The 115,343-nt window shown below is 57.4% G+C and carries 81 protein-coding genes, 2 tRNA genes and 2 rRNA genes (2 of these 85 running past the window's edge); 49 read left to right on the forward strand and 36 right to left on the reverse strand.

The window, feature by feature from the left end; genetic code table 11:
* Positions 1–460 carry the final stretch of a nickel-dependent lactate racemase family protein gene (locus HFP54_RS01935; protein ID WP_168563863.1) on the forward strand. Its footprint begins 842 nt before the window's first position, so only the last 460 of its 1,302 coding nucleotides appear in the window; the start codon falls outside the window, past its left edge; the stop codon is at positions 458–460.
* Between the two features lie 13 nt (positions 461–473).
* On the opposite strand, the gene HFP54_RS01940 is transcribed toward HFP54_RS01935, so the two are convergent.
* The 4 genes from HFP54_RS01940 to HFP54_RS01955 form a co-directional block, all read right to left on the reverse strand.
* Positions 474–2,060, reverse strand: coding sequence for a sugar ABC transporter ATP-binding protein (locus tag HFP54_RS01940; RefSeq protein WP_315853829.1), 1,587 nt, complete (start codon positions 2,058–2,060; stop codon positions 474–476).
* A 30-nt stretch (positions 2,061–2,090) separates the two neighbouring features.
* Complete coding sequence (locus HFP54_RS01945) at positions 2,091–3,494, reverse strand: DUF1552 domain-containing protein (protein WP_231604563.1); 1,404 nt, start codon at positions 3,492–3,494, stop codon at positions 2,091–2,093.
* On the reverse strand, positions 3,494–5,899 hold the full coding sequence (locus HFP54_RS01950) for a DUF1588 domain-containing protein (RefSeq protein WP_168563864.1): 2,406 nt from the start codon (positions 5,897–5,899) through the stop codon (positions 3,494–3,496). The genes HFP54_RS01945 and HFP54_RS01950 overlap by 1 nt, the downstream gene beginning before the upstream one ends.
* Positions 5,900–6,211: 312 nt before the next feature.
* Positions 6,212–7,723 (reverse strand): hypothetical protein, encoded by a 1,512-nt coding sequence (locus HFP54_RS01955; protein ID WP_168563865.1) that lies wholly within the window; start codon positions 7,721–7,723, stop codon positions 6,212–6,214.
* Positions 7,724–7,960: 237 nt separating this feature from the next.
* Here HFP54_RS01955 and polA point away from each other — a divergent pair, with 237 nt between their 5' ends.
* From polA to HFP54_RS02010, 11 genes are all read left to right on the forward strand, one after another.
* On the forward strand, positions 7,961–11,086 hold the full coding sequence (gene polA / locus HFP54_RS01960) for a DNA polymerase I (protein WP_235951184.1): 3,126 nt from the start codon (positions 7,961–7,963) through the stop codon (positions 11,084–11,086).
* A 183-nt stretch (positions 11,087–11,269) separates the two neighbouring features.
* Positions 11,270–11,719 (forward strand): type II secretion system protein GspG, encoded by a 450-nt coding sequence (locus tag HFP54_RS01965; protein WP_197136237.1) that lies wholly within the window; start codon positions 11,270–11,272, stop codon positions 11,717–11,719.
* Between the two features lie 63 nt (positions 11,720–11,782).
* Positions 11,783–12,421 (forward strand): prepilin-type N-terminal cleavage/methylation domain-containing protein, encoded by a 639-nt coding sequence (locus HFP54_RS01970; protein WP_206035956.1) that lies wholly within the window; start codon positions 11,783–11,785, stop codon positions 12,419–12,421.
* Between the two features lie 4 nt (positions 12,422–12,425).
* The gene (locus HFP54_RS01975; RefSeq protein WP_146412074.1) at positions 12,426–12,899 is read left to right on the forward strand and encodes a type II secretion system protein; all 474 of its coding nucleotides are present in this window, start codon (positions 12,426–12,428) and stop codon (positions 12,897–12,899) included.
* Positions 12,899–13,906, forward strand: coding sequence for a prepilin-type cleavage/methylation domain-containing protein (locus HFP54_RS01980; protein ID WP_168563867.1), 1,008 nt, complete (start codon positions 12,899–12,901; stop codon positions 13,904–13,906). The genes HFP54_RS01975 and HFP54_RS01980 overlap by 1 nt, the downstream gene beginning before the upstream one ends.
* Positions 13,903–15,627, forward strand: a complete 1,725-nt coding sequence (locus tag HFP54_RS01985) for a type II secretion system minor pseudopilin (RefSeq protein ID WP_168563868.1) — start codon at positions 13,903–13,905, stop codon at positions 15,625–15,627. The genes HFP54_RS01980 and HFP54_RS01985 overlap by 4 nt, the downstream gene beginning before the upstream one ends.
* A gap of 126 nt (positions 15,628–15,753) precedes the next feature.
* The gene (locus HFP54_RS01990; protein ID WP_146412080.1) at positions 15,754–17,349 is read left to right on the forward strand and encodes a type IV pilus biogenesis protein PilM; all 1,596 of its coding nucleotides are present in this window, start codon (positions 15,754–15,756) and stop codon (positions 17,347–17,349) included.
* Entirely contained in the window at positions 17,346–18,530 is a 1,185-nt protein-coding gene (locus HFP54_RS01995) for a cadherin repeat domain-containing protein (protein ID WP_146412082.1), read from the forward strand. The genes HFP54_RS01990 and HFP54_RS01995 overlap by 4 nt, the downstream gene beginning before the upstream one ends.
* 229 nt (positions 18,531–18,759) lie before the next feature.
* Positions 18,760–19,521: an ABC transporter ATP-binding protein gene (locus HFP54_RS02000; RefSeq protein WP_197136239.1), complete on the forward strand. Its 762-nt coding sequence runs from the start codon at positions 18,760–18,762 to the stop codon at positions 19,519–19,521.
* A complete protein-coding gene (locus HFP54_RS02005) occupies positions 19,518–20,315 on the forward strand; it encodes an ABC transporter permease (RefSeq protein ID WP_315853830.1) in 798 nt (265 codons plus the stop codon). Before HFP54_RS02000 ends, HFP54_RS02005 begins: the two co-directional genes overlap by 4 nt.
* On the forward strand, positions 20,312–21,391 hold the full coding sequence (locus HFP54_RS02010; RefSeq protein ID WP_168563869.1) for an ABC transporter substrate-binding protein: 1,080 nt from the start codon (positions 20,312–20,314) through the stop codon (positions 21,389–21,391). The genes HFP54_RS02005 and HFP54_RS02010 overlap by 4 nt, the downstream gene beginning before the upstream one ends.
* A 31-nt stretch (positions 21,392–21,422) precedes the next feature.
* Here HFP54_RS02010 and HFP54_RS02015 read toward each other — a convergent pair whose 3' ends face one another.
* A complete protein-coding gene (locus HFP54_RS02015) occupies positions 21,423–22,514 on the reverse strand; it encodes a nucleoside hydrolase (RefSeq protein ID WP_235951185.1) in 1,092 nt (363 codons plus the stop codon).
* Between the two features lie 225 nt (positions 22,515–22,739).
* On the reverse strand, positions 22,740–23,588 hold the full coding sequence (locus tag HFP54_RS02020; protein WP_168563870.1) for a serine/threonine protein kinase: 849 nt from the start codon (positions 23,586–23,588) through the stop codon (positions 22,740–22,742).
* 417 nt (positions 23,589–24,005) lie between these two features.
* Here HFP54_RS02020 and HFP54_RS02025 point away from each other — a divergent pair, with 417 nt between their 5' ends.
* The 5 genes from HFP54_RS02025 to HFP54_RS02045 all read left to right on the forward strand — a co-directional run bounded on the left by HFP54_RS02025 (position 24,006) and on the right by HFP54_RS02045 (position 32,321).
* Positions 24,006–25,094, forward strand: a complete 1,089-nt coding sequence (locus tag HFP54_RS02025; RefSeq protein ID WP_168563871.1) for a substrate-binding domain-containing protein — start codon at positions 24,006–24,008, stop codon at positions 25,092–25,094.
* A 178-nt stretch (positions 25,095–25,272) separates the two neighbouring features.
* Positions 25,273–27,021 carry a hypothetical protein gene (locus HFP54_RS02030; RefSeq protein ID WP_168563872.1) on the forward strand — a complete coding sequence of 583 codons (1,749 nt, stop codon included), beginning with the start codon at positions 25,273–25,275 and terminating at the stop codon, positions 27,019–27,021.
* A gap of 222 nt (positions 27,022–27,243) precedes the next feature.
* The gene (gene gltX / locus HFP54_RS02035) at positions 27,244–28,788 is read left to right on the forward strand and encodes a glutamate--tRNA ligase (protein ID WP_168563873.1); all 1,545 of its coding nucleotides are present in this window, start codon (positions 27,244–27,246) and stop codon (positions 28,786–28,788) included.
* A 163-nt stretch (positions 28,789–28,951) separates the two neighbouring features.
* Positions 28,952–30,319, forward strand: coding sequence for a c-type cytochrome (locus tag HFP54_RS02040; protein ID WP_235951186.1), 1,368 nt, complete (start codon positions 28,952–28,954; stop codon positions 30,317–30,319).
* Positions 30,320–30,623: 304 nt separating this feature from the next.
* A complete protein-coding gene (locus HFP54_RS02045) occupies positions 30,624–32,321 on the forward strand; it encodes a glutamine--tRNA ligase/YqeY domain fusion protein (RefSeq protein WP_168564169.1) in 1,698 nt (565 codons plus the stop codon).
* 329 nt (positions 32,322–32,650) lie between these two features.
* Here HFP54_RS02045 and recA read toward each other — a convergent pair whose 3' ends face one another.
* Positions 32,651–33,784 carry a recombinase RecA gene (recA, locus tag HFP54_RS02050; RefSeq protein WP_146412099.1) on the reverse strand — a complete coding sequence of 378 codons (1,134 nt, stop codon included), beginning with the start codon at positions 33,782–33,784 and terminating at the stop codon, positions 32,651–32,653.
* An 800-nt stretch (positions 33,785–34,584) separates the two neighbouring features.
* On the opposite strand from recA, the gene HFP54_RS02055 reads away from it, so the two are divergent.
* Entirely contained in the window at positions 34,585–35,571 is a 987-nt protein-coding gene (locus HFP54_RS02055; protein WP_235951188.1) for a hypothetical protein, read from the forward strand.
* A 253-nt stretch (positions 35,572–35,824) separates the two neighbouring features.
* Here the strand turns inward: HFP54_RS02055 and HFP54_RS02060 are convergent, their stop codons facing one another.
* Genes HFP54_RS02060 through HFP54_RS02070 form a run of 3 tightly spaced genes read right to left on the reverse strand, consistent with a single transcriptional unit; the run spans position 35,825 to position 39,186 of the window.
* Positions 35,825–36,910: a sensor histidine kinase gene (locus tag HFP54_RS02060; protein ID WP_168563875.1), complete on the reverse strand. Its 1,086-nt coding sequence runs from the start codon at positions 36,908–36,910 to the stop codon at positions 35,825–35,827.
* Between the two features lie 9 nt (positions 36,911–36,919).
* Entirely contained in the window at positions 36,920–37,381 is a 462-nt protein-coding gene (locus HFP54_RS02065; protein ID WP_168563876.1) for a response regulator, read from the reverse strand.
* Positions 37,378–39,186 (reverse strand): PAS domain S-box protein, encoded by a 1,809-nt coding sequence (locus HFP54_RS02070; RefSeq protein ID WP_146412105.1) that lies wholly within the window; start codon positions 39,184–39,186, stop codon positions 37,378–37,380. Before HFP54_RS02070 ends, HFP54_RS02065 begins: the two co-directional genes overlap by 4 nt.
* 444 nt (positions 39,187–39,630) lie before the next feature.
* Here HFP54_RS02070 and HFP54_RS02075 point away from each other — a divergent pair, with 444 nt between their 5' ends.
* Entirely contained in the window at positions 39,631–40,554 is a 924-nt protein-coding gene (locus tag HFP54_RS02075) for a LysR family transcriptional regulator (RefSeq protein ID WP_146412107.1), read from the forward strand.
* Here the strand turns inward: HFP54_RS02075 and HFP54_RS02080 are convergent.
* From HFP54_RS02080 to HFP54_RS02095, 4 genes are all read right to left on the reverse strand, one after another.
* Positions 40,541–42,286 (reverse strand): Na+/H+ antiporter NhaC family protein, encoded by a 1,746-nt coding sequence (locus HFP54_RS02080; protein WP_168563877.1) that lies wholly within the window; start codon positions 42,284–42,286, stop codon positions 40,541–40,543. The genes HFP54_RS02075 and HFP54_RS02080 overlap by 14 nt on opposite strands.
* Complete coding sequence (locus HFP54_RS02085) at positions 42,283–43,326, reverse strand: dipeptide epimerase (RefSeq protein WP_168563878.1); 1,044 nt, start codon at positions 43,324–43,326, stop codon at positions 42,283–42,285. The genes HFP54_RS02080 and HFP54_RS02085 overlap by 4 nt, the downstream gene beginning before the upstream one ends.
* On the reverse strand, positions 43,326–44,384 hold the full coding sequence (locus HFP54_RS02090; protein WP_168563879.1) for an N-acetyltransferase DgcN family protein: 1,059 nt from the start codon (positions 44,382–44,384) through the stop codon (positions 43,326–43,328). Before HFP54_RS02090 ends, HFP54_RS02085 begins: the two co-directional genes overlap by 1 nt.
* Before the next feature lie 83 nt (positions 44,385–44,467).
* Positions 44,468–47,824 (reverse strand): DEAD/DEAH box helicase, encoded by a 3,357-nt coding sequence (locus HFP54_RS02095; protein ID WP_168563880.1) that lies wholly within the window; start codon positions 47,822–47,824, stop codon positions 44,468–44,470.
* A gap of 235 nt (positions 47,825–48,059) precedes the next feature.
* Between HFP54_RS02095 and HFP54_RS02100 the strand changes: the two genes are divergently transcribed.
* Positions 48,060–48,422, forward strand: a complete 363-nt coding sequence (locus HFP54_RS02100; protein ID WP_146412117.1) for a 2Fe-2S iron-sulfur cluster-binding protein — start codon at positions 48,060–48,062, stop codon at positions 48,420–48,422.
* Here the strand turns inward: HFP54_RS02100 and HFP54_RS02105 are convergent.
* The 4 genes from HFP54_RS02105 to HFP54_RS02120 form a co-directional block, all read right to left on the reverse strand.
* Complete coding sequence (locus HFP54_RS02105) at positions 48,365–49,318, reverse strand: YheT family hydrolase (RefSeq protein WP_168563881.1); 954 nt, start codon at positions 49,316–49,318, stop codon at positions 48,365–48,367. The genes HFP54_RS02100 and HFP54_RS02105 overlap by 58 nt on opposite strands.
* Before the next feature lie 166 nt (positions 49,319–49,484).
* Positions 49,485–50,684: an efflux RND transporter periplasmic adaptor subunit gene (locus HFP54_RS02110; protein ID WP_168563882.1), complete on the reverse strand. Its 1,200-nt coding sequence runs from the start codon at positions 50,682–50,684 to the stop codon at positions 49,485–49,487.
* A 32-nt stretch (positions 50,685–50,716) separates the two neighbouring features.
* Entirely contained in the window at positions 50,717–53,080 is a 2,364-nt protein-coding gene (locus tag HFP54_RS02115; protein ID WP_168563883.1) for an ABC transporter permease, read from the reverse strand.
* Positions 53,081–53,086: 6 nt separating this feature from the next.
* A complete protein-coding gene (locus tag HFP54_RS02120; RefSeq protein ID WP_168563884.1) occupies positions 53,087–53,806 on the reverse strand; it encodes an ABC transporter ATP-binding protein in 720 nt (239 codons plus the stop codon).
* Between the two features lie 275 nt (positions 53,807–54,081).
* Between HFP54_RS02120 and thpR the strand changes: the two genes are divergently transcribed.
* The 4 genes from thpR (at position 54,082) to HFP54_RS02140 (ending at position 57,534) form a co-directional block, all read left to right on the forward strand.
* A complete protein-coding gene (thpR, locus tag HFP54_RS02125) occupies positions 54,082–54,657 on the forward strand; it encodes an RNA 2',3'-cyclic phosphodiesterase (protein ID WP_146412127.1) in 576 nt (191 codons plus the stop codon).
* 90 nt (positions 54,658–54,747) lie between these two features.
* On the forward strand, positions 54,748–55,125 hold the full coding sequence (locus HFP54_RS02130) for a nucleotide pyrophosphohydrolase (protein WP_146412129.1): 378 nt from the start codon (positions 54,748–54,750) through the stop codon (positions 55,123–55,125).
* 164 nt (positions 55,126–55,289) lie between these two features.
* Positions 55,290–56,660, forward strand: a complete 1,371-nt coding sequence (hflX, locus tag HFP54_RS02135; RefSeq protein WP_261346669.1) for a GTPase HflX — start codon at positions 55,290–55,292, stop codon at positions 56,658–56,660.
* A gap of 85 nt (positions 56,661–56,745) precedes the next feature.
* A complete protein-coding gene (locus tag HFP54_RS02140) occupies positions 56,746–57,534 on the forward strand; it encodes an SDR family NAD(P)-dependent oxidoreductase (protein WP_168563885.1) in 789 nt (262 codons plus the stop codon).
* Positions 57,535–57,578: 44 nt separating this feature from the next.
* Here HFP54_RS02140 and HFP54_RS02145 read toward each other — a convergent pair whose 3' ends face one another.
* Positions 57,579–58,367 carry a hypothetical protein gene (locus tag HFP54_RS02145; RefSeq protein ID WP_146412135.1) on the reverse strand — a complete coding sequence of 263 codons (789 nt, stop codon included), beginning with the start codon at positions 58,365–58,367 and terminating at the stop codon, positions 57,579–57,581.
* Positions 58,368–58,519: 152 nt separating this feature from the next.
* Between HFP54_RS02145 and HFP54_RS02150 the strand changes: the two genes are divergently transcribed.
* Complete coding sequence (locus tag HFP54_RS02150; protein ID WP_168563886.1) at positions 58,520–59,227, forward strand: RsmE family RNA methyltransferase; 708 nt, start codon at positions 58,520–58,522, stop codon at positions 59,225–59,227.
* A gap of 184 nt (positions 59,228–59,411) precedes the next feature.
* Here HFP54_RS02150 and rrf read toward each other — a convergent pair.
* The 4 genes from rrf to HFP54_RS02170 form a co-directional block, all read right to left on the reverse strand.
* A 5S ribosomal RNA gene (gene rrf, locus HFP54_RS02155) occupies positions 59,412–59,520 on the reverse strand.
* Positions 59,521–59,634: 114 nt separating this feature from the next.
* Positions 59,635–62,500 (reverse strand): 23S ribosomal RNA (locus HFP54_RS02160).
* A gap of 761 nt (positions 62,501–63,261) precedes the next feature.
* Positions 63,262–63,334, reverse strand: a tRNA-Ala gene (locus HFP54_RS02165).
* A gap of 77 nt (positions 63,335–63,411) precedes the next feature.
* Positions 63,412–63,485, reverse strand: a tRNA-Ile gene (locus tag HFP54_RS02170).
* 482 nt (positions 63,486–63,967) lie between these two features.
* Between HFP54_RS02170 and HFP54_RS02175 the strand changes: the two genes are divergently transcribed.
* The 5 genes from HFP54_RS02175 to rpoN all read left to right on the forward strand — a co-directional run bounded on the left by HFP54_RS02175 (position 63,968) and on the right by rpoN (position 69,702).
* Positions 63,968–65,821 (forward strand): redoxin domain-containing protein, encoded by a 1,854-nt coding sequence (locus tag HFP54_RS02175; protein ID WP_235951190.1) that lies wholly within the window; start codon positions 63,968–63,970, stop codon positions 65,819–65,821.
* 408 nt (positions 65,822–66,229) lie between these two features.
* Complete coding sequence (locus HFP54_RS02180; RefSeq protein WP_168563888.1) at positions 66,230–66,646, forward strand: hypothetical protein; 417 nt, start codon at positions 66,230–66,232, stop codon at positions 66,644–66,646.
* A gap of 332 nt (positions 66,647–66,978) precedes the next feature.
* On the forward strand, positions 66,979–67,335 hold the full coding sequence (locus HFP54_RS25905) for a YbaB/EbfC family nucleoid-associated protein (protein WP_146412142.1): 357 nt from the start codon (positions 66,979–66,981) through the stop codon (positions 67,333–67,335).
* 11 nt (positions 67,336–67,346) lie between these two features.
* Positions 67,347–67,961: a recombination mediator RecR gene (gene recR / locus HFP54_RS02190; protein WP_145301248.1), complete on the forward strand. Its 615-nt coding sequence runs from the start codon at positions 67,347–67,349 to the stop codon at positions 67,959–67,961.
* A gap of 244 nt (positions 67,962–68,205) precedes the next feature.
* Entirely contained in the window at positions 68,206–69,702 is a 1,497-nt protein-coding gene (gene rpoN / locus HFP54_RS02195) for an RNA polymerase factor sigma-54 (protein WP_168563889.1), read from the forward strand.
* Between the two features lie 10 nt (positions 69,703–69,712).
* Here the strand turns inward: rpoN and HFP54_RS02200 are convergent, their stop codons facing one another.
* Entirely contained in the window at positions 69,713–70,675 is a 963-nt protein-coding gene (locus HFP54_RS02200) for a CHAD domain-containing protein (protein WP_168563890.1), read from the reverse strand.
* 191 nt (positions 70,676–70,866) lie between these two features.
* On the opposite strand from HFP54_RS02200, the gene HFP54_RS02205 reads away from it, so the two are divergent.
* From HFP54_RS02205 to HFP54_RS02220, 4 genes are all read left to right on the forward strand, one after another.
* Entirely contained in the window at positions 70,867–71,067 is a 201-nt protein-coding gene (locus HFP54_RS02205; RefSeq protein WP_146412146.1) for a hypothetical protein, read from the forward strand.
* Positions 71,068–71,069: 2 nt separating this feature from the next.
* Positions 71,070–72,002 (forward strand): alpha/beta hydrolase, encoded by a 933-nt coding sequence (locus HFP54_RS02210; protein ID WP_168563891.1) that lies wholly within the window; start codon positions 71,070–71,072, stop codon positions 72,000–72,002.
* A gap of 106 nt (positions 72,003–72,108) precedes the next feature.
* Positions 72,109–73,338, forward strand: coding sequence for a 3-dehydroquinate synthase (locus HFP54_RS02215; protein WP_315853832.1), 1,230 nt, complete (start codon positions 72,109–72,111; stop codon positions 73,336–73,338).
* A 229-nt stretch (positions 73,339–73,567) separates the two neighbouring features.
* The gene (locus tag HFP54_RS02220) at positions 73,568–75,103 is read left to right on the forward strand and encodes a hypothetical protein (protein WP_168563892.1); all 1,536 of its coding nucleotides are present in this window, start codon (positions 73,568–73,570) and stop codon (positions 75,101–75,103) included.
* Positions 75,104–75,124: 21 nt separating this feature from the next.
* Here HFP54_RS02220 and HFP54_RS02225 read toward each other — a convergent pair whose 3' ends face one another.
* Both HFP54_RS02225 and HFP54_RS02230 read right to left on the reverse strand, forming a co-directional pair.
* Positions 75,125–76,204, reverse strand: a complete 1,080-nt coding sequence (locus tag HFP54_RS02225; protein ID WP_168563893.1) for a hypothetical protein — start codon at positions 76,202–76,204, stop codon at positions 75,125–75,127.
* Complete coding sequence (locus tag HFP54_RS02230) at positions 76,195–77,094, reverse strand: carbon-nitrogen hydrolase (protein WP_168563894.1); 900 nt, start codon at positions 77,092–77,094, stop codon at positions 76,195–76,197. The genes HFP54_RS02225 and HFP54_RS02230 overlap by 10 nt, the downstream gene beginning before the upstream one ends.
* 25 nt (positions 77,095–77,119) lie before the next feature.
* Here HFP54_RS02230 and bioD point away from each other — a divergent pair, with 25 nt between their 5' ends.
* The 3 genes from bioD to HFP54_RS02245 all read left to right on the forward strand — a co-directional run bounded on the left by bioD (position 77,120) and on the right by HFP54_RS02245 (position 82,182).
* Positions 77,120–77,824, forward strand: a complete 705-nt coding sequence (gene bioD, locus HFP54_RS02235; RefSeq protein ID WP_168563895.1) for a dethiobiotin synthase — start codon at positions 77,120–77,122, stop codon at positions 77,822–77,824.
* Positions 77,825–78,205: 381 nt separating this feature from the next.
* Positions 78,206–80,215, forward strand: a complete 2,010-nt coding sequence (gene dnaG, locus HFP54_RS02240) for a DNA primase (protein WP_235951191.1) — start codon at positions 78,206–78,208, stop codon at positions 80,213–80,215.
* A gap of 287 nt (positions 80,216–80,502) precedes the next feature.
* Positions 80,503–82,182 carry a sigma-70 family RNA polymerase sigma factor gene (locus HFP54_RS02245; RefSeq protein ID WP_168563897.1) on the forward strand — a complete coding sequence of 560 codons (1,680 nt, stop codon included), beginning with the start codon at positions 80,503–80,505 and terminating at the stop codon, positions 82,180–82,182.
* 234 nt (positions 82,183–82,416) lie between these two features.
* Here HFP54_RS02245 and epmB read toward each other — a convergent pair whose 3' ends face one another.
* Complete coding sequence (epmB, locus tag HFP54_RS02250; protein WP_146412159.1) at positions 82,417–83,529, reverse strand: EF-P beta-lysylation protein EpmB; 1,113 nt, start codon at positions 83,527–83,529, stop codon at positions 82,417–82,419.
* Between the two features lie 59 nt (positions 83,530–83,588).
* Between epmB and efp the strand changes: the two genes are divergently transcribed.
* Together efp and mgtE are read left to right on the forward strand one after the other, a co-directional pair.
* On the forward strand, positions 83,589–84,158 hold the full coding sequence (gene efp, locus HFP54_RS02255) for an elongation factor P (protein WP_146414230.1): 570 nt from the start codon (positions 83,589–83,591) through the stop codon (positions 84,156–84,158).
* A gap of 2 nt (positions 84,159–84,160) precedes the next feature.
* Positions 84,161–85,513, forward strand: coding sequence for a magnesium transporter (gene mgtE / locus HFP54_RS02260; RefSeq protein ID WP_168563898.1), 1,353 nt, complete (start codon positions 84,161–84,163; stop codon positions 85,511–85,513).
* Positions 85,514–85,829: 316 nt separating this feature from the next.
* Here mgtE and HFP54_RS02265 read toward each other — a convergent pair whose 3' ends face one another.
* A complete protein-coding gene (locus HFP54_RS02265; protein WP_235951192.1) occupies positions 85,830–87,101 on the reverse strand; it encodes a hypothetical protein in 1,272 nt (423 codons plus the stop codon).
* Positions 87,102–87,319: 218 nt separating this feature from the next.
* On the opposite strand from HFP54_RS02265, the gene HFP54_RS02270 reads away from it, so the two are divergent.
* From HFP54_RS02270 to HFP54_RS02300, 7 genes are all read left to right on the forward strand, one after another.
* Positions 87,320–88,480 carry a DUF1570 domain-containing protein gene (locus tag HFP54_RS02270; RefSeq protein ID WP_168563899.1) on the forward strand — a complete coding sequence of 387 codons (1,161 nt, stop codon included), beginning with the start codon at positions 87,320–87,322 and terminating at the stop codon, positions 88,478–88,480.
* Positions 88,481–88,725: 245 nt separating this feature from the next.
* Positions 88,726–89,703 (forward strand): Holliday junction branch migration DNA helicase RuvB, encoded by a 978-nt coding sequence (gene ruvB / locus HFP54_RS02275; RefSeq protein WP_168564174.1) that lies wholly within the window; start codon positions 88,726–88,728, stop codon positions 89,701–89,703.
* Entirely contained in the window at positions 89,703–90,800 is a 1,098-nt protein-coding gene (gene queA, locus HFP54_RS02280) for a tRNA preQ1(34) S-adenosylmethionine ribosyltransferase-isomerase QueA (protein ID WP_168563900.1), read from the forward strand. Before ruvB ends, queA begins: the two co-directional genes overlap by 1 nt.
* A 103-nt stretch (positions 90,801–90,903) precedes the next feature.
* Positions 90,904–91,512: a phosphoesterase gene (locus HFP54_RS02285; RefSeq protein ID WP_168563901.1), complete on the forward strand. Its 609-nt coding sequence runs from the start codon at positions 90,904–90,906 to the stop codon at positions 91,510–91,512.
* A gap of 37 nt (positions 91,513–91,549) precedes the next feature.
* Complete coding sequence (locus HFP54_RS02290) at positions 91,550–92,695, forward strand: cysteine desulfurase family protein (RefSeq protein ID WP_168563902.1); 1,146 nt, start codon at positions 91,550–91,552, stop codon at positions 92,693–92,695.
* Between the two features lie 316 nt (positions 92,696–93,011).
* Positions 93,012–94,310 carry a Gfo/Idh/MocA family protein gene (locus HFP54_RS02295; protein WP_168563903.1) on the forward strand — a complete coding sequence of 433 codons (1,299 nt, stop codon included), beginning with the start codon at positions 93,012–93,014 and terminating at the stop codon, positions 94,308–94,310.
* Entirely contained in the window at positions 94,310–95,365 is a 1,056-nt protein-coding gene (locus tag HFP54_RS02300) for a Gfo/Idh/MocA family protein (protein ID WP_168563904.1), read from the forward strand. Before HFP54_RS02295 ends, HFP54_RS02300 begins: the two co-directional genes overlap by 1 nt.
* A 39-nt stretch (positions 95,366–95,404) precedes the next feature.
* Here the strand turns inward: HFP54_RS02300 and HFP54_RS02305 are convergent, their stop codons facing one another.
* The gene (locus tag HFP54_RS02305; protein ID WP_235951194.1) at positions 95,405–96,901 is read right to left on the reverse strand and encodes a sulfatase-like hydrolase/transferase; all 1,497 of its coding nucleotides are present in this window, start codon (positions 96,899–96,901) and stop codon (positions 95,405–95,407) included.
* A 107-nt stretch (positions 96,902–97,008) separates the two neighbouring features.
* On the opposite strand from HFP54_RS02305, the gene HFP54_RS02310 reads away from it, so the two are divergent.
* The 3 genes from HFP54_RS02310 (at position 97,009) to HFP54_RS02320 (ending at position 100,963) form a co-directional block, all read left to right on the forward strand.
* Positions 97,009–98,307, forward strand: a complete 1,299-nt coding sequence (locus HFP54_RS02310; RefSeq protein ID WP_168563905.1) for a PHB depolymerase family esterase — start codon at positions 97,009–97,011, stop codon at positions 98,305–98,307.
* A 209-nt stretch (positions 98,308–98,516) separates the two neighbouring features.
* Positions 98,517–99,773 carry an HlyD family secretion protein gene (locus HFP54_RS02315; RefSeq protein ID WP_168563906.1) on the forward strand — a complete coding sequence of 419 codons (1,257 nt, stop codon included), beginning with the start codon at positions 98,517–98,519 and terminating at the stop codon, positions 99,771–99,773.
* On the forward strand, positions 99,770–100,963 hold the full coding sequence (locus HFP54_RS02320) for a prenyltransferase/squalene oxidase repeat-containing protein (protein WP_206035959.1): 1,194 nt from the start codon (positions 99,770–99,772) through the stop codon (positions 100,961–100,963). Before HFP54_RS02315 ends, HFP54_RS02320 begins: the two co-directional genes overlap by 4 nt.
* Positions 100,964–101,110: 147 nt before the next feature.
* On the opposite strand, the gene HFP54_RS02325 is transcribed toward HFP54_RS02320, so the two are convergent.
* The 7 genes from HFP54_RS02325 to HFP54_RS02355 all read right to left on the reverse strand — a co-directional run.
* Positions 101,111–104,005, reverse strand: coding sequence for a TlpA family protein disulfide reductase (locus tag HFP54_RS02325; protein ID WP_168563907.1), 2,895 nt, complete (start codon positions 104,003–104,005; stop codon positions 101,111–101,113).
* 122 nt (positions 104,006–104,127) lie between these two features.
* A complete protein-coding gene (locus HFP54_RS02330; protein ID WP_197137592.1) occupies positions 104,128–105,141 on the reverse strand; it encodes a prenyltransferase/squalene oxidase repeat-containing protein in 1,014 nt (337 codons plus the stop codon).
* A gap of 79 nt (positions 105,142–105,220) precedes the next feature.
* Positions 105,221–107,014 (reverse strand): hypothetical protein, encoded by a 1,794-nt coding sequence (locus tag HFP54_RS02335; RefSeq protein ID WP_168563909.1) that lies wholly within the window; start codon positions 107,012–107,014, stop codon positions 105,221–105,223.
* The gene (locus HFP54_RS02340) at positions 107,011–110,283 is read right to left on the reverse strand and encodes a hypothetical protein (RefSeq protein ID WP_168563910.1); all 3,273 of its coding nucleotides are present in this window, start codon (positions 110,281–110,283) and stop codon (positions 107,011–107,013) included. Before HFP54_RS02340 ends, HFP54_RS02335 begins: the two co-directional genes overlap by 4 nt.
* Positions 110,284–110,412: 129 nt before the next feature.
* A complete protein-coding gene (locus HFP54_RS02345; protein ID WP_168563911.1) occupies positions 110,413–112,623 on the reverse strand; it encodes a hypothetical protein in 2,211 nt (736 codons plus the stop codon).
* A complete protein-coding gene (locus HFP54_RS02350; protein WP_168563912.1) occupies positions 112,620–114,722 on the reverse strand; it encodes an N-terminal double-transmembrane domain-containing protein in 2,103 nt (700 codons plus the stop codon). Before HFP54_RS02350 ends, HFP54_RS02345 begins: the two co-directional genes overlap by 4 nt.
* Positions 114,719–115,343, reverse strand: the 3' portion of a protein-coding gene (locus HFP54_RS02355) for a DUF58 domain-containing protein (RefSeq protein ID WP_146412191.1). Its footprint extends 332 nt past the window's final position; the window shows 625 of its 957 coding nt (coding positions 333–957); the start codon falls outside the window, past its right edge — the gene reads right to left on this strand; its stop codon occupies positions 114,719–114,721. The genes HFP54_RS02350 and HFP54_RS02355 overlap by 4 nt, the downstream gene beginning before the upstream one ends.

The raw sequence follows: 115,343 nt of genomic DNA on the forward strand, positions 1-115,343 counted from the left end.
GGTAACCAGTGCGGCGGGTTATCCGCTGGACAAAACCTATTACCAAACGATCAAAGGTATGGTCGCGGCAATGAACATTTTGGCGCCCGGCGGTGATTTGATCATCGCTTCGCAGTGCAGTGAGGGCATGGGGTCGCCGGAGTTTGTCAATTCACAAAAGCAATTGCTGGAAATGCGGGCCGATGCATTCCTGAATCACATTGCACAACAATCGCATGCGGATATCGATCAATGGCAAACGCAGATGCAAACCAAGCCGATGTCGATCGGACGTGTCCGCCTTTATTCGGACGGGATCCCCGATCAGCACCGCGCGTTGACCTGTGTCGATGTGGTGTCGTCCGTTGACGACGCGATCGCCGAAAGTGTGCAACGTCACCAGGATCGGCACGTCGCTATCATCCCCGAAGGACCATACGTGGTTCCCTTTTGTGAACAAGACGTCATGGCGCACACCTAGCGGTGGTGTTGCATCATGATGCCCGGATGGCGGTGGCATCCGGCGCACCGATCGCCAATTGAACGATCGCGTTTTCGCTGATCTCGTCTCCGGTCAATTCGCCTGCGATGTTACCGTCGCACATCACCGCCACTCGATCGGCAAGTGTTAGCACTTCTTCCAGTTCGCTGCTGACAAACAGGATGGCCATGCCTTGATCCGCCAAACGCTGCAGCAGTTGATAAATTTCTTGTTTCGCACCGACATCGACACCGCGGGTGGGTTCATCCAGCAGCAGGACCTTGGGATCACGCAGCAACCATTTCCCCAACGCAACCTTTTGCTGATTGCCACCAGACAGCGTGGAAACGTCGACGGTTTGTCCCGACGTTTTGATCCCCAAGTCTTGAATCATCTGTTGTGTGTGGATCGATTCCCAGGATCGATCGATGCGTGGGGCCGCTGGCGCGTCGGATAAGGCTGCGATCGTCGTGTTGGTGCGGACATCACTGGCGATCAATAGGCCTTCGTCTTTGCGGTCTTCCGGAACCAACGCCAATCCGGCACGCATCGCATCACGGACCGAACCCGTGGGCACGGGATGGCCGTCGACCCAGACAGCTTCAGCCACGGCGGTGTTATGGTTCGCACGAATGCCGAAAATGGTTTGCAACAGTTCGGTGCGACCCGATCCAACCAATCCCGCAATCCCAACAATTTCCCCCGGCCATACCGACAAATCGATCGGCCGGGTGTCGGGGGCCGTTTGCACGCCTTCGCATCGCAGACGTGGCTGTGGCGGTTCGGCGGCAGACGTATCGGTGGCAGACACTTTCGTTGCCGGTGCATCGGTCGATGGTTCGCGTCGCCGTTTTAATTCCAAAGGCCGCCCCACCATCGCATTGATCAAGTCCGCGTGGCTGTACCGGCCTCTCGCGAAATTGCCACTGTTCTTGCCGTCACGCAGCATTTCGACGCGATCCGCCAGTCGATCGACTTCGGCCAGGCGATGGGAAATGTAGACGATGCCGACCCCGGTCGCTTTCAACGATTCGACCACACCGAACAGCCGTTCGGTTTCGCGGTGGCTAAGGCTGCTGGTCGGTTCGTCCATGATGACGAAGGATGCATTGATGGAAATCGCCTTGGCAATTTCAACCAGTTGGCGCGAAGCGGTGCTGAGCATCCACAGCGGTTGGGTCGGTGCCACATCCAAACCGACCTGCCCCAGAACGGACGCGGCCATCCGATTCAATTCGCGCCGGTTCAACCAGCCCAGTCGTTGTGGTTCCCGGCCCAGGTAGATGTTTTCGGCAACCGATAGATTGCCGTGAAGATTTAGTTCTTGGTGAATCAATGCGATTCCCGACGCGATGGCTTCGCCGGGATGATGAAAGCGAATCGATGCATCGTTCAACAGAATGTGGCCCTGGTCCGGTGATTGGATCCCGGCCAGAATTTTCATCAGCGTGCTTTTGCCCGCGCCGTTCTCACCAACGACGGCCAACACTTCGCCGGCGGCAACATCCATATCAACATCGTCCAGCGCAAGGACGCCGGGATATTTCTTGCTGATCCCTTCGACCGCAAGCCGGTGGGGATCACTGGATGATTGCGGCACCACGCGTTCCTGCCAGATTACGACGCGGTATCAAACGAACAGATCGTTCAACACGCCGTCGCCACAAAAATCGGGGTTGCCGAACGATTCTTGGGGACAATCAAACGCCTGCAAGAAGCTCATCAGCAAGCGATTGTGTGGAACGCCGCCGAAGTCCATCGCCTGGCCGGTCTTGAAACCAAGCCCATCGCCGACAAAGACAAACGGAATGTTATTGCGAGTGTGCGAATTTCCTTTACCCAGTTCGTTCGTCCACACGATCGTGGTGTGATCCAACATCGAACCATCGGCACCGGGTTCCGGCGTTTCGTCCAGCCGTTTCGCCAACGCCGCGACCTGTTCTGCGTACCAAGTGTTGATGCGAATCAGTTTTTCATACGCTTCGGCGTTGCTGTCCGGTTCATGGGACAGTGAATGGTGGCTTTCATCGATGTCCAGCCAACGCATCTTGGGATTCCCCACGCTGTTGGTGATTTGGAACGTCGCGACACGGGCGAAATCGGATCGGAAAGCACTGGTCAGCAGTTCGATCTGCATCCGAGTGATTTCCGGCATGTTGTCGTTTTCTTCCTCGACATTCGGCGTCAATTCGGGAACCGCATGTCCCAAATCCTTGGTCTCCAGTTCCGACGAACGCTGGATCGATTCGCGTTCAATCTTCAGGTCGGATTCGACTTTGCGGACCATCGCCAAGTGGTCTTCCAGCAGTTGATAATCCTCGCTGCTGACGACCTTCTTCAACCGTCGCAAATCATCGACGACGCCATCCAAAACACTGCCCAATAGCTCGCGATCATGTGTCTTGCCATACAGGCGATCGAACATTTGGTACGGGTTGTCGATCGGTGCGACCGGCTGATTCGGTCCCGCGTAGGAAAGGCGTGTCCAGGTGTCCGCGCGATCGGGAACCATGACGCCGAATTCCAGCGACCCGTAACGGGTCCGCGTTTGTTCGTTCGCCTGAAGATGGTTCTTGATCTTTTGGTCAACTGAAATGCCCATCGACCAGCCGGCCGGGGTATCGCTTCCGCCTTGGACATCACCGGGAAACAATTCGATCCCGGTCAACAGACAACCGATGCCGCGCATGTGCCCGTCACCGTCACCCCGGATCTGGTTGTTGACGCCATGCAGTGTGGTCATTCGCGATTGGAAGCCCGCCAGTGGTTCCAAAATTCGTTTGACGTCGTAGTCCGCACCCGTGTTGTCGGGCCAGAAATGCTTGGGGATCACGCCGTTGGGGCTGAACACGAAGACGATTCGCTTCTTCGGCTTGGCGACGTTGCTGCCCGCCCAACCTAGACTGGGCAGCGACAGAGCAAACGGCGCGGCGGCGGCGCTGATCCCCAGGGTCCGCAAGAATTCACGTCGACTGCGGCCGAATCGTTTGGAACCACGCGTGGTGCGATCACGCAGTTGCATAGGCTCGGTCATCAGCTTTCCTCCAGGGCATCAGTAGCGGCAATGGTTGCGATCTCGATGACGAGTTCGCGAACGTTGAAATCGTGTTCTGCGAAGTACTGTTCCAGACGGTCCAGCGTACCCGGTCCGTAGGCGGCCGGGGGCTGTTTGACGAAATGCTGAAACAGACGGTGAATGAAACCACGGCGAGAATCGGGTCCGTTGGCCAAATACTGGGCCAATTCGTCGGCGCCGCGGAACGACTGCGATTCACCACTGCGGCTTTCGTATCCGCCCGACGCATCGACGGTTTGCCCCGCATCGAGTTCGCGAAAGCGACCGGTCGGGTCATAGTTTTCCAGCGTGAATCCCAGACCGTTGATTTTCGAGTGACAGACCTGGCAACTGACTTCGCCGGTCTGCAGTTCGACACGTTGTCGTGTTGTCAAATCTGGATGCAAATCAATGCTAAGCGGAGCAAAGGCGGCATTGGGCGGCCGCAGGGTTCGCCCCAGCATGTATCGAATCAAGAAAACGCCGCGATGAATCGGTGACGTTGCGTCGTGATAGGCCAAGCCGCCCATCAAGTACGGATGATTCAACAACCCATACCGATCGTCTGAATCCACAGATCGGACCAAGTGGGCCGGCTGATCGACGATCAAACCGACGCGATCGTTCGTGCCGTCGCTCTGGTTTTCGGATGATTCACTGTCGGCCTTGGCGATGGGAGCGAATCCGTCGCCGTAGTAATCACCCAACAAAGCGGAGGTCAGCGTGTGACGCGTCGTGAACAAGTCTTGGAAAGTCAAATCGTTGTCGCCGGCCACGTCATTCAACGTCCACATCAATGATCGCCGAACATCCGCAGCAATCTCCGGTGTAAACCCTGGAAACCGCTCTGGATCTTTGTTCAAGTCGTGCAATCGATCCAAGTTGAGCCAGCCTGCATAAAAATCACGAAGCTTGGCCCGAGTTCGATGGTCGTCAAACAGTCGACGCGCATGCCGGCGAACCTCTTCCACCGTCTGTATTTTGCCTTGATCGGCTTCGTCAATTTGCCACGATTCAGTGGGCAGTGAATCGTGCAGAATCAGCGACAATCGGTTCAGCGTTTGTCGCGACGGCGATGCCTGAATGTCCAGCGTCGGATACAAGAACCTTGGCGACTTTAGGACCATCAACATGACTCGTTTGATCGCGTCCAAGTCGCTTTCGGTGGTCTGAAGCGGCTGGTCGATGTAGCGATCTTGGTCGGCATCGGACAACGGGCTTCGAAAAGCGCGGGAGACGATGTCGGCCAACAACTTCTTCATCGCTTGTCGTTTTTCCAACTTGCGATGCTTCTTGTCGCGACGATAGCGTGGCAAAAGCTCATCGTGCACCAGCGTGGCAAATTCCAAAGCCACATCGGTGGTGCTGGATTCCCAAGCAGGATCGACCGAAAGTCCTCGCTCGTAGCCGTAGCTGCGATCATCCGGCGGCAATGGGGCCTGGATCGATCGCATCGATGGAACCCAATCAGCCACCAGGTTTCGTGTCGGAATCGTGTGTTCGACGTCGCCCGGCGGCACCCAGGCCAATCGAATACGCGCCGGGGGAAGTTCTGTTTTGCGTTTGCGTTGGATGAATTGGATCTGAAGCGGATAGATTCGTCCGGCATCCAACCAAACCGAGCGACGAAATTCTGTTTTGTCACCGGACTGGACGTGGTTGTCGATCAGTCGATCGCCATGGCTGCCGAAGTCCATGATCATCGACAACGTGCTGTTGACGACCAATTCATAGCGACCGGTTTGGTCGACTTTCAGGCCACCGTTCCATTGGATGTAGAAGGCTTCGGCAGAAATGCCTTCGCCGGGAGACTGTCGATCGAAATCAAAATCCAGGAACGGATCGACGCGTTCGATCTTCAGTTTTTCCTTTTTCCAGCGGTCGCCGTCGAAATACTGGGCCTTCAAACCATACTTGTCGATCGATCCCGGCAGCCCTTCGACGGTTGCGTACAGATCGGCAAAGGACTGACGCAACTGGTTGGCCGTCAATCGTTGAAGCCGTTGCCTGGGCGGCCGATTTCGGATTTGGGCGGCTTCGCTGTAAAAGGCGTCGTAGATGTATTGAGCTACGGCCAAGGCATCGTCGCCTTCGCACAGCTCCGGTTCGCCTTCCGGCATGGTGTCGGCGATCAGTTCAGCCAGTTGACCGGAGGAATCGTCTCCGACCAGCGGATCCGGGTAATAGTCCTCGTTGCCTTGCCCGGCCGCTCCATGACAATCGGCGCATTGCGATTGGTAGATCTTGCGGCCCTTTTCCTGCAAAGGCGACAGATCCAGACGCGAACCTTCATCGGCGGTAACGCTGGTGGCACCGAGCAGGATGAAGCCGATCCAGCCTCCGCATAACCATGCGGCGGCCAGTTTTGTTGGCGGGAAGTTCATGGCAGGTGGGTTCTTCGACCGCTTGGCAACGGATCATCCACGACGAGGGGACGAAACGTCTTGGGCAAGTCAAAAACGCGGATGCAAAGGTGGGACCTTGGCGTGACGGCTCGGTCAGTCACCCATAAAAGTGGGCAATCTGGCCACCGGACGTTAGGGCAACATCGGCGTGTGGGGTGGTTTGTGTCCTGGAATCGTGGTGATTCGAGGGCACTGTCATGATAGTGCGACCACAGGCCGCACGATCAGTGAATTTTTGTTTACCTTGTGGGCGTCTTTCGGGGGGCGTCGATCGACGAGACGGGCCACGAATCAGGGGCGGATGCGGACTTGATTGCCGCGTTCAAGTGCTTCTTCCTGTTGCTTGTAAATCGACGGCAGTGAACGGGTCTGGAACGTGTTCGTTTCCGGCTGGAAATCGGAGCCACGAGCCGCCGAGCCCAGCGGCGTGGTCAGCGAATCATCGATCGTCCGCAGGTAAGCGTTCAGCTTCCAAGCCGGGATCACGGTGACCCCCATTTCCTGGGCTGCGGCGATCAGGATGCCTTCATTTTCCAGCTGCTGGACCTTTTCGTTATTCATCTCTTGGACGTCGGCAAGGTCGGCGTTCACATCGCCCAATTCCGTTCGGGTGCCTTCGACCAGGAATCGAACGCTGTTGTCCAAGTTCTTGACTTGGCCGTTGACGACCTGGGTTTCGACGACTTCGGCACCCGCGGCACGAATCTGTGCCTTGACCGCTTCGTTATCCGGTTCGCCGTCGCCATCGATGTCGATGTCGCCGACCAAAGCGATTTTGACGTTTCGTCCGGGGGCCCAGAAAGGACTGTAAATCTTGTCGCCTTCGACGATGGGTGAAGCGATGCCGGCCCGTGATACGACGTTGGCGCTGGCCAGGTGAGAATCACGGATGCGGGTCACACGGATGGTTGCTTTGACGTCCGCTTCCTCGGGTCGGGTCGCGTCGCCGTCCAGCACGCCGAAGGTCACGTTGGGACGCAGTTGATCGGCGGCACCCAAGTTGATCATCACAACGTTTCCGCCGTTGCGACCGCGAACGGACGTGACTTCGCCTTGGAACGATTCGAACCGGTCGCTACGAAGCCGGTTCAATTCTTGACGTTGGCTTTCGATGGTCGCCGTCAGCTGGGCGACCTTTTTGTTGAATTCGTCTTCCGCGACCTTCGCGGCATCGGTCGCGGCCAGCAATTCGCGGCTTTTCTTGGTCAGTTTGTCGGCCGTTGCCTCGGTTTGTGCTTTCATCGCCTTGCGTTCTTCGGCGAATTTTTGCTGGGCGTCGGCCAAGTCATTGGCGGCTTTTTCCGCAGCGTCTTCGGCGACCTTTTGAGCCGAGCGGGCGTTGTCGACGTCCCGTTTAGCATTTTCTTGAGCTTTGTCGACGTCTTGGCGTGCTTTGGCCAGTATTTCGTTGTTCGAACGGATGGAGCTGACCAGGAATTCAGGCAGCTTGGGATAGTTTTGGTCCTGCGGAGCGACCTCTTGGCCGAAATAGGCCATGTCCGTTTGGTACTGGGCGATGATCGCCTGCATGTCTTCTTCGCCGCCAACGCTGCGAATCAGCTCTTCCCGTTCCGCTTCGGTGGAACCGCCCACGCCCAGCATCGCCTTCATCAGATCGGCCTTGCTTTGCAGGACACGCAGCGTTTGCTGGGTGCTGCTGAGCTGTTCCTTGGCGCGGTCGGCGGTGTCGGCTTGGCTGCCGCCCCACTGCCACAGGAAAATATTCAGCGCAAAGGAAAGCACGAGGATAACCAGAGAGGCAATCAGGCTTCCTCGGATGACGGAATCGTCGCGTGCGACCATGGTTGATGCAGACGTCGGCTGTGCAGTCCGGAAGCCAAAAAAACGAGGCGCGGTCCGGACGCGGGGGAAGACGAGTTTTCAAAGCGTGGGCAAGACGACCACGATGAGTAGCCACAGACTATTTGAAACGTTTCTGTATTCTACTGGCAGCTTTGACAATTTGATCGACCGAAGGGGGGGAATTCCGCCTTTTTGTCGGTTGTGACAGTCGCGACGATGCCCCCCGTCGCCGAATCGATGCCCCGACGCCCCGAAATCCTGATGCCGCGAAAATCCAGCCGCCGATCCGCCGATTCGGCTCCCTCCCCCGCCCCAACGGCCAAGCAAGCCGACCGTGCGGCACAGCAAATGACGTTCGACGGCTTTCATGATGAGGCGAACAGTAAACCAGAGCCCGGCAGCGGCGTTCAGGAACCAGGAAACAGTCGCGCCCCCGCTGGCGAAGGGGATTTGCGTCCGGCGTCCGGTGGCGTCGGAAAGTCGGGCGTCGTCCGCGAAGCGGAACCGGCGGTCGCCGACACGAAAACAGACGCCGCAAAGTCCACCGATGCTAGGTCGCGTCGGCGGGCCGCCGCCGGGATCGCCACCGACCACTTGCCCGACTTGCTGCAACGGCCGTTGCCCGAACCGCAGCCCGAACCCGTGCCCGACCTGACCGGCAAACTTGTGATCATCGTGGATGCTCACTCGTTGATCTATCAGGTTTTTCACGCGTTGCCGCCGATGACCAGCACCAGTGGTTTGCCCGTTTCGGCGGTCTATGGCTTCGTCGGCGACATGTTGGAACTGATTTCGCGAAAGCACCCGGACTATCTGATTGCGGCGTTTGACAAAAGCGAAGTGACGTTCCGCAATCAGCTTTTCGACCAATACAAAGCCCATCGGGAATCCATGCCGGACGAATTGCGGCAACAGATTCCGCTGCTGCGTCAGGCCATCGACGCGATGGGTATCGGGATCATGGAACAGTCGGGGTTCGAGGCGGATGATTTGTTGGCCACCGTCGCCGAAACGGTTCAAAACGCCGGCGGGCGTTGTCTGGTGGTGACCAGCGACAAGGATTGCCGGCAATTAATCAGCGATTCCGTGTCGGTCTACAACATCCGCAAAGACAAGGAAATCGACGCGGCCGAACTGTGGGACCTGTGGGGCATCCGGCCGGATCAAGTCGTCGACTTTCAATCGCTTGTCGGCGATCCGGTCGACAACGTGCCGGGCGTGCCCTTGATCGGCCCCAAGTTGGCCCAGCAATTGTTAGAGCAATTCGGCACGCTGGACGCCGTTTTGGACAACGCCGATTCGGTGTCGGGCAAGAAACGCAAAGAGAATTTGAAGAACGGTCGCGAGCAAGCCATGTTAAGTCGCGAACTGGTGCGGTTGCGTCGTGATGTGGATTCGCCCATTCCATGGTCTTACAGCGTTCGCCAAGCGGCCGATCTGCCGCGAGCTCAGGCTTTGTTCAAGGAATTCGGCTTCCGACGACTGACCGACCGTGTCGCCGAAGTACTCGGCGACGGCGAATCGACGACGACGCCCGATGCGGTCTGGGAAACCGAATACGCAACGATTGATACGGTCGCGGGATTGAAAAAGCTGGCCAAACAACTGGCCAAGTGCGAACAGATTGCGATCGACACCGAAACGACCGGAACCAATCCGCGGGCCAGCGATTTGGTGGGCATTTCCATTGCCTGGCAACCCGGTCAAGCGGCCTACATTCCAGTGCTTGCACCGGAGGGTCAGCAAGTTCTGGATCCTGCGGTCGTCGCGGAGCACTTGAAACCGGTGGTCGAATCGGAATCGATTCGAAAGATTGGCCAGAACCTGAAATACGACGTGGTGGTGTTGCGAGGCATCGGGTTGAACGTTCGCGGGATCGCCGTGGACACCATGGTCGCGGACTATTTGTTGAACCCGGGCGGTCGCAATCACACACTGGACGACTTGGCGCGTCGTTATTTGAACCATCAAACGACGTCGATCAAGGAACTGATCGGAACCGGCAAAAAACAGATCCGGATGGACCAAGTCGACGTGACCCGGGTGTCCGATTATGCCTGTGAAGACGTGGACGTTCCGATACGTATCGCCGACACCATTTCGGATCAACTGAAACAGGCCGACTTGAACGACTTGTTTGCCGACGTGGAGATACCGCTAATCGACGTCTTGGCGGAAATGGAGTTCAACGGCATCACGGTCGATGCGGAATACCTGCGTCGGATGAGCGACCAGTTTGCAGCGCAGATCGAACAACTGCACCAGCAGATCATGGACATGTCACCGCGTCCTTTCAACGTGGACAGTCCAAAGCAACTGAGCGAGATCTTGTTCGTCGAAATGAAGTTGCCCGTCATCAAGAAAACGAAAACGGGATTCAGCACCGATGCATCGGTGTTGGAGGAATTGGCGGTGAATCATGAGTTGCCCGCCAAGGTGCTGGAGTATCGCCAGCTGACGAAGTTGAAGAACACGTACATCGACGCCTTGCCGAATTTGATCTGCGAAAAAACCGGTCGGATCCACACGTCGTTTCGCCAAGATGTCGCCGCAACGGGTCGGCTGAGCAGCAGCGAACCGAATCTGCAGAATATCCCCATCCGTACCGCCCAGGGGCGGGCGATCCGCGGTGCCTTTACCGCCGGGGATGAAAACTGGTTGTTGTTGGGAGCGGACTATTCACAAATTGAATTGCGGGTGCTGGCCCACTACAGCGGCGATCCCGCTTTGATTGCGGCCTATCACGACGGCGCCGATATCCACACGCGGGTCGCCGCGGAAGTCAACGAGATTGCGGAATCGGACGTCACGTCGGATTTGCGTCGGATCGCCAAAACGATCAACTTCGGCATCGTCTACGGACAAAGCCCGTTCGGGTTGGCGAAAACGCTGGGCATCAGCAAGGACGAGGCTCGCGATTACATCGAACTGTATTTTCAGCGGTACCAAGGCGTCGAAAGATTCATGACGCAGACGCTGATCGATTGCCGAAACAACGGCTATGTGACCACCATGCTGGGGCGTCGACGCGACGTTCAGGGTGTCCGCGATATCGCCAAGTTGGACCCGGCTAAGCGGCGAAGCCTGACGGAACCGGAACGCATTGCGGTGAATACCCCGATCCAGGGTTCAGCCGCCGATTTGATCAAACTGGCGATGTTGAAGGTGCATTCGCGGCTTGGTTCGTCGGCTTTACGGGCACGTATGCTGCTGCAAATCCACGACGAATTATTGTTCGAGGTCCACCAGGACGATCGCCAAGAATTGCAGGATCTGGTCGAACAATCGATGACCGGGGTCGTCCAGTTGGATGTTCCGCTGCAGGTCGACGTCGCCTTCGGCAAGACGTGGGCGGATACATAATGACAGCGACGGTCCACGCTTGCTTTTCGGGCGGAACCTGAGTCGATTGCCGTGGTTACAATAAGGGTGCGGCGGGTATCAACGCCGTCCTCGCAGACGCGATTTGAACTGGTTTTCGCCCCTTTTCCTGGCCTCGAATGACGGGCCAGATACGTCAAGACATCCCCAATTTTTCGAATGATCATGAATCACCCTGGCCTCCGTTCTGCCCCTCGCCGACGCCTTGGCGACCGATCGCAACGCCGTCGATCCGGTTTCACTCTGCTGGAACTGTTGCTGGTGCTTTCGATTTTGGTCGTCGTCGGCGGCATCGCCGTGGTGAACTTGTCTAGTGCCGGTGACGATGCAAACCGAAACGCGACGATCACCCAACTGAATGCGTTGGATCAAGCGATTGAGATGTATCGGATTCGCATGAACACGTTGCCCGAAACGCTGGACAACTTGGTCGAAGGCCCCAGTGATTCCGCCCAGAAAGCGAAGTGGGGTAAGTCGATTTTGGACGAAGTTCCCGCGGACGCTTGGGGCAAGGAAATTGTTTACAAGCTGAACGGAAATGAATACGAGCTGCGTAGCGGTGGCAGCGACGGACAAATGAACACGGAAGACGATTTGACGGTCACCGGTTCCTGATCCGACGCTTGATTCTTATGTCGCGAGGAACCGATGTCTCCGCATTTTGCCGATCTACGGTGCATGGATCGACCGGCCACTCGCGCGTTCACATTGCTGGAAATGCTGTTGACCCTGGCGGTTTTGACCGCCGTGGCGGCGGTCGCCCTTCCCCAGCTGGATGTTCTGCTTAGCGGCAGCCGGTTGGAGCGTGCAGCGGATCAAATGCGGATCGAAATGACGCGGACCCGCGTTGATGCGATGCGTCAGGGAAAGGTGTTGATGATGGAAGTCGTACCGGAAACGGGTGACTTTCGCGTTCGCGCGTACAACTCGCTTTCCGACGCCACGGAAACCGCCGAGATTAATCCCGGCAGTTCGGCCCTTTTGACCGGTGCCGATCAGGCGATGGCGATGCCGGTTCAGACCGACGAGATTCCGGTGAAGGAATTCACGCTGCCGGACAACGTCACCTTTGGCGGAGTCACGGTGGCGTCGACCGTACGTTCAATGCAAGTGGTTCAAGACGCCGCTTCCGACACCGCCGTGATGGACGAACCGATCGGGGACACCGCGTCGCCGATTTTGTTCTACCCCGACGGGACGACCAGTACCGCGGCGATTCAGCTGCAGAACGCTATCGGTGAAGGCAAGCTGGTGATGATCCGTGGGATCACGGGCGAAGTCGCGATTGTTTCAACCGCTGTCACGTCGGAGGGTTGAACCAATGCAGAGGCGGCATGGCATTTCTTTGTTGGAATTGGTTCTGGCACTGGCCATCCTGGGCGGTTCCCTGGCGGTGTTGTCACAGATCGCCGGTACTGGTGCCGATGCGGCGCGGGAAGCTCGTGACTTGGCGATGGCGCGTTTGCTGGCCCAACGAAAGATGTCAGAAATCCTGTTGGATTATCTGGTGACACCCGTCAGCGTGCCGTCGTCACCGATGGAAGCGTTCGATTCGACATCGCTGACCACGTTCATGTATTCGGTCGAAGTTCAGCCTGGGCAATTGGACGGCTTGTTGGCGATTCGAGTGACCGTCGAAGCCGTCGATCCGGCGGGTGGACCATCCACCGCGTTGTACGTACTTGATCGCTGGATGGTCGATCCCGCGCTGGGGCTGGCCGAAGCGGAAGAAGAGGCGGAGTTGGCACGCGAGGAAGCCGCCGCTGGGGCAACTGATTCGGCCGGAGGCATTTGATGAACGAGTGTTTGCACCGGAGTGCGGCTGCCCTATCGCGGCCGTCGGATCGAGCCGCTTTCACATTGCTGGAAGCGTTGCTGTCGTTGTCGCTTTCGGTCCTTCTGATGGGCTTGGTCGGCTTCGCGATCCAGTTTTACGCCCGCGACATGAACGTGGCCGACGAAGAAGTCCGCCAGATTCAGCTGGTCACCGCGATCATGCAAATGATCGAAGATGATTTGCGATGCGTGGTCCATCCGGAACCGGCCGATACCGCCGGTTTGGAAAGTCTGATGGCCGCCTTTGCCGGCGGTGATGCGTCGGCGGCCGCGGCAGGCGGAACCGGTGAAGCGGAATCCGATGACGCATTGCTGACCGACGACACGTCGTTGTTGACCGATGAATCACTGGCATCGACAGACTTGGCGATCGGGACAGCGGTCTTGGAGACGCCGGGGCTGATCGGCAACCAAGGCCAGATCCAGTTTGATGTCAGCCGTCTGCCTCGATTGGAGGAATATGTCCAGATGCTGGACAGTTCGCCCAGCGACCTGGATGACGTACCCAGCGACATCAAAACGGTCGCCTATTTCATCCAAGCTCCGGGCACGGTCAGCGGCGTCAGCGATGATTTGAACGAGTTGGTTCAGGACTTCGTTGAACAAGACGAAACCGCCGGCGGCGGACTGGTGCGACGAAGTCTGGACCGCGCGGCGTCGTCCTATGCGATGCTTTCCGGCGGTGTCAGTGGGCTGAACGCGACCGGCGATTTGATTGCCCCGGAAATTCAATCGCTGCAGTTCGAATACTGGGACGGCTTCATGTGGCAGATTGAATGGAGCAGTGACGAAATGGGTGAATTGCCGCTGGCGATCCGCGTCACGCTGGCATTGGCAACCGAAACCACCGATGCGGCGGTCGCCGCCACCGATGAGCCTCAGATGTTCCAGCACGTCATTCGTCTGCCGATGGCCAAGCCGATTGAGGAAGAGGAAGAAGACCTGTTGATGGAGACGACGCTATGATCGCCGGATCGAACGACGGGCCGACCGAATCCATCAATCGGTATCCAAAAGCGTCCACGGCCAAACGCCCCGCTTTCTTTTTGGTGTTGGCGTTGATCGTGGTGACCGTGGCAACGCTGGCCTGTTATTCGTTTACCGAGTTGATGGTCGCCTACGACGATTCGGCATACTTGTCGGCTGACATTGTGCAGACTCGGGTGAATACCGAATCAGCCATCGAAGCGATTCGTTTACTATTGGCACAACCCAAGGAAACTCGGCCGGATTTCGGCGGAATCTACAACAATCCCAACATGTTCCAAGCGATCACGGTGTCCACCGGAGCGGATGGAACGACGGCGTCCAATTTTTCGGTGATCGCAACCGATTTAGACGAAACGGGGCGTTACGGCGGGATACGATTCGGTTTGCGTGACGAATCGGCCAAGCTGAATGTCAACACTCTGCCGATTTTGGATCAATACAGCGACGCGATCATGGCGTTGGTGCCGGTGGATGATTCATCGACCGAAGTCCTTTCGGACAGTATCGCCGTGAACCTGCTGATGGCATTGCCCGGCATGACCGAGGATGTCGCCGAAGCCATCCTGGACTGGATCGATGAAGACGATGAGGCCCGCGAACTAGGCGTTGAATCGGAGTACTACAACACTTTGGCCACGCCCTACGACGCCGCCAACGGTCCGTTGCAGTCGGTGGAGGAACTTCTGCTGATTCGTGGGGTCACACCCACTTTGTTGTTCGGGGCCGACGCGAATCGAAACGGCGTTTTGGATGCCGACGAACAGCAGCGTTTTGGTGTGGGGATCGAAACAGCCGGGGCGCTCGGTTGGGCTGCCTACTTGACGGTTCACGGCGCTGAATCGAACCGTCGTGAAGATGGCAGTGATCGCGTCAACGTGAATCAAGACGATCTGGAACTGCTTTACGACCAACTGATGGATGCGTTGGGAGATGAGTCGTATGCCAGTTACATCGTGGCTTATCGCATCGCCGGTCAGGCCGATCAGGCGTCGGATGTGGAAAACCTGAACGCGGCTTTGGGGATCGACGCCGATACCGCGCAGCAGACGGCCGGTGAAGACGATGCCGGTGGTGGCCCCAGCCAGCCGTGGGCGGCCGAGGCGTTGGACGAATTGGATTTGTCCGGTGGCGGCAGCAATCAGTTGGGACAAGTCCTGGACCTGATCGGATCCACCGTGTCGATTGGACAGGGCGACTCGGCGGTGAGCTATCAGTCTCCGTTTGCCGAAGACCCGATTTCGATGGCCCTGTACATGCCGCTGTTGATGGATGCGCTGACGACCCAGGATTCCTACGTCACACCGGGGCGGATCAATCTGAACGAGTGTCCGGCGGAATTGCTTTATGGCATTCCTTTGCTGGATTCGGAAACGGTGGATCTGATTCTGGAGTACCGAGCGGAAGAAACGGACGATGTGAATCGCCATTTCGAAACATGGCCGATGGTGGCGGGTTTAATCACACTGGACCAAATGAAAATATTGCAACCGCTGTTGACCGGGGGGGGCGACGTTTATTCGGCTCAGATCGTCGGCTATTACGAAACCAGCGGTGCCTTTCACCGCACCGACGTGTTGATCGATGCGACGACGGTCAATCCAAAAATCGTCGCCCAGCGTGACCTGAGCCACCTGGGGCGTGGATTTGACCTGACAACCCTGGGCATTCGCGGGCTGGCCACCGCGACGACGCAATAAGTTTTCTGGCCGCCGGTGACCCATCGGCGATTAGGATCAATGGTGCCGATGCCCGCATCCGCAACGCCAGGTTGCCGATCAAGTTTTTGAACCACGACACAGACGAACCCGACGAAGACGAATCGAATGGCAAAAAAGATCGCAATCGACTGGGACGACGGCGAACTTCGGTTGGTCGCGGCCAATTGCAGCGGCAGCAGCGTCAAAGTGACGGATGTTGCCGTTTTGCCGTTGGGCGACAAGAACGTCCACCAGGTTTTGACCGAACAGTCCAAGCAACGCGGGTGGGCCAAGCACGACACGTTGGTCGCCATCGGCCGCGGCAAAGCGGAATTGCGTGAATTGCAACTGCCGGCCGTTCCCGACGAAGAATTGCCCGACATGGTTCGCTTTCAAGCGATCCGATCGTTTGCCTCGGCGGGCGATAGTGCCCTGGTCGACTACCTGGTGACCAACCGGGATGAATCCGGTGTTGAAATGATCGCCGCGGCGATCGGGCCCTCGAAGCTGAAAGAGGTCAAAGAGGTTTGCGAATCAGCGACCTTGAATCCGGTGCGGATCGCGTTGCGGCCGCTGGCCAGTGCCGCGTTGTACTTAGCCGCGGGGCCATCGGGACGCGGTGAAGGCCAAGTGATCTTGGTCGACTTGTTGCGAGACGAAGCGGAAATCGTGATCGCCGACAGCGGCAGCGTGATCTTTGTGCGAACCGTGCGGCTGCCTGCCGAAGCAGCGGCTCGTTCAAAATCGCTGGCCGGCGAATTGAAGCGAAGCCTGCTGGCATGCGGCGCTTCGTCGGACCAACGTCGCGTTGTCCTTTGGGGACGCAAAGAGGTTCACGAGCAAGACGTTGCGGAGCTCGCCCAGGCAACGGGATTGGACGTCGAAACCCTGGATCCGTTCACGTTGGTCGACTTGGATCGTGCCGCGTCGGACCAATTGACCGATCACACCGGCCGTTTGGCTCCGTTGGTCGGATTGTTGGTTGCCGACGAATTGCATGCCGATCGGTTGGTGGACTTTCTTCAGCCTCGAAAACGCCCGGAACCGAAAAGCAACCGCGGGCGGATCGCCGCGATGGTGGGCGTTCCGGTCGCTTTGGTGTTGCTGTTGGGCTTCATGGTTTATCGCCAGTTCGCCAGCATGGATCAACAGATCGAACAACTGCAGGTGGCCAATGGAAAACTTCAAGAACAAGTTGAGGTGGCTGATACCAGTATCACGGAAGTCGGCCAAGTCGATCTGTTCTTGAACGGCGATGTGAACTGGTTGACTGCGATGAAGCGATTGGCCGAAGAAATGCCGCCAGCCCAAGACTTGATTGTTCGCGAATTTCATGGTGCATCCAACACTCGCACTGGTGGCGGCACAATGACCATCCGTGGCGGTGTGACCGATTCAGACCTGATCGAAGAATTCGAAGATTCGATTCGCGACCAAGTGCACAGCGTGATGGGCGATGGAGCCACTTTCGATCGCACCCAGCCGTATTATCGATACAGCTTTAAGGAGGACATCGTGGTGTCCCCCGACTTTGTTCAAGCCGGACGGTATCAAGCCTTCGAAGACCTGTTGAATGCGGCAGCCAATCAATCAGCCGCTGGAAACAGTGATGCGGACGGCCAGACGCCTGCGGAATCAAACCCTGCGGAATCAAACACGGTGCCGCAAGATTCAGATGATGGTGCCGGCGGCAGTGATGCCGGCCAGGAGGTGACGTCATGACCCAGCGCGAACGTTTTCTTGCCATGGCAATCGGTGGGTTGTTGGTCGTGGTCGGCCTGCAATGGATGTTCACCCAATACAAGAATGCCAAGCAAGACCGCATCACAAAGATCGCGAACCTGCAAAAGACGTCGATGGATCTGAACACGCGTCTGTTGGAAGGCGCGATGGCCGAACGCCAGATGGGCGAATATCGCGTGCGTTCGCTACCCGGTGATCGCGAGATCGCCGTTGCACGCTATTCGTCGTATCTGTTGGACTTGGTCAAAGAAACGGGAATCAATACGCCCGACGTGCGTCATGTGAATTCGACGCCAATGAAAGATCTGTACACACGCCATCGCTTCAGCGTTGGTGGTTCAGCAGATTTGCCAACGGTCATTCGCCTGTTGCATTCCTTTTATGCGACGGACTATCTGCACCGAATTGCCGACTTGACGATCAAGCCGTCACGCACCGGCGATCTGCGTGTCACCATGGCGGTGGACGCCATCGGTTTGTCGACCGTGCCGGCCGAAGCCACCGTGTCGGAAGCCCCGTCGTGGCGCGTCGATCCTGACATGACCGCGTACGAATCGGCCATTTTGAATCGGAACTTCTTCGAGCCACCGAACAAGGCGCCGCGGTTCGGCGGTGATTCGCAAATCGAAGGCATCGTCGGACGCCGCAGTACGGCCAGGGTCAATTTTGCCGACGAAGAAGATCATCCGATTGAGTACGAATTGGGCGAGGATGCACCGGACTTTGTCGAATTGGATGCCCAATCGGGAACGCTGTCGTTCGAACCAAAGGAAACGGGTGAGTTCGAGGTGCTGGTACGCGCGACCGACAAGGGCTATCCCGCGCAAACGACCGAGCAGCTTGTCAAGATTCGCGTCAATGAACCACCGGTGGAAAAGGAACCCGAACCCGAGCCGAAGTTCGATCACGCCAGCCAAACGGTTCTGACGGCCTTGGTTCAAGGACGTGACGACTGGACAGCGTGGATGAACGTTCGGACGTCCGGAAAAACGTTGAAGCTTCGCGTGGGGGATCGATTCGAAATCGGAACGGTGACGGGCGAAGTGGCGGAAGTGAATCGCAAATACGTGGTGCTGGAAATCGACGGCCAGCGGGTCGTCTTGAGCCCCGGCAAAGACACGCTTCGCGATGTTGCCCAGCGGGCCAAAGAAGACGACTGATTCACCGCCTGTTGGAATTCTGTCCTTTGTCGCACTGATCCGCTGACGGTGGCGGTGACGGGCTGGGGGGCGATGGACGCGTTGCTATACTGCGCCGCGATACGAACCGTCCTAGGCTTGCACCCCTGTTGATGACGCCTGACCGATGCCAGCGGCCCCTTCGAACGCTGCCGAACCCACTGCGTTTGCGTCGGCGGTGCGCTGCCGTCGTCTGAACGTGGCATTTCCCGTGTCGGGTCGACAGATCGTCAAGGTGATTGACGAGGCGGATGTCGGATTTGCCTCTGGCGAGATCTCGGCCCTGATCGGCCCCAGCGGTTGCGGAAAAACAACGCTGTTGCGAACGATCGCCGGGCTGCAGGCACCATCGTCCGGTGGTGTCACCATCGATCCACCGTCGGTCGGTCGCCGCGGTGAATTGGCCTTTGTGTTCCAGCACCCGGCACTGCTGCCCTGGCGGACGACGTTGCAAAATGTCAGCTTGCCACTGCGTTTGACACGATCATGTGACCCCGCCGAAGCCACCCGCCGGGCCAAGGAGATCCTGGATACTGTTGGCATGGCTGATGCCGTCGATCGTTTCCCGCATCAATTGTCCGGTGGCATGCAGATGCGTGTGTCCATTGCCCGTGCACTGGTGACTCGTCCGCGATTGTTGTTGTTGGATGAACCCTTCGCCGCGCTGGACGACATCTTACGCGGTCAACTGTGGGAATTGCTGCTGGATCTGTGGCGTCAACTTTGCTTCACCGCCATCCTGGTGACCCACAACATTGCCGAAGCCTGCTTGTTGTCGCATCGAATTTTCGTGATGCGTGATGGGACCTGCGACGCCGGGATCATCAATCCGTTGTCATGGCCGCGTTCGCAGCAGCAGCGGCGGACTCCGGAGTTCGGCCAGTTTTATGGCACGATCAGCGATCGTCTGCGAACAAGCGTCGGTGTGCAGGATCATCGTGCTCGTTCCAGCCAAATGGAGGCTGGCACGTGAATCGCCCATTCATGCAGATCGCACAGACTGTGGTCGCCGTTGGGTCCGTGTTGGTGGCGATGATTGCCGTTTGGTACGCGGTCGTCGTGATGTTTGATTTGCCCAAGATCCTTTTGCCCACTCCGGTGGATGTTGTTCAAGCGGGCTGGGAAGAACGCGATGCGATTCTACGTGGAATGTGGGTGACCGGGTTGACTGCGGTGGTGGGATTATTCACCGCATTTTTGGTGGGTGGTGGTCTTTCCGTTTTGTTCAGCCAGTCAGCGCTTTTACGCCGCGCGCTGTTTCCGTATGTCGTCTTCCTGCAAACGGTGCCCATTGTGGCCATCGCGCCGCTGTTGGTGATATGGAGCGGCTATACGTTTCGCAGTGCGGTCATTGCGACCGTGATTATTTGTTTGTTCCCGATCGTCAATAATTGCACCACGGGGTTGTTGGCGGTGCGAACCGATCACGACGAACTGTTTTCTTTGTACGGTGCCGGGCGGTTGCGACGGATGTTACGCTTGCAAATTCCTGGCGCCGTTCCGCAAATCATTTTAGGTCTGCGAATCAGCAGCGGCTTGGCGGTCATCGGTGCGATCATTGCCGAATTTTTTGTCAGTAATGGTTCGGTCTACGAGGGATTGGGGGCGCTGATGACTGGTTGGCAGGGAAGATCGCGCACCGACGCTTTGATCGCCGCGTTGTTCGCCTCGGCACTGCTGGGATTGGTTTTGTTTGGTGCCGTTCAGCTTCTGGCTGCGACGGTGCTGCGCCGCTGGGCATACACGGGAATCTATAAGTCGTCATGAACAGCCAATGTTTTCGATTTAACCAAACAACCGGCAACCGTCCGCGGCATTTACGAACGTTCATCCACCGGGTGACGGGGCTGATCATCGCGTCCGGTCTGCTGTTCGCGTTGGGGTGTCGACAATCGGATCAACCGCCGACCGTGACCGCCGCCGATCAAGCCCGGGCGGATCAGTTGGCGGTTCAAGTCCAGTTGAATTGGTACCCCGAAACCGAGCACGGTGGGGTTTATCAGGCTCAGGCCGACGGGACCTATGCGGCGGCCGGTTTGAATGTCGAAATCCGTCCCGGAGGCCGAGCAACGCCGGTGGCTCCGGAGCTGGACTTGGCACGTTGTCACTTTGCGATCACGGGTGCCGACGATGTGATTCAGTTTCGTCGTCAGGGATCCAAAGTGGTGGCCGTCTTGGCTGCGGTCCAAAATCATCCGCGTTGCATCATGGTCCAAGCGGCCTGCCCGGTTCGGTCCTTTGATGACTTTGCCACCAGCGGGATGACGCTGCAATGCCAGCCTGGAAGAGCATTCTTGGATTTTCTGGAACAGCGTGGATATTTGAAACAAGTCAAACAGGTGCCCTACCACGGCAGTGTTGCATCCTTGGTCACCGATCCGACGATTGCGATCCAAGCCTACAGTTTTGCTGAACCGCTGTTGGCCAAACAGCAAGGCGTTCAGACGCGTCAGTTAATGGTCAGCGATCTGGGGTGGAATCCCTACTCCAGTGTTCTGGTCACCACCGAAACGCTGATCGAGGAACAACCCGAATTAGTTCGTAAATTTGTCCAGGCGACGCGACAGGGCTGGCAGCATTACTTTGACAATCCTGCACTTGGCAACGCGGCCGTATTGGACGCCAATCAACACGGCATGACTGCCGAAGCCTTACAGTTCGGCGTCGAACAGATGAAGCCACTTGCGGTCCCGCAAGACATGACGTCCCAAGACATCGGCATGATGACGCTTGATCGGTGGCAGACGTTGGTCGAACAAATGGACAGCCTGGATCCGCAACGGGCCGGGAAGGTGCGACCCGGTGATTGCTTCACAACGGCATTTTTGCGCGACGAGAGTTGACCGTCGGCATGTCGATCCACGGGCAAGCCAATCAATCGGCAACGCGGGACGGTGCGTTCAGATTGGGTGGCTGGCTGACAAGGCTACGCTGAACTTCGATGACGCGATGAGCTTGAGGTTTGCTCATGGTCAGGTAACGATCGGGGCCATCCGCGGACGGACGAAACGTGGTGAAGCCGTCGTCTTGGACTTCGACCACCCCGCGATCGGACAAGCCAAAATAGCCGTCCCCGGGCCGAACGGCGTAAAGCACGCTGGTCAGGTCCCAAGTCGGGCGATCGTGGTCGGGGCCGTTGTATCGTAAGTAGGCTTGGCGGACGGGATGATCGGAATCGTAGCGGAAGTCATTCTTGATCGAACGTCGCGGATATTTGGCAGCGATACCGATTCGGAAATCACTCCAGATACGGGGAACGCTTTGCGGCCAGCGGGTGACCAATTGCTGCATGGATTCAATGTGGTTCTTTACGTTGGCCTCCAAGTGCCGGGGATTCGATCCGACGGGGCCAAAGGCACCCGCCATGATGGACGCGAGACGCAGCTTTTGCTGCACCAGATCGTGTCCAGTCATGGGGCTGATGCGGTCCGGTTTACTGTCAAGCAAATCCGCTGTGTTGACCGCCAAGCCGACTTGGATCAGACAGACGGAATGATCGTCTGCATCGGCCAAGGTTTGCCGCAGCAATTCGACGGCGTCGCGTGCATCGCTGTCGTCACGTAGATCATGTGGATACTGATCGGTGCCGTCAGGGCGCCGTCGATCGACCAACGACAAATAACGACTCTCACGCGGTGGTGCCGTCGTCGAAATGCCGATCGGGATGTCCGGCCGACCATAAAACGTGTTGATCGCATCAACGAACGCGGCAGCTTGCGGGTGACGTTTTGAAATCGTCACGGCCAACAGATCGCACTCGCCACGATCCGCCAGCGTGTGCAGCATTGCCAGGGCTAGGACGTCGTCCACGTCGCCGGTGATGTCGGTGTCGAAGATTACCTGCACCGGACCTCGTTCGGCGTCCTGGCCTGTCGGCTGGGCGACCACGCATTCCTTTCCCGTGAACGCAATATTCAACACCAGAACGAACAGGGGGCAAGTCCGACCAAAACGTCGTGGCATCATAGGGCGATCACGCTGATCACGAGGGCTGTCCCAAGGCAGAAGGCCTGTTCAGAACAGAGACGGGCGGGCAACACGTGGTCACAGTCGGTTCCCCGATGTGACATCACCAGCATATCGCATGGTCAGTGGTGGTGTTCGCGCCCGGTTTGATGATCCCGGTGTGTCGGCACCGATATTCAGCATTGAAGCCCTAGCCCTAGTTCTTTGGGCCTGGCAATCACGCCTCTATGCCGCGCGTCGTGCTCGGTGCACCGGTTCGATATGGCTTCCCAACGCATCAATTTCCAGTTTCAGCAATCGGTCGACGACGGACGCGGCGGTCGGCCGTGCGTCCGGATCCAAGTCGATCATCGATGCAACCAGTTCCGAAGCGGTTTCCACGACCAGCGATGAACTGTCGTTGCAATGCGCCATGAACTGCCAAAGCATTCGGCCCAACGAAAACACATCCATCGAGGGCAATGCCGCTGTTTCGCTTTCCAGCATTTCGGGTGACGCGTATTCGGGCGTTCCGCGAAACACGCGACCGAGCGGGGTGTGGATGCGTCGTGCAAAACCGAGGTCGATCACGGTCGCATGACCTTGGCCGCTGACCAAGATGTTGGCCGGTTTGATGTCGCCGTGGATCCATCCGCCCGCGTGCAGTGTGGTGATCGCTTGGGCCGTTTGTCGGGTCAGCCAAAGTGCAACCGGCAATGCCAAGTTGTTGCCATCGCTCAAGTGTTGTTGCAACGTCCGGCCTTCGATTCGTGGCATCACCACGAATGGATGCGAACCCGAAACGGATCCGTCCAAAACGCACACCAGATTCGGATGCTTGGCAACTTGCGAAGCCGCAGCGGCCTGTGCGATGAACTGTCGATGACTTGGTGACTGTTCAACATCCAAGCCCCGCTTGATGACATAGTCCCAACGCGGGTTTTGGGAAGCATCCGCCGGTTGTGCCAAAGTAATCTCCGCCGACTCGGTTCGATGGACCACGCTGCCCAATCGCCAGATCCCCAGTAATTTGGGGCCCCGCGGCGATGACTTGGAACTGCTGGTCACAAATTGGTCGGTGGTGATGTCGTCCATAGCGATCCGTCGAGGCCGTTTTGCATGCGTTGCTTTGTCTGCCAATCCAAGGTGCTTTCCGTGACCATATGAACATGGTTCGTGGAATCGGTCCGGTGCGTCGTTCCGCCGGACGGCGCAGCAATTGACACCCTGGTTTGCTGAAGGGTTGGATCGGTCAAAGCAGAAGTGCGGGTCAAGGATTGATGATCCAATCCGCAAAGTCTCGCAGGCTTCACGGGCACAGTTTCACGTACCCCCAAGCGGTGCGGTCGCATCTGGCCCTCGCGATTGCCCCGGCAATGCAATACACGGATGCCACAACGGGGCTTCACAGGCATTACCATGGCCGCAGCGACGGGTCAGTGGGACCGCGCGTCCGCCCCGTCGGAATTGCCGCGTCGGCTTTCGTGTTTTGGTGATTGATTGGTGAACTGCATGCGATCGAACGTTCTTTGGAACTCTTCCCGTCTTCCCATCCTGGCATGCGTATTGGCCGGTTTCGTGTTTCTGGCCATCAGTGGCTGTGGTTCCTCAAAGCAGCCAACGGCCAGCGAGAAAGAGCGTTTCCCATTGCAGGCGGGCCGATACACGGTCCTTGGTATTTTGACGGATAACCAAGACAACAACAAAGCCAAGGAGAATGCCGAAGCGACGCTGCTGCGTCACCCCGAAATCAAGTGCATGGTGGGGCTGTGGAGTGCCAATACACCGATGATCCTGGCCGCCTTGCGAAGTAGTGAGCGTTTAGGGGACGTCGCCGTCGTCGGGTTTGACGAACATCCCGATACGCTCAATGGGATCGCCGAGGGAAATGTCTATGGAACGGTGGTTCAGAATCCTTATGCGTTCGGTTATCGCAGCGTTCAGTGGTTGACCATGTTGGCCAAGGGACAGGCCGTCGACGTACCCGAGAGTTCACTGATCTACATCCCGCACCGCCGGATCACCGAAGACAATGTGCAGCAATTTCGCAACGAAGTCGCCCGAATGAAAAAAGGCGAAGGTCCTTTGCTGGCACCCGACTTGGACCTTAGCGGCGATGGCGTCCGATTGGCGTACATCACCAACAGCACGGATCCTTTCTGGACGTTGGCCGAAGACGGGTGCGAGCGTGCGGCGGGACAATTCGGATGCGACGTGGATGTCCAGATGCCGTCGGCCGGTACCATCGAAGAACAGAAACGCTTTTTAGAATCCAATGTCGCCAATCAGTTGGACGGGATCGCAATCAGCCCGATTGATCCGGAAAACCAAGTCCAAATGATCAATGAGGCTTGTGATGCGACCACGGTGATCTGCCAAGACAGCGATGCGCCGAAATCAAAACGCCAGTTCTACTTGGGGACCAGCAACTACATGGCCGGACGCGAGGCGGGCAAACTGATCAAGGAGATCGTTCCCGACGGCGGTGAAATCATGTTGTTCGTCGGCAAACTGGAAGTCCTGAACGCTCAGGAACGCAGCCAAGGCATCATCGACGAATTGGCGGATAAACCGATTCCCGCTGCCCTGCAGACGCCGTGACTAGACCGACCGACAGCGGTCACTTTGGCTGGCCGATTGACGCGTGAAACAAGCCGGTTGTGAAACCGACGCCCACAGCCACACGTTGACCGCAAGCGGCGGAATTTTGTAGCGTCGCTCCGTTGCCGGATGACGGTTGGGATGCCGTCGTCGGATTCTTCTTGGGCGGTGCGGCTGGATGATATCGGAACGACGGACGATCGATCGACGCCGCCGTGTGTTGTATTCGGCGCAAAAAATCGACGAGGGCGTGTATGCACCGCCCGGCAATGCGGCATCCAGGCGGTTGCGGGAAGCCCGCCGCCCGGCGACCGCTTACGGATCTCATGTGAATCGGCGATTGCGTGGCCGGTGGTTTTCACTGGTGCCCATCAAACGCCGGTCGATGATCGCGTTGGGGGCAGCCGTCATGTCGGTGGTGTCCCTGCTTGCGGTGATGCACTACTTGGCACTTGCCTGGCCGGCTTTGGCATCACGACCCGACTTGGCCCGGCCGTTTCGACTGGACCGCGGCGACAGTTTTGGACGTTGGACCGTGACGATGGCCTATGCGTTGACGGCCGGATCATCACTGTTGGTCTATCAACTGCGACGATATCGAAATGATGATTATCGTGGGCACTACCGGTTGTGGCGCATCGTATTGCTGACCAGTCTGATCGCCAGTCTACAGTCGGCCACGGATCTGGTTTCTTGGGGCGGCGGCTTGATCGACGCCTTGTTCGGGTCGCGGGTGGCACTGTCAGGCGGCGACTGGCTTCGGATTCTGCTGACCTTCGGCGGCGTAGTGTTTGCTTTGCGACTTTTGGTCGAAGTCTCGCGATGCAAGGCGGCGCTTGCGATGATGGCCGCCGGTTGGGTCGCTTTTGCGATTCCAATTGCGGCACGGTGGAATTTGATTGAGAACGATTCGGTGTTCCGCGCGTGGTTGGTAACGTCGTGTCCGAACTGGGCATGCGGTTGCTTTGGCGTGTCGGTGATGGCCTATCTGCGAGTGCTGTTGCGTGAGGTGCGTGATCTGGAAGCGGAGCCAACGCCGTTCGATTCTCTGCACTCGATGACGCAACGCTGGAAACAGCAGCGTGCGGAAAAACAGGCATTCAAAGAGGCCGAGCGGAACGAACGCGAGGAAGCGGCAAAACAAAAACGAGACCAAAAAGCCGAAGAACGTCGCCTGCGTTTGGAGGCCAAGCGAGCTGGCAAACGTACCGCTGTTGCAAAGTCCGAAACGGAATCGGAATCCGATTCCGAAACACCCGCGTCCGCCAAGACGCCAACCACCCGAAACCGGACACGAGCCGGGCGAACCGACCAGCCCGGCGACGAATCGGAAGATGAATACATCGCCGAGGCAAAGGATTCCAAGTCGGCGAAGAAGCGATCTGGATGGGGTTTGAAAGGTTGGCGAAAACGATCGGCCAAGTCTGCGGATCCGGAATCGACGGTCGGCAATCCAGATGATGAATCGGATCACGAAACCGCATCGCAGGAAGCCGCCGACGAAACGGGACAAACCAAACCCAAGCGAGGTTGGGGATGGTCGCGAAAGAAAGCGGCCAAGTCCTCCGACCAAGATAACACCGGTAACGCCAACGAGCGGACAGCTGATGACGATGACGTCGCGACCGAGGCAAGTGATTCCGACGCCCCGCCCCGGAAAAAGTCGCGTGGGCTGAAGGGATGGTTTGGTGGACGCAAGAACAAAACGAAAACCGGTGATGGCGACGGTCCCGATGCGGACGAGGGCGACCAGCAAAAGCGTCCGTCATCGGAATCCCACGGCGACGACCGTTCGGTCGACGACGGGGTGGATGATTTTGGTTCCGAAGACGTCATCGACGAACAGGACATCGATTGGTCCAGCTTAAGCAAGGCGGAACGTCGGCGGATGCGCAAACAGCTGAAACGACGCGGACGCGCCGCGTAACGGTTTCCAAACCAGCTGTCTGACGCGGTGGCGGGGACACTCTTGCAAGCTTCCCCGGTGGCGTTCGATCGTCAGCCCTAACTGATCTTGGCAAGCCAGACGCATAGCGAACCAAGCGGGAAAAAACGGTCTCCGGCAACCGGTGGTTCATCAGCCGGCCAAACATCGGCTATCTTTCGCGACAGATTTGTCGCAACATTCCCTTGGCCGATTTCAAAATTCATGCGTACCAGGTTCGCCCCCAGCCCGACCGGCTATCTGCACATTGGTGGTGTTCGCACCGCACTGTTCAACTGGTTGCTGGCCCGCCAGTCTGGCGGACAGTTCATCCTGCGAATTGACGACACCGACGCCGGACGAAACGTCAACGAAGCGATTCAACCGATCCTGGACGGCTTTCGTTGGCTTGGCATGGATTGGGACGAGGGTCCGGAAGTCGGCGGTCCCCATGAACCGTACTATCAATCCCAACGGGCGGAACGTCATCGCCAGGCTGCGGAACAGTTGCTGGCATCCGGCCATGCCTATCGTGATTTTTCGCGCCCCGAAGAATTGCAGCAACAACGTGAGGCGGCCCAAAAAGAAGGCAAGCCCTTCATTTATGACCGTCGTTGGATGGCCGCCGACGATGCGGCGGCGGCAGCATTCGAAGCCGAAGGACGCACGGCGGTGGTGCGGCTGAAAATGCCTCGTGAGGGCCAGTGCGTGATCAACGATTTGATACGCGGCGAAGTGGTGGTCGATTGGGCCAGCGAACAGGATCACGTGATCCAGCGCGCCGATGGCAGCTGTCTGTATCACTTGGCCAACGTCGTGGACGACCATGACTTTGAAATCACTCACGTCGTCCGGGCTGCCGAACACTTGCCCAACACGGCACGACAGGTCTTCATTTTGGAAAGCCTGGGCTATCCGCGACCGCAATACGCGCACTTGCCCTATGTGGCCGAACCCGGTGGGACCGCCAAATTGAGCAAACGCAAACTGGATAAGTACACCAAGAACAAGGGCTTTGCGGATCTACTGAATCATGGACGTCAGATCGCCGACGCCTGTTCCATCGCGACCGACGCCGACACCTTCAATCCGGTGATCGTGGATTTCTATCGCGAGATCGGTTTTTTGCCGTCGGCCGTGCTGAATTACCTGTTGCTGTTGGGCTGGTCGCTTGACGGTGAAACGGAAAAATTCGACCGCCAGCAGATGATCGACCAATTCACGCTGGACCGAGTCAACAAAGCACCCGCATCGTTCGATCCGCAAAAGCTGGTGGCTTTCCAGGCCGACGCGTTCGCCGCACTTTCGATCGACGACCGCTTGCAGCAAGTCGCACCGTTTGCGATTGCAGCCGGATTTGTCGATTCAGACGACGATCCGTTGCTGAAGACCGTGGTACAAGCAGCCGATGATCGCTTGAAGATCGCCGGCGATATTGTCCAGTTCGGCTACTGCTTCACCGATGACTACACGGTTGATCAAAAAGCGTTCGAAAAACGTGTGGTCAATGCGGAGGGGGCGGCCGAGCGGCTGGCAAAGTTAAAAGAGGACTTTCTGGACGCTGATGCATTCGATCACGACACCATCGCGGAAATCGTCAAAGCGTTCTGCGACCGTGAATCCATCAAGCTGAAAGACATCATCCACTCGCTCCGTTTGGCCACCACCGGCCAGCCCGGTGGTTTTGGCATGTTTGAAACGCTGGCCATTCTCGGTCAAGAACGTACGTGCAGCCGAATGGATGCCGCGATCGCCAAGGCATCAGCCTAGGCATTCGGCCCCCTGAACCTGATTGGCGGGCGGATCTGTTTTCCGCCGGAACGACTGGCACAGGGCGGATCACAAAGGTTGGACGGGCCTGATAAACTGAATCGTTGGAATGATGGATCCCACAAGGGACCGCTAACCTCGTCGTCTGTGTTGGACCGAAATGATGTCGACCAAGCAATTGAAACTGTTCGTACCCGCATCCCTGCTTTGCGGCCTGGCCGTTCTGGTGACAGGTTGTCGCGAGACTCCACCGACGACGTTTGACCCAAATTTTGTCCACGCGATGAAGTATCAGATCCGTGAGGAGATCCCGATGGATCAGCCCATGGATGATACGTTTTGGATTCTGACCGAAATGTTCGGCACGCCGGACCAGCCCAAGTTGCCCGCATTTGTGGCTGAGGAAGAAGATTTTGCTTCGCTGGTGTCGATGGACAACCTGATGAAAGCGTCAGGCGATCCCGGAACACCGGGCCGAGGTCTTTATCAAAAGCATTGTGCCACGTGTCACGGTGTCAGCGGCGACGGTCGTGGTGCGACCAGCAGCGTCGTGGTGCCCTACCCCCGTGATTATCGCAAGGGCGTGTTCAAGTTCACGTCGACCCCGCGCGGTGTGAAGCCGCTGCGGGAAGACCTGGCGCGATTGATCCGGAACGGAATCGAGGGCACCGCCATGGTCAAAATCAACGAACTGACCGAGGAAGATGTTCAAGCACTGACCGACTATGTCATCTATCTGTCTTGGCGTGGCGAACTGGAACGCAGCATCATCGATGAAGCCGTCTTGTCGGGTGACTGGGCGTTCGACGAAGGCGATCGAATCATCGTCCCTGAAGACCGCGATCTTGGCGAACCGCCGGCCGGGCTAAGCGACGAACAGCTGGACGAATTCGAAACCCGCGTCGAAAACTTTGAATATGGCTGGGAACTTGCCGAGGAACTGGCGATGGACATTGCGGATTCTTGGTTGGAAGCCGAGGACGAAGTCGTCGAAGTCCCTGAGCCACCCAGTGATTTTCCGGTCACCGATAGCTACGAGGAATACGTTCAGGTCAAGAACAGCGATCAATCCGCCGCGTTGGCCGACAGCGTACAACGAGGTCGCGAGGTCTTCCTGGGCAAGATTGCTGCCTGCAGCACATGTCACGGAAAGACCGGTCAGGGTGATGGCCAAACCACCGACTACGATGACTGGACCAAGGATTGGACGCTGAAGATTGGGCTGAAGCCTGACGATCGTGATTCACTGATTCCCTTGTTGGCACGCGGGGCCCTGGCACCGGTGAACGCGAAGCCGCGAAACTTCTCGACCGGTGTTTTCCACGGCGGCGAATCGGCCAGCGATCTGTACCTTCGCATCACCCAAGGGATTGACGGCACGCCCATGCCCGCGGCAACTTTCGTCGATGGCGAATTCGAAGAGGTTGATGTATGGCACTTGATCAACTTCATTCGGTCATTGGAAGACCAGGCACAGATGGAATCGCAAACGCCGACGGAAGATCCTCAGGCGGAAGCGCCCACGGCTTAGCACCGGCGCAGAACGCGATTGGCCTGCCCCGGTCACCGGCCGAATCACCCTGGCGTGTCTGGTCCAGGGCCAGGGTGCTGATGGTCCGGGCCAATGTGTCTTCGGTGGGCCTTGTGCCGCGAATCTGCGGAAATGCTATTGGCTGTGAATTTGCCCCAAGACCGCGGCGTCGGGCAAACCGCCGGGAACCGGGCTGGGTGGCGAACCCGTTTCCGTGTAAATCTGTCACGTCGTGACGGGTCGCTTCTGGTGACAGCGACCCGTTGGAATGCCCCGCTTCATCTTCCAAATCAAGTCCATCGGGATGACCGAACACGCCGAAACGGAATCGCCGCGCCCACGCAAGCACTTCATCGAAACCGCGATCGATGAAGATCTTCAGGCGGGCAAATTCGAAGCCGTTCACACCCGGTTTCCACCGGAACCGAACGGGTATCTGCACATCGGTCACGCAAAAAGTATCTGCTTGAACTTCGGGCTCGCGAAAAATTACGGCGGCACCTGCAATCTGCGATTCGATGATACGAATCCCAGTAAGGAAGAAACCGAGTACGTCGAATCAATCCAGGAGGATGTCCGTTGGCTGGGGTTTCAGTGGGACGAACTGCATTATGCCAGCGATTATTTCGAACAGCTGTACGAATGGGCCGAGCGGCTGATCGAAAAGGGCAAAGCGTATGTCTGTGAATTGTCGGCGGAACAAACCCGCGAGTACCGCGGGACGCTGACCGAACCGGGGAAGAACAGCCCGTACCGAGATCGCGACCCGAAAGAAAACTTGGATCTGTTTCGGCGAATGAAGGCGGGGGAATTCCCCGACGGTTCGAAAACCCTGCGCGCCAAGATCGACATGGCGTCACCCAACTTGAACCTTCGCGATCCGGTCATGTACCGCATCATGAAAGCCCATCACCATCGCACGGGTGACCGGTGGTGCATTTACCCGATGTACGACTGGGCTCACGGTCAAAGCGATTCTATCGAAGGGATTTCGTTTTCCATTTGTACGTTGGAATTTGAAAACCATCGACCGCTGTACGATTGGTACTGTGACAGCCTTGAAATTCATCACCCGCGACAAATTGAATTCGCACGCTTGAATCTGACTTACACGGTCATGAGCAAGCGGAAACTGTTGCAACTGGTCAAAGAGAAACATGTCGGTGGCTGGGATGATCCACGCATGCCAACGATCAGCGGTTTGCGGCGACGTGGGTACACGCCCGAATCGATCCGAAATTTTTGTGCCGATGTTGGCGTTGCAAAGTTCAACAGCACCATCGATGTCGTGCGTTTGGAAAACTCGATCCGCGAACATCTGAATCGGGTTGCTCCGCGACGGATGGCCGTCATGGATCCGATCAAGTTGACCATCACCAATTGGCCGAAAGACAAGGTTGAAATGTGTTCGGTGATCAACAACCCCGAAGACGAATCGGCCGGTAAGCGTGAAGTGCCCTTCAGCGGTCACTTGCTGATACAGCAGGAAGACTTTCGCGAAGAAGCGCCCCGGAAATTCTTTCGACTTAAGAAAGGCGGCGCGGTGCGTTTGCGCGGGGCATTCATCATCGATTGTCACGATGTGGTCAAAGATGATGACGGAAATGTCATCGAGATTCTGTGTACCTATGATCCGGAAACCCGATCCGGCCAAGATCAATCAGGGCGCAAGGTCAAAGGAACGATTCACTGGGTCAGTGCGGATCATGCGAGCGAAATCGAGGTGCGTGACTATGACCGGCTATTCGGTGTGGAAAATCCGGATGCAGCGGAGGAAGGCAAGACTTTTTTGGACTACCTGAATCCCGAATCTTTGACGGTTCGCACGGCGTTTGTGGAACCCGCTCTGGCCGAGGCTCAAATCGGTGATCGAGTCCAGTTTGAACGCGTCGGATACTTCGTCGTCGATTCCGATAGCAAGCCCGGGAGCCTGGTCATGAATCGCATCGTCGGATTACGTGACACCTGGGGCAAGATGGAAGCCAAGGGAAAGGCGAACTAAACGCCAAGCCGACAAAGCATCCGGCATCGGTAAGCCGGATGAAAGGAAAAGCCCTCCGTGGCTAATGGACCGGCGACGCGTCGACGACAACGCGGACGGCGTGGCCGATCCGTCCGTTTTATCGCCGACGCGATCGAAGCCGGTCGAAATACCGTGACGGTCGCGACCGAGTTGGTCTGTCGCGCCGACGACGGCGTGTCAAAGATGCGTCGAAAGCCATCGCAATGGATCTGATCGACATCGAAGCTGAGGGGGACAAAAGGAAATCCCGCCCGGGTGACCGGTCAGCCACCGGAGCGAGATGAATTTGCGTGAGCCGAAACAGCGGACTAGCTGTTCTCGGCAACCGCGGATTCGTCCTTTGCTGCGGTTTCGGTTTCACCTTCGCCCGCATCATCCAACGGTGCCGCGTAACCGCCGGCGGCCAGCACTTTCTGTTTGATCTCGTCTCGCACGTCCGGGTTTTCGATCAAAAAGTTTCGTGCCTTTTCTTTGCCCTGTCCCAAGTAGGTTTCACCGTACTTGAACCATGATCCGCTGCGGTTGACCACTTTGTGAGTGGTTCCCAGGTCCAGCAGGTCGCCTTCGAAGCTGATGCCGTTGCTGTGCATCATGTCGAATTCGGCCACGCGGAACGGCGGCGCGACCTTGTTCTTTACGATCTTGGCGCGAACCCGTTGGCCGACCTGTTCTTCGCCGTCTTTCAATGATCCGATGCGTCGGACATCGATTCGGCAACTGCAGTAGAATTTCAGGGCACGACCGCCGGGGGTGGTTTCTGGGCTGCCGAACATCACACCGACCTTTTCACGGATCTGGTTGATGAACACCACGGCCGATTTGCTCTTGGCGATCGCACCGGTCAGCTTACGCATCGACTGGCTCATCAGCCGAGCTTGCAAGCCGACGTGACTGTCACCGATTTCACCTTCCAATTCCGCCTTCGGAACCAAAGCGGCGACCGAGTCGACGATGATCACGTCGACCGCATTGCTTTTGACCAGCATTTCGCAAATTTGCATCGCTTCTTCGCCGCTGCTGGGTTGGCTGACCAGCAGGCTGTCCAGTTCGACGCCCAGCTTTTTGGCCCAACTAGGATCGAACGCGTGTTCGGCGTCGATGATCGCTGCGATGCCGCCGGTCTTTTGCGCTTCCGCACCGATGTGCAGCGCCAGTGTTGTTTTACCGCTGGATTCCGGCCCAAACACTTCAATGATCCGCCCACGCGGGATTCCCTGGCCGCCCAAGGCCATGTCCAAACTTAAGCTTCCCGTGGGGATCCCGGCGACTTGAAGATGCTGTGACGCACCCAGCGGCATGATCGCACCTTCACCGAAGGTCTTTTCGATCTGTTGCAGCGTGGTCTTCAGCCCCGGCTCCTTTTCCAAAACCGTCTTCATGCCGGGATCCAATTTCACACCCTTGGACGCAGCAGCGGTCGCAGTTCTCGGTTTCTTGGCCATTCCCTTTTTTCCTTCCCGTGTGATTCGGTTGTTCTAGCCCCGGCAATGCCCCTGTGTGACGTGCCGGATCTGGCGGGTGGTGAACAGAAATATCGTATCGATTGGGCCGCACTTCGACAACCAACAAACGACAGATTTTCCACAGGCGAATTCTCGGCTCTTGCCGCTCGTTTCGCCGACAGGAGTATCTTTCGCGACCGCCGTGACAAGTCTGGTCACGAGCGTGAAAAAGTCGGGATGCGTTTGTCGCCACGACGCCAAAATCGAGGACCTGAAAACGATCCCCAGGTCCGACGTGCCGCCGTCCGGTCCCGCCATAGCACGTCGACGGCGACCATGGGGCGGTTTCAAAAAACGCACCTGACTGTGGAAGTGTGATGATTATTCGGTGTGGGGGCCAAAGGTCCAGAAAAAAGTCGTCGGTCATACCCTGGCGCGGCGGATCGTCGAGCTTGGTCGGGCAGCCAGTCACCGCGACTGGATGCCGCAGTTAACGCCTCGCCACGATCTGAAATGTGACAAATCCGCACGGATGACGACGTACGACTCGGCCATGCTGGTTTGACGACATGTTTTTCAGCGATCGGGAAAACTTTAACGACGCCCAAGGTGAATCACTGTCAAAGTCTTGCCTCCCGCCGATGGGAGACTCGGAACAGATCGGACAAGTCGGATTCGGGTGGTCGGCCAAGGGTGTCGAACCAAAGGCGACTTGCCAACTTGACAGGAGGTGGATGGTGAAACGCTTTTGGAAAACATCAGTTTTGGCCGCGATTGCGTGCCTGTGTTCCCCCGCGTTGGTGACAGCCGACACGTGCGGCGGTTGCGACCCGTTCGGAGTGATGGGATGCGACCAGGCGTGCGACGACTTTGGCTGTGACGCATACGGGTGCGATGCAGGCTGTGATTCACTGGGATGCGATCCTTGTGGATGCCTGGCATCGTTGAAACGCTGTCTACGCCCCAGCGATCATTGCTTTGATGATTTCATCAGCCCGATGATCGACTTCGTCCACTTCGAAGACCCGCGGAATTTGACCGAGTTGCGTCCGATCTTCGTGACTCATCAGTTCCCCGGAACGCTGGGGCCCAACAATATTCCGGCCGGTGGCAGCGCACAGTTGTTCGCGTTGCAATTTCGCATTGCACTGACCGAGCGGCTTAGTTTGATCGCGGTCAAAGACGGCTACATCATCGACAGCAGCGAAGGTGCGCTGGACAGCTTGGTGCTCGATTCAGGGTGGGCCGACGTGACGGCGGGTCTGAAGTACAACCTGATTCGCAATACGCGGACGGGCACGCTGCTTTCAGGCGGATTCACCTACGAGATCCCCATGGGTAGCGAAAAAGCCGCCCAAGCCGTTGGCGATGGTGAATTCCATTTCTTCGTTTCCGGTGGTCAACGCTTCTTGGACGGCCAAGCCCACTGGCTTACCTCGTTCGGTTGGCAATTGCCGGTGGACCAATCGGTCCAAAGCACCACCGTGCACTGGAACAATCACTTTGACGTGAAGCTGACCGATCGCGTTTACCTGTTTACCGAAAATTCTTGGTGGCACTGGGTGGACGAAGCCGAAGTCGGCTTGCCGCTGGGCGTATCCGGTCAAGACCTTCTGAATCTGTCGGCCACGGATGTCGAAGGCAACGACTTGGTGACCCACAACGTCGGGATGAAGTACAAGCCCAGCCGTAACATTGAAGCCGGTGTCGCTTATGAGTTCCCGCTGACGGAATTCAAGGATGTCATCGAGAATCGTGTCATGTTGGATTTGATCTTCCGCTACTAACATCCGCGACCGATCCCGACGCCGGCTGCCAAAACTAGATGTCATGCCGGCGGGGGTGATCTGAAGCGAGCCAAAAGCGAAAAAGGCCCGGCAACATCTAAGTTGTCGGGCCTTTTCGCGTGTTTGAGCGCCGCAGTCGACAGACCCACGCCAGAATCTGCCAACCGCCCCATGGACAATCAAACGGCCGAACCGATTGACCAAACCGCCGGAATGGTCAGTCGAATCAGCGAAGCAGGTGCACCGGTTTTGATTAGCCGTTGATGGGCATCTCTACGGATCGGTCCGGCAAGGCGATGCAGAATACCGATCCACTGAAATCACTTTCTTGCAGCCATATGCGGCCGCCGTGTTGCTGCGTGATCTTTCGGCACGCGGCCAAGCCCAGCCCGTGGCCCGGGTATTCGTCGTTGGAATACAGTCGTTTCAACGGAACGAAGATGTCTTCCGATTCATGAATCGGGATGCCGATGCCGTTGTCCGAAACGGTCAACAGCCACTGTCCCGATTTCGATTCTGCTCGGACATCAATCAACGGTGTCTCTGCTTCGCAAAACTTGATGGCATTGGACAACAGGTTTTGGATCAACTGAATCAAGTTGGAACGGTCACCCCAAATCGTGGGTAAATCGCCGTAACGGATCTTTGCGCCGGAGTCTTGGATCGAATCGACCAAGCGTTCCGTCGCAATCGCAACGGCTTCGTTCATGTCGACCCAGCCCAGCGTTTCCTGGTCTTCATCCACTTGGGTCTGATGAAGCAATTGATGTACCATCATGCGAAGATCATTGGCCGTGTCGGCGGATCGGGACACCAATGATCGTGACCGGACCGAACCGTCATCGGCCATGTCGACCAAAGCCGTCCGCAGCGTCCGTTCGATATCCTCCAGTGGCGTTTTCAGCTCCGAAGTCGCCATCCCGACCAGGTCTTCGAGCTCCTGACGCGTGCGAGACAGGCGGCGACGTAGGTCGGCATGTTCGATCGCACGCTGAATGGCTGAATGAAGCCGTACTTTGTCCAGTCGCTTCTTGGCAAAATAGTCAAACGCGCCCGATTTGATCGCCGTGGCGGCAACCTCCTCGTCACCTTCCCCGGTCAACATGATCACCGGGATACCGCTGGGTGTGATTTTCTGCAGCGTGGCGATCCCGTCGGCATCGGGCAGACGATAGTCCAGCAAGACGCAATCGGGGTTTTGTTTTTGGCAGTGGTCCAGACCCTGACGTGCGGAATCGGCCGACAGGATCTGAAAATCTGATCCCAGCAAGCGAACGATCTGTTCCCGGTCCAGCGAATCGTCGTCGATCACCACGATTCGTCGGTGCGTGAATTCCATAGAAGTTTCTCAGGTTCCGTCCAGCTTTTCCGGCGGGAATTCGACGACCCGCCAGTAGTGATCCAGCATATTGATCAAGTTCATGAAGTCCTTGCCGGCGCGGGACTTCACCATATAGCCGGCAATCTGCTCGTCGTACGCTGCAATCTTATCGGCGTCATCATCCGATGTTGTCAACACAAATACGATGGTTCCCTTTAGTGACCCATCGGCGCGGATTTCGCGTAGGAATCCAATGCCATCCAAGCGGGGGAGGTTCAAGTCGAGCAGTACCAAGTAGGGATGACTGATCGCACTCGCCGCGTTGCCCCGAAGGACTTCCAGGGCTTCCATCCCATCACAAACACGGTGCGTCGGATTGGCAATCTTGGCTTTGCGAAACGCTCTGCCGATCGCCTCCGCATCGATGTCGTCGTCTTCGACCAATAAGATTTGGACTGCCGAGTATGGGTTTTCGTTTACCGCGTTCATCCTGCATGATCCTGTTCGATTGGTTCCAACGGCCACGTGAATTGAATCACAGTGCCCCGCGGTTGGTTGCTGTCGATACTGACGGCTCCACCTTCGGTTTCAATGATTCGTTGAACGATTGCCAGACCGACGCCACTGCCTTCGACTTCATCACGAGGCCGCAGCGTCTGGAAGATTTTAAAGGCACGCTGCCGCAGTTCAGGGGCGATACCAGGGCCATCATCGGCGACGGAAAACTGGACGAATCGGTCGTCGTCCGGGCAGTGCTGGCAGCAGACCTGGATCGTTCCCGATTCTCGGTCATGGTGTTTGACGGCGTTGGAAATTAGGTTCCGCAAAACGGTTTCCAACGGCGTGCGACGCGTCGTCATTTGTTCGATTTGAATTTTCGAATCGATCGTGAATTCCTTGGGCACTGCTAAGAAATCAATGACACCGCGGACCACTTTCGATATCGATACGACACTGACCTGTCCACGGTCTCGCGAGGCCCGGGAATAGGCCAACAAATCGTCCAACAGTTTTTCCATCCGACGCACACGCTGGTTCAACTGTTGCAGGTGGCGTTCGGATTCGGCCGGCAGGTCGCCGGCCAAGTCTTCTTGCAGCCATCCCGAGATATGGTCGATGGCGCGTAGCGGGGCCTTCAAATCATGTGATGCGATGTAGGCAAAATGGTCCAGTTCGGCGTTGGACCGCTGAAGCTGCTGCATCAACTTGTGTTGATCGGTGACGTCGCGGGCCGCAGCAAACAGCACCTGGTCCCCGTGGCGTGGTTCCGGGATGGACCACTCCAACGTCCGATAGGAATCGTTGCGGTGACGGATCCGGTTGGTAAAGCCCTGGACCGATACACCGTTTTTCAATTCCGCAATCACGCGACGCGTTTCATCGGCGTCTTGCGGGTGAACCAGGTCGAAAAGATTCCGACCTTCCAACAGCGGGACTTCGTATCCCAGGCTTTCGGTCCACGCCGGATTGATGCGTACGATTTCGCCATCGAAGTTGGTGACACACAACAGGTCCAGCGTTGCGTTGAAGAAGGCATCTCGTTCGTTTTGAATGGCTTTCAGTGTGGTGACGTCTTGCAGCGTGCCCCATAAGCGAACGCACTTGCCATTTTTGACTTCCGGTTCCCCCATCGCGCGAACCCAGACGCGGGTTCCGTCGGATCGGATCAGTTGTGCCTCGAAATCCCAAGGTTCCAACTGTTCAATGCCACGTCGCACGGCGGCTTGAACCGTCGCCCGGTCATCCGGTGCGTAATAGTTGATCGCAGAATCTAGACTGGGTTGATGGTCGTCGGGCATCCCATGGATGCGACACACTTGGGGGGACCATTTAATGGCAGGCGGATCTAACGTGTATTCCCAGCCACCGACGTTGGCAATCCGATTGGTGGTTTCCAGGATCGTTTGCAGCTTGTCACGTTCCAGTTCCGCTTCACGGACCTCCGTGATGTCCGTTGCGATCACTAAGATGCGATGATACGCCCCCTGGTCGTTGGCGATCGGCATCTTGTCGGTTCGGACCCAGCGATCGCCGACCGCTTCGGTGTAGCCCAGACGCGGCTGGCCGGTGGCCATCACCGCGCAGTCATCTTCGTAGAATCGGTCCGCATCATCCGGAAAAATCTCTGAGGAATGTTTCCCCTCGATTCGCTCGCGTGGGATGCCCAAGCTGTCAACGACGGCCTGGTTGACTTTCAAAATGTTGTTCTGGTTGTCTTTGAGAAAGACCAGTGACGGGATGGCGTCAATGATCAGTTGCCCATAGTGCGATTCACGAAACACTGGCGCGATCATCCTGCGGCGTCGGGTGGATCCTTTTAGCGTTGGACAGTGTACAGAGTGAACCACCGGGAAGGATACGCATCTATCGGAGCGCAAATTTCATCGATAACGGGCCGGGAAAATTTCGACCGTTGCCCGGTCATGGTGAAGAAAGCTGGATCCTGTCCACCGCCCGACGCCGACGGCCGCTGAGTCGTGCCCCGAACACATCGGAACGCTCAACGCCGGGGGTGGTACAAGAAACGCATTGGTGGCAATCACCCTGAACCGCCACCTGTGTGGTGCTCGAGATGGGAACGCGGTCGCGCTCCCGCTGCCATGAATTCGACGAAGTCATCTCCGCAGGCTCCAGCAGCAGCGTCTGGGGTTGCTTCAAGGGCCAATCTAAGCCACAAAATGCTTTACCACAATTAAATAGTCGAAAAAGAACATTTGCTATCGACGTATGGTGAAAAGATGCCTTCTCCCCGTTTCTACGACCTGACCGCGGCCCAGCTAAACACGTTCTGTCTGGTGATGCGCGAGGGCGGGTACGCCGCAGCGGCCAAAGTCTGCGGGTTGTCGGTGCCCACCGTTTGGCAGCAGGTTCAAGCGATCGAAAGGGTCTATGGGGTCAAGCTGTTTGAAAAAACGGGACGCAGCATCAAGCCCACCGCACCCGCATTGGCGTTGTACCGCCAGATCGACCCGATTCTGGTCAGTTTGGAATCGACCTTTGACCGGCTAGAAGATTCGATCGCAGCACCCATACGTATCGTCAGCGGGGTGCGAATGATGTTGGAGGATCTGGCGCGTCCTTTTGCCCGATTCCGCGAGTCTCATGACAACGTGTTGGTGATTTGCCAGGGGAGCGACAAGCGTGCGGAGGAACTGTTATTGAACGACCAGGCGGATCTGGCGTTCGCATTGCAGCCCAATCCACAACAGGCCAACGAACGATTGCACTACGAATCGGTTTATACGGTGGACTTCTTGGTCGTCAGTCCGCCCGAGCATTCGATCATGAAAGCCGATACGCTGCGGTTGGTTGATCTGGCCAAGCAGGACTTGATTGTCACGCGATCGGGATCTCACGGACGTTCTGCGCTGGAACAAGCATTTCATCGCGAAGGATTGAAACCCAGGGTGGTCGTCGAAACGGACAACAGTGCTTTCACCGTCGCCTGTGTGGCCGCGGGGATGGGCATTGGCATCCTGGCGGGTAATGCACAGGGATACTTGCGACAGAACCTGCAAACTCGATCAGCTGCCGACCTGATGGGCGTTCGCAGTATCGTCGCGATGTGGCGAAAGGGCTTGCTGTTGTCACCAGCGATGAAAGACTTGATCGACGAAGTCAAAGCGATCGGGGGAACGGTCGACGACGTCAGCCAACCGTAATCGCAGTCATGATCGTCCACGCGATCATCGCCAAGACGCCGGCAAGGCACGCTGGAACAATCTGTGTGCGTACGTGTTCCATCAGGTCACAATCCGAGACCAGCGAACTTAGAATCGTCGTATCGGAGATCGGGCTACACTGATCGCCAAAAACGCTGCCGTTCAAGACCGCGGCAAAGCAAATCATCACGAACCACTGGCCCGATTCTGCGGGCAATCCTGACGACATCGCGATCGCCATCGGCATCGTCAATGGATAGGCGATGGCATAGGTCCCGAAACTCGTGCCGGTGGCGAACGCGATCACCGCGGTCAACACAAACAGGATCGCGGGGAACAGTATTCGCGGGGCGTTTTCGCCGATCGCCGTGGACAAATAAAGTCCACCGCCCAGTTCGGTGGTGATGCCACCCAGCACGACCGCCAGGACCAAGATCACCGACACAACGGTGACGCTTTTCAGTCCATCGCCGACGCCTTCGACCAATGACGGCAACTTCATGCCACGCACCAGTGCGGCGGCAATGGCAACGCCCAGTGCCGCCGCGAAGGCCCAACGCACCTTCGGGCTATCGTAAAGTCCCGTGCCGACTGCGATACCGATCAGCGTTAGCAGCGGCAACGCGAATTCCCAGGGGTTGGCCCGATAGTCGGGATCAATTTGGTTGTCAGGGTCCCCTTCAAAGCCCATCGGTTCGATGGTGTCGGCACTGACGTGCACATCGCCGGTGGTGACGGGATTGCCTTGCCGGCGGGCTCTGGCGATTGCCGCCCGAAAACGTTTACCCAGAAACGGTGCTTTGTCGATCGATAGCAGAAACGTTCCGGTGATGGCAAAGATGCTGTAAAAGCTAAGCGGTGCACATTGGAAAAAGAATCCGATGCGATCCGCCTCCGTGGCCAAGTAAGCCACTCCGGGAACCGCAATCAACGATTGCACATAGCCCGGCCAAGCGTTGAAGGCGATCAATGATGCAATCGGCGATGCCGTGGAATCGACCACATAGCTAAGTTCTTCCGGGCTGATCCGGTTTCGATCGGTGATCGGCTTGACGGTGGTCCCGACCAGCACCGTGCTGACCGTGCCGCCTTGGAAAAACAACACTCCCAGAACCCAAGCGACCAACTTCGCCGAACGTGGGCCACGCACAAACTTGCCGCACACCCATTCGGCGAACGCCAACGCGGCGCCGGTTCGCGACCAAACGCCAAGCAACGCGCCCAACAGCCACAAATACAAAAGTGTGATTCCGGCGGCGCGTGTCGATGCCAAACCGGGCAACAAAACCGCATCCGTCAAATCGTATTGCTGTAAAACCAAAGCCCCCGACAAGATCCCCAGCAGCAGTGCCGGCAACGGTTCGCGAAAGGTCACGCAAAACGCCAAAGTGATGACCGCGGGCAAAATGGACCAGATGCCAAAATGCCTTCCCACGGTGACGCGAACCGCAGGCGCCGAATCATCGGGCGACGTGACCAGCAAGCTGTCCGATGATGTTTTTTCCTCTTGAATCTTCTCCCGCAGGTCATCGGCGGTTGCGATCAGGTCGGGGCTGACTTGAACGTCCTGGCCGCCTTGGCTGGTGAATTGCTCGATCCAGTTTTCATCAGCCACGCGGCCGGCGATCAAGGACAAAACCACGCAGAAAACAATTGCCAGCGGTGCAAACGCGGCACTGTGAAGCCAACGTCCAATCGTCGATGTGGAGGCCGGTTGGGATGGATTTTTCATTCGGAATGTTGTCGCATGGATGCCGCGTGACCGTTGCCGACCGCAAGTGTAACGATTCCTCGGTCTACGCTGGCTCCCATCGCCGGGTCAGAATCCAAAAGTTCGGCGCCGTCCAAGTCCGCGAAATCTAGCAATGGCAACAACTGCGCAGCGGCGCTGATTCCAATGGAGCTTTCCACCATACAGCCGACCATTGTTGATAATCCCAAACGTCGGGCTTGGCGTAGCATGTCGAACGCGGGGGTCAGCCCACCACACTTGCAAAGCTTGACGCTGATCCCGTGATACATTCCCGAGCACTTGGCGACGTCCGCCACAACTTGACAATCTTCATCGGCGATCAGGGGCAGTCGGCTGTGGGTGAACACGTCTCGCTTGGCCGACTCCGATGCATCGATTGGCAGCGGCTGTTCGATGAACTGAACGTTCAGCGTTTTCATTGCCTGTGACATGGCAATCGTTTTGTCGACGTCCCAGCCACCGTTGGCATCGACGCGAAATACCGCATCGGTTTCTTGCCGCAGACGCCGCACGATGTCCAGGTCGTCATCGGATCCCAGCTTGATCTTGTAGACCGGCCAACCGGGACGTTGACGGAGTTTCGTGACCATACGATCGATGGTGTCTAATCCGATAGTAAAGCTGGACGGTACTTTCGAAGTCCAGTCCAGGCCCCAAATCTGATACGTCGGAACGTTCTGGTGTTTTGCAGCCCAGTCGCAAACGGCCGAATCGATCGCCGACAAGGCAAAGGTGTCCGGCAAGATCCGCTGGGCGACTCGGTCCCAGATCTGTTTCACCCCACCGCTGCAGGGCAGTATTTCCGTCATCCCAGACAAAGTGTCGGCAGCGATGCGAATGTTTTCTTGTATCGATTCAGCGGTTCGACCATAGAACCGATTCTCGGTGACTTCGCCCCATCCCACATGATCCAAATGCTGCAACTGGACGATCACACTGCGCTGCGTCTGAATCGTTTCGCGAGAAATACCGAACGGATGCTCGGTGTGCAGCGTCACTGTCTCACTGAGAATCTGCATCAGGCTTGTTGTTCTTGTTTCAAGCGGATCACGGCATCGACCAGGACCTCGGGACCATTGCGATAAACATCACAAACCGGAAAACCAAATTCCTCATAAGCTCGCTGCATTTCGGATTCGGCTTCGGCATCGGATAGCAGTGATGTGTTGGCGGCGATCCCGATGATTCGGCACGGGTGTCGCAGATTGGCCATCGCCACGGATAAATTTATCAATGTACGCAGCGGTGGAATCGCAACGCCATCAAGCCCTTTGACGAAATCACGACCGGGTTGATAACAGAACACCAACCCATCGGGAGCGCAGCCGTGCAGCAAGCCCAGCGTGACCGCCGAAAACATCGGGTGCGATAAACTGCCCTGCCCTTCGATCAACAAAACGTCATGGTTCTGATGGTCCAGCGTCAAACGTTCGGCCGCACCGTTGACGAAGTCGGCGACGACGCAATCGATGGGAATTCCTGTGCCGGCAATCATGATCCCGGTTTGTCCGGTTGCCGCAAAGCCGGCGTCCACCCCTCGACGTTGAAGGCCGTTTTGGATTTCCAAACAGGTCACCATTTTTCCCAGACTGCAATCATTCCCAATGGCATGGATGCGCAGACAGTTTCGGTCAAACGCGGCACAGCTGGCGACCGATCTAAAATCGTTCTTGCGAACGTCAATCAAACGGCTGCCTGATCTTTCGGCCGCATCCACCCATTCGGGACGGTTGCATAGAAATTCATGCAAGCCCGAGACGACGTCGATGCCGCGATCGATGGCGGCGTCAATCAGGTCGTCCCAACGTGGCGGTAATTTGCCGCCCGGTGGCGCAATTCCCACGAAAACGGCATCGATGTCGTGATGGTCGATCGTTCCAAGTACGGGGATCCCGTCGCACACCGGCGAATCGATTCCCAGAACCGTCCCGGCGTCAGATCCCGTATGATCGCGATCGATCAACGCGACCACGTTATCGCCACGGTACCGCAAAAGATTGATCGCGGTCTTTGCCAAGAAAGGCGTCGAAAATCCGTCGGTCAACAGTGCGATGCGTTGGTATTTGCGAAGGTCCATCGTTGCCGTCGAATGAATGTTCGGACGCTGGGAACAAGAGTTGTTGGTCAAAGGATCGCGACGGAATTTGGCGTCACCAAAAGCTACGATTGGGCCACGCCTTCCTTGATCAGGTTGATCAAGTCTTGGGTGTTCAGCTTGGCAGCCCCATCGGTACCGTCCAACACACCGGCGACCAGTTCGCGTTTGTCGGCGTGCATCTGCAGAATTTGTTCTTCGATGGTCCCCTGGGCGACCAGACGATAGACCGTCACCGGGCGTTCTTGGCCGATTCGGTGCGCCCGGTCGGTCGCCTGGTCTTCCACCGCCGGGTTCCACCACGGATCCAGATGGAAAACGTAATCAGCCGCGGTCAGGTTCAGTCCCGTCCCGCCGGCTTTCAGCGAAATCAGGAACAGGTCGCCTTCACCATTTTGGAAAGCATCCACCCGGCGTTGACGTTCTTTGGCAGGAGTGCTGCCGTCCAAGTACTGATAGGCAATGCCTTGCTGGTCCAATTCTTTGCGAACCACATCCAAGTGCTTGACGAACTGGCTGAACACCAAAGCCCTATGGTCTTCGTCACGCAATTCGTTGATCAATTCCATCATTAGGCTCAACTTTGCTGAACCCTTTTTCCACGAGCGATCGACCAACTGGGGATGGCAGGAAAGCTGACGTAACTTGGTCAACCAAGCGAGCGTGCGAATCCGGCGATCGCCTTCGCCTTTTTCCGCAATCGCGGCACCGGACAATTCCGCGACCGCGGCCATCCGGGCTTCCTCGTACAAGCGGCGTTCTTCCTTGGACAAAACCGCTTGCACAGTGATTTCCGTCCGCGGTGGCAGCTCGGTCAACACCTTTTCTTTGGTCCGACGCAGGATGAATGGACGTACCAGACGGGCCAATGATGTGCGACGTTCATCGTCACGGTGTCGTTCGATGGGTTCCGCGAATCGGTTGCGGAAACGATCCCAGGATCCCAGCAATCCTGGGCTCAGGGTCCGAAACAGGCTCCACAATTCGCCCAGGTGATTTTCCAACGGCGTTCCGGAAAGCCCGATTCGCCAGTTGGCATCGATTCGTCGAATGGACTGAGCCGTCTTGGTTTGCGCGTTCTTGATGAACTGAGCTTCATCCAAAACCAGAGTGTTCCAGATGCGACTGGCAAAGCGTTTCGCGTCCCGCTGCAACAATTGGTAACTGACGATGACCAAATCGTCGGCTTTGGCTGTTTTGATCAATTCATCGCGGTTCGAATCGCGATACAAGATCGGATTCAGAGTGGGGGCAAACCGGTTTGCTTCGCGGACCCAGTTGTCCCCCACGCTGGTCGGCGCGATGACCAGGGCCGGACCGCCATCGCCGCGATCGCACAGAACGCCCAACGCTTGGACCGTTTTTCCCAGACCCATGTCGTCGGCCAAGACACCACCAACGCCCCATCGGCTTAAGCGGGCCAGCCATTGGTAACCTTCCAATTGATAGTGTCGAAATTCGACATCCAATTCGGATGGCTTTTCGGGAGTCCAGTCGTGCAAGGATTGCAGATTTTCGATCGACTGGTGCCATCGATCGGCCGCCTCCAAAATGACGTCTTCGCCGATTAAGTCTTGGACCGACGGAACCGCCGCATCGGCGATCTTCAGGCCGCCGCGTTCGGACACCACGCTATCACTTAACTGCCGCAAACGCTGGCGGAATTCGTCACTGATTTTGGCGAATTCACGATCGCCGACACGGACGAGCGATCGGTTGTCTTGAACCGCCGATAGGACATCGGACAACGCGACTTGGTGGCCTTGAAGATCGATCACTCCCGACATGCCGAACCAGTCACGCCGGTCGTCGATTTGGACCCGCAACGATGACGGTGTGATTTCGCCACGCACTCGTATCGATTCGCCTTCGGGCCAAATGATTCGCGGGGCTTCTTCGCCGGCGGCGTGCAGACGCCCTAACAAGTCCAATGAGTCTTCGTCGGTTTCGGCGACCCAGCGATAGGAACCGTCAGACGAAAACTGATGCAAGGCGAACCGCTCGGTCACCTGGTCGGCCACATTTCGCTCGACCGCCAAATCGCGGCCCAACCGGATGGGGCCTTCGGGCGTTAAGCAGGTCACCGTCTGCGGCGGCGCACCGGGTATCATCAAGTGTTCGAATCGTGGGTCGTGCATTCCCAGCGCGACCTTGGTGCCGGCACCCACCCGCGGTCGCAATTCGATCACCAGTTCGGGCTCGACTTGTTCCAGGGGCCCGGCCAGTTGCAACGGCAAGTCGACGTTGATCAACGAATGGATCTTGGACGCTTGGACCGCCAACAAATTGGCCGTCTCAAAGTCCAGCAAAGCGTCTTCCCAATCCGAACGCAGCAAGAATTCGAACATGCGAATCGCCCGTTGCGATGGCAACGGGCAATAGACGATCCGATCTTGGTCCTGATCGACGATCAACAGCACCGGTTCGGACGGGCTGGCGTAGCCCTTGATGATGTCGCAAGATTCGGTGTTCAGCGGTTGCCCACCAAGGTGCAATTTCGGGCGAAACTTGGTGCGGATCGCTTCATCCTCAGGAGAGGATTCTTGTTCGGGACCGTCCTGGTCACCGGCTTCGTCAATCTCGATCACTTCAATCGCCAGTGACAGCTGTCCTGATTGAACGGACACACCGCGTGCATCTTGGTCGTCCCAAACGACGTTGGGGTGTCCGATCAACAATCGGATGGCCTGGAATTCGCTGAAGTGGTCTTCGTTGAAGCTGTAGCTGGGGTCGGCCACCAATGCGGCGATTTGGCCGTCGATCGGCTGGTGGCTGAAATCCCTTTGTAATAGATCATAGGCCCTCAGTTCACGACCTTTGGTCCATCCACGACCGCTTTTGCGCGGACGTTGTTCATAGGCACGCACCGATACCGGACAGTAATAACGTGCGTCGGTGATGCCGATCCGCCATTGCAAACGCGTGGTGGGAACGTCGTTGGGCTGCTGTAAATTGTCGGCCAGGGTCAACAATTCTTTGACCAGCTCGCGACCGTCGGATACGGAATCGCGTTCCAATGACCCGAAAAATTCCAGCACCTGCTGGATGTTTCGTCGGCCCAATTGTTCTTGAAGCCACCAGGCACACGCCAGCGTGTGGGGACACGATCCATCGCGTTGAAAACTGACGCATTCGCAAACTGCGTCGGCTCGCAACGAAACCTGGAAGGCTTCGACTTCGTCCAAGTCGACATCGTCGTCAGGGATGATGTGGATCTGGACGGTTTCGGTTTTTTGACGATTTCCGGCGACACGAAAATCGAATCGAATATCCCCGTCGTTCTGGTGCAGTGTGGGCTGTTCTACCTTCAGCAACGCGGCGCGTTTGTCCAGCGATTCATCGTGGACGTCGACCAGATTTTGTGCGGCTTCCACCACCAACAAGCCAAATGCTGCCAGTGAATCACTTGAAAGCAAATCCATACAGGGAAATCCGTTCGCGTTTCGTGTATCAGCCAAGCCCACCAGTTTAACGGCCAAGTTAGTCTTGACGATGCCGGCGTGACGAAAGTTTGCCGTTACCCCCGCCCGGCGGGCCGTTTGGCGGACTGTGCACCGCCACGCCGGACACTACAGTGTTCGGTCTTCCGCTGGGATCGACCAGTTTTTTTGCCGGCGATCCCGCAACCCCGATTCCCATCAGCACGAGGTTACAGCGATGCCAAAATTGACGATCGAAGGCGTGGGCGAATTCGAAGTCGCCCCTGGAAAGCGGTTGATCAAGGCTCTGGTCGAAGACGCCGGGACGGATCAATTGCACGCCTGTGGTGGCTTCAGCCGATGCACGACGTGTCGCGTCGAATTTTTGGACGGCGAACCGGACAAAATGACCGCCGCGGAAAAAGAAACGTTAAAAGTCCGTGAAGTCGACCAGCCCGGGGTACGTCTTAGCTGCCAAATCGCCTGTGACCACGACATGTCAGTGCGTCTGATCAGCCGATTGGAAGGCAGCGGTCGCAAGGATCAAGGTTCACCGGTGGCCGACGATATCGAACCGACCCCGAATTGGGTTGAAAAATAGGTCTCCGCGACACCGTCGATCCAGCAATTTCCCCGGCGGTCGACAAAACCCAAGTGCCCACCGCCGGGTACCAACACCCGTTGGACCGAAGTTGAAAATTCGGCTGCCTGGTCACCTCGGAAACACGTGATCGGAACGATTGGGTCATTGATCGCGGCGACCAAACACGTCGGCGTGCGAATCGATCCGGTGACCCGGCGGGCCGAACAGGTGTCGTAGTAATGCATCGCGTCCTTGAATCCGGCCAGCGGCGCGGTCAGACGGTCGTCGAAATCCCACAGCGTTTTGGGCGGGGCGGTCGCCAACAAGTCATCGACCCATTGGTGACGCCGGGCGACGTGTGGAAGTCCACGCAGCAAACGTTTCAAAAAATACCGGCTGTAGACGCGACGCAGACCCGTCAACATGTGCCGACTGCAGCATGCCAGATCCACTGGTGGAGCGACGACGAAGGCCGCAATCAGTCGATCAAAAAAATCGTTGTCGGATGAAGGGTGCACTGATCGATGTCCCAGCATCCGAAGCACTTGGTTGCCGCCCATCGAAAACCCTGCCACGCCCAATGGGCCGTCGGTCCGTGCCGCGATGTAGTCCAACGCGTCGGCGCAGTCATCACTGCGGCCGGCGTGGGTGATTTGATTGGAAAGCTTAGTCGCGGCACCGCATACACGTTGGTCCATCCGAAACACTCGAATGCCTCGCCGTGTCAGCCGGTCAGCGATCCGCACCATGTACGACGATCGATGGCAACCACAAAGACCATGAACCAACAAAACGGACGGCGTCGACCCGGCGAATTCACCACGCGGTTCATCATCCGGTAACGTGGGCAGGTCTTCGTGTAGGACGATGGTGTCGTCGTCACGAGTTGGAACCAGATGGGGAATCGGTCTCAAAACGGGCGACCTGCCTGAACGCAGCGTTGCCAACGTCTGTAGATGACCACCCCGCCACAATGGATGCGGTAGGAACGGGGGAACGCTGGTGGCTATCTGGCTTGTCTTCATGGCAAGCGTTGGTCACCACAAAATGAACCGACGGGAAAGGACGACATCGGCAATCTTAGCGTTGGCGGACCAACACGCCATCGGAGACTTCATCACTCGGGTAGACGATCACTTGGTCACCAGGCTTTGCACCGGAGATGATTTCGGCTTTCATTCCATTGTTTTGGCCAATCTGTACGGGGGTTGCGACCGCCCGACCGCTTTTGACTCGGAACAGCATCCATTGGGGGCCGTCACGATAGAGTGCGCTGGTGGGAACAACCAGAGTCTCGTCCGTACTCCACGTCACGATCTGGCAATCGACGCGAAAGTTGTCGCCCAGCATGGCCGGGTTTCCACCCGGGTCGGCGAAATCCACGATCACGTTGACTCGTTGTTCTTCGACTCCCAGTGCGGAAACTTTGGTGAACCCTGAGGGTTCGATCAGACGCACGACGCCGTGCAACGGATCGGCGCCGCCCCACTGATTCATAATGACGCGATCGCCCGCCGAAATGCGAACGGCGTCGCGTGATAGAACATCGACGACCACTTCCAAATCGCTGGGGTCACCAAGTTCCATCAACGGCTGACCCGCGGTGACCACCGTCGTGCTTTCTTCATAGATTCTCAGCACTCGTCCGTTGATCGGCGAACGAATCTCCAACGCCATCGCTTTGCCGCTGTCGTCGGGCGATTCGGTCAGAATCAATGCGGCACGTTGGAGTTCCAATTCATACTCCGCAATATCGACGCCGAACGTGGCTGCGCGGACTTTTTCGGTCAGTTGGCGGAACTGTAATTCCTTTTGTTCAAACTCCGTTTGCGATGTCGCGTTGGCGGTCAGCAACTTTCTCAGGCGACCCATTTCTCGCTCGGCAAACTGCAGTTCGGCTTCCGCCTGCGATAGTTCGGCTTTGGACGATTCCAGTCGCTGTTCGGCCGCCCGGATACGTGCTTGCGCTTGGGCGATTTCTCGCGGATCTAGCAGTTGCGGGTTGGTCGGTTCCAAGCGAGCCAAGACGGTCTGGTTGGAGAGAACTTCGTCGCCCACATCCCAGGTGATACGCAGCAATCGACTCGGCAGAGGCGCCGACACGACGTAGCGTTCACGAATTCGAGTGACCCCATCATCTTCGATCGATACCATCAACGGGCCGTTTTGAAGCACATCAGTGTCGACCATCACAGGACGCGGCGACAACGCGAGGTAGCCGGCACCGCCCAGCAACGCCAGGATGGTGGACCACAGAACGATCTTTTTCGCGAATGACATGGTTGAAACGGTTCGTCAAAATGAAACTGTGATTACTCGCGACTTTTCAAAACGTCGACCAAGTCCAAATGGTCCAGTCGGCGTCGCACGATCAGTCCGCTGATCGCCGATGCCAGCGTGACCAACAGTGCCGACCTCGCATAACTGGCGGCGGTGATTGTCAGCGGGATTCGAAAGGATTCGGATTCAAAGCCTTTGACCATCGCGTAACAAAAGCCATATCCGATCGCCCAACCCAATGGAATCGCCGCAAGCGTGATCAAGGCGAGTTCGCCCAACAGGATCGTCGACACTTCGCCGCGTGTGAATCCGATCACTCGCAAGGTTGCCAATTCACGTGCGCGTTCGTCGACGGCGATTCTGGCGGTGTTGTAAACGACGCCGACCGCAATGATTCCTGCAAACAGCAACGTGAAAGAAAGCATGGTGTTTTGATTCTTGGCGATGGTTTCATCGAACTGTTCCACCGTCGCACGTTTGACTGATACCGCGGCGACTCGCGGTGTTTGTTTGAAATCTTGATACAGCGTCGCTTGGTGCCGCGAATCGACGGTCAAAAAGGCTGCCGACACGGCATCGGTTTCGCTCATCAAACGATTCAGTGTTTGACGGTCCATGTAAGCGTTCATTCCCGCGTATTCTTTCGTCACCATGCTGACGACCAGATCGCGACTCGGACGCTGCCCCTCCAACACTTGAACGTGAATCAAATCTCCGGTACGGACATCCAAACGCTCCGCCAATGCGTCGCTGACGACGATTCCGTGATTGGGAATGATGACCTGCCGGCCATCGGGACGAAGCAAACGATAAAGCGACCCGTCGGGTTCCAAACCCAAAATGCTGGTCCGGTAGTCATGATGCTGGTGGCGCAGACGAACGGCCACGGCACGCATGGGTTCGACGTGTTGCACCCCGCGCATGTGTCGCAGGTCGTCCAGGACGTCTGGCGATGTGGTTTGTGTGAACACCAGCTGTATGTCATGTCGCTGTGATTGCCAGAACTGAAAGCGAATCAATTCATCCAACGCATCCTGAAAAAATCCGCTCATCACCACCACGGACACGGCCGCGGCGATGCCAAGTGACGACATCGCGGCGCTAACCGATTTGCGTTCGATCGTGCGCACAATCATCCGCACGACCACGGGAAACCAATGCGAAAGCCCCAGACGCTCCAGCCAAGAGCGCCGGTACACCTTGGGGGCTTCTGGTCGCATCGCTTCGGCTGGTTGAAAGTCAATCGCACGATAGACCGACCGCAACGATCCGATCACCGCTGCCACCAAGGCAATCACGATCGCCAAGGCAATGACGCGATAGTCGGGTTGGTAAACAAAGGTCGGGAACCGATAGAATTCCATGTACAACTTTGCCAAGCCGCCGCCCATCCAGTACCCGAGAAACGAACCGGTCACCGCGGCCATCGTTGAAACCATCAGCGCCGGTTGAAGGTAGTGCCATCCGATTTCGCGATTGGTGTAACCGAACGCTTTCAGTGATGCGATGATGCCGCGTTGCGTTGCGACCCGACGTGATGCGACCAAATTCAGCAGGAACGCAGCAACGGACAGGAAAATGATTGGCGAAATCAATCCGGTGCTGCGAAGCGATCGTATCTCGTCATCCAGAAAGCGAGCCGACAGTTGTTGGGTTCGGTCGATCGCGCCGACGCTTCCATAAGGCTCAAGCAAGCGGTCCAGCCTGGCTTTGATATCCTCGATATTTCCGCCGCGTTGAACTTGAATGGCAAGGCTGTTGAAGGCACCGTCCATGTCAAATGCGGCTTCGACGTGGCGTTCGGGTTGCCAAAACACACCGAATCGTCGGTTGTCGGGCAATAAATCACCGCCGCGAATTTCAAAAACGTATTCCGGTGACAGGGCCACACCAACGACGACTAGTTCTTGAAGACGTTCGTTGATGATCGCGGAGATCCGATCGCCGATACCGAGATTGTTCGCATCCACAAACGCCGCACTGACCAAAACCTCGTCCGGGCGTTGTGGATCGGGAAAACGCCCGTCTTTCAGATGCAGGTTGTTCAACGGTAATGGCCGCCGGTCTGGCAGCGAAATGATGCGACCGACCGCGGGTTCGGCCAAACCGGGGACGTCCAATGTGACGTCGCTGACGATTCGAGATTGCACCCGAGCGACGCCGGGAAACAAGGCGACCGTGTCGGCAAGATGCACCGGAGCCCGGTTGACGGTGACAAATAGATCAGCGAAACGATAGCGATCGTAGTAAGCGTCGCGTGTGTCCAGCAAGAATCGCAGGGTCCCCAACGACATCACAAACACCGCGACGCCACTGGCAATCACTGCGGCGATGGCAAGCGATTGACCTCTGCTTTGCCAAAGCTCACGAAGCATCTTTCGGTGCAGGCTTCGCATCACCAATCACCAGGACATCGATGACACGGGCGCTTTGGTGGAATTGCACGTTTCATCGACAATCACACCGTCTCGCATGGACACAATACGGTCGGCGATCTGACCAATCGCCGCATTGTGTGTGATCACCGCCGTCGTCGTCCCTAATTCCGCGTTGATGTTGGAGATCGCTTCCAAAACGGTGATTCCCGTATGAGCGTCCAATGCACCGGTGGGTTCATCGCATAGCAGGACGTCGGGCCTTTTGGCGATGGCCCGGGCGATGGCCACCCGTTGTTGCTGGCCGCCGGAAAGCTGACTGGGGAAGTGATCCAAACGATCGGACAGCCCCACAATGTCCAAGGCTTCTTCGGCGGTCATCGGATCGGCGGCGATGTCGGTCACTAGGCTGACGTTTTCGCGTGCCGTCAGACTGGGAATCAGGTTGTAGAACTGGAAGACGAAACCAACGGATTCTCGTCGAAACCATGTCAAGCGGTTGGCGTCCGCGCGTGTCATGTCCAGATCGCGGTAACGGACTTCGCCCGCGGTCGGAACATCCAATCCGCCCATGATGTTCAGCAACGTGCTTTTGCCGCTGCCGCTGGGGCCCAACAAGACGACGAATTCACTCTCAGGAATCCGCAGATTCACGCCACGTAGAGCGTGGACCTGGACTTCGCCCATCGGATAAACCTTGGTCAATCCGCGGATGTCGTAAACCGTTTCGTTGGGATCACTGGGCATCAAAGCCGATCGGTTGATGGGGCCGCAGATACGGAATTGCCCCGGTTGCTGGGCTGTTGACTGGATGGCGGCTCGTTCAACAGTGTATCGCCTGCCATCGACGGGGCACGACGCTTGGTCGGATTCGGTTGTGATCGACGGGGATTGGTCCGAGAACAAAAGCTGTTACCATCGAATCACAGATGCCCATTTTGGGGCCTGACAGAGTGCCGGGCCTTTGCATCGTGTCCAATCGCGTTCCGCAGTTACCTCCGGCGTTCATCACGCCACGCCCGATGCAATTGATCCGATCCTTTATTGCTGTTCCGTTGGAGAAACCGGTCGAACGATCGGCCGTCAAACTGCTGAAATCGTTGCAGCAAGAACAGGATGGTATTCGTTGGGTACCGGCGGAAAATTTGCATCTGACTTTGAAATTTTTGGGCGACGTGGACAACCGTCAGGTGCCCGCGGTTTGCGAAGCGATTCGTTCGGTGGTGTCACAAGTGGATGCGTTTCCGCTGGCGTTTCGCGGAACCATGGCGCTGCCCTCCGATTTGAAGGCTCGCGTTTTGTGCGCGGGGGTGGACGACCCAACGCAAACGCTGGTTCAGATGGTCGCTTCGCTTGAAACGGCGATGGCGGAATTAGGGTTCAAACCGGAGGCTCGTGACTATGTGCCTCACCTGACCTTGGGCCGGGTTCGCAAGACGTCGCGTCGCGCCAACGATGATGTTTTGCGCCGTCTGCGGGCACAACAGGACGTTCATCTGGGAACCATGACCGCCGATCGCGCCCTGTTGATGGCCAGCTTTCTGGATCGCGGTGGCCCCACGTACCAAGTCATGGCGACGATTCCATTCGGGCAGTAAGACCTGGGCGGCCCGCCGTGACGGTCAGATCGGCTCGCGGCCTTTCGTGCTGGCCAAAATCGTCGAGGTCAAATCGTATGAGGGATTCCAATGAGTGACGAAACCACCACCATCGCCGAGCTGAAACAGGTGGTCGATCGTTTTGTCAGCGAACGGGAATGGCACGCGTTTCACAACCCGAAAAATCTTGCGATGTCGCTGTCGATCGAGGCAGCCGAACTGATGGAACACTTTCAGTGGCTGACTCAGGACGAAGCAGACGCGGTCATCGGACAACCTGAAAACCGTCACGAAATTGGCGAGGAAATTGCGGATTGCCTGGCTTATCTGCTGTCACTGGCGAACGTGATGAACTTGGATTTGGACCAAACCCTGCGGCGGAAAATGGTGAAAAACGCCGCAAAATATCCGGTCGAAACGTCACGTGGCGTGGCGCGGCCGAACCCCTCGGGCGAAACAAGCGTCTAAAAGGTATCTGCATCGCCGGCCGGTATCCGACGGCGACGTCGCCAAATGCTCGGACGCGTCTATAATGATGGCGTCCTCGAAAACCCCAGGAGTCATCGATTTCTACCTATCGTGAACCACGCAACCAGGCGTTTGACGAACCGGAAAAAAGCATTCTGGCAAGGCTGATTTTGCCGGATCAAACGGTCGATGACGATCCACTGGAAGAACTGCATGGGCTGGCGATCACCGCCGGTACCGAAGTCGTGGACGAATTGATCCAGCGACGCCCCAATCCAAGCCACTCGACCTATTTGGGAAAAGGAAAGGTCGAGGAGCTACGGATGCTGGTCCAAGAACATGACGCGGACGTGGTCATTTTCGACAACGACTTGTCGCCCGCGCAGGTCCGTAATTTGGAAAAAGAGGTCAAGGCGAAAGTGCTTGACCGGACCGAGTTGATTCTGGACATCTTTGCCGCCGGTGCCCGCACCCATGAATCGCGTTTGGCGATCGAGCTGGCGCAGCTGGAATATTCGTTGCCGCGTCTGAAACGAATGTGGACGCACCTTTCGCGTCAATCCATGGGCGTGGGGATGCGGGGCCCCGGAGAAAAACAATTGGAAGTCGACCGGCGCCTGGCGCAAAAGCGAATCCGTGATCTGAGGGCGGAACTGTCGAAGGTCGAACGTCGACGCGAAGTTCAGGTGGCGTCACGCAAAGAAGCTCCCACGGTGTCATTGGTTGGCTACACCAACGCCGGCAAAAGCACGTTGATGAATCGGCTGACCGAAGCCGATGTAGAAGCCGCGGATAAACTGTTCGCAACGCTCGATACCCGCACCCGTCGCTGGGCCATTCCCGGTTGGGGCACGGTTCTGCTGAGTGATACGGTCGGGTTTATCCGAGACCTGCCACACTCGTTGGTTGCCAGCTTCAAGTCGACGTTGGAAGAAACTCGGCAAGCCGAATTGCTTCTGCATGTTGCTGACGCGAGTCACCCCAACGTTTTTCAGCAAATTTCATCGGTCTATGCCGTTTTGGAAGAACTGGGCATTGAAGAGAAGCGGACGCTGCTGTTGCTGAACAAGATTGACATGATCGATTCACCGATACAGTTAAATCGAGTGCTGGATCGCTACCCCAATGCGATTCCAGTCAGCGCGCGGCAAGGTAAAGGAATGGATGCGTTGACCGAAGCCGTTGGGCAGGTGCTGGGAAGAGAGTTCTTGGATTTGAAAGTGACGGTCGATCCCGCCGATGGAAGACTGCTGGCGTACTTGGCGTCCAAGGGCGAGGTGAAGGCTCGCGACTTTGAATCGGACAAAGTGCAGATTCACGTCCGCATGCCGGCCGGGGCAATGGGACCGGTTCATCGATGGGCCTTGGAAATCACTCCGGTGCAACGGTTCGAATCCGGTGGCTTGGCGGCCAAGGAAGATGATCGTGGCACGGGCGACGAATCGATCGGCGGTCCGGCCAACAACGATATGCCGCCGATGGGCAATGAGTCCTTCGACGCTGAAATCCCCAGGTCCAGCGGCGAAGTTGCCTAAGCATCGAAGCTTTTGATCGGTCGCCACCCTTCCACCTGAGCTTTTTTCATCCGCCGTTGTGTTTGTTCACTTGGAGTGCTGTTGAATGTGGACGCGGTGGAACCCCGATGGCAGCACCGCCATTGTCACGGGGGCAAGCAGCGGAGTCGGTTATCAATTCTGTCGCTTGGCGACATCCAAGGGATGCCGCGTCGTCGCGGTGGCTCGGCGTTTGGAAAAACTGGAACAGTTGCTTCAAGATTGTCCCAAGGGGGCGGTCCGTTTGGTGCCGGGCGATATCACCTCGAACCAGACGTGTGATTCGGCCATCGAAACGGTCCAAGACTGGAGCGGCGGTCAACTGGATCTGCTTGTCAACAACGCCGGGATTGGTGCCATCGGACCTTTCGTTGACGCCTCCCCGGACCGACTTCGCCGCATCATGGAAGTCAACTTTTTCGCAGCCACCGAATGGACCCGCAGGTGTTTGCCTTCATTGTTGCGGGGGCGAAACCCGGTCGTTTGCCACGTGGGAAGCGTCCTTGGACACTGCGGTGTGCCCAATAAAAGCGAATACTGCGCCAGCAAATTCGCCCTGCATGGTTGGCATGATGCGATCTGTGCCGAACTGCGTGGCACCGTCCTGCGGTCGACTTTGGTTAGCCCGAGCACCACAAGAAGCGAATTTTTTGATTCGCTGATTGATTCGGATCCGGCCCAGCGTTCTGTCAGTGTCGGATCTTGGCCACCGGAAAAGGTCGCCCGGGAAATGTTTCACGCAATCGTCCGACGACGACGCGAAGTCGTTTGCAGTGTGGGTGGGAAAGCGTTGGTTTGGGCTGACCGACTTTTTCCCGGGATGACCCACCGAATTTTGTCGCGAACGGCAAAGTAAACTTCGTTCTGGCGGTGGTTGATCCGCCAGCTAAGAAGTGGGGGTTAGGCCGCACGGACTAGTTCAGATTGCACCGATTCCAACAAAGCCACGTCGATTTTCTGTAATTGATGGGCCGACCCGATCATTAAAGCCAGTTCGGCTACCCTGCCGATCCAGCCGATGCGGCCTTCGCCCAATTCGTGCAAACGAACAAGTGCCGTATCGGTGAAGGGAAGCGAATGTTCGCTCGCTCGGCCTCCCGCGACGACCGACTCCATCGCCCAGCGAACGTAACGGCAAGAATCTTCTAACGAAAATGGGGGCAATTCCATTCGCAACGGAACTTGCCCCAACGCAAGGCAACAATCGCGTGCTGATTCGCCGTTGACGCCCAGAACAATGGTCAAATCGGATTCACGACGAATCAATTCGCCGGCAACTTCGGCAGTTTGGCGGTCGCAGTCGTCAATCATCCAAACGGTGCGAACCCCTTGGCGGCCCAGGCTGCGGATCTGATCAATGACTTTTCCCGGCACCTTGGACGGTGTTGTCTGCAACCGAAGCTGATGCGCGATCCGCTGCCACGGAACATCAGGGGAATCAACCTGACCAGCGGTCATGATCATTTGTACTGCGGTGTCGCCAAAACCGGTGCTTTGCGACAGATGACGCAACAACGATGTTTGTCCACACCCGTCTTCGGCCATCAACAATCCGCCTACCATTGCCCCACTGACGAGGCAATGGAACCGAGCGATCACTTCACGCTGCGGGGTTCCGGCAAAGAATCCCACTTCTGCACAGCGTCCAAACGGGTTGGAATGCAATGACCAATGCTTTAGATAATCCATACGGAATCTCGGCTTCCTGCCTGCGGTGTCCGGCGCTTTTCGATTCTTCCATTATCGGGTCGCGACACCGCGTCGCTTGAATCTTCGAGCGATGCCGATTCACGCGATGAAGCGATCGTCGCGGTCACCCCCTTCGCCGACCAGCAAATTCAATGACCCGACGCTATTACCAACCGGACCTGCCGCAGGTTGCCGGTACGAATTTTTCGTTGGATGAAACGGAGGCCGGTCATGCGATCCGCGTGATGCGTGTGAAACCGGGCGATCACCTTCAGCTATTTGACGGTCGAGGCCGAATTGCTACTGCCGAGGTCACTCTGGTCAATCGAAAAGCATGCCAATGCCAATTATTGAATGCGCCGTCGGAAACAGAGGTGATGCAGCGAAGGGTAAAGATGGGCATCGCGTTCCCCAAGGGCGATCGATGCAAACGGATGATCGAAAGCCTGACGGAGCTGGGGATTGATACGGTTGTTCCGATTACGGCGGAAAGATCACAGCGTCCCGAGTCGGAAGCGACCTTGCAAAAGCTTCGCCGCACCATCATCGAGTCATGCAAGCAGTCGGGGCGAAATCACCTGATGCAACTAAAGTCTCCACAGACCCTCGAAGAATTTGCGAGCGGTGCCGTAGAGAATTGCCGCTGGGTTGCGGATCCACGAGGAGAAGAGCCTGATTCCGCGACCGCGGCGCAAAGTGATGGGATCTGTGTGCTAGTCGGTCCTGAAGGCGGGTTCACTGACGACGAAGTTTCGTTGGCCACCGCCCGGGGATTCACATCTCTTGCGCTGGGCCATTCGATTTTGCGGATCGAAACCGCAGCAATTGTTGCGGGGGCCAAAGCGGTCGGGGCGGTATGAACAAACGCAGGCTCGACCGTGCCATAGCGTTGAGTTGCACGTCGGTGGTTGAATTCTGACCCAAGGGTGAAGCAACGATGGCCTGGCAACACATTGGCGGACCATCCGGGGGCCGGACAGGGCAAGATCAGGAGTGCGCACAAAAAAAGCCTTGGATGGCGAACCATCCAAGGCGTTTTTAAAAATCCGGCAATACCTACTTTCACGCTGGTGTGCACTATCATCGGCTCGGAAAGCTTGACTGCTGTGTTCGGGATGGGAACAGGTAGAACCTTTCCGATATAGTCGCCGGAAAGACCACGACGGGGATATTACACCGCCGTCGTGGCCGAGTTGTTTGGTAGTATGGCAGAGCAAGTTCGAGAAGCGATTGTAAAAACCGACAGTCTCTCGAGTGCGGGATATCGATGGCCAAATTTTCGCCCGTTAGTACTGGTTAGCTTAACACGTTACCGTGCTTACACGTCCAGCCTATCAACCAAGTCGTCTTCTTGGGGGCTTTCGACAAATGTCTACGAATCCTAATCTCTGGGCGGGCTTCACGCTTAGATGCTTTCAGCGTTTATCCTTTCCGAAGTTAGCTATCCAGCCGTGCCGCTAGCGCGACAACTGGTACACCAGAGCTTCGTCCAACTAAATCCTCTCGTACTAAAGTTGAATCCCATCAAGATTCGAACGCCCACGGCAGATAGGGACCGACCTGTCTCACGACGGTCTGAACCCAGCTCACGTACCACTTTCATTGGCGAACAGCCAAACCCTTGGGAGCTTCTACACCCCCAGGATGTGATGAGCCGACATCGAGGTGCCAAACCGCATCGCCGCTGTGGACGCTCGGATGCGATAAGCCTGTTATCCCCGGAGTACCTTTTATCTGATGAGCGATAACCCTTCCATTCGGGATTACCGGATCACTAAGGCCTACTTTCGTATCTGCTCGACTTATGGGTCTCGCAGTTAAGCACACTTTTACCTTTACGCTCTTCGCCTGATTGCCAACCAGGCTGAGTGTACCTTTGCACTCCTCCGTTACTCTTTGGGAGGAGACCGCCCCAGTCAAACTGCCCGACTGACACTGTCCGTTGCCCTGATTCAAGGGATCAACGTTAGAATTAAAATATGACCAGGCTGGTATTTCAACAACGGCTCCACCAACACTAGCGTGCCGGTTTCAAAGCCTCCCAGCTATCCTACACAAGACATATCTCAACCCAATATCAGCCTACAGTAAAGGTTCACGGGGTCTTTCCGTCTAACCGCGGGTATGTGGCATCTTCACCACAACTACAATTTCACCGGGTCGGTGGTTGAGACAGTGCTCAAATCGTTACGCCTTTCATGCAGGTCGGAACTTACCCGACAAGGAACTTCGCTACCTTAGGACCCTCATAGTTAGGGCCGCCGTTTACTGGGGCTTCGGTCGCTTGCTTCGCTAATGCTAACAATCTTCCTTAACCTACCAGCACCGGGCAGGCGTCAGTCTCTATACATCCACTTGCGTGTTAGCAGAGACCTGTGTTTTTGATAAACAGTCGTTAGAGCCGATTTTCTGTGGCCCACTCTCGTGGGCGCCCCTTATCGCGAACTTACGGGGCCATTTTGCAGAGTTCCTTAACCACCGTTCTCCCGAGCGCCTTAGAATTCTCATCTCGCCTACCTGTGTCAGTTTTAGTACGGTCAGTTGCTTAACCTAGTGGCTTTTCTTGGACGTCCTTCCAGTGACTTCGAGAACTTAAACGCTCTCGAGCTAAGCCTTGATAAACACCAGTATTTTAACCCTGGATCTCTCAGCTTTCGCTACGGACATTTCTATTCGTACCGCTCACTTTCTGGACGCCGTCCCCACATCGGATACACAACCGGCGCAGGAATGTTGACCTGCTATCCATCGTCTACGCCTTTCGGCCTCGACTAAGGGACCGGCTAACCCTGGGCGGAATTGCCTTCCCCAGGAAACCTTAGGCTTTCGGCGAACAGGATTCTCACCTGTTTTATCGTTACTCATTCCGGCATAATCACTCGATGACCCCGACACCGCTCGTTACCGTACGGCTCGTATCTGGTCATCGACGCTCTCCTACCGCTCTAGTAAACTAGAGCCCGCTGCTTCGGTGTCATACTTACTCCCGTTCATTATCGGCGCAGAAATGCTCGACTGGTAAGCTGTTACGCACTTTTTAAATGGTGGCTGCTTCTAAGCCAACATCCCAGCTGTCACGGCACTTCAACTTCCTTAGTGACTAAGTATGTCTTCGGGACCTTAGCAGGCGATCTGGGTTGTTTCCCTCTCGACCCTGGAGCTTATCCCCCAGGGACTGACTGCCGAGATAGTTTTACCGGTATTCGGAGTTTGGTTCGGTGGGGTACCCCGGGAAGGGCCCCCATCCGATTCAGTATCTCTACCCCCGGTAAATAGTGGCTCGACGCTATCCCTCAAGATATTTCGGAGAGAACGAGCTATCTGCTGGTTTGATTACACTTTCAGTCCTCCCCACAGGTCATCCCCTCAGTTTTCAACCTAAGTGGGTTCGGTCCTCCACGCAGTTTAACCCGCGCTTCAACCTGCCCATGGGTAGATCACACAGCTTTCGCGTCTGCAGCAAACGACATATCGCCCTATTCAGACTCGGTTTCCCTTGGGCTTCGTCCCGTAAGGACTTAACCAAGCCGTTTACCACAACTCGCCGGATCATTATGCAAAAGGCACGCCGTCACACATTAACGTGCTCCGACCGCTTGTAGGCACATGGTTTCAGGTTCACATTCCTCCCCTAGCAGGGGTTCTTCTCACCCTTCACTCACGCTACTGGTACGCTATCGGTCGTTAAGGAGTATTTAGCCTTACGGGATGGTCCCCGCAGATTCAGCCCAGGTTTCACGTGACTGGGCCTACTCAGGTGCTCCTACGGTGTGAAAAAGTTTTCGCATACGGGACTGTCACCCCCTGTGGTGCGCCTTTCCAAACGCTTCCGCTAACTTTTCACAATCCGATATTGGAGTCCTACAACCCCGCGAGGGAAACCCTCACGGTTTGGGCTATTCCGATTTCGCTCGCCGCTACTGACGGAATCGATTTTTCTTTCTGTTCCTCTGGTTACTTAGATGTTTCAGTTCACCAGGTTGTAACGAACCTGCCTATGGATTCAGCAGGCCGCAATCGGGAATCCCGGGATCATCGCTTGTTTGTCAACTTCCCCAGGCATTTCGCAGACTTCCACGCCCTTCTAACACTTAACGCCAAGACATCCCCCATGTGCCCTTCGTCATTTGGCCACCGAAATCCCGAACTCGAAAACTCACCCATGAACCGAACCCCAAAAGGACTCGAGTCATGAAGGAAGTTATTCGAATCTGTTGAATTTCGTTTCCAATGACTGAAACGATATCACATGTAAGTTTTGCTAGCCGCAGTTTCGCGAACACAATCGCACGCACTGTTTCCAGTAACCCTTGACGTGACTCACTCACCTGCTTGGCAAAACTATCGCACAGAATCCTGTCAGAATTCACACGCCATCACTCATCTAGCTCACCTTTCGGCGGACTACCAAAGTGCTGGCGACGCTTCTTTATTGAACTTGTCACTCGCAGCCTTGCACTGTGTGCATTGGCTACGCGTGGTGCTCTTATTCAGATGCCAACTACCAAACAACCAAATTGTCAAAAATCAATTCCGCTACTGTGCCCGTGGGCGTTTTGCGGGACGCTGCTGTGGGCAGCCGGTCGAGACGCTTAGCGTTGTCGCTTGGCGTCTCAGCCGGTCACTCACGAGCGAGCGGGAAAGTTATCGTCGCCAGGTGGCGGCGTCAACCGGAGAATCATCGAAAGTTTTGAAAACTTTCATCGTTTCTCCTTGCCCCGCCGGAGCGGAGCCAGTCGCCCCGCCGGAGCGGAGCAGGACGCTCTGGCGGAGCAGAGCTGGGTGACCTTTGATCGCCCGGTGAAGGGCGTCTGTCAGGTCGAGGAGCAGAAGGATAGCGAGCCGGCGGCTGGCGTCAACTCCGTTTTTGAAGTTTTCCTTCTGGCTTCTCAAGTGGAGGTAGACGGACTCGAACCGACGACATTCTGCTTGCAAAGCAGACGCTCTCCCAACTGAGCTATACCCCCAAAAAATGGGCCGAGGGAGGTGGGTTCGGTGGTGATCCGATTGAAAACCGTCTCGCCGGAAACCCTGTCCCTCAAAGTGGGCGTACCAAGATTCGAACTTGGGACCTCATCGTTATCAGCGATGCGCTCTAACCAACTGAGCTATACGCCCGAACCGGATGACGACCAAGCGTCGTCCGATGGGTCGCGGAGTTTACGCCATCCTGGTCCAGGCTGCCAAGGCAGTCGGCCAGGACTTTTTGAGGTTTTTCTTCATCGGCCCTTCTTGGTCGACACTTCAGTCAATCTGCCGGGCGGATCGTTCCCCCTGGCATCGGATCCGCCGGGGCAATGATGCAGCGATGCAGCGGTCCGGCGGCCCGGCGAATTTCGACGTGTCGGCCAAATCCGTGAATCTCTACAATCGACGTTCCAGCCGTTTGTCGCGGCGTGGTTTGCCGGAAAAGATGCACTCTTTCTGTGGCGAAACGATGCGACGATGGGCGGTTTCCGAGCTCGGGGAGCCGGTTCGGTACCGGCGCGAGGCCCGGGCAATGGCCCTCGCCCCCCCTCCCTTTTACCGATCGATTTCGAAGGAATTGGAATCACATGTTTGGACATCTGTGCCGATCAGGCTCTTTGCCCGCTTTCGTAATGGCCGCGACGCTGGGTTGGTCGGCCACCGCCTCGGCGGCTCCCACCGTGGCTCAGGCGCTCGGTCTAAAGCCGGTCCAGCCCAATGTGGACTACCAAAAGGTGGACGATGCCACCGGATGCAAGCTGGAAGATATCGAACGCGATGATTGGGCGGGCTGGGAAGTCGTCTCGCCCGAAGGGGAAACGCTGCGGCGATTCGCCGACACCAACGGGGACAGCAAGGTCGACTTGTGGTGCTATTACCGGTACGGCGTGGAGGTCTATCGCGACGTCGATTCGAACTTCAACGGAAAAGCCGACCAGTATCGCTGGATGGGCACCGAAGGCATCCGCTGGGGCTTGGACGACAATGAAGACGCCACGGTCGATCGCTGGAAGCAGATCTCGGCCGAAGAGGTTTCCGCAGAGCTGGTCGCCGCCATTCGAGATGCCGACGCGAAGCGATTCGGTGCCCTGTTGGCCGATCAACGTGATCTGACTCGTGCCGGTTTGGGCGCGGCTCAGGCGAAGGAGTTGGCTGAGAAGGCATCGCTGGCCGCACGCCGGTTCGCCCGATTGGCCGATTCGCAGAAGACCATCGGCAAAGAAGCCAACTGGGTTCAGTTCACCGCAACGGCCCCCGGCGTGGTTCCCGCCGGCACCCAAGACGCGACCCGCGATTTCATCGTCTACGAAAACGCCGTGGCGATGTATGAGAGCGACGGGAAAAGCGGCCAGTTGGTGATCGGCACCATGATCAAGGTCGACGACGGATGGAAGCTGGTGGATTTGCCGTCGATGCCCGCTGCGGGCGAAGCGATCGAACAAACAGCGGGAATCTTTTTCCGCCCCGTCGTCTCGACCGGTGCCGGTGCCGTTTCCGGCGGTGTCGGCGGCGCGGAAATGCAAAAAATGGTCACCGCACTGGAGGCGATCGATCGCCAGCTGGCGGAGGAAAAGAGTGCCGCCAAATTGGCCGATTTGCACGCCCGTCGCGCCGACGTGGTGGAACAGTTGATCGCCAATTCGCCCAGCAACGCTGACAAGCAGATGTGGGTGCGGCAACTGGTCGACACCGTCGGTTTCGCCGTTCAAAGCGGAGCCTATCCCAAGGGGCTGGATCGTTTGAAGCAGGCCCGTAAACGCTATGCGGGATCCGACGAGTCGCTGAAGTCGTACATCGATTTTCAAGTCCTGAGTACGGAATACGCGGCCAAGCTGCAGCCCGGTGCCGATTCGGTCGACGTCCAAGAGTGGTACTTGGAGCAATTGACGGCGTTCGTGAAGGCACACCCGAGGGCCGCCGAATCTGCCCAAGCCATGTTGCAATTGGCGTTGGGCAAAGAGTTCGAGGACAACGAAAAGGAAGCGTTGGATTATTACCGCCAGATCGCCAGCCGTTTCAAAGGCACCGACGCGGCGCAAAAAGCGGCCGGCGCGATCCGGCGTCTGGACAGCGTCGGCAAAGCGGTCGATCTGAGCGGCAAAACCGTCGCCGGACAACCGTTCCGTTTGGCTTCGTTGCGTGGCAAACCGGTGATCGTTCAGTACTGGGCGACCTGGTGCGAACCGTGCAAGGAAGACATGAAGCAGTTGCGGCGTCTGAAGGCCCAATACCGACGCGCCGGCTTGGAAGTCGTCGGCATCAGCGTCGACAGCTCGCGGCAACAAGCGGAATCGTTCATCAAAGCCAACAGCATGCCTTGGATCCAACTGTTCGAAGACGGCGGTTTGGATTCCAGCCCGCTGGCCTTGCAGTTCGGCGTTCAAACGCTGCCGACGATGATGCTGATCGATAAGCGTGGGGCTCTGGTCCGGCACAACGTCAGCCGTGACGAGCTGGAAGCCGAGCTGAAAAAGCTGGTTCGATAGCGTCCGGTTGCCTGATCCACCGTCGTCCCCTTTAGCGGATCGGTGGGACGAGCGTCCGTCCATCGGCCGCCCCTGATTTCTCGCCGAGTGCGAAGGTCGGGGGCGGCCTTTTTTGGGTTTCGACGCGACCTGCATAGGCCGTCGTCGGCGGGCGGGTGATTTGTCGCTTGCGGCGTACGTGCGTGCCTTTGGGGTGTTTAAGGGGTGCGATCGGTTTATAATCGTGGCCCGTTGATGATCGCGTCTGGTGGGGCGACGGGGCGTGGGGCATTGGAATGCGGCCCGGTCTTATCTGTCCCTTGGGAGCACCCCTTTGGACGCATCCCGTTGGGCGCACTCGGTGATTTGGTCGCCGTTTCTTGTCGATTCTTCCTGCAACGTCACCCGTGTCGTCCCAGCGTGCCGAACGTGAAAAAAGATCAATTGCGGCGATTGAAAGCGGCGCAAAAGCGGCGGGCCAAGCGTCAAGTTGCCGACGATCATCCGATCGCCGCTCGGCGGTCTCAGCGGGATCGTCCGGATCCCGTTGAGCAGGCCTATGGTCGTCTGGTCGAAACGGTGTTGGGATGGGCGGAGACGGTGTCGGGACGCGGCCGGCATGATGTCTCGGCGGCGAGTCGGTGTTTTCTGAAGTTCTCCGATCCTCGCGAGCCGACCGCCGCGGAATTGTTGCGGCGTATCGATGCGTTGTCGTCCGGCAAGGACGTGACCGAACGCCATTTGCGTGTCGCGGTGCAGCGTTTATTGGAACTTGCATCGGAATACGAGAGTGCCGAGCAGAATGACGCCGCGCTGTTGGATTATCTGCGAATGATCAGCCAGTAACCGCCGGGACGGTTGCCGTCGCAGCGTTCCGCTTCCGGGCGGATCCGATTTTGCACGGATCCAAAAGTCGCGTTTGCGTCGGCGGAGTCGACACTTTGCCGGTTCGCGGTCGCACGTCATACTCGACGGGCAAGGTGTTGGTTCGGCGCCGTTGGCTTTGCCCGCACGAGTGTTTGCGTTCCGGCCGAGCGACGATGCCGATTCGGTCGCGCCGTCATCGGTGCTCGGCGTGGACGGATGGCATTCGCTGGACTGTGCCCAACAATTTCCGAGGCGATCGATGCGGATCGCCTTGGGTTCGTTTTCCTCTTCTGTCTCAGGATGGTTCTCTGGTGTTTAAAGGTCTCGGAAATCTCGGCAACCTGGCCGGACTGGTCGGCAGCTTTCAAGAGTTGCCTGGCAAAATGCAGGAATTGAACGAACGCATGAAGTCGGAAACCGTGACCGCGACGTCGGGGTGCCAGCGGGTGGAGGTCGTGATGAACGGCGTCGGCCATGTGCAGTCGGTCCGAATTGATCCTGAATTTGTCGGGGCGGAATTGGAAGAAGCGGTTCTGGAGGCCACCAATGCCGCCGGTGCGGCGGCCAAGCAGATGTACGCCGATGCGATCAGCAACATGGTGTCGGAAATGAACCTGAACGTCCCCGGCATCGACGGCATGTTGGCCAGTCTGACCGGCAGCAAGTGAGCCCACGGGTCATGGCGTCGCAAAACAATTCAGGTCAATCCGGGGCCGTGTCCGATCTGGTCGATCACTTGTCCAGATTGCCAGGAATCGGACGAAAAAGCGCCGAGCGTCTGGCGTTCCACCTGTTGCGCGTCCATGAATCCGAAGCGATCGCATTGGCCGACGCCATTCGGCGGGTGCGCCAGGATGTCCGGTATTGCGAGCACTGTTTCAATCTGTGCGAAACGACCGCGTGCCAGATCTGCAGCGATCCGAACCGCGATGCGACGCGGCTGTGCGTGGTCGAACAGCCGCGTGACTTGATGAGCTTGGAGCAATCCGGCGTCTACAAAGGGCTGTACCACGTTCTGTTAGGACGGATCGCGCCACTGGACGGTATCGGCCCGGATCAACTGACGATCGACGCCTTGGTGGATCGCGTGCGGACCGGAAATTTCGTGGAAGTCATCATGGCGACCAATCCGACGGTCGAAGGCGACGGCACATCACTGTACGTCAGTAACCTGCTGGGCGAATTTCCGGTCCAGGTCACTCGACTGGCCCGTGGGATTACCGCCGGAAGCATTCTGGAATACGCCAATCGCGAAGTGATTGCGGATGCCTTAACCGGTCGACAAAAACTATAATGGGTTTCGGCACGAAATTCGCGTAGTAAGATCGGGCTGCCGTTCGGAACGCGGCGTGCTGACCGCGGGGCCTGTTGGCAATCCCACGGCTCGGCAATCCCCGTGTTTAACCCGTGCCGCCGCAAATCGCGGACGCGTCGGCGATTTGCCGGTGTTGGCCAACGGGATGATCGACCGACGGTGGGTCGGGCGACGGGAGTGTCGCCTTCAAGGACGTCCTTTTTTCAAAAAGTGAAAATCAGTCATGCGCATGTCGATGGGCCTGCAGGCCCGCCAAATGCAAGTCCAGAAATTGGCACCCCGGATGATCCAGTCGATGGAGATTCTGCAGATGCCCACGCTGGCATTGCAGGAACGCATCGACCAGGAATTGACCGAAAACCCACTGTTGGAACAGCTGGAAACGGATCCGCTGAGTGCCGATGAATCGTCCGACGACGCACCTTCATCGGACACCCGCAGCGAGGACGAAAAAGAATTGGTCGTCCGCGACGACAGCGACAATCGTGACGATTTTGAACGGCTGACCAATTCGGAAAACGATCTGCCCAGTTCGTTCGACGATTCGTTTCGTCGCAGTGCCGGCGGCATCCAAGACGATATGGATCGCCGTCACGATTTGATGGCCAACGCGCAGTCGCGGCCGGAATCGCTGAACGACTTTCTGCTGCATCAGTTGGCGGAAATGGACATCGACGACGAGGTCGAACAGGTCGCCGAACGGATCATCAGCACGTTGGACGCCCGCGACGGTGGCTACCTGCGAACGCCGCTGGTCGATCTGCTGCCCGCCGGTCATGCGGACGAAGCACTCGCGAAAGCCGAAGAGGCGTTGGGAGTGGTCCAGTCGCTCGAGCCGGTGGGGATCGCTTCACGCAACCTGAGCGAATGTTTGCTGAAGCAAGTGCCGGCCGACCACCCGCATTTGGACGAAATTACCACGCTGATTGAATCGCATCTGGAAGACTTGGCCGAAAACCGGCTGCCGCAGATCGCACGCAAGACGGGCTACTCGATCGAGCTGATCCAGGAATTGCGGGAAGAACTGCACAAGCTGAATCCCAAACCAGGCGCGGCATTCATGGAGACCTACGTCCCCAATGTCACGCCGGACATCATTCTGGAACGTGACGAAAACGGCGAATACAAAGTCCGCCTGGAAGACGACCGAATCCCAAGTTTGCGGATCAGCGAGTATTACCGGCGACGGTTGCAGGCGTCGGACTGCACCGATGAAGAACGCGAATTCATCAAGCAAAAGGTCAACGGGGCCCAGTGGCTGATCGATTCGATCAACCAACGCCGCAACACATTGCTGAAAGTCAGCGAAGCGATCGTCACCCACCAAAAGAGGTTCTTGGACGAAGGTCCCGAGGCGATCGAACCGTTGAAGATGCAGCAGGTCGCCGACGACGTAGGCGTCCACGTGACCACGGTCAGTCGTGCGGTCGACGACAAATGGATCCAAACGCCGCGGGGAATCTTGCCGTTGCGTCGCTTCTTTGTCGGTGGGACCAAAACCGAAGACGGCGAAGACGTGGCTTGGGACACGATCCGCTTGAAATTGCAGGAATTGATCGACAAGGAAGACAAATCCAAGCCGTTGGCCGACGAGCACTTGGTCGAAGAGCTGAAGAAGGCCGGCATGACGGTCGCTCGCCGGACGGTCACCAAGTATCGCAAAAAGATGGGGATCCCCAGCAGCCGTCAACGTCGCGATTGGTCGCTGGTCAAGAAATAGCCCACACCGGTCACGCGTCGGTGCGGGCCAGTTTCCAGTACACGCGGCAACGTTTGCGAAACGCGGCGGGGGACTCGGCGAATAGACGGCGTCCGCATCGCACTGCTTTTCGGGAAAGCTGGTTTCGGCGGTCGTCCAAATGCCGTATTAGCTTGTCAGCGCCGGCCGGCAGTTCACCTTCCTTTTGGAAACGCCGCAGGGTTTCGCCCAGCACGTCGACGTCGTGTAGGTCGCCCAAGACTTCCGCCAGCTTTTTGGCATCGTCGCGGTTTCCGGCCAAGCCTTGCTTCCAAATCGGCTGGAGTAAACGCAGGTGATACCAGTGGTATTTCACTCGTTTTCGCCACTGATGCATGTGGTCGGTGGATGGATCTTCGGTGGCGATTCGCATCGCGTCATGGGCCCGGTGCAGCGTTTTTTGCAGGCCTTCGCCCAGCGATTCGAACGAACCCCGTTTGCCGTCCCGCCAATTCCAACGATCGATGCCACGCAGAGCTTGTTGCAGTTCGGTTCTTGCGTCCTGCCAAATCGACTGCGGTTCAGGTTTTGAACTGACACTTCGGTCGGCCGGATTTTTCAGCGATTGAGCCTGGCGGATTTCGGCACGCTCGTGTTGCAGCAAATGTCGGGCTTGCAAATAGGCCTCGGTCAATTTGGTGGAATCGGTCGACGGAATCTCCGTGGCGATCTGGTCCAGGGTGGTCAGCTGCGTCTTGGCATCGCGCAGTTCGGAAAACTTTCGTGCCAGGTCTCGAAAGCGTGCGTTTTCGCGGTCGTAGGTTTTGGGCATCGCCGGGCGAGCCAATCGCAGCAGGCCGCGGATTTTCTTGCACCGCTTTCGCAGTTGGTGAACTTTTTCCGCGTCGTCGGTTTCCGGAGACCGGATCTCCAGCAACGCTTCGCGAATCTGTTCTTTGGCGACGCGGCGAGTCATGTGGGCGGCGGTTTCGCCGGGCTTCAGGCGATAGCTCATGGTGGCGAATCTGAAAATGGGAATCTGCGGTGACCGGGTTCCGCGGGCGGTGTGAACTGTGTGGCAGCTTGTGGTCAATCGGCCGGCGGCAACGAGCGATGACAGGGCAATTGTCGTACCGGCACACCATGCAAAGAGCGAAATTCCGGCGGTCGGGGCGTCCAGTGCGACATTCTTTCCGATTAGAATGGATGGCTCGTTCGCCTGCCCCATGCTTCGCCCTTTCCGGTGCCCTGCCCGACGTCTTGCTTGGCGTTTCACCGTTGCCGGCGAAGATCCCCGAACACGACGCGGATCCCGATCGTCTGTGCGTCGGTGGAATCCGTTTCGCACGGCGACCTTTGCCCTCCATCCATTCCCGCTATTTGCATTCCATCCACCAAGGCGATTGATCATGCATCGGTCCATCCCAGTCGCATTGCCCGTCTCGGCCCTGCGACGCGGTTTCGTATTTCTCTGTTTCAGTCTGGCGGCCACATCCGTTGTTCCGGTTTCGGCATGTGCTGAGGAGTACCAGATCGGTCCCGATTCCCAAGTCCAGGATGTTCCGCACGGAAAAGTGACGCAGTACGAATGGACCGAAAGCCAGGTCTTTCCCGGAACGAAGCGACGCTACAGCGTTTACGTCCCGGCGCAGTACGACGGCAGTTCGCCGGCCGCACTGATGGTGTTCCAAGACGGGCACAATTTTGAACAGATCGATTCGGGATACCGAGTGCCCGTCGTGTTCGACAATTTGATCGCCAAAGGCCAAATGCCGGTCACGATTGCGGTGATGATCGATCCCGGTACGCACAAGGAATTGCCGGAAAAGCGAGGTTGGAAACCGACGCCAACCAATCGCAGTTTCGAATATGACACCGTCAGCGGCGACTACGCAGAATTCTTACTGACGGAAATCCTGCCCGAGGTCGAAAAGGAATACCGCATCACCCAGAACCCCGAGCTGCGTGCAATTTGTGGCAACAGCAGCGGCGGCATCTGTGCGTTCGGTGTCGCTTGGCACCGGCCCGATAGCTTTCGCAAAGTGGTGTCCCACATCGGCAGCTTCGTCAACATCCGTGGCGGTCACAATTACGAGGCCATGGTTCGAAAAACCGACAAAAAGCCGCTGCGTGTCTTCATGCAAGACGGATCGGGTGACCTGGACAACGTGCACGGGAACTGGCCGTTGGCCAATCAGGAACTCTCGGCATCGCTGAAGTTCAAAGGCTATGACCACAAATTCGTGTACGGCACCGGTGGGCACAATGGTGAACACGGCACAGCCATTTTTCCCGATACGCTGCGTTGGGTCTGGCGTGGATGGGAAAAGGAAACGCCCTGAGCCGTGTCGTTGATGTGGGGCGCGTCGGTGGGTCTGGTGTCGTTGACGACGTCAGGTTGATCGCCGCGGCCGGTGATGTTGCAATCCCTTGGTCATTCCTGCTTCCGTGAATCATTACAACCCCGTTCCCGACATGCCCGAGGAATCCGCCGTGCCCGCTTCGCCTTCCCCCGAGGGCCACGACGAAGCGTTGGACATCGCATTTGCGGTGCCACAAACCCATCGTCTGCGGATGACGACAGACTTGGCCGGGCCTCAGTTTGCGGTGCTGGAGCAACTGTTGGCGATCGACGTGGTGCCGGGAACGTCCGCCAAAGTCTTGTTGTGGGTGGATGCGGAAGTCGCCGCGGCGGGTGATTTTCCGCTGCGTTTATCGCAACGTCTGGCTTCGTCCGACGCGATCAATCTGGTCGCCCCGATGATGGAGGTCCAAGGCGGCGAAGCGGTCAAGAATTCCGAAGTCGTGCTGCGACAGATGCTGTCGCAGATCAACGACCACGATTTAGATCGCCGCAGCACGATCATCGTCGTGGGCGGCGGAGCGGTTTTGGATGCGGCCGGTTTTGCGGCAGCGATCGCCCACCGTGGGATACGACTGATTCGCGTGCCGACCACCGTTTTGGCGCAGGCCGACAGTGGGGTCGGGGTCAAGAACGCCATCAACTACTTCGGAAAAAAGAATTGGATCGGCACGTTCGCCGTGCCTTGGGCGGTGATCAACGATGCGTCCGTGTTGCAGACCTTGCCCGATCGTGACTTCCGATCGGGTTTCACCGAAGCGGTCAAAGTCAGCTTGCTGAAAGACGCGGCGGGGTTCGAATGGCTGCACCATCATGCGGATCAGATCCGCGCCCGCGAAAGCCGTTCTTGTCGGGTCGCGATTCGTGAATCTTGCGTTCACCACCTGCGGCACATCACCCAGGGTGGTGATCCGTTTGAGATGTTGGAAGCAAGGCCTTTGGATTTCGGTCATTGGTCGGCGCACCGCCTGGAACCTTTGACCGGGTACCGATTGCGGCACGGCGAAGCGGTGGGGATCGGCGTGGCGATCGACTGTCTTTATTCGTCTTTGGTGCTCGGGTTTCCCACGCATGCTGCTGAAAAGGTCATCGACTGTCTGCGAAGGTTGGGCGTCCCGCTGTGGGACCAAGCGATCGATCCGGTCGATCGTTTGTTTCAGGGTTTAGAAGAATTTCGGCAACATTTGGGCGGGCGTCTGACCATCACGATGCTGCGAGACATCGGTGATCCCGTTGATGTACACGAAATCGACACGAACGCCATGGCCAAGGCGATTCAGCAATTACGGGAAATGGCTGGCGCATCAGCGGGCTGATGCCGGCCGGCGCACCACGGTTTTCTTGTTTGGGCCGCTTTGCCCAGGGGGGACCCGCCATTGGGCTGCGACAGAATGCGTGGTGAATGTTTTCTACAACATGGTGATGATGGTGCGTCGTGTCTTGGAACGATCGCCTCGAGATGACGACCGGCTGCATCGGTCGAACGGGGCGTGAATGAAATGGTTGGGCTGATTGAAAGGTTGGGTTGTGTCTGTGCGTTGCCGAATGAATCGTCTGGGAATCGCGTTTGCCGTTGTGGTCGTTTGTGGAGGCGTCGATGCGTCAGCCGACGATTCGCAGGTGGTGACCTATGAAGCGTTCGGAGCGGTCGGCGATGGCGTGGCGGACGACTTGCCGGCGATTTGCAAAGCACACGATCACGCCAACGAAAACGGCTTGAGCGTTCGGTCCAACCCCAAGGCGACCTATCATTTGGGCCGGAAAGCCCTAACGGCGGTGATCGCAACCAACACCGATTGGGGGACGTCCCAGTTCATCATCGACGACAGCGTGGATGTGGAGAATCACCGCAAGACACTGTTCGAAGTCCGTTCGCTATTGAAGCCAGCCAAGCTTGCGATCAAACGGCTGAAACGAGACCAAAAAAGCTTGGACGTCCGGCCCGAACAAGATTGCTATGTGCTGGTCTTCAACGACAAAGTGAAGCGTTACCGTCGTCGCGGACGTAACCAGAATTCGGGAACTGCCCAGCGTGACTGTTTTATTCTGCGTCGTGACGGTTCGATCGAAGGCAACATCGACTGGGATTATTCCACGGTCACTCGGGTGGTCGCCAACCCAATGGATCAGGATCGCTTGACGATTCGTGGCGGCCGATTCACCACGATCGCCAACCAGATGCGGCAGGACGTCGGGTACAACTATTGGTCTCGCAACATCAAGGTCTTTCGATCCAACACCGAAGTGGTCGGCTTGGAGCACCGAATCAAGGGCGAAGGCGAATTCGGGCATCCCTATTCAGGCTTCATCAGCGTCAGCGAGTGTGCGAATGTTGCACTTCGCGACTGCTTTGCCACCGGGCACAAGACGTACAAAACGATCGGGTCGGCCGGCCAGCCCGTCAGTATGGGATCCTATGACTATACGGCTAATTCGGTGGTCAATTTTTTGATGGTCGGTTGCCGGATGGATGGCATCTTGGATCGGTCGCTATGGGGCGTCATCGGCACCAACTTTTGCAAGAACATTCGTCTGAAGGATTGCGTGTTGTCACGGATGGACACGCACATGGGCGTGTCGGGGCGCTATGAGATTTTGGGGTGCACGCTGGGGCATGCGGGACTGAATGCAATCGGACGTGGGCGATTGTTAGTGGAAGATTCCACATTGCACGGTCGGTCGCTGGTCAATCTGCGCAGTGACTACGGCAGCACTTGGGAAGGCGAGGTCGTGATCAATCGATGCCGCTGGATTCCAGCGGCCGGAGCCCGGACGTGGCCGACCCTGTTGGGCGCTAGCAACGATGGCACTCACGATTTTGGTTACCCGTGCTTCATGCCTCAGTCGATCGCGATCGATCGATTGTTGGTGGACGATTCCGTTGTTCCCAGTGGGTACCAAGGCATGTACTTGTTGGCCGACCCGGACGGCAACCAGGAAGGCGATCCGGCGAAACGCCCCTTCCCCTACCGTCTGACGGAAACCATTCGGATCGGCACATTAAAGACGGCCAGCGGTAAGCCGCCGCTGGTTTCCGCGGACCCGTGGCTGCGGAAGTCCGTTTCGGTCGTCAATAAATAGGTCGGCGTGCCGGGCGCGGACCTAACGTTGCCGAACCAGACGGTCGATGTCGATTGAGTCGCGCCGTATTTGGTCGGCAATGTCCACGAGGAATCGTTTGGCATCTTGGGGATACCCGGCGGTGGGCTTCAGTGGCGTGTCGCCCTGATGGCGGGCCGCAAAGTAACGATTCAGGGCGCCCATCATGCGTTCGCGGATGTACTTGGCAATCATCGATGACAGGGCGACCGGTGCAAAACGGTCGCCTTTGACGGTGAAGTTCCATCGGATTTCACGATCACCATCGTCGACCGTGTAACGGCTGTTTCGCGAAGCTTCTTCGACGATCTTGATAGGCTCCGGTGTAAGTGCGTGTGTTGCGTTGTTTCGGTTTGCTGTTCCCAACGTTTGGCCGATCGCGTCCGCGTAGTAGCGGCGACCGCCGTGTCGGTCACAGAACACGTGGATGTCACCACGCAGCGTGCCATCGGTTGGGGCGGAAGCAATGGCATCACGGACCAGACCCAGCGACGCTTGGGTTAGCAGGTCTGATTTGTTCTTGCCATCGCCACAGATCTGGTTGAATCGGCCTGCCGTGATCACGCGGCAGTGGACGTTGCACAGACGGGCGACGCTGTATTCATCCGCCGTGGATGTGGGGCACCAATGATCCAGAATCGGGCGGACCGAATCCAGCGACGTCAGCGGCGGTGTGCCTTGCAGATCCAGCCAGGGTGTCTGCTCCCGGTCGGACGCGTCCTGGGGATTGATGCGGTCCAGCCAGTCGGTGAATTCGCGGCTGCAAGCCGAATTCTTTTCCGAGACTTCTAGCGTCGCGGCTACTGCGCTGGTCACCAGATGCAACGGCGTCAAAGCCGCGGGCAATTCATTCTCTGGCATCAACGACGTGGCGTTTTTAGATTTGCGTGATGCCGGACGGAAGATCGCTTTGGAATCGTCAATTCGAATCGTCGCTTCGCCGCAGCGGACCGGTTGTGCCAGGTGGTCAAAAGCCTTCGCAAAATCGGTCTCGGACGTCGGCAGTTTCCAGGTCGTGGCGACGATCACCAGCGGCCCCAGTTTGGGACCATAGCCCGCTTCGTCGGTCGCGATCAGCCACATCGTTTCGTTGTCGTGTCGTGGTGATCGATCCAGCGTCGTGTCAGATCGCCATAGTCGTCGATGCGCCGATCACGCAGGAAAGGCCAGTGAGTCCGCACCACGTCGATCTGCGGCAGTTGGCAATCGGCAATCAGAATGCCTTCCTCGTGGTCGCTCAATTGGCCCAACAATTGGCCGGTGGGTGAGGCGACGAAAGAGCTGCCCCAGAATTCCAATTTGCCTTCGACACCGATGCGGTTGGGGGCACCCAGAAACACGCCGTTACAGATCGCATGGGATCGCATCACGGTGATCCAGGCATCACGCTGGGCCGCACCGAATTCTGCTTTCTCCTCATCAATCCAGCCGATGGCGGTCGGGTACAACAGGATTTCCGCGCCGGCCAGGCTTAGCAGTCGCGCGGTCTCAGGAAACCACTGATCCCAGCAAATCGCCACGCCCAATCGGGCGACACTGGTCTGGATCGGCTGGAACCCGCCCGCGTCGCCGGGAGTGAAATAGAACTTTTCGTAAAACAACGGGTCGTCGGGGATGTGCATCTTTCGATACACGCCTGCCAGACTGCCGTCGGTGTCCAGGACCGCGGCGCTATTGTGGTACATCCCCGGGCCACGGCGTTCAAAAATCGGCGCGACAATCACCACGCCAAGCTCTTTGGCTATGCCGGCCAAACGATTGACGGTGGGGCCGGGAATCGGTTCGGCATCGTCGAATCGTCGGTGGTCTTCACTTTGGCACGGGTAGGGGCCATTGAAAAGCTCTTGCAAGCAGACCACGTTGGCGCCATCGGCGGCGGCCGCGTGGATCTGCTTTTCGGCTTGATCGACACAGGCAAACGCGGACCCTTGATCACGCATCTGGACCAGTGCCAGGCGAACGTTTTTTGTCACGTAGTTGAATCAACAGGTGGGTGGGTTGAATCCGGAATCAGAACAAAGGTCCCAAGCGAAGGTCTGGTTCATTGCGGGGACCGATACCGACGTCGGCAAGACGTACGTTACTGCATTGGTGGCCGCCGCATTGAACGAACAAGGAAAGCGGGTCGGCGTTTATAAGCCCGCCGCCAGCGGATGCAATCGGTCGGGCGATGAATTGGTTGCCGACGATGCCGTCCAGTTATGGCGGGCGGCCGGCAAGCCGTTGGAGTTGGACGCAGTGTGTCCCCAACGTTTCGAAGCGGCATTGTCGCCACCGGAATCGGCCAAACTGGCCGGACAATCCGTGGATCAGCGTCTGTTGGTGCGGGGGGCGGAACCTTGGCTTCGCGGCGAATTCGATGTTGTGTTGATTGAAGGAGCCGGCGGTCTGTTCAGTCCCATCAGCGACCAGTGGATGAACATCGATTTGTTCCAACAGTTTGATGATGCCCGTTTGCTGGTCGTAGCGGCCAATCGGTTGGGCTGCGTTCACCAGACGTTGGCGACATGTATCGCGGCGACGGAGCGACAGGTGTGCCCGGATGGGGTCGTGCTTTGCCAGACGCAGGACCAGCGACCGGCGTCGGCGGACAGCAACGCGGCGGCGATCGCACGATTCGGCCCGACAGCGGTCTGGGGGGAAATCGGCTTTGGTGCGTCGGAGATTCCTGGAAAACTGGTCCGGCAAGTCTTGGGCGGCTAAGGTCGCGACGCCGGAACGGAATTCGGACGCAGCCCCGTGGGGCGGATCGCCGCAGCTGTTCCCGTTTTTTGGGGCGAAAACCGGAGGCTTTAGCCAAAATCGGTTTCACCCGCGTTTTTCAGTCAAATGATCTTGACCCAGTGTTGGCCGTTGCGACAGACTCTTTGGCTGCTCTTGGCGAACTTGTTTTGCGACCCCCGTGGCCATCGATCGGATGGCCACGCGACACCGCAAAACCACGCTACAGGGATGTACGTAACGATCGAAAATTATCTGACGATTGGCCGGTCACGTTTTGGCGACCGGCGTCTGCCGTCCGGGAGGGACGGTTCGCCGTTTCGGTGACAGATGGACCGATCACTAGCACGGGAGAATTGTCGCTTGTCCACATCGGCGGACTACGACCTGAAAGAACGAGTGCGCGCCGCGGTCGACATCCTGGATGTCATCGGCCAAGGCACCGAAGTGCGTCCGCAGGGCCGCAACTTCGTCGTTCGCTGCCCGTTCCACAACGACCGCCGCCCCTCGCTGACCATCAACCCCGAACGCCAGTCTTGGAAGTGTTGGGTGTGTGACATCGGCGGGGATGTTTTCAGTTACGTGATGCAACGTGACGGGGTGGACTTTCCCACCGCCCTGCGAACCTTGGCCGAACAAGCCGGTATTGCGATGGAAGAATTCCGTCGCGGCAAGAAAACCAAGCCGGGCGATCCGGACGACCGCGCGACCTTGTTTGATGCGATCGCCGCGGTGGCTGATGCTTACTACAAGCATTTGGAACACGGCAAGGGCGACCAAGTCGATTTGGCTCGACAGTACTTGACCCAGCGAGGGATCAGCGACGAAAGCCGCCGGCGATTTCGGATCGGCTTTGCGCCCGACCAGTGGTCCTTTGCGATCGATCACTTGCAACAGAAAAACTTCAGCGGCGCGGTCGCCGAAGCCGCCGGTGTGGCCATCGCACGTGGCAGCGGCAACGGTCACTACGATCGTTTCCGTGGTCGGCTGATCTTCCCGATCCATGATTTGCAAGACCGTCCGATTTCGATGGGCGGCCGGGTCATTCCCGCAATCGCACAGCGCAGCGAAAACAGCGAAGCGGCCAAATACATCAACGGCCCCGAGACATTGCTGTTCCGAAAGTCGCAACAGCTTTACGGATTGCAACTTGCCCGGGACGCGATTCGTCACGGCGGCGAAGTCCTGGTGATGGAAGGCTACACCGACGTCGTCGCCGCACGACAAGCCGGCGTTGAACCGGTCGTCGCGGTGCTGGGGACCGCTTTGGGCGAAGCTCATGTTCGCATCCTGAAACGGTTCGCCCATCGCGTCGTCTTGGTGTTGGACGGTGACGATGCCGGCCAGCGTCGTGCCGATCAGGTGTTGGAACTGTTCGTTGGTGCGGGCGTGGATTTGCGTGTGTTGACGCTGCCCGATGGCGCGGACCCCGCCGACTTCATCCATCAAAACGGTGCCGACGCGTTCAACGAATTGGTCAAGCAGTCGCCCGACGCGTTTGATCACAAGCTGGCCAAGCTTTCCGAAGGCGTCGATTGGCGCAAGGATACCCACGCGGCATCCACCGCAATGGAATCGGTCTTGGGCATTATGGCCAAGTCGTCCGGCGATGACATTCGTCACGAACAGTTGATCGTCCGCTTGTCCGATGCGTCGGGCATCGCCGTTGATCGGATTCAGCGACGATTGGATGTGCTGCGGTCCGAACGAAGCCAAAATTCGCGAAAGCCTTTCGCGACCAAACGTCCATCACGTTCAACACCCCCGCCACGTCCGGCGCCGACCGGTGCCGCGGAACTTGATGTCAACGCGATGCTCAACGGCATGGCCGATGATGATGACGAATCAGCATCGCCCTACGCACCGGCGGTTATCTCCGGGCGATCGGCCGGCACGCCAAACGCACGTCTGACGCCGATCAGCGGAATCGACCGTGAACTGTTCGAAGCGTTGATCGAGTGTCCCGAGTTGGCCGGTATGGCGGTCGAAGCGATCGACCCGTCTTGGTTGTCCAGCAACACGGCACAGATGTTGTTGTCCGCCTATCAAGACCTGGATTTGGCCGGTCGTGATTTGGACGTCGATTCGTTGCTGTTGATGGTGGACAACGAACAATTGAAAAACCAAATCGTCACGCTTCAGCATCGCGTCGGCTTACGCAGCGGCCAATCATCCGAGGATGCCGACCGTCGCTACACCGCGATCATCACGCGATACCGCGAGCGCGAATTCGAGTCGGAAAAAACACGCCAGATCGAACGCTTGGCATCGGCCACCCTGGATGACGACCAGGAATTGGCCCTGTTAAAAGAACTGTTGGAAGCCGAGCGTTTCCGGCAAGGCATCGAAACCCCAACCGAGCAAGAAAATTAAGCGTTGCGTTGGTGTCGGCAAGCACGCCCAACGCACCGTCCCAGACACTGGACTTTAGACGAACCTTTAAGAACTTTTCGATCGCAAAATCGCTTTCGCTTTTCCCCGCAGGAGAAACACGGCCCAGCACACGACCGACGGATGGATACCAAAGTCGGCTGTCGGATGACCACCCGCAAAAATTGATCGGCCTCGGCCGGTCATGTCATCCGAACGCCGCAAACGTGAGAACGATTTTCATGACCCAGGCGTCACGACGGACGCTGAAAATAAGACGGAGCTTTCCGATGCAATTGATGGAACAAGACCTGAATGCGTTGATTGAAAAGGGAACCAAGGACGGTTACCTGACCTATGACGAAGTCAACGCGTATCTGCCGGACGAAGACGTTAATCCCGAAAAACTGAATCGGCTGATTCTGGCGATCGAACGCCGCGGCATTCGCCTGATCGAAGGCGCCGAAAAGAAGCGCTTGGTGGCCGCCAACTGCCCTGCCCCGAACGTTTCCGGTTTGACCGACATGGCCGCCGAGGCCGATGCGATGGGCGACGCCGAAGTCAGCCTGGCTGTCGCCGGCGAAACCAGCCGCACCAGCGATGATCCGATACGGATGTACCTGAGCCAAATGGCCAACATCCCGTTGCTGAGCCGCGAAGAAGAAATCTCGTTGGCGAAGAAGATCGAAATCACACGCCGACAATTCCGACGCACGCTGTTGGAATCCGATTACGCCCTGCGGTCGACCGTCGAAGTTTTGCACAAGGTTCACGAAGGCGAATTGCCATTCGACCGGACCATCAAGGTGTCGCTGACCGAGTGTCTGACCAAGGAACAGATCAGCCAACGCATGCCGCACAACCTGCGGACGTTGAATGTGCTGATCGCCCAGAACAAAGATGATTTCGGCATGCTGGTCCGACGCAGCACGTCGCCGCGATTGAAGGCGGAGGTCCGCAAGCGTTTCATTCGTCGCCGCCGCAAGTGTTTGCAACTGGTCGAAGAACTCAGTTTGCGCAGCCGACGCGTGACGCCGCTGTTGGGGCAAATGGAAAAGATTTCGCGACGCATGAATTTTCTGCGTGATCGGTTGAACAACTTGGGCACCGATGCACTCAGCCGTGACGAAGCGGCTGACATTCGACAAGAACTTCGTGAACTGATGTTGGTCACCCAAGAAAGCCCCACCAGTTTGCACAACCGCGTCACCAAGGCTCGCCGTCATTTCGAAGAATACGAAGCGACCAAACGCGAATTGAGCAGCGGAAACCTGCGACTGGTGGTCTCGATCGCGAAAAAATATCGCAACCGTGGCCTGTCATTCTTGGACTTGATCCAGGAAGGCAACACGGGCTTGATGCGTGCGGTCGACAAGTATGAATACCGTCGCGGATTCAAATTCAGCACCTACGCGACATGGTGGATTCGTCAAGCGATCACCCGTGCGATTGCCGATCAGGCACGCACCATTCGAATCCCGGTCCACATGATCGACGTGCTCAGCAAACTGCGTCAGGCGCAAAAACGCATGACACAAGAATTGCGTCGCGAACCGACCTATGAAGAAATCGCCGCCGCGACCGAAGTACCGATCGAAGAAGTCCGTCGCGTCATGGACATCGGGCGACATCCGGTCAGCTTGGATCGACCGGTTGGCGAGGGAGAAGACAGCAGCTTTGGTGAATTCATCGAGTCCAGCGAAGACTGCAATCCCGTCCAAACTGCCGCCAGCGGAATGCTGCGAGGCAAGATCGACGAATTGCTGAAGACGTTGACGTTCCGCGAACGCGAAATCATCCGTTTGCGTTACGGATTGGTCGACGGCTACAGCTACACGCTGGAAGAATGCGGTCGCATCTTCAAGGTCACCCGTGAACGTGTCCGTCAGATCGAAGCCAAGGCGGTTGCCAAGTTGCAGAGCCCCTCGCGTGCCGATCGATTGGCCTCGTTCTTGAAGACTGCCGCCTGATCGCGCCGGCTTTGCGGCACCTTTCAAACGCAGCGCCACAATGAAAAGAGCGGAACGTACGGATCGCGGCATCGGTACGCCAATGCCCGAACCACGCCGCCGCTCCATTCGGCTCCCAACCCCCGATTCAGTCCGGATTCGGTCGGGTGGTTTGGGCCGTCCCGCACGCACACGTGCGTGCGACGAAGAGAACGCCGGGTTCGAACACGGCATGATCCATCGAATGGTGTCGGCCTAGGTGTCGGCGATCGGGGTTTTCGACGCCGCGCCGCATTGTTCTTGGACGTATGTCGGCACCGCGTAACCCGGTAGACGCGTTCGCAATTGCTGCACGATCGCTCGCCCACGATCGGGCGAAACTTCGAAATGGGCCGCGCCACGTACGCGGTCCAGTTGGTGCAGGTAATACGGTTGGACTCGCAGATCGACCATGCGTCGGCACAGGGTTTCAAGGGTGGCCACGTCGTCGTTGACTCCGCGCAGCAAGACGGCTTGGTTCAATACGGGGATTCCACCATCGACCAACGCCGCGATTGACGCTTCGACGTCGCCGTCGATTTCCGACGCATGGTTACAGTGGACGACCATCCAACTGGTGGCGTGACCTTCGTGCAGCATCGACACCAGTTCCGGCGTGACACGGCTGGGAATGACGATCGGCATTCGGCTGTGCAGACGGATGCGGCGGACGTGTTCGATCTGGTTCAATCGTTCCAGCAATCCGCCCAGCACGTCATCGGTCAGCGTCAGCGGGTCACCACCGCTCAGTAAGACTTCGTCGATGTCTTTTCGTTGGCTTAGGAAATCGATCGCATCATTCCAGTGGGTGCCCACACCCGACATGTCGCTGTAGGGGAATTCGCGTCGAAAGCAATAACGACAATGGATCCCGCACGCCGCGGTGGTGATCATCAGGGCGCGTCCGTCGTATTTCTGCAGCAAACCCTGGCAGGCGGTTGCGTTTAGGTCGCCGACCGGATCGGCGGCGAATCCGGCGACCGTCTGGTCTTCATCGGCGATCGCGAGGACCTGTCGCAACAACGGATCGTGGGGATCGCCGGGCCGGATGCGGGCCAAAAATTCGGGCGGCACGAATGTGGGAAACGCTTCGTCGCGACACAGCGGGACTCGGCCCGCCAGCCCCAGATGGTCCAACAGTGTGGCGGAATCGCGGATCGCCGCTTTCATCGATTGACGCCAATCCTGCGCCGGGGGGTGGGCCTGTGGACGTCGGCGGGACCCGCCCGCGACAAAACGGCGATCGGCCGCTAAACTTCGCGACCTTTGAGGGATTCCCTGATGTAACGCCGGTTCGGGCCGACCGATTCCGGCGGAGTCCTTGTTCATTTCTCGAATCCAGTTTGTATCTCGAAAGCGGAGCCTGGCCGGACAGCTGGGATGAAGACGTGGCGACCTATAACACAAGTGACTTCCGCAAAGGTCTGAAAGTCCAGATCGACGGCGAACCCTATCTGATGATCGAAATGAACTTCGTCAAGCCTGGTAAGGGCAACGCACTGTACAAGTGCAAGATGAAGAACCTGATCCGGGGCACCACGCTGGAACGGACTTACAAAGGTGGAGACAGCTTGGAATCCGCCGATGTCGAAACCACCGAGGTCAGTTTCCTGTATCGCCAGGGCCAGGACTATGTGTTCATGGACGGCCAGACCTTCGAACAGTACGAAGTCGCCGAGGCCGTCGCGGGCGATATCTGGAAATACCTGAAGGACGGCATGAAGTGCACGATGACGTTGTACAACGGCAACGCGATCATCGTCGAAGCACCATTGCAGGTCGAACTGGAAGTCGTCGATTGTGCCCCGGGTGCCAAGGGCGACACTGCCACCAACGTCACCAAGCCCGCAAAGGTTGAAACGGACGCCGAATTCATCGTGCCCGGCTTCATCAAGATCGGAAACGTCATCAAGGTCGACACACGCACCGGCGAATACGTCGAACGAGTCAGCAACTGATCATGACGAACACTCTGTTCCTGCCCGAATTGCGCGAAATGCTCGCCGACAACAATCGGGCGGAACTGGAGGAGTTCTGCACCACCCTGAACGCCGGCCGAACGGCCGAGTTCATGGAGGGGCTGACCGACGCCGAAGTCTGGCAGGTGTTGCAGTTCGCCCAGCCCGAGCGAAGGTCAGAAATTTTCGGCTACTTCGACGAAGAACGCCAGTTGTCGATGTTGGCCCAACAGCCGACCGAGCAAGTGGCGGAGCTGGTCGAAGAACTGGCAGCCGACGATCGCGTCGACTTGCTCCAGCAACTGGACGACGAACACGTCGACACCATTTTGCCGCTGTTGCCGGTCGAAGAACGGCGGGACATCCAGCGGTTGCGGTCCTATGCCGAAGGCACCGCCGGTTCGCTGATGACGACGGAGGTCGCCAAGCTGGCCGATCGGTTGACGGCACGCGAGGCGTTGGAGGAACTGAGCCGTCAAGCCAGCGAACTGGAAACGATCTATTACTTGTACGTCGTTGATGATGACAATCACCTGCGCGGCATCGTTTCCACGCGGCAATTGGTTTCATCGCTGGCCCAGCCGCATCGCACTTTGCGGGAGATGATGGAAACCGACGTCGTCGTTGCCATGGTCGACGAAGACCAGGAATCGGTTGCCGAAAAAGTTGAACATTTCAATCTGTTGGCGATCCCCGTCTTAGATCCGGGACGCCAATTGCTGGGCATCATCACGCACGACGATGTGATCGATGTCGTCCGCGAAGAATTGACCGAGGACGCCCAGCGGATCGCTGCGGTCACGCCGCTGGAGCGTGATTTTTTGCGCATCGGCTTGGTGACGCTTTCGTGGAAACGCGGGATCTGGCTGACCATCCTGTTCTTTGCCGCACTGCTGACCGCGTTTGCGTTGCGGCACTATGAACTGGAATTGGAAACCTACGCCTGGTTGGTCTGGTTCATTCCGCTGATCATCAGTGCCGGCGGAAACTCGGGCAGCCAATCGGCCACGTTGGTGATCACGGCCATGACCGGTGGCGAGATCGAGCTGCGGGATTGGCGCACGGTTCTGATGCGGGAAAGCGTCGTATCGTTGATGCTGGGCGGGTTCATTGCGGTGATCGGTTACGCCGTTGCTTTCTTCATTGCACCCTGCCCCTCCGACGCTTTGGTCATTCCGCTGACATTGCTGGCGGTGATGATCACCGGATGTCTGTGTGGGGCGACGTTGCCGCTGGTGTTCAAGCGGCTGGGGTTGGACCCCGCATTGATGAGCAATCCGTTTGTCGCCGGGATCGTCGACATCATGGGGATCGTCATCTACATCAACGTCGCCCGGATGATCCTGGCCAATTGATCGGGCGGCTGTTTCGGACGGCTGTTTCGGGAGCACCGCTGTCGGGATGAATGGGACTCCATACAGTCGCCGCGACCCACCAAGTCCCGCCGCCGGCTGATTGATTCGCGAGTTTCGGCTTCGGGGGGGTTCAATTATCAACCCGTCTCAAGCTCGATTCTAAATTGCTTCCAATGTATATTTCGAAGCAGTGACAGGTGCTTGCACCCGTTGCGGCGTTCGAAGCGTTTTGCCCCAACGTTTCGGACGTTTTTTTATGCGCTGATTTTCGGGCGGATCGGGCGATATCGGATTGCCGGGGCGTTTTGCCCGATCATCAGGGCAACGGGATGTCTTGCAGGACGAACGGGACTTCGTTGCGGATGACCGCGGTCGGCGACAGATATTTCAGCCGGTAACCGGTCGGATCGTCACCGACGTCGAACAAGTATCCGATTCCCAGTTCCTCGGTTGTTTGGCGGAACACCTGAAACCCCAGGTGGTCGACACGCGTGTCGTCTGGGGCGACCAAGAAAATCTCGTTGTCCATCAGCCATTGGCGGTGGCTCTCCAATGCCCGATCCGCGTTCTCAATGGTGATGGAAAGCCGGACCTCGTGAAGCGGCCCGTTGGGGCGGACGTCCAAACGCTTGACCGTCATCGCGTCGATCGACACGGCATCAGGCGTTCCGACCAGGGGAACGGTGAAACGTTTACGTCGTCCCGGAAGCAAGGCCTGGATGACGCCACCGATTCGCTGGATCTTGCTGGCTTTGGCGGCCGGCAATTCCAGCGGCAGATAAAACTCACTGAACGCGATGTCGCTGGCCGTCGCGACGTCGATCGTTTCGCTGCTGGCTTGCGACTGCAGACGTTGACCGGAATCCAGGGTGACCGCGATTTGGTCGACCGGAATGGTCAATCCGATCGGTGTGATCCGCGGTTCCCAGGCGATTTCCATGCTGACGTTCAGTCCGCTCAAGCTGGGTTGCCGTAAGATCCGACGTGCCGTTACCGACGTCGGTTCGATGCGATAGATACCGGCGTAAACGGCGGCGCCCACGCGGTCGGGACGATCCTCGTCGCGCGGCGTCAGCATCAGCGTTTCGCGGTCACCGCCGTAGAAATTGATGTCCAATTCGGCTTGGTCCAAAACCAGATCGATCGCATGCCAGAACGTCAACGGCGTGGCGACCGGATCCACCGGTTGTGTTCGGTCGCTGTTACATTCGAATTCGACGCCGCTGTCGCGACTGATCGCTTCCAGTGCTTCGCCCAGGTTGCTGACATCCCCCAGGTCGATCCGGATATCCGCCACCTCGCGGGCCGCCTGCTGCTTTCGCAGGACCTCCACAATCCGCCGGATTCGATCCGCCGCCTCGGGCGAGAGTCGTGGGTCATCGGGTTCGGGCAACCAAGACAGTGTCTCCGCGCCGGCTTCGATCAGCGATCGCTCGGCCGCCTGTCGAATCGCCGCCGCATCGGCGTCCAATTCGTCGATCCATTCCAAGACGTCGTCGCGCAGCGTGTCCGGATTGGAATAGTCATCCTGGGCCGATAGGGGACCGACCGTTGCAAAAACGATCAGCAAACTGGCGATCCGATTCACACAACCGACTCTGGTAACCGGCCGAAAGCGGGCCGGCCTGACATTCGATGAAACCGTCATGATCCGACTGATGCCTCAATCGTGTTCGACTGTGGTGGTGTGGCGTGGGGAAACATTTCCGTCGGCGGACGCGAAGATTGATCTTAACCTAAGTTTTTGGTGCAGATGCTGTGCGACCGTGATGAACTTGTGTACCGAGCGACGAGAGTCGATTTGACATGCCTGAACCGACCGACCAGCCGTCTTCGTCGACTGAACGCGTTCAGGCTCGGCGATGCTGCGGCAGCGTTTCCTTCCGGCGTGTGTTTCAGCTTCTGATGTTCGCGGCTTTGGTGCTGGTATTGCCCGCGATGTCGCTGTCGGCGACGCCACCCGCGTTGATCCGGTTCAACTTGAATGGCCACCTGCAGACCGGTTTGGAACTGATTCGGATAGGAAAAGAATCGGTGGTCATTGGTCGCGATGGAGCCCTGCATTCATTGGATCCGCGGGATTCGAACGAGTATTTGGGACGAGCCAAGGGCGAATACGAACCGCTGGGCAGCGCCGAATTGGCCAACCGATTGCGACGAGAGTTCGGTGACCGTTTCGAAGTTGTCGCCACAAAACACTTTCTGGTGGTGCAGCCCAAAGGCCGTGGTCGCAAGTGGCCCGACCTGTTTGAACAGTCACATCAGATTTTTGTCCGCTACATGACCCAACGCGGGGTGCATGTTCGACGCGGGCGTTTTCCGATGGTGGCCGTCGTTTTCCCCGACAGCCGTTCGATGTATCGCGAGTTTGCCCGACTGGGATTGGACGTCTCGCGTGTCGCGGGCATCTATTCGAACAATACCAATCGAGTCATGACGCATGATTCGGGACACATCCAGATGATTGTTGCCACCGTGCGGCACGAGGCTGCCCACCAGTCGGGTTTCAACAGTGGTGTGCACAGCCGAGTCAACGACACGCCTCGTTGGGTCACCGAGGGGATCGGTCAGTTGTTCGAACCGGCCGCCATGGGCAACGTCCGCGCCGGCAGCGATTCACGCAGCCGCATCAATCGCGAAAGTTTGCATCAGCTGACCAAGACATACGGGCGTTTCGACAACACCACGTTCGCACGCGACCTCAGGCGACTGGTCATCGACGATCGATTGTTTGACGGCGAACCTTCAATCGGCAACGCCTATGCGATCGCATGGGCGATGATGTTTTACTTGGCCGAGCGTGAACCACAACAGTTCGCGTCGATCCTGAACCACACCGCCGGCCGACCCGCGTTCAAGACGTATGAGCGACACGAACGAATCGCTGATTTTGAACGCATCGTGGGCGGATCGACCGCCGATTTCGCCAAAAAACTTGCCGCGTATCTTCGGCACCTGCAAGGCTGAATCGGCCCGAATTCGCCGACGGGAAAAGCCGTCAAGGTCCACGGTCCGCCGTGCCCCCCTGCCTCGGTTGCGTGTTGGTCGATCTGACCTGAAACGCTAGAGTGATACGCAGGTAATTCAGGGAGGCAGGTGTGGCACGCGAAGCGATCTATCAACAAGACGACCCCGAACCGATCGGCGGCCTACGCGGATCAGGATCCGGATCCGAAGTTCCGCCGGGATCGGCGAGCGTGGGTGGCGACGGCATGCCCGATCGACCCGACCAAGACGTGCGTCTTCGGCCGCGACGGATGGACGAAATGGTCGGCCAGCGGGACGTGATCGAACGCTTGAAGATTGCCATCGATGCCGCCCAGCGACGCGGCGAGCCACTGGGGCACATCCTTTTCGACGGACCGCCCGGATTGGGCAAGACGACCTTTGCAACCGTCATTCCGGTCGAAATGGACACCACCGTCCAAATGGCCAACGGCGCCGGCTTGAAAGCTCCGAAGGACTTGCTGCCCTATCTGACCAATGTGTCCGAAGGCTCGGTGCTGTTCATCGATGAGATCCACCGGATTCCCAAGAGCGTCGAAGAGTACCTGTACACGGCGATGGAAGACTATCGCATTGACATCGTCTTGGGCGACGGCGTGAACGCGCGGACGCTGAACTACGAAATCAAACCGTTCACCTTGATTGGTGCGACCACGCGAGCCGGGATGTTAAGTGCACCGTTGCGGGATCGGTTCCAGATCCGCGAACACCTCGGCTGGTACAGCCAACAGGACCTTTGTCAAATCGTCCAGCTGAACTCGAAGAAGCTGGGGTTGGACGTCGATCCACAGAGCGAAAAAATTGTTGCCTCGCGCAGTCGCAGCACTCCCCGGCTGGCCAATAATCGTTTGCTGTGGGTGCGCGACTATGCCCAAAGCAAAGCCGAAGGCAAAGTCGACGCCGGCTTGACCACCGCGGCCTTGGACATGATCGGGATCGACCCGCTCGGTCTGGATCGCCAAGACCGCAACTACTTGGAAACTCTGATCCGCGTCTTCGTCGGCGGACCCGCCGGTTTGGAAGCGATCGCCCACACCATGAATGTCAGCAGTGATACGTTGGAAGACGAAGTGGAACCGTTCTTGTTACGCAGCGAATTGATCGTGCGCACACGCCGTGGTCGAATCGCCACGGCCAAAGCGTTCGAACACCTGAAGTTGGCGCCACCGGAGGCGACCGGCTGATGAGTGAACAGGTCGAACAAGAAATCGATGCGTACGATTACACCCTGCCACGTGAACGAATCGCCCAAGAACCGCTGAAGGTCCGCAGCGATTCACGATTGATGATCGTCGATCGCCAAACCGGCCAAATCGAACACAGCCACGTCCGTGACATCCGCGAGCACTTGCGGGCCGAAGACGTCTTGGTGCTGAACAACAGCAAGGTTGTGCCGGCCAAATTGGTCGGGTACCGCACGCGTACCGGCGGACGTTGGCAGGGTTTGTTCCTGCGTTGCGACAGCCAGTCCGGTGTCTGGGAAGTGTTGACCAAGACACGGGGCACGCTGCAAATCGGCGAAACGATCACGATCCAAGACCGCGACGGTCGCGACGGCATGCTGCTGGAAGTCGTCGCGCGGACCGAAGGCGGACATCTGTTGGCGTTGCCCCGAATGCCGGATTCGCATTGGGAAGACGACTCGTTCGATCAGCCTGTCCAGTGGTTGGAACGCTTCGGTCGGGTTCCCCTGCCGCCTTACATTCGCGACGGCCAGATGGTCGACGCGGACATCCAAAACTACCAGACGGTTTTCGCCAGCGATGCGGGCAGCGTTGCAGCGCCGACGGCAGGATTGCACTTCACCGATCGCTTGTTGGATGAAATTCGCAAAGGGCAGACGGCGATTGCCGAAGTCACTCTGCACGTGGGTATCGGCACGTTCCGTCCCATCGCCACCGATCGGCTGGACCAGCACCAGATGCACGAAGAATGGGGGCGTTTGGACGACGCCAACTGCACCGCCATCAACGACCGAAAATCCGGGGGCGGCCGACGAATCGCGGTGGGCACCACGTCGGTTCGTGTTTTGGAAAGTGCGGCGGCGCACCATGACGGCGTGCTGCGACCGTGGACGGGAACCACCGATTTGTTCATCAAGCCGCCCTACCAATTCGCCGCGGTGGATGCGCTGATGACCAACTTTCACCTGCCCAAAAGCAGCCTGTTGGTCTTGGTCAGTGCCTTTGCCGGACGCGAACTGATCATGGAAGCTTATCACAAGGCCATCGAAAACGAGTACCGCTTCTTCAGCTATGGCGATGCGATGCTGTTGATTTGATGCAGCAACACGTTGGTGATTGCCATGGAGCCCGAACGCCCAATGTGACCAAGCTCGCTGACAACGGTACCTTCTAAAACCTTTGACACCCTGACGTTCCCGCATGTCCGCAGACGAACAAATCCTGGTCATCCCCGAATCGTTCATTGATTCCATCGGCACGATCGACGGTTTCCAACGCGACGTTGATCGCTTTTTGGATCCGATCCTGCAAAGCGACCAACTGACCTTTGGACGTCGTGGCGACATGGAAACGGACCCGTCGTTCAAGCAGCTGATTCCCTATGTCGTTTTGCAGTGGAACGACGACAACGATAATGTCCATGTTTTCACCTACACCCGGGGCGGCGGATCCGGTGAAGCCCGGCTGCATGCCAAACGCAGTATCGGTATTGGCGGACACATCAGTGCCGAAGACGCCCAGGGTGACGGCAATCCCTATTTGATCGGGATGCAACGTGAACTGGATGAGGAAGTCGAGATTGATACGGCTTACCAAGACGTTCGCGAAGGCTTGCTTTACGACCCATCCAATGATGTCGGCAAAGTGCACTTGGGAATCGTGCACCGGTTTGTATTGCAATCGCCTTCGGTGAAGAGTCGTGAAGATGATCTGGCCGAAGGCGGTTTCGTGCCGCTGGACGAACTGCGGAATCAGTTCGAGCGTCTGGAGACGTGGAGCCAGTTGACACTGACGGCGCTTTACGGCTGAACACCGCTGTCGAAATCATCGCGTTGCTGCTGTCATCATGATCTACCTTGACCATCACGCCACGACGCCGTGCGATCGCCGTGTTGTCGAAGCGATGTTGCCTTGGTTGACGGACCATTTTGGCAATCCGCATAGCATTTCGCATGAATTCGGACGCGTTGCGGCCAACGCGATACAGGCGGCGATCGATGATTTGGCCGCCAACTTGGATGTGCCCGCCGACAACGTGGTGATCACCAGCGGCGCCACCGAAAGCAATCTGCTGGCGATTCGCGGCGTGTTGTGTCATCCCAGGCAACAGCGGCGGAAATTGGTCACCGTGACGACCGAGCACCCGTCGGTGCTGGACGTGGCTAAAGAAATCCAAGCGGACGGATTCGACGTGACTTTTGTCGGCGTGGACGATCAAGGCTTGGTCGATCAACAACAGCTTGCATCGGAGCTGGATGACGACACCGCTTTGGTCAGTGTGATGTGGGCCAACAACGAAATCGGCACCATCCCGGACATCCAAGCGATCGCAAGTCTGGTGCACCAGCACGGTGCGTTGCTGCACAGCGATGCGACGCAAGCCGTCGGACGCATTGCCGTGCATGCACGACGGGATGATGTTGATCTGATCAGTGGATCGGCGCACAAGTTCTATGGCCCCAAGGGCGTCGGTTTTTTGACCATTGGCAACGGGAATCGACGCGTCCGGATCCGGCCCATTCAGGTCGGCGGCGGGCAACAACGCGGCCGCCGTGGCGGGACCATGAATCCATCGTCGGTCATCGCGATGGCGACCGCCCTGCGTTTGGCCTGCGATGAGATGCAGGCCGAATCCGAGGTTCGCGAGCTTCGTGATCTACTGTGGCAAACGCTGTCACAGCAAATTGACGGACTGAAAATCAATGGCCCATCGCTTGATACGGATAGCCGTTTAGTCGGCAATCTGAACGTGATGGTCGCCGACATTGAAGGCGAAGCCTGGATGGCGGCAACGCCCGAAGTGGCTTTTAGCAGTGGTTCGGCATGCAGCAGCGTCGATCCGTCGCCCAGTCATGTCTTGACCGCACTTGGACTCAGCGAATCTCAGGCACGACGCAGCGTTCGCTTCGGTATCGGACGCGGAAACACGGAAGATGAGATCCGCCACGCCGCGGGTCTTCTGGTGAAGTCGTACAAACGGTTGTCTGGCTGACAAAGACGGCACCACCGGCCTTTGGTGACGGTCGCGACATCAACGTGCCGCGGTGCGATTCAGTGTAGCTGTGGCGAAACGCCGTCGTTCTCGGACTGGAATTCTCCACGCAACACGGTCGCGGTCTGATCATGTTGCAATGGATTTCGCTGGTCATCCCGCTAGCCGTACCAGATGGGAACTCATGACCAGCGTGGTGCATGCTTGTCGCCAGGAACGGGTAAGCTGGGAAAGACGGTTGGCTTCACCTCAGGCTGACCTGCAATGCACTCCGGCGATTCATTTCCTTACCGCAAGTTCACGACGAAGATTTACGATGGACCTGAAACGCAACTGTCAACGCGATCGTAGACTCTTTTTGAAAACGGGGGTCGCCGCCGCAACTGCCTGCGCAATCGGCCGGCCGACACGTGCCGATGATGTCTCGCCGAACGAACGAATCACGATCGGCATCATGGGGCTTAACGGTCGTGGGTCCGCAATCATGAAAGGCATGCTTGCCAGCGGACAAGTTGACGTGGCCTATTTATGCGACGTCGATGAACGAGCTATGCAGCGGGCAGCCAAAATTGCCAGCGAGAAGCAATCTTTGACGCCGAAAATGATTGGCGATTTCCGGCAGATTTTGGACGATCCATCCGTTGACGCATTGATCTGTGCCGCACCGAACCATTGGCATTCGCCCGCAACGATTATGGCGTGCGGCGCAGGAAAGCATGTGTATGTTGAAAAGCCCTGCAGCCATACACCGGCCGAAGGCGAGCTTGCGATCGCCGCGGCTCGCAAGAACGATCGTATCGTTCAAATGGGAAATCAACGCCGATCTTGGCCCGGCATCATCGAAGCAATTCAAAAGGTTCATCAAGGCGACATCGGCAAAACGCTTTACTCGCGGACTTGGTACAACAATCGTCGCCAGTCGATCGGGATCGGCAAACAAACCGATCCGCCCGCTTGGTTGGACTGGGAGCTTTGGCAGGGCCCCGCACCCAGGCGACCGTTCAAAGACAACGTGGTGCATTACAACTGGCACTGGCATTGGCACTGGGGAAACGGTGAACTTGGCAACAACGGCGTGCACGCCATTGATGTCGCGCGTTGGGGGTTGCAGGTCGACTATCCAATTCAAGTGACCGCAGGTGGTGGGAAGTATCGTCACGATGATGACCAAGAAACGCCCGACACGATGATGGTGACGTACGATTTCCCAAATCAGAAATCGATCACTTGGGAAGGTTTATCGTGGTCGCCACTCGGGCCGCATGATTCCCAATTTGGGATCAGCCTGCATGGCACCGAAGGCTCGATCGTGATTCGTGGTGGTGGATACGTTCAATACGACATGAAAGGACAGGAAGTCGCCGCGGGGTCCGGTGCCGCCGGTGACCAAGACCACTTTGAAGACTTTTTGATGGGCGTTCGCGAGCATCGCCGAACCAATTCGGATATCGAAGGAGCCCACAAGAGCACACTGCTTTGTCACCTGGGCAACATCGCCTATCGGACCAGCGGTACGCTGAAGACTAATGGAGGCAATGGGCATCTTGTCCAGAATGCCGAAGCAGAATCCTATTGGTCACGCGAATACGCCAGGGGTTGGGAGCCGAAAGTCTGATGCCGGAACGAAAACAACTTGCACGGTTGATCATCGCTTTGTTCTTTTGCTGGTCCGGGTTCCTGGGATCGACCGCAACTTGCCAAGAAAGCGGTGCCAATCCAGCCAATGGCATCATTCGCGTCGGAATCATCGGCTTGGACACATCCCATGTTCCTGCGTTCGCTCGAGAGTTCAATGCGGTTCCGGCGAACCCCGACATGATGGGCTGTCGTGTTGTGGCGGCCTATCCGTACGGCAGTCGTACGATCGAGTCCAGCTACAGCCGCATCTCAAAGTACACCGAAGCGGTGCAGGAACTCGGCGTCACCGTGGTCGATTCGATTCCGGAACTGCTCGGGCAAGTCGATTGTGTATTGTTGGAAACCAACGACGGAAAGCCTCACCTTGCTCAAGCCCTTGAGGTATTCAAAGCCGGAAAGCCGGTTTTTATTGACAAGCCGGTTGCATCGAATCTGGCCGAGGTCGTCGCGATCTACCGTGCCGCGCAGCATTACGGCGTGCCGATGTTTTCCAGTTCATCGTTGCGCTACACCGACAGCGCCCAAGCGATCCGTGGCGGAAAGATCGGCAAGGTGCTGGGATGCAACGCTTACAGTCCCGCGTCGACAGAACCATCACACACGGATCTGTTTTGGTACGGGATCCACGGCGTCGAGATCCTTTTCACTTGCATGGGAACGGGGTGCCAATCGGTCAGCCACACCTCCACCGATGGCCGTGAGTTGGCCGTGGGGATTTGGGATGGGGGACGCATCGGAACGTTTCATGGCATGCGTGAAGGCACGAAAAGCTATGGCGGAACGGCTTTCGGATCCGACGCGATCAGGCCGATCGGCCCGTACGGTGGTTACAAGCCACTGGTGCTGCGGATTGCCAAGTTTTTCCGCACCCGAAAGCCGCCGATTGATCCGGCCGAAACGATCCAGTTGTACGCCTTCATGCAAGCGGCTGCCGAAAGCACACAACGCAACGGACAAGCCGTCACCATCACGGAAGTCATGCAAGTCGCCGAATCGAAAGCCGACGAACTGCTTTCGGACAAACTGGACTGATCGACGGGTTTGCAAACGCGGGCCAGCCGTTCCCCTGTGCTATTGCTGGGCAACAGTCCATACATGGGAATCTTCAACCAGTGCTTTGTATTCGGATCGAATCTTTTGGCTCAGGGTTTGAGTCAGCGTTTCGTCCTGGCCGGCCAAGTTATCGGACTCACCGATGTCGATGGTCACGTCATAAATCTCGATGTCGGTCAGTTCCGCATCACGAACCGAAGGATAAGTTTTCTGGGTGATGTTTTGCATTAGCGGTATTTTTCCACCATTCAACTTGGCCAGCACTTTGTAGTTTCCCGATCGCATCGCTACGCGACATTCATTGATCGCGTTGTAGTAGCACCAAACCAGTGGCTTTTTGCGATCGATCTTGTTCCCATGCAGTGCCGGACGGAAATCCGTTCCATCAAGCGAAAGATCCTGGGGCGGTTGGCTTCCGGCCAGCAAGCAGAACGTCGGTAGGAAGTCGAGTGACGAGACAGGCTGGGAAACGATTTGTCCGGCGGCGACCTTGGCCGGCCAATTCATGATCCCCGCGACTCGAAATCCTGCATCCGTGGTGTGCAATTTCATGCCCCGCAGCGGTCCAGGGGTTCCATAGGAACGTTTCGCACGTTGGTACCGTTTGAGTGTTTCGGGGCCGTTGTCGGAGGTAAAGATGATCAACGTGTTTTCACGCTGGCCCAATTCTTCCAATCCCTTTACCAATCGCCCGACGGCAGCGTCGACGTTCGCGACATTGGCAAAGTACTGTGCTTGGTCCTCGTTCTTCGCCATCGGCAAGTACTGTTGGACCAACTCCTGCGGAGATGCGACTGGTTCGTGTGGTTCATGAAACGGCAGGTACAGAAAAAACGGTTGTTCGTCGTCTGCGGTGTCTTGAAGCCAATCCAGTGCTTCGGTAACGACAAACTGGCAACTGAACTCGTCGACTTTGCCGATCGGTTGACCGTTGCGAACAAAGTTGACCGGTTGCTGGTGTGACGGCGATGCGTTGTTTTGAGTGCCAAGCCAATGATCGAATCCAAAGTCATCGGGTTGAGCTTGTGACGGATGGTTGAACTTGCCGTTGCAGTGCCATTTACCCGCCATGCACGTCGCATACCCGGCCTGTTTCAGCAAGGCGGGAATCGTCACTGCCCCCTTTTGCAGATGGACCTGCTCGCGTGCGTCCGGCCGAGGCTTTTGCGATGGGGGAATCCAGTCGTACACTCCCGCTCGGTTCGGGCTGCGTCCGGTCAGCAAGCCGACACGCGAAGGTGAACAAACCGGCGCTGCCGAATAGAAGTCGGTAAAGCGAATACCCCCATCGGCCAAGGCGTTCAAGTTTGGCGTTTTGATGATCGGATGACCGTAGCACTCAAGGTCGCCATAGCCGAGATCGTCGCACAGGACGACGACGATGTTGGGACGATCGTCCGCACCCTGTGCCTTGGCGACCGGCATGGCAACCAGTACGGCACAAAGAAATAGAGCGGCGGGAAGCAGTGCGGCACGAATTGGTGTCGCGGTAATCAGTGAGAGAAAGTTTTTCATCAGTCATCCGTTCTCGGTGCGGGGAATCCAACGTCGAAACGTTAGCCCGTGTATTCTAATCGCACTCGCCCTCCCCACGTTGCCCCACCTTTTTGCCGCCCACTGACATGATGCCGACGATACGGTTGCTTGGTTATTCGCTTGCGCTTTTTTGCGTCACCCCGCTGCTCGCAGATTCCTTTTCGGTCCATGTGCCCCCATCAGCCAACGGGTCGCAGTTGCAAATCGGTGTCACTTTTAATCTGTGGATTCCGGATGACACCGCGACGTTGCGCGGCGTCGTTGTGCATCAGCATGGATGCGGCGAAGGCGCTTGCCGAAGCGGGGAAACGGCGGCGACGGATTTACACTGGCAAGCCTTGGCACGCAAATGGGACTGCGCGTTGCTCAGTCCCCGCTACCACCAGAGCCAAGATCAGGATTGCCGATTGTGGTGCGATCCGCGTCAGGGGTCGGGAAAAGCCTTTGTTGCCGCGCTCGAGCAACTGGCCGATCAGTCACGACATCCCGAACTGGCACGCGTTCCCTGGTGTTTGTGGGGACATTCCGGTGGTGGTTTCTGGGCCAGTCTGATGCAGATGGAATATCCGCAGCGGATCGTTGCGATCTGGTTCCAATCGGGAACGGCGCACAGTCGCTGGGTGTCTGGTGAAATCGAAGCTCCATCGATTCCGAACGCTGCCATGGGGATCCCGATGATTGCCAACCCGGGGTTTAAGGAGCGTGATCACCAGCGGTTCAACGTTGCCTACAGCGGTTGCTACGAGATGGTCAAAGACTATCGGCAACGCGGCGCACCGATCGCGTTCACACCCGATCCGAAGTCTGGACACGAGACACGAGATTCACGCTATTTGGCGATCCCGTTTTTTGACGCCTGTTTGGCAATGCGTTTGCCGGGAAAGCCAGGGACGGCCGATTTGAAACCGGTTGACTTGAACGGCGGAGTCTTGGTTCCGTTGCACGAGAATTATCAAGACGTGACTCAGCTTTCACCCATCCGTCCTCAGAATCCTTCGACCGCGAATTGGCTGCCCAATCAAGACTTGGCACTGAAATGGGCTGAGTTCATTCGCACGGGTGAAGTTGCCGACACGACCCCGCCGCCGCAGCCGAAGATGGTTTCGGCCGAAGGTAACCAAGTGCGGTGGCAAGCCGAAGCGGACTTGGAATCGGGAATTGCGGCGTTTGTGATCTTGAAGGACGGCAGCCGAATCGGCCGTGTTCCTGAGGAATCGAAAAGTCAATTTGGACGCCCACTGTTTCAAGGAAACACGTATCACGACACGCCTGCGTTTGACGCTCCTGAAATGGAATTCCTGGATCCCAGCGGAACGCCCGGGCGGTACCAAGTCATCACAGTCAATAGCGTGGGCCTGGAAAGTCAGCCAACCGCTACCGAATGAGACACAGTGCGTGTCGACAAACGGTTTTGCTTCGGAAAACGCAGACGCCGTCTGGTACCGAGAACGCCAAAAAAAATCTCGTGCGTTATGAGTTTTGGGGCGATGAAGGATGCCGCTTTCGTCGCAGTTGCTGGACTTGGGGTCGATCGCTTGCGATCATGGGTGGAATCGGTCGCCTGACCCTTTCGATCCATCGACGGCTACGCATCATGAAATTCCGAACATTCTCATTCATGTGGTTGTTGGTAACCGCATTACCGCTGCTTGCAGATTCGCCGGCGGAACAAGAAAAACAATCTGACAATAAGGCGGACCCGAAGACGGCCACCGAGGTGTCACCGCCGATCAAACTGGACGGGATCTTTCAAGCGGTGCGTCAGTCGGAATTGATGGTCGACAACGAGCAACTGACGGAATTCAAGCTGCTGCGGATTTTGCCGCACGGAACGACCGTCAAAGCCGGGGCTCCCGTTATCTGGTTCGATACCGATGGGTTGGACGAAAAACTAGAGAAAGCCGAAACGGAATATCGACTTGCCGAACTGCAAATGGAAGCTGATGAGTTTGCGTACGAACAGTTTCTTGAGTCACAGGAGCTTGACCGTGACGCGGCCAAACGGGCGCGAGACAATGCCCGCAGCGACTATGACCATTTCATGAAGACACAGTTGGAACGCGAGATTGCCGACGCGAAGCAGGATCTAAAGTCCGCTGAGTTTTCTGTCGAGAGCGCGAAGGAAGAACTCGACCAACTGACACAGATGTACGAGGAAGATGATCTGACCGAGGAGTCCGAGGAGATTGTCTTGCGTCGCGCCCAATTCACTTACGAATCGGCGATGCACCGTCTGACGAACTCCAAGATCCGCATCCGACGTTCTTTGGACGTGTTGATCCCACGCCGCGAAGCCAGTCAAGAAGAAACGCTGGACCGGGCGTTGATGCGGTACGACAAGGCGATGCACGATTTGGACATCGCCCAACGCAAACGCGAACTGGAGATGGAAAGAAAGCGAGAGGACGTCGAAGAAACGCTGCGCGACTATGAACAGATGCGTGAAGAACGCAAGGACGTGGTTCTAAAGGCACCGCACGACGGAATCGTTTTGCACGGCAAGCTCAATCGGGGCAAACTGTCTGACAAACCGGTTTCGTGGTCGCCCGGCAGCAAGCTGGCAAATCGAACGGTGATTGCGACCATCGCCGATCCGGCCAAACTGCAGGTGCGTGTCGATCTTCCCGAACAGCACCGGGCATTGATAGAGCCTGGCAAGCCGGTGACGCTGACCGCCAAAGCGATGCCTGACGTCAGTTTTGCCGCAAAGGTGCGTGAGGTTGCCGAAGTGCCTTACGTTCCCGGGAAATTCGACTGCGTGATTTCCGTTCCGATGAGGAAGGTGTCCGGTGTTCGTCCGACGATGGCGTGCGAAGTCGAAATCGAACAGCAAGTGCAGGATGACGAATGAGATTTTCGCTAGCCTGCGTGACGATCGGCTGTGTTTTGCAGTGGATGGGCGTCATCGCTACCGGTGAATCGTCGGCGCAGGAAATCGTTCCGGCGACCGACCCACAGTCGCTGCCGAGCATCGAGACGATCGATTCGGGTCAGGTGGATGCGTCGCTTGCACGCGGGATCGCCTTTCTGATCGAAGACCAGAACCCCAACGGTTCGTGGGGATCGGCGACAAAAACCAAAGGATTGAACATTTTCGCTCCCGTTCCGGGCGCCCACCATGCGTTTCGGGCTGGCACGACTTCGTTGTGCTTGAGTGCGTTGTTGGAAACAGCACCTGAGGATGACAAGGCGGCCCAAGCGTCGATCGATCGAGCCGAAGATTGGCTTTTCGAGCACATTTCCCATCTGCGTCGGGCGACCGGTGATGCGATCTACAACGTGTGGGGACACTGTTATGCGATCCAGGCCCTGGTGCGATTGCACCAGCGGCACGATGGAGATGCGGAAAAGCAACAACGGATTGTGAAATTGCTGAACGAGCAATTCGAGCGTTTGCAAAGATACGAATCGGTAGACGGTGGATGGGGTTACTACGACTTTCGCTATCAAGCGAATCAGCCGACATCGGATTCGATCAGTTTCGTCAATGGTGCGATTTTGGTCGCCCTTGCCGAAGCAAACGAAATCGGCGTCAAACCACCAGATCGAATGGTGGATCGTGCGATCGCGGCGCTTCAGCGTCAGCAGAAACCTGATTTCTCGTATCTGTACGGCGAGTACTTGAAAGACCGTCCGGCTCGTGAGATCAATCGTCCTGGTGGGAGTCTTGGACGAAGCCAGTGCTGCAACGTGGCGCTACGAATGTGGAATCAGCCGGAGGTCACCGATGACGTTTTATCGAAATGGCTGACGCGACTGTACTTGCGAAATGGCTGGCTGGACATCGGACGAAAACGTCCCATCCCTCATGAGTCATGGATGCAGGTCGCGGGATACTTCTATTACTTCGGGCACTACTACGGCGCATTTGCTTTGGAGCAATTGCCGGCGAAACAGCAGAAGCGTTTCGCCCCATATTTGGCGAAACTGATGTTGGACCGACAGGAAAAGAATGGTTCGTGGTGGGATTACCCGCTGTACGACTACCATCGCCCGTACGGCACCGCGTTCGCCTTGATGACATTGCATCGATGTCGATAGAAGCAATCCCATTCTGGGCACTGTCTAGCAAACGTCGCCCGGGCGGGCAGGACCGCGAGTTCCCGGTGGTGAGTGTCGTCCGTCGGCCGGTCGCGGGCTATCGTCATCGTCTCCAATTCAATGGAAACAGCGATTGATAGACAATCCCTAGTCGACATTGGCCTCGGGCGACGTCATCGAATCAAGTAACGATTTCAGCCGCGCGATCATGAAATCGCCGCCACCCACAAACACACCGGCGACGTTGCCTTCCCGGTCGATCACTACCAACTGTGGAATGGCATCGGCTTGGTAACGTTCTGCTGCAATGCCATCGATGTCCATCGCAACTTCCGGTTGAATGTTCATCCGTCGCAGGCTGCTTCGGATCTGTGCGTCAGCGTCACTAACGTTGATCGTCATCAGGCGGACCAGTTCGGACTCGTACTGTGCGGCCACTTCATCAACCTTTGGCATCGTCTGCATGCAGGGGGCGCACCAGGATGCCCAAAAGTCGACCAGAACGATTTCGCCGCGATATTCTGACAACCGAAATCGACCGCCTTCGACCAAGGGCAGATTGATTTCAGGGGCCTTTTGGCCGTTCAACGGGTGTGGCGGCACCGTCAATTCGCCACGCATCGCGGCAGCGACAACCGGTTCTTTCGCAAGCTTCATGACCCAGGAACCATAGGCGGCGGGACCGGAGGCTTGCCCGATTGCACGTCCCAAAACCAGCCGTTCCAGTTGATTCAAGTCAACCTGGCAATCTCCAAAAACACCGTGACGACCCACTAATGTTGGGTCGTCCAGGCCCGCGGGCACAAAGGTCAGCCGGTCATTCCCGTTGCGAAAAACCGCTTGGATGTGATCGTCAAACCTAGTCTCGGGATTCCGGTCATCGGGGGAATCGGACGGGGTTGGTGAATCCTTGTTTTCCTTTGACGCCAACAAATCTTCCGGATGCAACCAGATGATTTGTGTGATTCGGTTTCGGGGAACGGACAACTCATGCATCCGTGCCGTGACCGCGACGGCGTCTTCGTCGATCGAAACCATTTGGCATCGCATCATGTCGCCGTTGGCCGCGATCAGCAAATGCGTTGGCGGCGAGTCGTGCTGAGATCGTGGCAGCGTCAATAATCGTTGGCGTTTGGCTTGTTCCAGATTCGGGATCTTTGTCTTCAGATCAAATTGCACGGCCTTGATCTGGTTGTCGGGCAAAATCGACACGCCACTTTCGGCGGAGCGGATCTGTAGACCATCTTTGGCCACCCCCAAGACGTCACAGCTGAAATGGTCTCCTGACACCAGATAGACGTGATGCGTAAACGCATCTTTCGCTGGTCCGCTCGACGGAGCATCCTTGATGGAACGATCGGATGATGTCGTTGCGGTGGCTGGATCAGGCGAACGGTTTTCCCGAAGTTCGGTTAGTCGTTTGCGAGCATCTTCGATTTGCGACCGTCCCGATGGATCCGGTGTCGCTGAGTTCGTTTGTGCCGTCGAAACGGATGCTGATGGTTTGCGAATCACACCGCTGACCGACGGAGCGAAACTTGCGGCGGTCTGGCTGCCGCGTGCCTGCCATGCCAGAGTGGCCAAGCCGCTGCGGCGTTCCCCATCATCCCCATCAGCGGCGGCGTTGATCGCGGCAGTCAGTCGCCCCAAGGTTCGGTGGTCATCCTGTTGCAAGACCGACAAGTCATCCTCGATCGTCTGCCAAGGATGTTCACGCCAATGGATTAGACGCACGCGTCGTCGGGGCAGTTTCCCGAGGTGACCGGTCGCGGCGTGGCGAATCTGAATGTGCGTTGGTGTGACTTTCTGGACGCGGCCAAGCAAGCGTCCGCCGTCACCAAGCAAAAGGGTTGCGATGTCTTTTTGCTGAATCGCATCGTCAGCCGATTCGATATCGGATGGTCGCGGGAAATTGATTCCGGCGATCTGTTTCATTGCAATGGATTCCTGCTGCTGATCCGCAGCCATGACCAAACTTTCACCGTCCGATGTCAATTCTGCGGTTCGGCCCGTCACGACCTTGCCATCAATCGTCACGACGCTGATCACCGCGTCGTCTGTATCGGACTGTGGGCCGGCGTCGCCGATCCATTTCGCCACCCGCAGCCGTCGCAGATAGGTTGTGCCTTCCCGATTGGTGACGGAAATGCCGGTGCCGTTTGCGATGCGGACTCGCGGCAAATCGTCGGACGGCTCGGTCGCTTCATCGTCTTTCGGTTCCGCAGCGAGCTGACCGGCCAGCGAACCATCGGAATGATAGACGGTGATCGTGTCAGCGTCCTGGTCCAGAAAAGCGATCAAGCGAATCGATGAATCGTCTTCCAGCGTGGTCAGAATGTCCAAGTCGGCGGAGTGTTGCCGTTCGCGAAAGACCGCCAGCGTGCGTCCGATGCTGGTGATCGCCCAGCCCGAGGAAACCTCAGGTGATTGCGTGGGGTCACAGCCGAGCGAGACGTGAAAGTTGGGGGCACCTTTCCAGGAAAGTTCCAGTTCGATGATGGCGCGATTCGGCACTCCCAGGTCACCCATCAACACTGCATCGGCGCGGTCGGACCCCAATGCGATGCCCTCTTCGAACCAGCCCTCGTTGTTCCAGTGGTTGCCCGACCAATCTTGCAGTCCGGCCAAGTGCGCGAACACCAGCGTCGGATTATCGGCGACACGATACAGACGGTGCACGGCATCCAGTGGGATCTGAAGTTTTCCCAAATCCGGTTCTTTCAGCACCAATTGGTCCGCGTCGATCGAAAGCAAGTCGCACGTCAGCAAATCGCCCTGGTACAGCTCCACGGCAAACGTGGCCTGTTGTTGGTTGATTTCGTTGGCGTCCTGGAATTCCAATTTCTTGACGTGATCAATTGGAAACACGAAGGGATCGTTAAAGCCGACGCCTTGCCAGCCAAGGATCGGACCGTCCGGCGCCGGTATCCGGACATCCGCCACCTGCCCGACAATTGATTGATGATCCGAAAGCGTCAAAATTCCATCGGCGAACATCGGTGTGCGATGTGATGACGATAACGCGACCGCGATCGACAACACGGTCAGCAAGGGGGGGCGGTAGCAGCTGAATCTGGTCATGCGATGTATAGGACCGGCCGTGTCGAATCCTGGATTCTTGCCGGTGGTCGGGGAAGATTGATCAAGGTGAATGGCGATTGGCTCTAACGTTCGTAAATCGGCAGAAAGCGGTAATTCAACGCCAATGCCAATAATGACAGGCAAGTGCTGACCGACTTTCCATAACTGCCGTCAAAGCTTCCATCGGGTTGTTGGCGAGTCTTTAACGTGTCGATCAGCTTTTGGTTCCACTTCTTCCAACTCTCTTCGTCGCCTTGGAACAACGCCTGAGCCTGGTAGTAATTCTGGTATTCGACGGAACCCAATCCCGCACGTCCGCCACTGACTAACCGACTTTTGAGGTATTCCAGCGTTTGTTTGTATTGCGGCAGGTCTTTTCGACGGGCGACGGCATAGACCAAAGCGGCAATGGAAATGCGTGCCATGGATTCGTCAAAGCCACCCATGCCGCCGGCATAAGCGACTTGGCCGGAGGGGGATGTCATGCTGACGAAATACTTGATCGCACGATCAATGGCTTCGTCAGGGACTTCAATGCCGGCATTACGCGCGGCCAACAGTCCCACCAAGACGCTGCCCGACACGGAGGTGTCCGCATCGTTTCCGCTGGGGTTGTATCGCCACGCCCCATAGCTGTTTTTCTTTTGTGACGTGACGGCACAACGCACCGCCAGTTCCAGCGATTCGGCCAAAGTGATCTGCTCGGATTCGGATTCCCCCGGCCACAGATTCCGATCGTCGACCGTCCCGTAGGCTTCGGCAACCGCCAGCATGGCAAAGCCGTGGTGATACATACTGCCGCCAAAGAAACCTGTTCGCCGGCTTTGTTGACGCAACATGTTTCGCAACGTCTTACGCATAGGAACCGCATAAGCGCCGAAATTCGGATCTTCGCCCGACGCAAGGAAACACATGACCGCCATGCCGTCGACACCGGCCCCGCGATAACTGCTGTTCCAACTGCCCTGTTGGTCTTGAGAATCGATCAGGTACTGCAAGCCCGCGTCGTACATTTCACGAACTTCGCGTGGCACTGCTTCGCCGGTGCGAATCTCCAGCACTTGAGCACCACATTCCGCGGTCACAGCAAGCAGCATCCAGCAAACAATGCCGCAGACGCAGGATCGAAACGTTTTGGATGTGACCATTCGGGCGTTCAAATTCAATGCGAGTTAGCTAAGGATGGTCGGACTCAGCGTGGGCGACCATGCGTTCAAGGTCCGAATCGCTGAACGTACCCTTCAACGTTTGGGTGTCCATCGAAACGACCGCCTGACTCAGGTGGTGAAGCCGTTGTGCAAGCGTTTGATCGGTCGTGTCGGGCAAGTCCAATTTGTGCAAGTGTTCCCGCAGCTGGTGGTGTTGCTGATCGGTCAATGCGACTCGATAGCTGAAGTTGGCCAGCCACACATCGCAGGCGAATTGACGTTTGATCGCGGCGCGTTGCCGCTGCGACGCCGACCATCGGGATCGATACTCGCCGGGTACTGACCGCCACAGCTTTTGGAATGTAGAACCTTTCCCGTGCAACCCCTGCCCGATTTGATGGCGGTATTCCAAGGTCTGATGGCGGGCTTCGGCAAGCGTGGTGGTTTTGGCGTCGGGGCCGCGAAGGCGACGTTTGAACCGGGCGTAGTCATTCAGCAAGCTTTGGATGTCGGCCATCCCACCCAAACGCAGTTTTTCCTGAAGGGGCACGGGCAAGCCAGTCGCAGCGACGACGACTTCCAGCCTGGCTTCCAAACGTTTTTGCAAAATGTCTTTCACCTCGGACATGCGATTGACGTTGTTGATCAGAAGCTGGTCCAACGCATCCGTATTAATCTCGGTTGGTGTGAACGAAAGAAAATCTTGCGCGGCGACAACGACGTCAGCTTCGTCGATCACCACTTCCACGTCGACGTCTGCAACCCTTTCCAATTGGACTTCCAGTTCCTCGACGGCTTTCATTTCCACAACGTTTGCTGGGGCCTCGACGACGTCTGCTTCGACAGCGTTTTCGATCACCACGACGTCGACGGAATCGCCCGAGAGTCCGATTTCACCGGTGGCTGCGACGGGCTGAACTTCATCCTGCGAATGTTCGTTGCGTTTGGCGCGTCGAAATTTGATTGCCGACTGCCAAAGTTGCTCAATATCGGCACTGACCAGGGGCGACGCATCGGTGATGGCGCAATCAAGCCCGGCCGCAAAACGCAGGCCGTTGGAAAAATCCGATGGCCGCCGGCGATCCAATAGCTGGCGCTGGCGTGAATCCAACAGACGCCGCACCGTATTGGTTCGAACCAAAGGAGCGTCCTCTCCATATGACGGCGACAGTAATACGCCGTCGTGACGATCGCCATTGGCCTTTTCGTAGTCGATGAAGACTTGGTGCAATGGTTCAAGTTGGTCGGTACGCAGCGGAACCACTTCATCAATGGCATCCACCAAAACGGCGGCATTCGCACGACGCCACCGATCTTGGCGTTTCTGCAGGATGACTTCCCAGCGCTCCAACTGTTGAGCCGACAATGTTTCGACGAGTGCTGGTTGAATCCACTGATGAATGATCGACAGCACCGGCGGCATCGCCGTGGATTCAAACTCTCCGTCTGATTTCATGACCCAATCCGATACTTTGCTGGTCACAGTCACGCCGCGTGCCGCGATCGCCAGACGCTGTTCGGGCGTCAATTCAAAGTGCCGGTCGATCAATTCCAATTCACGCTGGACGGTGGCCTGGACCACCGGTTTGGCATCGTTGTTCAGGTCAGGATCGCCGTCGAACTGATAGTACTGCGGCCGTGTCCAGTCGGGTTCGGTCGATAGCAAACGTTGTGCAACGTTTCCGATCGCCGACAGCGTTTCGCTTAGCGGATCATCGGCGACAGCCGAGGAAAAGGTCCAGACATGCAACAGATAGATCCAACCGATGATCCGCGCGCACGCAATGCCGTCACGTCGTAATCGCGACTGGTTTGCATTCATGGCGACGCATTCCACTGTTGGATTTGATGGAAATACTGATCCAGGCCCGATCGAAATTCCTCCGGCAACGGTGTGCCGGAATTTCCGGTGTTGGTTTCGGTCCGTGTCGCTTCGCGGACTTCGTTGGCATTCAAACCGGCGCCGACCAATGCCAATGCCGCCACATCGGTATCACCTCCACCGCCGCCACCCGGATTGGCACCGCCGCCTCCGCCACCGCCGCCCTGGCACATGCGTTTGGTTTCCAACAGCAGTTCGATCACTTCGGTTTCCGCTGCAATCGCCTCGCTGCCCGTTTCAGGAGTCGCCAAAATTCCCACCGCTTCGGTCATCACGATCGACACCGAGGTCAACTTTTTCAGCTCCTTGACGAAGTGCTCGCCGGCGTCGGGCAATTCGTTGATGCGTTGCGAAACCAGGTCGGTCCGGTTTCTGAGGTCCGCCTGTTCCACCGCCAAGTTGGTGGCACGTTGGCGATAGTCATCGGCGTCCAGATCAGGGCGTGCTTGTTGGGCCTCGCGCGTGGATTCTCGCAGCTTGACTTCGGCTTCCAATATCTGCAGAACCTCCAGCACGATTGACGGGGGCAAGCTTTTCTGTGATTTTCCGCCCGGACACGATCCCGAAATGCTGGGTTCGACCAAGTCTTCCGCCCACCGGTCCAGCGTGTCGCTCCAGTATTCGGCCATGGCGACGGAAATTCCGCTCTGGTCGACCACGTCGTTGGACAATTGACCGAGTGCACCGGTGACATCTTCGCTGCGCATTTCATCCAGGACCGTCTTGAACTGGACGTAGCGGCTGCGTTCATAGTAGGCGTCCATGTCATCCATGATGTACGAAACGTCGGTCCGGTATCCGGTCAGCTTTTCGGACACCTCCGATAGGGTTGCACCGGCCTCGGCAACCTCGGATGCATCGCGTCCAAAGGTGGACTGCGAAACCGACGTCAACTGATCCGCGACGGCATCTTGTTTTCGCGATGCAGCTTTCAAGCGTTTGACCAGCGTGCTGCCTTCCATGTTGGCCATCAGTTTGTCCAGTTCGCCGACCACCTTTTCAAATTCGGCCAGCAGGTCGTCCTGTTCGGTGACCGCTTCGTCGATCTCATTTTCCTGAGGCTCGGATTCCGGCGGCTCTTGATCGGAAACGGCGTTGCCGGCCAGACGAGTGGTGGGCAGTGACAGACGGCCCGAAGACGCTTTTTGGGGGCCCGATTTAGGTTGCTTTTGCTCGCTCAGATCCAACTGAGTCGATTCGACATCGGTGACGCCGGGTGCTTTTGCGGGCGATTCGCCTTCGTCCTCCTGGTCTGATTCTGATTTGCCGGTTTGATTGACACGGTTTTTGCCAGCAGTCAAACGTTTTCTTGCCGCATCGCTGCGTGCCAGTGATTCGGATTCACCCGCTTTGCGCAACAGATCGGCGACACTAGGCATGCGGTTGCCCGAGATGTCTTTGAGGACTTGCATCATTTCGGCCCAGGATTCCATGTGCCCCACGCCGATTTCCGGATTACGCATAGCCTGGGCCAACAGCGATTCGCCCTCGCCGACCAGCCGATTTAAACGATGCCCGTTGGCACGTTCGGCACGGGCCTGAGCTTGCAGCTGACGCCGAGTCTCCGGTGCATTGAGTTGCTCTTTTGACAAGCGGCGAAGTTCACTGTTCTTTTGGTACAGTTTCAATTCGCGATCGCGAACATCCAATGATTGACGTTGCCATCGTGCCAATTGATTGGCGATCCAGATGGCGTGTTCGTCGGCCGTCAGCACATCGAACACACTGATCGGCCCCAGAACGCGTTCACGGTTTGGCAAGTAGTCTTCGACGTACAACTGAACGGCGACGCGGTCGAAACGTCGTTCCAGATCTTTGGCAGTAAATGTCCCTGTTGCTTCCAGCAAGTCCGCGTCTGGTCGACCGGCCGCGATGACTTTTTCGCCACCGTCGATCAAATTGCCTTCGTCATCGACGTGGTGCCAAAGAAGGCCGATACGTCGGATGCCGAAGTCATCACGACCGTATGCGGTGTAGGCGATGGTTTCGGAATCCAGCAACACTTGATGTCTTGGCAGACCGTCGGCGGTGACCGTCGGTGCGGCATCATTGACATCACTTAATTGCAGTTCGAACGGCTGGGCAGGCTGCAGGTTGTGGACGTCACGCCAGGAAAGCGTCAAGCGTGATGGCGATTGGACCGATTGTGGCGGCACTTCAAACGCATGCCCCGATACATCGGCGGGAGAGTCGTTGATTTCGGCCGATCGCAAATCACGCGATGTGTTGACCAGCAGTTCGACCTGGCTGCCGCGGACGACGGACAGGGATCCGCCACGAAGCGTTTGAATGATCGGTTCATCGCGCTGAAGATAGGCCGGCAAGTGGATGGTCGCTTCGATATCGGCCAATTCCGGACGTGTGACGGGAACCAGTTTGGTGGTGCCGCGATAATCGCCGGCCGACAGTTCCAACGCGCCTTCCTGGTAACGTCCGGGTAAATGAAAGTGATAGCCTTCGTCGTCAATCGATGCCGATTGTTGTCCATCGGCCAATCGTGCTGTGGCAATCTCTGGTCGACTTTCGGTGGAACCCGCCAATGCCACATCAAAATCAAACGCTTCGCCGTGAGCGACGATCATCTGATCCGGCAAAGGTTCGATTTGGGTGAACGTGAATCGAGACACGTCCGACCAAGGCGTCAGGTATCGAGACCAAGCGTTGCCGGTTGCAGCGGCGGAAATCCCTGTCAAACACCCCAAGCCGATCAGCATGATGGCGGCGGTCAGCGATCGCTGACCGTGCATCGGGTGTGGGATCGCATGCCGCAAGTCGGCATGGTCCACATCGTCACTGACCTGATCGATCGCGGCACGCACCAAACGTGGCGATCGGCCCTGTTCGTCCGCGTTGTCTGCAAGCTCGATGACGCCCATCAATCGATCGCCGATGGCCGGGCGGGTGGTGGTCAGTAATTCGGCGACTTGATGAAGCGTCCGACGTCGAACGATCCAGTGATAAATTGCCCAGGGCACCACCATCAGCACCGCTAGGGAACCGATCAGAATCAGCGTGCGGATCCATGCCGGTGTGTCGACGAAACGGTCGACGATGAACACCAAAAAGAATCCAAACAGTACGCCCGCCACCGCCAAGGCCAACGCTTCCCACAATTTCAGGGTCCACAATCGGCGTCGAAACACCGTCATCGACCGCTTCAGCGTATCGGGCAGTTGGACGTCGGGCTGGGGGGCGATGCTGTCGGACACTCAGACAGACTCCGGTTCACAACGGCAGGCGGGCGGATGGTTTCGGCAGGGGCGAATGAGGGATCATTCAACAGTGAATCATTCTAGGCGACCCCACCCCAATGGGTCGCAAAAAATCAGGGGACGTTCCTAAATCAGTCCGACGATTTTTCGACCGACCCAGAACAACGCCAAGGCGAACAACAAAATGGCCATCGTCACTGGATGGCACCACAATTGGACCCGTCGGATCTCCGGTGGTGGTAGCGGCAGATCGGCCAATCGATCCAAGATTTGGTCGACCTGGTCCACGCGGACCGACAATCCGCCGGTCAAGGTTGCCAATTCGTCCAACACTTCGGGGCGGGCTGGTTGCCCGATCGTTTCCACCACTTGGCCCTGGACGAAAAAGTTGGTCTGTAGATCTGACGGGGACTCGGGCGATGTCACCATCACTTCGTGACGCCCCGGATCTTCGGGAACGAACGTGCCGCGATAAACGCCCCATTGATCGCCCTGGGCTGTCAAGCGAACCGTTTCTACCGTGCCGGTCGGCGATTCAATGCGAGCGACAACGTTTCCATTTTCAAGCGGTTCGCCGCTTTCGGAAATCACATGAGCGGTCAGCGACATGGTTTGGCGTCGCGACGGCTGGTCGGGCGAGTAATAAAAACGCATGGAATCGCCGCGTGCCATGTTTCGTTGATACGCCATCCAACGAACGACTTGTCCCCAGAATCGATAGTGGTATTTGTCTTCGACGCCTTTCCGCCAACGCCAGGCGCCGTCGGTCCCCATGAACAAGACTTTGCCGGCACCAAACGTTCGCGTGACCAATAACGGCAGACGACCGTATTGATTGCTGACTTCGCCATGAACCGCCAGTGTTTCGGTGCCCGGTCGGCTGCGAACCACCGGCGCGAACCACTGGAAACCGGGCAAGCCTTCCCAGACTTGTGCGTTTTCCTCTTGGGTGTCGGCCAATTTGGTCAACAGGCTGCGGCGACCCGCTTCGGACAGTTGAAAATGTCCCGCATCGGCCGCGCCCCAGCCTTCCGGTTGCAGTGAATCCAAATCGACCGGATACAGTTGATTTAGGTCGGTGTCTAACAAATCGAATTGGTTTCCCTGCCAACCCGGCATCAGCACCAGGCCGCTGGCTTGGAATTGAACCAGACCTTTCAGTAGATTCGTCTGTTCTCGGGTCAGTTGGTCTTCGCCAATGCCAACGTCGCCTAGGAAGACCACGTCAAATGGCGACAGTTCCTCAATGGTTTCCGGAAACGATTTGATGTAATCGGTCGAACCACCGCCGGTGGATTCCAAGTTGGGATGGAACAACAAGCAAGCGACATCGATTCCCGGATCACGCGACAGCGCGTTTCGAAGGTAACGGTATTCCCATCGTGGAATCGACTCGATCACCAGCACACGCAGTCGCTCGCGGCGGATGGCGATCGGTGATGTGCGCTGGTTGTTGGATTTGATTTCGTCGTCCGGGTGGTCAGGCAAGCTGACCGTGATTTCGTAGTCGCCGACTTCGTCTGGTTTCCATAAAAACGCGTCGGCCGTCTTGGACATCGGTTCGATCTCCACCGATCGGTCCATCGTTTCACCATCGGATGATTTCAGGCTGACCGTGGCGGCGACCTTGCGGGGCAACGAGCTTTGGATCGTGAATGGAATTCGGACGGTTTTTCCCAGCGTTGCAAACGTCGGCACGTCCAAGTTGACCAATTCCAGGTCGGGCAATTTTTGTGGGCTGCCCACTTTGACGCCGTACACCGGGACATTTTGCATTCGCAACTGCAGGGCCCCGTCAGCGGGCGATGCGCCTTCGTTCCAGTCCCCGTCGCTGATCACTACAACGCCCAACAGTTCGCTTATCTCCGATGCAGCCTTCTGTATCGGGCCGTTCAGATTGGTGCCACGATCAGGTTGTCCGATGGGGGCCATGACGACTTTGCGATCATCGCCGACACTTTGCCAAACGGTTTCGTCCTTCAGGCCTTCGATCGCTCTTTGCCGTGTTTGACGCTGGGCATCCACTGAAGCCGAATCGACGTCCTGGGTTCGCATGCTGGGCGAATTGTCCCACAGCACGGCGATGGTCGGTTCAGTTTCCGGTTGATACTGGCTTTCCCACTCGGGCTGGTTCAACAGTACTGCGATCAACAACATGATCAACAGACGCAGCGTTTCCAAAACGCCCACGCCGATCGCGAAACGGCTGCGTCGCCATGACACGAAACTGGCCCACGCAGTAACGGCAATCAAAATGACGGACAGCAATACGGAGAAATTGCTGGGCAAAAAGGTCAAGCTGGATCGTGATTGAGCGATCAAAAGGGTTTCGATCATGCCGTCGCCCCTTTGGGATCACTGCCTGGGCCGCGACTCGGTCCACCGGTGACACGTCCGCCCGAGGGTGGGGCCGACGTCCGGCGGATTCGAGGCAGGCATAACAAAGCCTCCGCCGCAAAAGCGATCATCATCAACACCAGGAACGTTCGCCAAACTTCCTGGATCAAGCTGTCGGTCGACCCGCCCACGTTTTCAATCCGGTCGTACCGAAGACCCGCGAAGATGTGATCCAGTTGATCGTTGGACACGGTCGCTTCGATGTCTTCGGATTCGCCGCGATTGATTGCGATGAATCGGTCATCATCTTGATAGACGCCCCGGTGCAACGAATAGGTCGTCGACCGACCCACATTCGGGCCGGTCAAACGCTGCCAGGTGTCGGTACCCGACTGGTTTTGTCCCGCGGTCAATTGTTGCGTCAGCCCCAAGGTGTCGGCTCCATCGGCCAACGCGCGTTGAATCAACGCATACAAAACCACCCCGTCACGAGCCAGCGAAGACTGGTCCCCGGCCACTGCCGTACCGATGAAATACACGCCGGGGGTATCGGCGATCGATCGGGCAATGATCGGGGTGCCGTCGGGCAGGTGCGCCAGGCCGATTTGATCGCCCAACACGGGGCGATGCCAGCGGATTTTTAGGTCACCCACCGGCAATGACGCACCGCTGCGGACGCCTGACAGAAGATCGTGGTCCCCGATCCAGCGACCGATCTGGACGTCGCTTTCATGTCGTAAGGCTTCGCCCCAAGAGAGCCCCGCCCAGGAGATACCCAGATCTTCATCGCCACCGGAATCTGGGGCAAAGCAGATCAGGCGTCCGCCGCGGCGCAAAAAAGGATCCAACAAAGCTTGTGTGCTTTTCGGCGGCAGCGGCCCGGTCCACAGGACCAATGCGACATCATCCAGATCGGCCTTCGCCAAGTCGTTTGGTGTCATCGCGACCGATTCGCAGCGGATCTCCGGGGTGGTGGAAATGCCCGCGGCAAGCATCAGAGGTCGTGCCGTCTCGGTGTCCCCATCAACGGCATCCTCGGTCACCACAATCGTCTTTCGAATCACCGGGCTGCCGTAGACAAAGTAATACTCATCGTCGGCCGCATTCGTGTCTGCGGGAATGGACAGCTTTCCCCAACCGGTTCGTTGTCCCGCATCCAGTGGCACGGCCCACTGGTTGATTTCGGTCAAGTCGCCGGTCTGTCGAACGTTGAATTTGCTGCGTGCACCGTTCAGGTCCAGTTCGATGGGCAATTCGCGACGAGCGGATTCATTGTTTGACACGCCCACTTGCCGGATCGTGAAGGACAGACGCAATTCACCGGCACCGGAAGCTTCCGCTGGGTCGGACCCGTTTGCTGCTGATGCGACGGTGGCCGACTGGACGCGAAGACTGCGGTTGTCCGGTGCGGATGCGGCATCGGTCAACAGATGGAATCGAACCGGTTGGCTGATCTGCCGCAACGACCGATTGATCGCATTCCAACGTCCGCTGTCGACGTTCCAATCGCTGCGTCGCAAGTCCGACACGATCCAACAATCCACACTGCCCGGTTGGTTTTCGCGGATGTACTTGGCCGCGGTTTCCAGAAGGTCGGCCGTGTCGGTGGTCGCCGCATCCGTGTCGGCTGCCGACAACTCGATCAACTGTTCGGGATTCTCCAGTTCCAAGATTTGGTCTTGGTTGGTATCGATCCACACATAGCGATCCGATCGAATGGTGTTCAACGATTCGACCAAGCGGCGTGTCAGCGTTTCCAGCTTGGTGCGTCCACCCGGCGTGATCTGGCCCATGCTGGGTGAACGGTCCAACAAGATCAGTGTTGTATCAACACGGCTGCCGATCGTTGTGCCCAGCCAACCACTGCTTAGCGGTCGAGCCACGGCGAAGATCAGACCGGCCACCACCAACGTGCGAGCGGCCAAGATCAAGTAGCGACGTAGCTTGGCATAGCCCCGCGACATGCGGTTGGCGGCCAGCAAAAACGACATCGCCGCCCAAGGTGTCGTCTGAAACCGGCGTTGATTGATCAAATGAATGATGATGGGCAAAGCAACCAGCGGCAGTGCCCACAGCATCCAGGGCTGCAGAAACGTCATCCCACACCGCCGACCGATGAAGAATCAATGGGGGACGTTTCGGCGACCGCTTGGCGACCGCCGGCCCGGCCGACCAGAAATCGACGCAATACGATTTCCACATCCTGGTCCGTGATCACCCGGTGATAATCGACGGCGCTTTCCAACATCATTTGGCGAATGCTGGTCAAGTATTCGGTCATCGCACGATGATATTGTGGTGCGATGTCGTTCGGGTCGGCAAAAACGTATTCGTCGCTTTCCATGTCGACAAAGCGTGTCGGCCGAGAAAACGTAAAGTCGATTTCTTCACGATCGATCAAGTGGAACGCCGCGACATCATGTTTGCAAAACCGCAGGTGGTCGATCGCCCGACGCAATTCGGCCGGTTCGACGAACAGGTCGCTGACGATCACGACCAAGGCGCGCTGCCGCGTCGTGTCGGCGAATTCATGAATTCGCTGGACCAATTGCGTTCCGCCACCGGGTCGGATGTTTTGCAACACATCGAACATCACCCTCAGATGACTGGGGGTGCGGCGTGGCGGCAACGTTTCGGTGATCGTTTCACCGATGCCGGTCAATCCGGCCGCATCGCCCTGTTGGATCGCAAGGTGCGCCAGCGTTGCAATGATGCGGCGG

Origin of the sequence: Crateriforma spongiae (genome assembly GCF_012290005.1) — a bacterium.
GTDB classification, from domain to species: domain Bacteria; phylum Planctomycetota; class Planctomycetia; order Pirellulales; family Pirellulaceae; genus Crateriforma; species Crateriforma spongiae.

What these genes read in the sequence shown, in the direction of transcription:
- HFP54_RS02220 (WP_168563892.1), top strand. Translation starts at nt 73,568, where the DNA reads ATGAATCGTCTGGGAATCGCGTTTGCCGTTGTGGTCGTTTGTGGAGGC.
- HFP54_RS02270 (WP_168563899.1), top strand. Translation starts at nt 87,320, where the DNA reads ATGCCTGAACCGACCGACCAGCCGTCTTCGTCGACTGAACGCGTTCAG.
- HFP54_RS01990 (WP_146412080.1), top strand. Translation starts at nt 15,754, where the DNA reads ATGGCAAAAAAGATCGCAATCGACTGGGACGACGGCGAACTTCGGTTG.
- HFP54_RS02330 (WP_197137592.1), bottom strand. Translation starts at nt 105,141, where the DNA reads ATGCTGCTTGCTGTGACCGCGGAATGTGGTGCTCAAGTGCTGGAGATT.
- HFP54_RS02145 (WP_146412135.1), bottom strand. Translation starts at nt 58,367, where the DNA reads ATGGATTATCTAAAGCATTGGTCATTGCATTCCAACCCGTTTGGACGC.
- HFP54_RS02150 (WP_168563886.1), top strand. Translation starts at nt 58,520, where the DNA reads ATGACCCGACGCTATTACCAACCGGACCTGCCGCAGGTTGCCGGTACG.
- HFP54_RS02210 (WP_168563891.1), top strand. Translation starts at nt 71,070, where the DNA reads ATGCATCGGTCCATCCCAGTCGCATTGCCCGTCTCGGCCCTGCGACGC.
- HFP54_RS02010 (WP_168563869.1), top strand. Translation starts at nt 20,312, where the DNA reads ATGAACAGCCAATGTTTTCGATTTAACCAAACAACCGGCAACCGTCCG.
- polA (WP_235951184.1), top strand. Translation starts at nt 7,961, where the DNA reads ATGCCCCGACGCCCCGAAATCCTGATGCCGCGAAAATCCAGCCGCCGA.
- rpoN (WP_168563889.1), top strand. Translation starts at nt 68,206, where the DNA reads ATGCGCATGTCGATGGGCCTGCAGGCCCGCCAAATGCAAGTCCAGAAA.
- HFP54_RS02200 (WP_168563890.1), bottom strand. Translation starts at nt 70,675, where the DNA reads ATGAGCTATCGCCTGAAGCCCGGCGAAACCGCCGCCCACATGACTCGC.
- HFP54_RS02130 (WP_146412129.1), top strand. Translation starts at nt 54,748, where the DNA reads ATGAGTGACGAAACCACCACCATCGCCGAGCTGAAACAGGTGGTCGAT.
- HFP54_RS02310 (WP_168563905.1), top strand. Translation starts at nt 97,009, where the DNA reads ATGATGCCGACGATACGGTTGCTTGGTTATTCGCTTGCGCTTTTTTGC.
- HFP54_RS01980 (WP_168563867.1), top strand. Translation starts at nt 12,899, where the DNA reads ATGAACGAGTGTTTGCACCGGAGTGCGGCTGCCCTATCGCGGCCGTCG.
- HFP54_RS02060 (WP_168563875.1), bottom strand. Translation starts at nt 36,910, where the DNA reads ATGGAATTCACGCACCGACGAATCGTGGTGATCGACGACGATTCGCTG.
- HFP54_RS02110 (WP_168563882.1), bottom strand. Translation starts at nt 50,684, where the DNA reads ATGTCATTCGCGAAAAAGATCGTTCTGTGGTCCACCATCCTGGCGTTG.
- HFP54_RS02175 (WP_235951190.1), top strand. Translation starts at nt 63,968, where the DNA reads ATGGCCGCGACGCTGGGTTGGTCGGCCACCGCCTCGGCGGCTCCCACC.
- HFP54_RS02065 (WP_168563876.1), bottom strand. Translation starts at nt 37,381, where the DNA reads ATGAACGCGGTAAACGAAAACCCATACTCGGCAGTCCAAATCTTATTG.
- ruvB (WP_168564174.1), top strand. Translation starts at nt 88,726, where the DNA reads ATGCCCGATCGACCCGACCAAGACGTGCGTCTTCGGCCGCGACGGATG.
- HFP54_RS01985 (WP_168563868.1), top strand. Translation starts at nt 13,903, where the DNA reads ATGATCGCCGGATCGAACGACGGGCCGACCGAATCCATCAATCGGTAT.
- HFP54_RS02295 (WP_168563903.1), top strand. Translation starts at nt 93,012, where the DNA reads ATGGACCTGAAACGCAACTGTCAACGCGATCGTAGACTCTTTTTGAAA.
- queA (WP_168563900.1), top strand. Translation starts at nt 89,703, where the DNA reads ATGAGTGAACAGGTCGAACAAGAAATCGATGCGTACGATTACACCCTG.
- HFP54_RS01950 (WP_168563864.1), bottom strand. Translation starts at nt 5,899, where the DNA reads ATGAACTTCCCGCCAACAAAACTGGCCGCCGCATGGTTATGCGGAGGC.
- recR (WP_145301248.1), top strand. Translation starts at nt 67,347, where the DNA reads ATGGCGTCGCAAAACAATTCAGGTCAATCCGGGGCCGTGTCCGATCTG.
- HFP54_RS02045 (WP_168564169.1), top strand. Translation starts at nt 30,624, where the DNA reads ATGACCGAACACGCCGAAACGGAATCGCCGCGCCCACGCAAGCACTTC.
- HFP54_RS02205 (WP_146412146.1), top strand. Translation starts at nt 70,867, where the DNA reads ATGGCTCGTTCGCCTGCCCCATGCTTCGCCCTTTCCGGTGCCCTGCCC.
- HFP54_RS01975 (WP_146412074.1), top strand. Translation starts at nt 12,426, where the DNA reads ATGCAGAGGCGGCATGGCATTTCTTTGTTGGAATTGGTTCTGGCACTG.
- HFP54_RS01970 (WP_206035956.1), top strand. Translation starts at nt 11,783, where the DNA reads ATGGATCGACCGGCCACTCGCGCGTTCACATTGCTGGAAATGCTGTTG.
- HFP54_RS02075 (WP_146412107.1), top strand. Translation starts at nt 39,631, where the DNA reads ATGCCTTCTCCCCGTTTCTACGACCTGACCGCGGCCCAGCTAAACACG.
- HFP54_RS01995 (WP_146412082.1), top strand. Translation starts at nt 17,346, where the DNA reads ATGACCCAGCGCGAACGTTTTCTTGCCATGGCAATCGGTGGGTTGTTG.
- HFP54_RS01955 (WP_168563865.1), bottom strand. Translation starts at nt 7,723, where the DNA reads ATGGTCGCACGCGACGATTCCGTCATCCGAGGAAGCCTGATTGCCTCT.
- HFP54_RS02095 (WP_168563880.1), bottom strand. Translation starts at nt 47,824, where the DNA reads ATGGATTTGCTTTCAAGTGATTCACTGGCAGCATTTGGCTTGTTGGTG.
- HFP54_RS01965 (WP_197136237.1), top strand. Translation starts at nt 11,270, where the DNA reads ATGAATCACCCTGGCCTCCGTTCTGCCCCTCGCCGACGCCTTGGCGAC.
- HFP54_RS02025 (WP_168563871.1), top strand. Translation starts at nt 24,006, where the DNA reads ATGCGATCGAACGTTCTTTGGAACTCTTCCCGTCTTCCCATCCTGGCA.
- HFP54_RS02020 (WP_168563870.1), bottom strand. Translation starts at nt 23,588, where the DNA reads ATGGACGACATCACCACCGACCAATTTGTGACCAGCAGTTCCAAGTCA.
- HFP54_RS02285 (WP_168563901.1), top strand. Translation starts at nt 90,904, where the DNA reads ATGTCCGCAGACGAACAAATCCTGGTCATCCCCGAATCGTTCATTGAT.
- HFP54_RS02320 (WP_206035959.1), top strand. Translation starts at nt 99,770, where the DNA reads ATGAGATTTTCGCTAGCCTGCGTGACGATCGGCTGTGTTTTGCAGTGG.
- HFP54_RS02070 (WP_146412105.1), bottom strand. Translation starts at nt 39,186, where the DNA reads ATGATCGCGCCAGTGTTTCGTGAATCGCACTATGGGCAACTGATCATT.
- HFP54_RS02245 (WP_168563897.1), top strand. Translation starts at nt 80,503, where the DNA reads ATGCAATTGATGGAACAAGACCTGAATGCGTTGATTGAAAAGGGAACC.
- epmB (WP_146412159.1), bottom strand. Translation starts at nt 83,529, where the DNA reads ATGAACAAGGACTCCGCCGGAATCGGTCGGCCCGAACCGGCGTTACAT.
- mgtE (WP_168563898.1), top strand. Translation starts at nt 84,161, where the DNA reads ATGACGAACACTCTGTTCCTGCCCGAATTGCGCGAAATGCTCGCCGAC.
- HFP54_RS02120 (WP_168563884.1), bottom strand. Translation starts at nt 53,806, where the DNA reads ATGCCCAGTGATCCCAACGAAACGGTTTACGACATCCGCGGATTGACC.
- HFP54_RS02140 (WP_168563885.1), top strand. Translation starts at nt 56,746, where the DNA reads ATGTGGACGCGGTGGAACCCCGATGGCAGCACCGCCATTGTCACGGGG.
- HFP54_RS02305 (WP_235951194.1), bottom strand. Translation starts at nt 96,901, where the DNA reads ATGAAAAACTTTCTCTCACTGATTACCGCGACACCAATTCGTGCCGCA.
- HFP54_RS02015 (WP_235951185.1), bottom strand. Translation starts at nt 22,514, where the DNA reads ATGATGCCACGACGTTTTGGTCGGACTTGCCCCCTGTTCGTTCTGGTG.
- recA (WP_146412099.1), bottom strand. Translation starts at nt 33,784, where the DNA reads ATGGCCAAGAAACCGAGAACTGCGACCGCTGCTGCGTCCAAGGGTGTG.
- HFP54_RS02350 (WP_168563912.1), bottom strand. Translation starts at nt 114,722, where the DNA reads ATGACGTTTCTGCAGCCCTGGATGCTGTGGGCACTGCCGCTGGTTGCT.
- thpR (WP_146412127.1), top strand. Translation starts at nt 54,082, where the DNA reads ATGCAATTGATCCGATCCTTTATTGCTGTTCCGTTGGAGAAACCGGTC.
- HFP54_RS02345 (WP_168563911.1), bottom strand. Translation starts at nt 112,623, where the DNA reads ATGATCGAAACCCTTTTGATCGCTCAATCACGATCCAGCTTGACCTTT.
- HFP54_RS02090 (WP_168563879.1), bottom strand. Translation starts at nt 44,384, where the DNA reads ATGGACCTTCGCAAATACCAACGCATCGCACTGTTGACCGACGGATTT.
- HFP54_RS02315 (WP_168563906.1), top strand. Translation starts at nt 98,517, where the DNA reads ATGAAATTCCGAACATTCTCATTCATGTGGTTGTTGGTAACCGCATTA.
- HFP54_RS02100 (WP_146412117.1), top strand. Translation starts at nt 48,060, where the DNA reads ATGCCAAAATTGACGATCGAAGGCGTGGGCGAATTCGAAGTCGCCCCT.
- HFP54_RS02030 (WP_168563872.1), top strand. Translation starts at nt 25,273, where the DNA reads ATGATATCGGAACGACGGACGATCGATCGACGCCGCCGTGTGTTGTAT.
- HFP54_RS02300 (WP_168563904.1), top strand. Translation starts at nt 94,310, where the DNA reads ATGCCGGAACGAAAACAACTTGCACGGTTGATCATCGCTTTGTTCTTT.
- HFP54_RS02290 (WP_168563902.1), top strand. Translation starts at nt 91,550, where the DNA reads ATGATCTACCTTGACCATCACGCCACGACGCCGTGCGATCGCCGTGTT.
- HFP54_RS02080 (WP_168563877.1), bottom strand. Translation starts at nt 42,286, where the DNA reads ATGAAAAATCCATCCCAACCGGCCTCCACATCGACGATTGGACGTTGG.
- HFP54_RS02225 (WP_168563893.1), bottom strand. Translation starts at nt 76,204, where the DNA reads ATGTGGCTGATCGCGACCGACGAAGCGGGCTATGGTCCCAAACTGGGG.
- gltX (WP_168563873.1), top strand. Translation starts at nt 27,244, where the DNA reads ATGCGTACCAGGTTCGCCCCCAGCCCGACCGGCTATCTGCACATTGGT.
- HFP54_RS02085 (WP_168563878.1), bottom strand. Translation starts at nt 43,326, where the DNA reads ATGCAGATTCTCAGTGAGACAGTGACGCTGCACACCGAGCATCCGTTC.
- HFP54_RS01945 (WP_231604563.1), bottom strand. Translation starts at nt 3,494, where the DNA reads ATGACCGAGCCTATGCAACTGCGTGATCGCACCACGCGTGGTTCCAAA.
- HFP54_RS02335 (WP_168563909.1), bottom strand. Translation starts at nt 107,014, where the DNA reads ATGAATGCAAACCAGTCGCGATTACGACGTGACGGCATTGCGTGCGCG.
- HFP54_RS02115 (WP_168563883.1), bottom strand. Translation starts at nt 53,080, where the DNA reads ATGCGAAGCCTGCACCGAAAGATGCTTCGTGAGCTTTGGCAAAGCAGA.
- HFP54_RS02040 (WP_235951186.1), top strand. Translation starts at nt 28,952, where the DNA reads ATGTCGACCAAGCAATTGAAACTGTTCGTACCCGCATCCCTGCTTTGC.